This is a genomic window from Streptomyces poonensis (assembly GCF_014650915.1).
In the GTDB taxonomy this organism is placed as follows: Bacteria; Actinomycetota; Actinomycetes; order Streptomycetales; family Streptomycetaceae; genus Streptomyces; species Streptomyces poonensis.
Window position 1 is genome coordinate 744365 of the sequence record NZ_BMVW01000001.1, and the last position, 115343, is coordinate 859707.

At 71.9% G+C, this 115343-nt stretch carries 98 protein-coding genes and 1 pseudogene (1 of these 99 cut by a window edge); 43 read left to right on the forward strand and 56 right to left on the reverse strand.

Annotated elements, in window-relative coordinates:
* Positions 1-428: 428 nt before the first annotated feature.
* The 3 genes from IE242_RS03290 to IE242_RS03300 all read left to right on the forward strand — a co-directional run bounded on the left by IE242_RS03290 (position 429) and on the right by IE242_RS03300 (position 2760).
* Positions 429-2132 (forward strand): chitinase, encoded by a 1704-nt coding sequence (locus IE242_RS03290; protein WP_189855058.1) that lies wholly within the window; start codon positions 429-431, stop codon positions 2130-2132.
* 104 nt (positions 2133-2236) lie between these two features.
* On the forward strand, positions 2237-2506 hold the full coding sequence (locus IE242_RS03295; protein WP_189855060.1) for a type II toxin-antitoxin system Phd/YefM family antitoxin: 270 nt from the start codon (positions 2237-2239) through the stop codon (positions 2504-2506).
* Complete coding sequence (locus IE242_RS03300) at positions 2503-2760, forward strand: Txe/YoeB family addiction module toxin (RefSeq protein WP_189855062.1); 258 nt, start codon at positions 2503-2505, stop codon at positions 2758-2760. The genes IE242_RS03295 and IE242_RS03300 overlap by 4 nt, the downstream gene beginning before the upstream one ends.
* Positions 2761-2793: 33 nt before the next feature.
* Here IE242_RS03300 and IE242_RS03305 read toward each other — a convergent pair whose 3' ends face one another.
* The 4 genes from IE242_RS03305 to IE242_RS03315 all read right to left on the reverse strand — a co-directional run bounded on the left by IE242_RS03305 (position 2794) and on the right by IE242_RS03315 (position 5476).
* Positions 2794-4278 (reverse strand): hypothetical protein, encoded by a 1485-nt coding sequence (locus tag IE242_RS03305; RefSeq protein ID WP_189855064.1) that lies wholly within the window; start codon positions 4276-4278, stop codon positions 2794-2796.
* Positions 4279-4491: 213 nt separating this feature from the next.
* A complete protein-coding gene (locus IE242_RS39040; RefSeq protein WP_373299442.1) occupies positions 4492-4584 on the reverse strand; it encodes a putative leader peptide in 93 nt (30 codons plus the stop codon).
* 79 nt (positions 4585-4663) lie between these two features.
* Complete coding sequence (locus IE242_RS03310; protein ID WP_189855067.1) at positions 4664-5026, reverse strand: DUF4180 domain-containing protein; 363 nt, start codon at positions 5024-5026, stop codon at positions 4664-4666.
* 39 nt (positions 5027-5065) lie between these two features.
* The gene (locus tag IE242_RS03315) at positions 5066-5476 is read right to left on the reverse strand and encodes an ATP-binding protein (protein ID WP_189855069.1); all 411 of its coding nucleotides are present in this window, start codon (positions 5474-5476) and stop codon (positions 5066-5068) included.
* Positions 5477-5716: 240 nt separating this feature from the next.
* Between IE242_RS03315 and IE242_RS03320 the strand changes: the two genes are divergently transcribed.
* Complete coding sequence (locus IE242_RS03320) at positions 5717-6568, forward strand: helix-turn-helix domain-containing protein (RefSeq protein ID WP_189855071.1); 852 nt, start codon at positions 5717-5719, stop codon at positions 6566-6568.
* Between the two features lie 10 nt (positions 6569-6578).
* Positions 6579-6770, forward strand: a complete 192-nt coding sequence (locus IE242_RS03325) for a hypothetical protein (protein WP_189855073.1) — start codon at positions 6579-6581, stop codon at positions 6768-6770.
* 5 nt (positions 6771-6775) lie between these two features.
* On the opposite strand, the gene IE242_RS03330 is transcribed toward IE242_RS03325, so the two are convergent.
* Positions 6776-8113: an aminotransferase-like domain-containing protein gene (locus IE242_RS03330; RefSeq protein WP_189855075.1), complete on the reverse strand. Its 1338-nt coding sequence runs from the start codon at positions 8111-8113 to the stop codon at positions 6776-6778.
* Positions 8114-8339: 226 nt separating this feature from the next.
* Between IE242_RS03330 and IE242_RS03335 the strand changes: the two genes are divergently transcribed.
* The gene (locus IE242_RS03335; protein WP_189855077.1) at positions 8340-8987 is read left to right on the forward strand and encodes a LysE family translocator; all 648 of its coding nucleotides are present in this window, start codon (positions 8340-8342) and stop codon (positions 8985-8987) included.
* An 18-nt stretch (positions 8988-9005) separates the two neighbouring features.
* Here IE242_RS03335 and IE242_RS03340 read toward each other — a convergent pair whose 3' ends face one another.
* Positions 9006-9404 carry a hypothetical protein gene (locus tag IE242_RS03340; protein WP_189855079.1) on the reverse strand — a complete coding sequence of 133 codons (399 nt, stop codon included), beginning with the start codon at positions 9402-9404 and terminating at the stop codon, positions 9006-9008.
* A 116-nt stretch (positions 9405-9520) separates the two neighbouring features.
* Between IE242_RS03340 and IE242_RS03345 the strand changes: the two genes are divergently transcribed.
* Positions 9521-10036: a SigE family RNA polymerase sigma factor gene (locus tag IE242_RS03345; protein WP_189855080.1), complete on the forward strand. Its 516-nt coding sequence runs from the start codon at positions 9521-9523 to the stop codon at positions 10034-10036.
* A 67-nt stretch (positions 10037-10103) separates the two neighbouring features.
* Entirely contained in the window at positions 10104-11384 is a 1281-nt protein-coding gene (locus tag IE242_RS03350; RefSeq protein WP_189855082.1) for a hypothetical protein, read from the forward strand.
* Positions 11385-11403: 19 nt separating this feature from the next.
* Here IE242_RS03350 and IE242_RS03355 read toward each other — a convergent pair whose 3' ends face one another.
* Positions 11404-12762, reverse strand: coding sequence for an Nramp family divalent metal transporter (locus IE242_RS03355; protein ID WP_189855084.1), 1359 nt, complete (start codon positions 12760-12762; stop codon positions 11404-11406).
* A 266-nt stretch (positions 12763-13028) separates the two neighbouring features.
* On the opposite strand from IE242_RS03355, the gene IE242_RS03360 reads away from it, so the two are divergent.
* Positions 13029-14411, forward strand: coding sequence for a M14 family metallopeptidase (locus IE242_RS03360; protein WP_189855086.1), 1383 nt, complete (start codon positions 13029-13031; stop codon positions 14409-14411).
* Here IE242_RS03360 and IE242_RS03365 read toward each other — a convergent pair.
* Together IE242_RS03365 and IE242_RS03370 are read right to left on the reverse strand one after the other, a co-directional pair.
* A complete protein-coding gene (locus tag IE242_RS03365; RefSeq protein ID WP_189855088.1) occupies positions 14408-15088 on the reverse strand; it encodes a hypothetical protein in 681 nt (226 codons plus the stop codon). The genes IE242_RS03360 and IE242_RS03365 overlap by 4 nt on opposite strands.
* Before the next feature lie 90 nt (positions 15089-15178).
* Positions 15179-16708: a serine/threonine-protein kinase gene (locus IE242_RS03370; protein WP_189855090.1), complete on the reverse strand. Its 1530-nt coding sequence runs from the start codon at positions 16706-16708 to the stop codon at positions 15179-15181.
* Between the two features lie 199 nt (positions 16709-16907).
* Between IE242_RS03370 and IE242_RS03375 the strand changes: the two genes are divergently transcribed.
* On the forward strand, positions 16908-18854 hold the full coding sequence (locus tag IE242_RS03375) for a serine/threonine protein kinase (protein ID WP_189855092.1): 1947 nt from the start codon (positions 16908-16910) through the stop codon (positions 18852-18854).
* Positions 18855-18885: 31 nt separating this feature from the next.
* Here the strand turns inward: IE242_RS03375 and IE242_RS03380 are convergent, their stop codons facing one another.
* The 5 genes from IE242_RS03380 to IE242_RS03400 form a co-directional block, all read right to left on the reverse strand.
* Complete coding sequence (locus IE242_RS03380) at positions 18886-20079, reverse strand: serine/threonine-protein kinase (RefSeq protein WP_189856359.1); 1194 nt, start codon at positions 20077-20079, stop codon at positions 18886-18888.
* 126 nt (positions 20080-20205) lie between these two features.
* The gene (locus IE242_RS03385; protein WP_189855094.1) at positions 20206-21693 is read right to left on the reverse strand and encodes a GntP family permease; all 1488 of its coding nucleotides are present in this window, start codon (positions 21691-21693) and stop codon (positions 20206-20208) included.
* A gap of 124 nt (positions 21694-21817) precedes the next feature.
* Positions 21818-22228: a RidA family protein gene (locus IE242_RS03390; protein WP_030571989.1), complete on the reverse strand. Its 411-nt coding sequence runs from the start codon at positions 22226-22228 to the stop codon at positions 21818-21820.
* Positions 22229-22274: 46 nt separating this feature from the next.
* Entirely contained in the window at positions 22275-23036 is a 762-nt protein-coding gene (locus IE242_RS03395; RefSeq protein WP_189855097.1) for an IclR family transcriptional regulator, read from the reverse strand.
* Positions 23033-24073 (reverse strand): sugar kinase, encoded by a 1041-nt coding sequence (locus tag IE242_RS03400; RefSeq protein ID WP_229858316.1) that lies wholly within the window; start codon positions 24071-24073, stop codon positions 23033-23035. Before IE242_RS03400 ends, IE242_RS03395 begins: the two co-directional genes overlap by 4 nt.
* A gap of 222 nt (positions 24074-24295) precedes the next feature.
* Here IE242_RS03400 and IE242_RS03405 point away from each other — a divergent pair, with 222 nt between their 5' ends.
* Together IE242_RS03405 and IE242_RS03410 are read left to right on the forward strand one after the other, a co-directional pair.
* Positions 24296-25573 (forward strand): amino acid deaminase, encoded by a 1278-nt coding sequence (locus tag IE242_RS03405; RefSeq protein WP_189855099.1) that lies wholly within the window; start codon positions 24296-24298, stop codon positions 25571-25573.
* Between the two features lie 11 nt (positions 25574-25584).
* Entirely contained in the window at positions 25585-27216 is a 1632-nt protein-coding gene (locus tag IE242_RS03410) for an N-acyl-D-amino-acid deacylase family protein (protein ID WP_189855101.1), read from the forward strand.
* A gap of 59 nt (positions 27217-27275) precedes the next feature.
* Here IE242_RS03410 and IE242_RS03415 read toward each other — a convergent pair whose 3' ends face one another.
* Complete coding sequence (locus tag IE242_RS03415) at positions 27276-29063, reverse strand: P-loop NTPase fold protein (protein ID WP_229858103.1); 1788 nt, start codon at positions 29061-29063, stop codon at positions 27276-27278.
* 275 nt (positions 29064-29338) lie between these two features.
* Here IE242_RS03415 and IE242_RS03420 point away from each other — a divergent pair, with 275 nt between their 5' ends.
* Together IE242_RS03420 and IE242_RS03425 are read left to right on the forward strand one after the other, a co-directional pair.
* Positions 29339-30550: a pyridoxal phosphate-dependent aminotransferase gene (locus IE242_RS03420; protein WP_189855104.1), complete on the forward strand. Its 1212-nt coding sequence runs from the start codon at positions 29339-29341 to the stop codon at positions 30548-30550.
* A gap of 187 nt (positions 30551-30737) precedes the next feature.
* On the forward strand, positions 30738-31166 hold the full coding sequence (locus IE242_RS03425) for an SCO4983 family protein (protein WP_189855106.1): 429 nt from the start codon (positions 30738-30740) through the stop codon (positions 31164-31166).
* Positions 31167-31278: 112 nt separating this feature from the next.
* On the opposite strand, the gene IE242_RS03430 is transcribed toward IE242_RS03425, so the two are convergent.
* A complete protein-coding gene (locus tag IE242_RS03430; RefSeq protein WP_189855108.1) occupies positions 31279-33018 on the reverse strand; it encodes an Ig-like domain repeat protein in 1740 nt (579 codons plus the stop codon).
* 239 nt (positions 33019-33257) lie between these two features.
* Complete coding sequence (locus tag IE242_RS03435) at positions 33258-35081, reverse strand: phosphoenolpyruvate carboxykinase (GTP) (RefSeq protein WP_189855110.1); 1824 nt, start codon at positions 35079-35081, stop codon at positions 33258-33260.
* Between the two features lie 343 nt (positions 35082-35424).
* Here IE242_RS03435 and trhA point away from each other — a divergent pair, with 343 nt between their 5' ends.
* The 3 genes from trhA to IE242_RS03450 all read left to right on the forward strand — a co-directional run bounded on the left by trhA (position 35425) and on the right by IE242_RS03450 (position 37709).
* Positions 35425-36138, forward strand: a complete 714-nt coding sequence (gene trhA, locus IE242_RS03440) for a PAQR family membrane homeostasis protein TrhA (RefSeq protein ID WP_189855112.1) — start codon at positions 35425-35427, stop codon at positions 36136-36138.
* Positions 36139-36207: 69 nt separating this feature from the next.
* Positions 36208-36846 carry a TetR/AcrR family transcriptional regulator gene (locus tag IE242_RS03445; RefSeq protein ID WP_189855114.1) on the forward strand — a complete coding sequence of 213 codons (639 nt, stop codon included), beginning with the start codon at positions 36208-36210 and terminating at the stop codon, positions 36844-36846.
* A gap of 128 nt (positions 36847-36974) precedes the next feature.
* A complete protein-coding gene (locus IE242_RS03450; protein ID WP_189855116.1) occupies positions 36975-37709 on the forward strand; it encodes a Mut7-C RNAse domain-containing protein in 735 nt (244 codons plus the stop codon).
* A 72-nt stretch (positions 37710-37781) separates the two neighbouring features.
* Here IE242_RS03450 and IE242_RS03455 read toward each other — a convergent pair whose 3' ends face one another.
* The 5 genes from IE242_RS03455 to IE242_RS03475 form a co-directional block, all read right to left on the reverse strand.
* The gene (locus IE242_RS03455) at positions 37782-40220 is read right to left on the reverse strand and encodes a galactose oxidase family protein (RefSeq protein ID WP_229858318.1); all 2439 of its coding nucleotides are present in this window, start codon (positions 40218-40220) and stop codon (positions 37782-37784) included.
* 5 nt (positions 40221-40225) lie between these two features.
* The gene (locus tag IE242_RS03460) at positions 40226-41434 is read right to left on the reverse strand and encodes a glycosyltransferase (RefSeq protein ID WP_189855118.1); all 1209 of its coding nucleotides are present in this window, start codon (positions 41432-41434) and stop codon (positions 40226-40228) included.
* Positions 41431-43080: an ArnT family glycosyltransferase gene (locus IE242_RS03465; protein WP_189855120.1), complete on the reverse strand. Its 1650-nt coding sequence runs from the start codon at positions 43078-43080 to the stop codon at positions 41431-41433. Before IE242_RS03465 ends, IE242_RS03460 begins: the two co-directional genes overlap by 4 nt.
* Positions 43077-44339 (reverse strand): glycosyltransferase, encoded by a 1263-nt coding sequence (locus tag IE242_RS03470; RefSeq protein ID WP_189855122.1) that lies wholly within the window; start codon positions 44337-44339, stop codon positions 43077-43079. Before IE242_RS03470 ends, IE242_RS03465 begins: the two co-directional genes overlap by 4 nt.
* Positions 44340-44606: 267 nt before the next feature.
* A complete protein-coding gene (locus IE242_RS03475) occupies positions 44607-46637 on the reverse strand; it encodes a thioredoxin domain-containing protein (RefSeq protein ID WP_189855124.1) in 2031 nt (676 codons plus the stop codon).
* Between the two features lie 248 nt (positions 46638-46885).
* Here IE242_RS03475 and IE242_RS03480 point away from each other — a divergent pair, with 248 nt between their 5' ends.
* Positions 46886-50089, forward strand: a complete 3204-nt coding sequence (locus IE242_RS03480; protein ID WP_189855126.1) for a tetratricopeptide repeat protein — start codon at positions 46886-46888, stop codon at positions 50087-50089.
* A gap of 62 nt (positions 50090-50151) precedes the next feature.
* Here IE242_RS03480 and IE242_RS03485 read toward each other — a convergent pair whose 3' ends face one another.
* Both IE242_RS03485 and mca read right to left on the reverse strand, forming a co-directional pair.
* Complete coding sequence (locus IE242_RS03485) at positions 50152-50415, reverse strand: hypothetical protein (RefSeq protein ID WP_189855128.1); 264 nt, start codon at positions 50413-50415, stop codon at positions 50152-50154.
* Positions 50408-51268 carry a mycothiol conjugate amidase Mca gene (mca, locus tag IE242_RS03490; RefSeq protein ID WP_189856365.1) on the reverse strand — a complete coding sequence of 287 codons (861 nt, stop codon included), beginning with the start codon at positions 51266-51268 and terminating at the stop codon, positions 50408-50410. The genes IE242_RS03485 and mca overlap by 8 nt, the downstream gene beginning before the upstream one ends.
* Positions 51269-51460: 192 nt before the next feature.
* On the opposite strand from mca, the gene IE242_RS03495 reads away from it, so the two are divergent.
* Both IE242_RS03495 and greA read left to right on the forward strand, forming a co-directional pair.
* Positions 51461-51859 carry a DUF4307 domain-containing protein gene (locus IE242_RS03495; protein ID WP_189855131.1) on the forward strand — a complete coding sequence of 133 codons (399 nt, stop codon included), beginning with the start codon at positions 51461-51463 and terminating at the stop codon, positions 51857-51859.
* Positions 51860-52068: 209 nt separating this feature from the next.
* Entirely contained in the window at positions 52069-52566 is a 498-nt protein-coding gene (gene greA / locus IE242_RS03500) for a transcription elongation factor GreA (RefSeq protein WP_189855133.1), read from the forward strand.
* 134 nt (positions 52567-52700) lie between these two features.
* Here the strand turns inward: greA and ilvA are convergent, their stop codons facing one another.
* Positions 52701-53930: a threonine ammonia-lyase gene (ilvA, locus tag IE242_RS03505; RefSeq protein ID WP_189855135.1), complete on the reverse strand. Its 1230-nt coding sequence runs from the start codon at positions 53928-53930 to the stop codon at positions 52701-52703.
* Positions 53931-54092: 162 nt separating this feature from the next.
* On the opposite strand from ilvA, the gene IE242_RS03510 reads away from it, so the two are divergent.
* The 3 genes from IE242_RS03510 (at position 54093) to IE242_RS03520 (ending at position 55620) form a co-directional block, all read left to right on the forward strand.
* Positions 54093-54599, forward strand: a complete 507-nt coding sequence (locus IE242_RS03510; protein WP_189856368.1) for a MarR family winged helix-turn-helix transcriptional regulator — start codon at positions 54093-54095, stop codon at positions 54597-54599.
* A gap of 266 nt (positions 54600-54865) precedes the next feature.
* Positions 54866-55375 carry a sigma factor-like helix-turn-helix DNA-binding protein gene (locus IE242_RS03515; RefSeq protein WP_189855137.1) on the forward strand — a complete coding sequence of 170 codons (510 nt, stop codon included), beginning with the start codon at positions 54866-54868 and terminating at the stop codon, positions 55373-55375.
* Positions 55372-55620, forward strand: a complete 249-nt coding sequence (locus IE242_RS03520) for a hypothetical protein (protein WP_189855139.1) — start codon at positions 55372-55374, stop codon at positions 55618-55620. Before IE242_RS03515 ends, IE242_RS03520 begins: the two co-directional genes overlap by 4 nt.
* Positions 55621-55651: 31 nt before the next feature.
* Here the strand turns inward: IE242_RS03520 and IE242_RS03525 are convergent, their stop codons facing one another.
* Entirely contained in the window at positions 55652-56809 is a 1158-nt protein-coding gene (locus tag IE242_RS03525; RefSeq protein ID WP_189855141.1) for a cystathionine gamma-synthase, read from the reverse strand.
* Positions 56810-57047: 238 nt separating this feature from the next.
* Between IE242_RS03525 and IE242_RS03530 the strand changes: the two genes are divergently transcribed.
* From IE242_RS03530 to msrA (IE242_RS03540), 3 genes are all read left to right on the forward strand, one after another.
* Complete coding sequence (locus IE242_RS03530; protein ID WP_189855143.1) at positions 57048-58166, forward strand: hypothetical protein; 1119 nt, start codon at positions 57048-57050, stop codon at positions 58164-58166.
* A 241-nt stretch (positions 58167-58407) separates the two neighbouring features.
* Positions 58408-59085 carry a peptide-methionine (S)-S-oxide reductase MsrA gene (msrA, locus tag IE242_RS03535; protein ID WP_189855145.1) on the forward strand — a complete coding sequence of 226 codons (678 nt, stop codon included), beginning with the start codon at positions 58408-58410 and terminating at the stop codon, positions 59083-59085.
* 139 nt (positions 59086-59224) lie between these two features.
* Positions 59225-59869: a peptide-methionine (S)-S-oxide reductase MsrA gene (msrA, locus tag IE242_RS03540; RefSeq protein ID WP_189855147.1), complete on the forward strand. Its 645-nt coding sequence runs from the start codon at positions 59225-59227 to the stop codon at positions 59867-59869.
* A gap of 19 nt (positions 59870-59888) precedes the next feature.
* On the opposite strand, the gene IE242_RS03545 is transcribed toward msrA (IE242_RS03540), so the two are convergent.
* Positions 59889-60272: a VOC family protein gene (locus IE242_RS03545; protein WP_189855149.1), complete on the reverse strand. Its 384-nt coding sequence runs from the start codon at positions 60270-60272 to the stop codon at positions 59889-59891.
* 255 nt (positions 60273-60527) lie between these two features.
* Complete coding sequence (locus tag IE242_RS03550) at positions 60528-61571, reverse strand: NAD(P)-dependent alcohol dehydrogenase (protein ID WP_189855151.1); 1044 nt, start codon at positions 61569-61571, stop codon at positions 60528-60530.
* Positions 61572-61742: 171 nt separating this feature from the next.
* Between IE242_RS03550 and IE242_RS03555 the strand changes: the two genes are divergently transcribed.
* A complete protein-coding gene (locus IE242_RS03555; protein ID WP_189855153.1) occupies positions 61743-62684 on the forward strand; it encodes a helix-turn-helix domain-containing protein in 942 nt (313 codons plus the stop codon).
* 20 nt (positions 62685-62704) lie between these two features.
* Here IE242_RS03555 and IE242_RS03560 read toward each other — a convergent pair.
* The 6 genes and pseudogenes from IE242_RS03560 to IE242_RS03585 form a co-directional block, all read right to left on the reverse strand.
* A pseudogene (locus IE242_RS03560) lies at positions 62705-63019 on the reverse strand (putative quinol monooxygenase); the annotation flags it as partial.
* Positions 63020-63115: 96 nt separating this feature from the next.
* The gene (locus IE242_RS03565) at positions 63116-66445 is read right to left on the reverse strand and encodes a S8 family peptidase (RefSeq protein ID WP_229858106.1); all 3330 of its coding nucleotides are present in this window, start codon (positions 66443-66445) and stop codon (positions 63116-63118) included.
* A gap of 218 nt (positions 66446-66663) precedes the next feature.
* Positions 66664-67347 carry an ABC transporter ATP-binding protein gene (locus tag IE242_RS03570; RefSeq protein WP_189855157.1) on the reverse strand — a complete coding sequence of 228 codons (684 nt, stop codon included), beginning with the start codon at positions 67345-67347 and terminating at the stop codon, positions 66664-66666.
* Positions 67348-67434: 87 nt separating this feature from the next.
* The gene (locus IE242_RS03575; protein ID WP_189855159.1) at positions 67435-68949 is read right to left on the reverse strand and encodes an ABC transporter permease; all 1515 of its coding nucleotides are present in this window, start codon (positions 68947-68949) and stop codon (positions 67435-67437) included.
* Positions 68950-69131: 182 nt separating this feature from the next.
* Complete coding sequence (locus tag IE242_RS03580; protein ID WP_189855161.1) at positions 69132-70376, reverse strand: L,D-transpeptidase; 1245 nt, start codon at positions 70374-70376, stop codon at positions 69132-69134.
* A gap of 226 nt (positions 70377-70602) precedes the next feature.
* Positions 70603-70956, reverse strand: a complete 354-nt coding sequence (locus IE242_RS03585; RefSeq protein ID WP_189855163.1) for a hypothetical protein — start codon at positions 70954-70956, stop codon at positions 70603-70605.
* A 110-nt stretch (positions 70957-71066) separates the two neighbouring features.
* Here IE242_RS03585 and IE242_RS03590 point away from each other — a divergent pair, with 110 nt between their 5' ends.
* Positions 71067-71453, forward strand: a complete 387-nt coding sequence (locus IE242_RS03590; RefSeq protein WP_189855165.1) for a hypothetical protein — start codon at positions 71067-71069, stop codon at positions 71451-71453.
* Positions 71454-71504: 51 nt separating this feature from the next.
* Here IE242_RS03590 and hutH read toward each other — a convergent pair whose 3' ends face one another.
* The 3 genes from hutH to IE242_RS03605 all read right to left on the reverse strand — a co-directional run bounded on the left by hutH (position 71505) and on the right by IE242_RS03605 (position 75267).
* Positions 71505-73043 carry a histidine ammonia-lyase gene (gene hutH, locus IE242_RS03595; protein ID WP_189856370.1) on the reverse strand — a complete coding sequence of 513 codons (1539 nt, stop codon included), beginning with the start codon at positions 73041-73043 and terminating at the stop codon, positions 71505-71507.
* 130 nt (positions 73044-73173) lie between these two features.
* Complete coding sequence (locus IE242_RS03600) at positions 73174-74334, reverse strand: GGDEF domain-containing protein (RefSeq protein WP_189855167.1); 1161 nt, start codon at positions 74332-74334, stop codon at positions 73174-73176.
* Positions 74335-74460: 126 nt separating this feature from the next.
* The gene (locus tag IE242_RS03605; RefSeq protein WP_189855169.1) at positions 74461-75267 is read right to left on the reverse strand and encodes an enoyl-CoA hydratase/isomerase family protein; all 807 of its coding nucleotides are present in this window, start codon (positions 75265-75267) and stop codon (positions 74461-74463) included.
* A 249-nt stretch (positions 75268-75516) separates the two neighbouring features.
* Between IE242_RS03605 and IE242_RS03610 the strand changes: the two genes are divergently transcribed.
* On the forward strand, positions 75517-76188 hold the full coding sequence (locus tag IE242_RS03610) for a hypothetical protein (RefSeq protein ID WP_189855171.1): 672 nt from the start codon (positions 75517-75519) through the stop codon (positions 76186-76188).
* A gap of 3 nt (positions 76189-76191) precedes the next feature.
* Here IE242_RS03610 and IE242_RS03615 read toward each other — a convergent pair whose 3' ends face one another.
* Together IE242_RS03615 and IE242_RS03620 are read right to left on the reverse strand one after the other, a co-directional pair.
* Positions 76192-77415 carry an adenylate/guanylate cyclase domain-containing protein gene (locus tag IE242_RS03615; protein ID WP_189855173.1) on the reverse strand — a complete coding sequence of 408 codons (1224 nt, stop codon included), beginning with the start codon at positions 77413-77415 and terminating at the stop codon, positions 76192-76194.
* A 253-nt stretch (positions 77416-77668) separates the two neighbouring features.
* The gene (locus tag IE242_RS03620; protein ID WP_189855175.1) at positions 77669-78541 is read right to left on the reverse strand and encodes a biotin--[acetyl-CoA-carboxylase] ligase; all 873 of its coding nucleotides are present in this window, start codon (positions 78539-78541) and stop codon (positions 77669-77671) included.
* Positions 78542-78754: 213 nt separating this feature from the next.
* Here IE242_RS03620 and IE242_RS03625 point away from each other — a divergent pair, with 213 nt between their 5' ends.
* The 4 genes from IE242_RS03625 (at position 78755) to IE242_RS03635 (ending at position 81603) form a co-directional block, all read left to right on the forward strand.
* On the forward strand, positions 78755-80380 hold the full coding sequence (locus tag IE242_RS03625; RefSeq protein WP_189855177.1) for an acyl-CoA carboxylase subunit beta: 1626 nt from the start codon (positions 78755-78757) through the stop codon (positions 80378-80380).
* Positions 80381-80436: 56 nt separating this feature from the next.
* A complete protein-coding gene (locus IE242_RS03630; protein ID WP_189855179.1) occupies positions 80437-80646 on the forward strand; it encodes an acyl-CoA carboxylase epsilon subunit in 210 nt (69 codons plus the stop codon).
* 144 nt (positions 80647-80790) lie between these two features.
* Positions 80791-80919, forward strand: coding sequence for a morphogenic membrane protein MmpB (gene mmpB / locus IE242_RS38515; RefSeq protein WP_268249421.1), 129 nt, complete (start codon positions 80791-80793; stop codon positions 80917-80919).
* 63 nt (positions 80920-80982) lie between these two features.
* A complete protein-coding gene (locus IE242_RS03635; protein WP_189855181.1) occupies positions 80983-81603 on the forward strand; it encodes a nucleoside triphosphate pyrophosphatase in 621 nt (206 codons plus the stop codon).
* Between the two features lie 22 nt (positions 81604-81625).
* On the opposite strand, the gene IE242_RS03640 is transcribed toward IE242_RS03635, so the two are convergent.
* Complete coding sequence (locus IE242_RS03640; RefSeq protein WP_189855183.1) at positions 81626-82078, reverse strand: hypothetical protein; 453 nt, start codon at positions 82076-82078, stop codon at positions 81626-81628.
* A gap of 383 nt (positions 82079-82461) precedes the next feature.
* Here IE242_RS03640 and IE242_RS03645 point away from each other — a divergent pair, with 383 nt between their 5' ends.
* On the forward strand, positions 82462-84237 hold the full coding sequence (locus tag IE242_RS03645; protein WP_189855185.1) for an acetyl/propionyl/methylcrotonyl-CoA carboxylase subunit alpha: 1776 nt from the start codon (positions 82462-82464) through the stop codon (positions 84235-84237).
* A gap of 166 nt (positions 84238-84403) precedes the next feature.
* Complete coding sequence (locus IE242_RS03650) at positions 84404-85084, forward strand: TetR/AcrR family transcriptional regulator (RefSeq protein ID WP_189855187.1); 681 nt, start codon at positions 84404-84406, stop codon at positions 85082-85084.
* A 97-nt stretch (positions 85085-85181) separates the two neighbouring features.
* Here IE242_RS03650 and IE242_RS03655 read toward each other — a convergent pair whose 3' ends face one another.
* A complete protein-coding gene (locus IE242_RS03655) occupies positions 85182-86144 on the reverse strand; it encodes a DeoR/GlpR family DNA-binding transcription regulator (RefSeq protein ID WP_189855189.1) in 963 nt (320 codons plus the stop codon).
* Positions 86145-86312: 168 nt separating this feature from the next.
* The gene (locus IE242_RS03660; protein ID WP_189855190.1) at positions 86313-87761 is read right to left on the reverse strand and encodes an NAD(P)H-quinone dehydrogenase; all 1449 of its coding nucleotides are present in this window, start codon (positions 87759-87761) and stop codon (positions 86313-86315) included.
* Between the two features lie 175 nt (positions 87762-87936).
* On the opposite strand from IE242_RS03660, the gene IE242_RS03665 reads away from it, so the two are divergent.
* Both IE242_RS03665 and IE242_RS03670 read left to right on the forward strand, forming a co-directional pair.
* Positions 87937-88761: a purine-nucleoside phosphorylase gene (locus IE242_RS03665; protein WP_189855191.1), complete on the forward strand. Its 825-nt coding sequence runs from the start codon at positions 87937-87939 to the stop codon at positions 88759-88761.
* A gap of 414 nt (positions 88762-89175) precedes the next feature.
* A complete protein-coding gene (locus IE242_RS03670; RefSeq protein ID WP_189855192.1) occupies positions 89176-90813 on the forward strand; it encodes a phospho-sugar mutase in 1638 nt (545 codons plus the stop codon).
* A 917-nt stretch (positions 90814-91730) separates the two neighbouring features.
* Here the strand turns inward: IE242_RS03670 and IE242_RS03675 are convergent.
* From IE242_RS03675 to IE242_RS03730, 12 genes are all read right to left on the reverse strand, one after another.
* A complete protein-coding gene (locus IE242_RS03675) occupies positions 91731-92531 on the reverse strand; it encodes a sortase family protein (RefSeq protein WP_189855193.1) in 801 nt (266 codons plus the stop codon).
* Positions 92528-93406, reverse strand: a complete 879-nt coding sequence (pstB, locus tag IE242_RS03680) for a phosphate ABC transporter ATP-binding protein PstB (RefSeq protein WP_189855194.1) — start codon at positions 93404-93406, stop codon at positions 92528-92530. Before pstB ends, IE242_RS03675 begins: the two co-directional genes overlap by 4 nt.
* Before the next feature lie 79 nt (positions 93407-93485).
* On the reverse strand, positions 93486-94436 hold the full coding sequence (locus tag IE242_RS03685) for a sortase (protein WP_189855195.1): 951 nt from the start codon (positions 94434-94436) through the stop codon (positions 93486-93488).
* Positions 94437-94573: 137 nt separating this feature from the next.
* Positions 94574-96247 carry an Ig-like domain repeat protein gene (locus tag IE242_RS03690; protein ID WP_189855196.1) on the reverse strand — a complete coding sequence of 558 codons (1674 nt, stop codon included), beginning with the start codon at positions 96245-96247 and terminating at the stop codon, positions 94574-94576.
* A gap of 108 nt (positions 96248-96355) precedes the next feature.
* Complete coding sequence (locus IE242_RS03695) at positions 96356-97342, reverse strand: substrate-binding domain-containing protein (RefSeq protein ID WP_189855197.1); 987 nt, start codon at positions 97340-97342, stop codon at positions 96356-96358.
* A gap of 246 nt (positions 97343-97588) precedes the next feature.
* Positions 97589-100117: a hypothetical protein gene (locus IE242_RS03700; protein ID WP_189855199.1), complete on the reverse strand. Its 2529-nt coding sequence runs from the start codon at positions 100115-100117 to the stop codon at positions 97589-97591.
* Positions 100117-101838, reverse strand: a complete 1722-nt coding sequence (gene pstS, locus IE242_RS03705; protein WP_229858112.1) for a phosphate ABC transporter substrate-binding protein PstS — start codon at positions 101836-101838, stop codon at positions 100117-100119. The genes IE242_RS03700 and pstS overlap by 1 nt, the downstream gene beginning before the upstream one ends.
* The gene (pstA, locus tag IE242_RS37345) at positions 101835-103682 is read right to left on the reverse strand and encodes a phosphate ABC transporter permease PstA (RefSeq protein WP_229858115.1); all 1848 of its coding nucleotides are present in this window, start codon (positions 103680-103682) and stop codon (positions 101835-101837) included. Before pstA ends, pstS begins: the two co-directional genes overlap by 4 nt.
* A 114-nt stretch (positions 103683-103796) precedes the next feature.
* A complete protein-coding gene (gene pstC, locus IE242_RS03715) occupies positions 103797-104831 on the reverse strand; it encodes a phosphate ABC transporter permease subunit PstC (RefSeq protein WP_229858118.1) in 1035 nt (344 codons plus the stop codon).
* A 173-nt stretch (positions 104832-105004) separates the two neighbouring features.
* Positions 105005-105397 (reverse strand): hypothetical protein, encoded by a 393-nt coding sequence (locus tag IE242_RS03720; protein ID WP_189855204.1) that lies wholly within the window; start codon positions 105395-105397, stop codon positions 105005-105007.
* 278 nt (positions 105398-105675) lie between these two features.
* Positions 105676-107418, reverse strand: coding sequence for a PH domain-containing protein (locus IE242_RS03725; protein WP_229858121.1), 1743 nt, complete (start codon positions 107416-107418; stop codon positions 105676-105678).
* A 166-nt stretch (positions 107419-107584) separates the two neighbouring features.
* Entirely contained in the window at positions 107585-108307 is a 723-nt protein-coding gene (locus tag IE242_RS03730) for a PH domain-containing protein (protein WP_189855206.1), read from the reverse strand.
* A gap of 174 nt (positions 108308-108481) precedes the next feature.
* On the opposite strand from IE242_RS03730, the gene deoC reads away from it, so the two are divergent.
* Genes deoC through IE242_RS03745 form a run of 3 tightly spaced genes read left to right on the forward strand, consistent with a single transcriptional unit; the run spans position 108482 to position 111830 of the window.
* Entirely contained in the window at positions 108482-109453 is a 972-nt protein-coding gene (gene deoC, locus IE242_RS03735; RefSeq protein ID WP_189855208.1) for a deoxyribose-phosphate aldolase, read from the forward strand.
* Positions 109454-109465: 12 nt separating this feature from the next.
* Positions 109466-110917 carry an aldehyde dehydrogenase family protein gene (locus tag IE242_RS03740; RefSeq protein WP_189855210.1) on the forward strand — a complete coding sequence of 484 codons (1452 nt, stop codon included), beginning with the start codon at positions 109466-109468 and terminating at the stop codon, positions 110915-110917.
* Between the two features lies 1 nt (position 110918).
* Positions 110919-111830: an aldehyde dehydrogenase family protein gene (locus IE242_RS03745; RefSeq protein WP_189856376.1), complete on the forward strand. Its 912-nt coding sequence runs from the start codon at positions 110919-110921 to the stop codon at positions 111828-111830.
* 88 nt (positions 111831-111918) lie between these two features.
* Here the strand turns inward: IE242_RS03745 and IE242_RS03750 are convergent, their stop codons facing one another.
* Entirely contained in the window at positions 111919-112359 is a 441-nt protein-coding gene (locus IE242_RS03750; RefSeq protein WP_189855212.1) for a hypothetical protein, read from the reverse strand.
* Positions 112360-112486: 127 nt separating this feature from the next.
* Here IE242_RS03750 and IE242_RS03755 point away from each other — a divergent pair, with 127 nt between their 5' ends.
* Entirely contained in the window at positions 112487-113122 is a 636-nt protein-coding gene (locus IE242_RS03755) for a uridine kinase (RefSeq protein ID WP_189855214.1), read from the forward strand.
* 302 nt (positions 113123-113424) lie between these two features.
* Here IE242_RS03755 and IE242_RS03760 read toward each other — a convergent pair whose 3' ends face one another.
* Entirely contained in the window at positions 113425-114222 is a 798-nt protein-coding gene (locus tag IE242_RS03760; protein ID WP_189855216.1) for a SigE family RNA polymerase sigma factor, read from the reverse strand.
* Between the two features lie 287 nt (positions 114223-114509).
* Here IE242_RS03760 and afsQ1 point away from each other — a divergent pair, with 287 nt between their 5' ends.
* Both afsQ1 and IE242_RS03770 read left to right on the forward strand, forming a co-directional pair.
* Entirely contained in the window at positions 114510-115187 is a 678-nt protein-coding gene (afsQ1, locus tag IE242_RS03765; protein ID WP_189214933.1) for a two-component system response regulator AfsQ1, read from the forward strand.
* Positions 115184-115343 carry the beginning of an ATP-binding protein gene (locus IE242_RS03770; RefSeq protein ID WP_189855218.1) on the forward strand. 1496 nt of this gene lie beyond the right edge of the window, so 160 of the gene's 1656 nt are visible here — the first part of the coding sequence; it begins with the start codon at positions 115184-115186; its stop codon lies off the right edge, out of view. The genes afsQ1 and IE242_RS03770 overlap by 4 nt, the downstream gene beginning before the upstream one ends.

Consider the following 115343-nt stretch of genomic DNA (forward strand, 5'->3'; position numbering starts at 1 on the left):
TGCACACCACCCCGTTCTGACTGCGGCGGGGTGGTCGACCACCGCCTCAGATCGCGCCTGTTGCCTACGTACTGCCTATATATCGATCGTCGACGCTCGGGTCCGTCACAGTTCCGTGCGTCTTCGTGCGCCTCTGTGACGAGCTCTCGCATCGTCCTGCACGAGCACCATATCCACGGCACGGCCCGCTCAACACCGATTCTTCCTGATCGACTCACAGAAGGTGCGGATGAGATCAACACGGAGTGAGTCGGGCGCACCCCAACTGCTGCGCTGATCATGGCACTTGCGATCCGGGTGGTCAGCCGGTCGCCGGAGACCTTGACAAGCGAATTGGTCTGGACCAACTTGGACGTCCAGCGGTGGCCACCGTAGCGGAACCCCCTTCCCCACTCCCCCCGGAGGCAGCAGTGCACCGCATACCAGGCATGTCCGGAACCAGACACAGACGATGGGCGGCAGGATCCCTCGCTGCCGTTCTCGCCGCGACCGGCCTCACCCTCGCCGGAGCCGGCCAGGCCGCCGCCGCGGACGTCAACAACGCCAAGAACGCCGGTTTCGAGTCCGGCCTCGGCAACTGGACCTGTTCGGCGGGCAGCGGCACGACGGTCTCCTCGCCCGTGCACGGCGGCTCGGCCGCCCTGAAGGCCACGCCGTCCGGCCAGGACAACGCCAGGTGCTCCCAGACGGTCGCCGTCAAGCCGAACTCGACGTACACGCTGAGCGCTTGGGTGCAGGGCGGGTACGCCTACCTGGGCGCGACGGGCACGGGGACGACGGACGTGTCGACGTGGACCCCGGACTCCACGGCCTGGAAGCAGCTGAGCACGACCTTCACCACGGGCTCGTCGACGACGTCCGTGACGGTCTACACGCACGGCTGGTACGGCCAGGCGGCGTACCACGTGGACGACGTGTCGGTGTTCGGCCCGGACGGGGGCGGGGGCGGCGGTGAACCGGGCCCGACGATCCCGGCGGCCCCGGCCGGCCTCTCGGCCCCGTCGACCACGTCCTCGTCCGTCTCCCTCGCCTGGAACACGGTCTCGGGGGCGACCGGCTACAACGTCTACCGCAACGGTACGAAGGTGACGGCGGTGACCGGCACCTCGGCCACCGTGACCGGACTGGCGGCCTCGACCTCGTACTCCTTCCAGGTCACGGCCACCAACGCGGCGGGCGAGTCGGCGAAGTCGGCGGCCGTGACGGCGACGACGGCGCCCTCCGGGAACGACGGGGGCGGCAGCACGCTGCCGAAGCACGCGGTGACGGGTTACTGGCAGAACTTCAACAACGGGGCCACGGTTCAGGAGATCTCCGACGTGCCGTCCCAGTACGACATCATCGCCGTCTCCTTCGCGGACGCGACGACCACGCCCGGCGCGGTGACCTTCAACCTGGACTCGGCGGGCCTGAACGGCTACACGGTCGACCAGTTCAAGGCCGACATCAAGGCCAAGCAGGCCGCCGGGAAGAAGGTGATCATCTCAGTCGGCGGCGAGAAGGGCACGGTGTCGGTGAACACCGCGGCGTCGGCGACGAACTTCGCGAACTCGGTGTACGCGCTGATGCAGGAGTACGGCTTCGACGGCGTCGACATCGACCTGGAGAACGGGCTGAACGCGACGTACATGACGCAGGCGCTGCGTGCGCTGTCCGCAAAGGCGGGTCCGTCGATGATCCTGACCATGGCGCCCCAGACGATCGACATGCAGTCGACGTCCGGCTCCTACTTCCAGACGGCCCTGAACGTGAAGGACATCCTCACGGTCGTCAACATGCAGTACTACAACAGCGGCTCCATGCTGGGCTGCGACGGCAAGGTGTACAGCCAGGGGTCCGTGGACTTCCTGACGGCTCTGGCGTGCATCCAGCTGGAGGGCGGCCTCGCCCCGTCCCAGGTGGGCCTGGGCGTCCCCGCCTCCACGCGCGGCGCGGGCAGCGGCTACGTGTCCCCGTCCGTGGTGAACGCCGCCCTGGACTGCCTGGCCAAGGGCACGAACTGCGGCTCGTTCAAGCCGTCGCGCACGTACCCGGACATCCGGGGCGCGATGACCTGGTCCACGAACTGGGACGCGCTGGCGGGCAACGCGTGGTCCAACGCGGTGGGGCCGCACGTGCACGGGTTGTCGTAGGGGGCGGTCGGATCCGTCGTGGGCGCGCTACTCGAAGGGGTAGCGCGCCTTCTCGAGGGCGAAGTGGTACCGTTTCTTGTACCACTCCGAGGAGGTGCTGTCCTGTGTCCATCACCGCCAGCGAGGCACGCCGTCGCCTGTTCCCGCTGATCGAAGAGGTCAACAGCGACCGCAGCGCCATAGAGATCGTATCGAAGAACGGCAGCGCCTACCTGGTGGCGGCCGAGGAGTACGAAGCGCTGCAGGAGACGGCTTACCTGCTGCGTTCTCCCGCCAATGCCCGCCGCCTGCTTCGTTCCTTTCAGAACGCTCTGGACGGTGACTACGAGAGCCGCGAGCTGATCAAGGACGAAGACGGCGGGGAACGTCTGTGAAGCTCGCTTTCACCCCGCAGGGGTGGGAGGACTACGTCCACTGGCAGACCGCGGACCGCAAGATCCTGAAGCGCATCAACCGTCTCATCGAGGACACGCTCCGCGACCCCTACGAAGGGATTGGCAAACCCGAACCCCTGAAGCACGCGCTCGCCGGAGCATGGTCGCGTCGCATCACCGACGAACACCGCCTGGTGTACGTGCCCAGGGACAACGAGGTGATCGTGTTGCAGGCGCGCTACCACTACGAGTAGCGCGCCTGCCTCGCTACGGACGCTGCCGCGGGGTCACCCGGCGGTGATGCGCAGCACCCCGGTCACGGTGCCCTGGAGGTAGGTGCCGTCCGGGGCGATGGTGCCCGCCATCTGGAGGGTGTCGAAGAGCGAACCGATGCCGACCTGCTTGGAACGCTTCACGGTGCCGGTCTCCGGGTCGATCTGGACGTACCGGTACGGGTCCAGCAGGCTGGTGCCCTTCGTGCCCGGGATCAGCGGATCCCGCACCACGGTGTGCAGGGTGCCGTCGGCGGTCGACAGCTTGGGCACGGCCGCCGAGCGCAGGGTGTTGTCCCACACCTCGGTGCAGCCGGTGCCGTCGGCGCGGACGTCGACACGGGTCAGCCCGCCGGCGAAGTCGGCGGAGGCCGGGACGCTGTCGCCCGCCCCGTCGGGGACCGCCGGGTAGGGGTAGCCGTACGTACCGGCGACGAAGACGCTGCTGCCGGCGCCGACGGGCGAGTTCTCGCTGCCGGGGCCGCCTGCGGCGCGCAGGACGGGCACGGAGCAGACCTCCGCGCCGGTGGAGGTCCGGTAGACCTTCAGACGGACGGTGGTGTCGGCGTTGTCGACGATGCCGACGTAGTCGGTTCCGGTCGTGGGACCGAAGAAGGTCGGGGTCGATCCGCTGCCCCAGCTCAGCAGGCCGGGCTTGCGGGCCTGACCTCGGTCGTAGGCCTGTCGCCAGGAGATCTTGGGGGTGCCGTCGGCGCCGGCGGTGAGCAGGTAGGTGGCGTGGGTGGTGGTGACGGCGGTGCCCTGGGGGGCGGTGGAGATGCTGTTGGCGACGCGTTCGCCGGCGGGCAGGGTGAGGGCACGGACTGTCCCCGTACGGTCGTCGGCGGTGCCGACCACGCCGTTGCCGGTGGCGAACCAGACCCGGCCCTGCCAGTCGGGCGACAGCCCGGTCACGGCGTCACCTTCGGGGATCACGGACGCGAGGGAGAGACTCTGGTCGATCGCCAGCTTCCAGTCGCCGTCGGCGTTCTTGCTGTGGGCGACGCGGAGCAGGTTGCGGCTGCCGTCCGCGACGACCAGGCGGTCCTTGTTGTCGAGGTAGGCGTAGACCCCGCCCAGCAGCGAGCCCTTGGTCAGTTTCAGGGTGGCCAGGGAGGAGCCGTCGTCGGGGTCGAGGAGGTGCACGGTCGGCACCTGGCCGAAGATCGGCGTGCACAGGATGACGGGGTAGCCGTCGGACCCCACCAGCACGGTCGGGCAGGCGGAGGCGAGGGCCAGGCGTTCCGACGACAGCGTGCCGGTGCCGGGTCCGGCCAGCAGGGTGGTATCCGAGGAGCCGGTGTCGCCGTGCATGGTGGCGGTGCCGTCGGGGCCGGCGTACGGGTTGTGCGGGGGTACGGGGGTGTAGGCGGTGGCTGCCGCGGCGACGGACTGGGCTTCTGCGGGTACGGCGGCGGTCGTGAGGGCGAGGGCCGAGAGCAGGGCGGCGGCGAGGGGTCTGCGCGGGACGCCACGGCGGCGGGCGGGCGAACGGGACATGGTTCGGGCAGGGTCCTTCCATGCGGGGGTGCCCGTACGGGAGTCCGTACGGGTGAGGTGCCGGGGGGTGGCTGCGCGGGAGGGAACGTGGAGCCGGGCTGCGGTACTCGGCGGCCGGGGTCCTGGGCAGGCTGCGGCCGGGAACCGTGAACAGGCTGCGCCTGGGCAGCCGGGGAGGGGACGGGTCGGCCGGAGAACGGCGGGCCGTCGGGGTCAGTGACCCTGGTGACAGAGGGCACCGGACGTCCGCGCGAGATCGACGTGACGTCGTCGCGTGAGGAAGGAACGTCCGGGCTTCATGTACATGATCGAACCAGCTCGGCTGCGGAATGGTCAAGGGCGCCCGACCCGCCCGTAAGGGTCAGGGGCCCCGACGCGGAGCGCCCTACTTCCCGAGCCGCTCCCGCAGCGCGTCGACATCCTCGAGGAACCACGTCTGCCGCCCGCGATTGCACTCCCGGACGAAGTCCCGCAGCGCCGAACTCTCCGCCGTGTACCGGGAGATGTCGCCGAGCACGACGAGGCCCAGCCGGTAGTTGACGAACTTCTGGATGATGTCTCCGGCCACCCGCGTACCGAGCCGGAAGAACGCCTCGTCGAACCGCTCGACCGGGACGACGACCCATTCGGCGCCCTGGTAGCCGGCGTTCCCGATGAGATCGAGCGCGTCCCGCTCACCCGCGATGGTGTCGCCTTCGGGGGCGCACATCAGGACGGGCACGTCGTGGATCTTCTCCAGGGTGGTCATGGGGGCCAAGGGTAACCGGCTGCGATGCTTGTCAACTGGTCAGAGGCGGCGCCCCAGTTCGAACCACACCACCTTCCAGCCCGGCATACGGAAGTGGCTGGTCACCGGGTAGCGGCCCCATGCATCGGCCAGGGTCTCCACCAGGTACAGGCCGCGACCGAAAGCCTCGTCGGTGGTGCAGGGGAGGGGGTCGGGGAGGTCGGGGTGGTTGTCCAGGACTCCGATGCGGATGCCCTCCGGGCGGGAGCGGAGTCGGACGGTGACCGGGCCGTCGGAGTGCTTGACGGCGTTGGAGACGAGCTCGGAGGTCAGCAGCTCGGCCGTGTCGGTGAGGTCTTGCGGGCTCGCGTGGCCGAGCAGTGCGGTGCGGATGGTGTGGCGGGCGATGTGGGGGGCTCGCAGGTCGTTGGTCAGCTGGAGGTTGCACTGCCAGGTCGGGGGCTCGGACATGGCGTTCTCCGGTTCGTCGGATGCGGTGAGGGGGCTGAGCTGCGGTCGGTGGCCTGTCTCCCTGACGCGGCCTGCCCCTCCCAGGGAAGGAGCTTGCGGGCAAGCTCGCGCGATGCACTTCCAACTGCTGTGTGTAGCTTGTGCATTACCGACTGTAGGGCACTCGGTGGTTAGGTTGCCCCACTATCGGGAGAACCCAAGCACCCACTCAGGGTGTCGTCGGCTCATGGAAGGAACCGCATGGCCGCGAGAACATCTCCGACGGAGCGCCAGAGAAGGCTCGGCGCGGAGGTAAGGAGGATGCGCACCGCCGCCGGCATGACCGGTGAGTTCGCCGCGGGGCTGCTGGGTGTGGACCGGGGAAAAATCTCGAACATCGAGTCAGGCACACGTGCCATCAGCGCCGAGCGCCTGCGTACGTTGGCCTGCAACTGCGACTGTGATGACGAGGCGTACGTCAGTGCCCTGATCGGAATGGCGCAGCCCGGCGAGCGCGGATGGTGGGAGAGGTACCGGGGCAGTCTTCCTGCCGGGCTTCTGGACATCGCCGAGCTGGAACACCATGCCGTACGAATGCGCAGCGTGCACCTAATCCACATGCCCGGCCTACTACAGTCCAGCGACCACGCCCAGGCCGTCTTCAAAGCCGCGTTGCCGCCGTTGCCCGAGCACGAGATCGCCCTTCGGCTCGCGCTTCGGCTGGAGCGTCAGCGTGTCTTGTGTGGGGAGAACCCCCCCGAGTACGTCGGGATACTCCACGAGGCGGCACTTCGTATGCAGTTCGGTGGACCCAAGGTGGCCCGCACTCAGCTCGAACACCTGCTGGCCATGTCGGAACAGGCCAATGTGACGCTGCGGGTCATTCCGTTCGATGCGGGCTCGTTCCCTGGGGCAGGTCAGACCGTGATCTACATGGAGGGCCCCGTGCCGAAGCTGGACACCGTGCAGATCGACAGTGCCCACGGTCCTGACTTCCTGCACCAGGAAGCCCAACTGGCCAAATACCGAGCGCATCTGGATTGGATGGAGCAGCGTTCCTTGTCTCCCGAGACGTCGCGCGCCTTCATCCAGGACATCGCCAACCAACTCTGAGGAGACATCCATGACCGACATCACGTGGGAAGAACCGTTCTGCGCCGAGGGGTCGGCCTGCTTCCGTCTCGGCACCGACTCCCAGGGCAACGCCTACATCGCCATAGCCGGAGCCGAACACACCTACCTCACCGACACCCGCGAAGCCCTCCGCACCCTCATCCTCGACATCAAGGCGGGCAAGGCCGACCATTTGCTCTGAGCCGCTCAGTCGTCGGCGAGCTCGTCCGGAGTCGACCGGGCCAGGCCGGCGAGGGTCGCCAGGGCCCGGGAGAGCGTGTCGGTGCTCGGTGAGGCGAGGCCGAGACGGATCGCGTGCGGGACACGGTGGCGGCCGACGGAGAACGCCGCGGCCGGGGTCACCGCGATGCCGTGCCGGGCTGCGGCGGCGACGAAGGTGTCGGCGCGCCACGGGTCGGGCAGCTCCCACCAGCGGAAGTACGAGCAGGGCTCGCTGCGGGTCGTGAAGTCGCCGAGGTGCAGCTGGGCGATCTCCTGGCGCGCCACCGCCTCCCGCTGCTTGGCCCGTACCAGTGTCCGGACCGTGCCGTCCGCCTGCCACCGGGCCATCGCTTCCAGCGGGAACCGCATGGGCATCCAGCTCCCCGACCGCAGCGACGCGGCGACCGCGCCCTCGAGGGCGGCGGGGACCACCGCGAAACCGAGGGACAGTCCCGGGGCCGCTCGCTTGGACAGGCTGTCGACGAGGACCGTGAGTTCGGCCGCGCGCGAGGCGAGGGGCGGTCTGTCGTCCCGGAGGAAGGCCCAGACGGCGTCCTCGATCGCGTGGATGCCCCACTTCAGCAGGACGTCGGCCAGACGGTCCAGCCGGCTGTCGGGCATGGTGAGCGACAGCGGGTTGTGCAGGGTCGGCTGGACGTACACGGCGTGCAGCGGGCCCGAGCGGTGCGCCTCCTCCACGGCCTCGGGGATCACCCCGGCCTCGTCCATGGCCAGCGGCACCAGCGTGACGCCGAGCCGGGCGGCGATCGCCTTGAGCACCGGGTAGGTCAGCTCCTCGACACCGAGCCGCGCGCCCGGCCGGGTCAGCGCGGCGACGACGGCCGAGATGGCCTGCCGGCCGCTCCCGGCGAACAGGACGCGAGCCGGGTCGGGGCGCCAGCCGCCCCGTGCGAGCAGCTCGGCTGCGGCGGCGCGGGTCGCGGCGGTGCCGTCCGGGCCGACCGGCCGCAGGGCCGACTCCAGGCTGCCGGGGTGCACCAGCGGATCGAGCCCGGCGGCGAGCAGCCCGCCCTGCTCCGGCACCACCGGGTAGTTGAGCGTCAGATCGACCCGGCTGTCCACGGGTTCGGACAGCGCGGGGGCGGCCGCGGCCGTGGTGGCGGCCCGCACGAACGTGCCACGGCCCACGTGGCCGGTGGTGAGGCCCCGGCGGGCGAGTTCCCGGTAAGCGCGGGTGGCCGTGGAGTTGGCGATGCCGTACTGCCGGGCGAACTCCCGCTGAGGAGGAAGCCGGTCGCCCGCCCTGAGGCGGCCGGCCTCGATGTCCTTCGCCACCGCGTCGGCGACGCCCCGATAGTCCACGGACCTCTCCTCCCGTACGCCGTACGCCCGCGGGCCTGAGCTCGTGGGCCCGTAGATCCGTAAGCCCGCGGGCCCGTGCCTCCGGGCATCGAAGCACAGAATTGCACCGAGTGCAATGCGTACTATTGCACCGAGAAAAGTCCCCTCCCTACACTCACATTGCTTCGCGACCAGCCGGTCCGAGGTCGGTGCGGTGCAACCGGTTGACGGGGAACGGCGGGAAGTCATGGTCGAGTTGAGCGGAGTGCTCGGAGTCGCGGCGGTGGCCCTGGGGATGGTGCTCACCCCCGGCCCGAACATGATCTATCTCGTCTCCCGGAGCATCACCCAGGGGCGGCGTGCCGGAGTCGTGTCCCTCGGCGGTGTCGCCGTGGGGTTCCTGGTGTATCTGCTGGCCACGAACCTCGGGCTCACGGCGCTCTTCATCGCGGTTCCCGGGCTGTACGTCGCCGTGAAGCTGGCCGGGGCGGCCTACCTCGCGTATCTGGCCTGGAACGCCCTGAAGCCCGGGGGTGTCTCCGTCTTCGCCCCCAAGGACATCCCGCACGACCCCCCGCGCAGACTGTTCACGATGGGGCTGATGACGAATCTCCTCAACCCGAAGATCGCCATCATGTATCTCTCCCTCATACCGCAGTTCATCGACCTGGACGCGGGGCACGTACTGGTGCAGGGCCTGCTGCTCGGCTCCGTTCAGATCGTGGTGGCCCTCACCGTGAACCTGGCCATCGTGCTGGCGGCCGGCACCATCGCCCTCTTCCTCGCCCGCCGCCCCTCCTGGCTCCGGGTCCAGCGCTACCTGATGGGGACGGCCCTCGGCCTCCTGGCCCTGTCCGTGGCCGTGGACACCTCGGCCCCGACCGCCACCGGCTGACCTGCTCCGAGTCGGGCGTCAGCCCATCGGGCGGTAGTACTGCAGGACCGGGAGCAGCTGGGCGATCCACTCGTTCGTGCGGTCCCGGCCCTTGGCGTCGACCACGCACTCGTAGAAGCGGCCGTCGACGTGGACGACGCCCATGACGAGCCCCTTGCCGTCGTGGTGCGGCCGGTAGTGGACGCTGCGCACCTGGGGCCACGGGAACTCGATGCCCCGGCCGTGGTCCTCGAAGGCGACACCGGCCGCGTCGACCACGATGGAGTTGTGGCGGTCCACGGCCAGGAACTCCGGGCCCACGGCGGGTACGGGCGTGGGCGGGGCGTGCATCGGCGGTGGGGGGCCGAACCCGGGCGGGGCCGGTGGGAGCGGGGGCTCAGGCGGCGAGGGCTGTTCGCCGTGTTCGGGCTGTTGCATCACGACGCACCGTATCTCTTCTCCCCGATGAAACATTCCGGAGGGCCCACCGCATCAATGAAGTGAAGTCACGTGGAGCCGGCACCACGACGACGTACGAAGATCAGGGGGTACGAATGAGATACGTCCGCGCGGACGGCTACCAGGAGTTCGCGGCGGCGCGCGCGGGGCACCTCTACCGGTCCGCCTGCCTGCTGACCTGCGGGGACACCCATCTCGCCGAGGACCTCGTGCAGGAGACGCTCGGGCGGGTGTACGTGAAGTGGGGGCGCGTGTCGCGGGTCGGGAACCCCGCCGCGTACGCGCAGACCATCCTCACGCGGACCTTCCTCGCGCACCAGCGGCGCCGCAGCAGCTCCGAGCGGGCCACCGACACCTTCCCCGACCTCCCCGACCAGCGCAGCGCCGACGCCGACGCGTCCCTGCGGCTGACGCTCGTCGAGGCGCTGGGCAGGCTGTCCGCCAAGGACCGGGCGGTGGTCGTCCTGCGCTACTGGGAGGACCGGAGCATCGAGGAGACCGCCGACACGATGAACGTCAGCTCGGCCGCCGTACGGACCCGCTGCGTCCGTGCCCTCTCCCGGCTCCGGGAGCTCCTCGGTGAGGACCTGGGCGAGTACGCGACCCGCTGAGTCCCGCCCCGAACGGCTCACTGATCCACCACTTACTGTTCCACTCACCCAGAAACGGTGGTTTGCCATGCCCGTCGAACACCACGAAGACCCCTTCGAGAGCCGGCTGGGCGACGCCCTGCGCCAGGCCGGCGGCACCTTCGAGACCGACCGGACCACCCTGGCCTCCGGTGGCGCGGTACGGGGACGCCGGTTCCTGTTCCGCCGCCGGGCCGCCGTCGCGGGCGGCGTCGCCGGGGTCGCGCTCGCCGGAGTGGGGGGGGCCCTGCTCGTGCCCTGGGGGGACGGAGGTACCGGCGTGAGTGGCCGGGACACCATCGCCGTCGGGTCGTCGGCCGCCTCGTCGCCCACTCCCACCGCGACCGCGACCGGTCCCGTGTCCGGCGACGAGCTCCTCCGTACGCTCAAGAGGCTGTTGCCCGAGGGGGAGGTCAGCGGCGAGGAGGCGCGCGGCACCGGTTCCGAGCTCAATCCGTACGCGCACGTCGTGTTCGACGACGGCGAGGGCGGCGGCGCGGTCTCCGTCGGGCTCGGCCGGGTGGAACCGGGCAGCGCCACGGCCCGTGACATGACGTCCTGCCCGGACAAGAGGCTCGTCCCGCACGACAGCTGCACCACCACCCGCTTGTCCGACGGTTCGGTGCTCATGCTGCTCCAGGGCTACGAGTATCCGGACCGGCGTGCGGACACCAAGCAGTGGACCGCCACTCTCGTCACCACCGAGGGCCATCACGTCCTGGTGAGCGAGTGGAACGCCGAGGCCGAGAAGGACGCCCCGATCACGCGGCCCGAGCCTCCGCTCTCCCCGGACGAGCTGAAGCGGATCGCCACCGACGCGGCCTGGCGTACGGCCGTCGACGCCATCCCCGACCCCAAGAACACCGGCTCCGACGCGCCTCCGGCCGCCGACGGCACCGGCGTCCGCAAGACGCTCGCCGGTCTGCTGCCCCGGGACATGAAGGTGGTGACGGACGGGGGCCAGGAGACCGAGTACGCCTACGTCGTGGTCGACGACGGCAAGGGCGAGAGCCTCGTGCAGGTCAATGTGCAGCCCGACATCAGGTCCTCGGACCCGAAGCTGGACATCAGCGAGGAGCTCTTCGGGTCCGGCGCCGAGGTACTGCCCGACGGCACGAAGATGACCACGAAGCAGGGGCCCGGCGACGACAAGGCCCCGGGACTGGTCATGTGGACCGTCGACACCATGCGTACGGACGGTATGCGGGTCGTGGTCAGCGCCTTCAACTCCGGTTCCCAGACCACCGCCCCGAACCGCGACACCCCCGCCCTCACCATGGCGCAGCTCAAGGAGATCGCCACGAGTGAGGAGTGGGAGAAGCTCCTCTAGGGACGGCCGCTGACAGTCGCTAGAAGAACTCCGCCCACGGCTGGTCCCAGATCTGCTTCACGCACAGGACCAGGAACAGCAGGCCCGCGATCCCCAGCATCGCGTTGCTGAGCGGTCCGTTGCGCCATTCGCGCGGTGTGCGTGAGGAGTTCAGGAGCCAGACCAGGGTGAGGGCGAGGAAGGGCATGAAGGCCGCGCCCAGGACGCCGTAGATGATGACCAGCCGGAAGGGCTGGTCCTGGAAGAGCAGGACCATGGGCGGGAAGGTCAGCCACAGGAGGTACGCGCGGAACGGCCACGACCGTTCCCGCTCCCCCGAGGCGACCTCCTCGCCCGTGGTGCGTGCGCGGCTGCGGTAGCGGGCCACGAAGTCCGCCCACATCAGGCTCACGCCGTGCCAGACGCCGATGAGGGAGGTGAAGGAGGTGGCGAAGAAACCGATCAGGAAGAACTTCGCCGTCGCCGTGCCGTACTCGTCCTCCAGGATGCCGCCGAGCTGGACGAGGCCCTTGTCGCCGCTCGCGATGGCGACGTTCGCTGAGTGCAGGAGCTCCGCCCCCACGAACAGCATCGCGATCACGAAGATGCCGGTGGTGATGTAGGCGACGCGGTTGTCGAGCCGCATCACCTTCATCCAGCCCGTGTTCGTCCAGCCCTTGGCGTTGACCCAGTAGCCGTACGCGGCGAGCGTGATGGTGCCGCCGACGCCGCCGATCAGGCCGAGGGTGTTGAGGATCGAGTCCTTCTCGTCGGGGAGGACGGGGAGCAGGCCCGCGAAGGCGTCGGCGAGGTTCGGGGTGACGCGGATCGCCAGGTAGACGGTGACGACGAACATGACGCCCACCAGGACCGTCATGACCTTCTCGAAGACCGCGTACTTGTTGAACCAGACGAAGACCAGGCCCACCAGGCCGCAGGCGATGCCCCACCATTCCAGGTCCATGACGTCCGGGAAGAGGGCTTGCAGCGGCAGTGCGCTGGAGGACATCGCCGCCGCGCCGTACACGAAGCCCCAGATCACGGCGTAGACCACGAAGAAGTACATCGTCCAGCGGCCCAGGCTCGCCCAGCCGTCGAACAGGGTGCGGCCGGTGGACAGATGCCAGCGGCCGGCCGCCTCGGCGAGGGAGATCTTGACGAGGCAGCCGATGATCGCGGCCCACAGGAGCGTGTAGCCGAAGTTGCTGCCCGCGATGAGGGTCGCGACGAGGTCACCGGCGCCGACGCCGGTGGCGGCCACGACGATGCCGGGTCCGATGTACTTCCAACTGGACTTGCGGGGCCGCGAGTCCGCGCCACTCGTGCTGTTCGCGCTGTCCCCGGTGGCCGCTCTCGTGCCGCCCGTGTTGCCTGGTTGCTCTCCGGTCGTCTCCGCCATGCCGATCAAGAAAGCGCAAAGCGAGCGGGGGCACAAGGGGGCGTGCGTCGATCGGTGTGTGATGCAGACCGGACACGATGGCCGACTCACTCCCTTGACCTGTACATGGCGTACCAGCACGATGAGCGCCACCCGCAAGGGAGTCATCGCCGGTCACCCCCACGGCCGGCGGCGGCTCCGCGCACGTCGCAAGGAACCACCCCCCGTTCCTCCCGCTCCACTCCCCTTCCGGAGATCCCGGAACCCTGGAGAACCTAGGAGACTTCATGCGACTCCGCATTCGCGGCAGAACCCCTGGCGGCAGGGCCTTTGGCGGCAGGACCCGCACCACCGTGCTCGCCGGCCTGCTGACGCTCGCCCTCGCGGGCCCGCTGGCCGCCACCACGGCCGGCGACGCCACCGCCACCGGCGCGCAGCGGCCGACGGCCTCGGCGGACGACGTCCGCCAGTACGAGATCCATGCGCGCACGAGCCCCGCCTCCCGCACGGCGATCCAGCAGGCCGGGGTCACCGTCGACGAGGCCGACGAGGAGACCGTCGTCGTCTCCGGGCGCGCCGACCAGATCGAGCGGCTGCGGCGGCTCGGGTACGAGGTGAGCCCCGTGGGCGCGGCGCCCGACCGGTCCGCGGGCGAGAACGGCGCGGACGACGTACGGCCCTTCGACTTCCCCTCCGCCGACTCCCGCTACCACAACCACGCCGAGATGACGGCGGAGATCGACCAGCGCATCGCCACGTACCCGAACATCATGAGCAAGCGCGTGATCGGCAAGTCGTACCAGGGCCGGGACATCGTCGCGATCAAGATCAGCGACAACGTGGGGACCGACGAGTCCGAGCCCGAGGTCATGTTCACCCACCACCAGCACGCCCGCGAGCACCTCACCGTGGAGATGGCGCTGTACCTGATCCGCGAGCTGGGGGCGGGCTACGGGTCCGACTCCCGTGTCACCGGCATGGTGAACAACCGGGAGATATGGATCATCCCCGACCTCAACCCGGACGGCGGCGAGTACGACATCGCGAGCGGCTCCTACCGCTCGTGGCGCAAGAACCGCCAGCCCAACAGCGGTTCGTCGTACGTCGGCACCGACCTCAACCGTAACTGGGGCTACCGGTGGGGCTGCTGCGGCGGGTCCTCCGGGTCGCCGTCCTCGGACACGTACCGCGGTACGGCGGCCGAGTCCGCGCCCGAGACCAAGGTCGTCGCGAACTTCGTGCGCAGCCGGGTCGTCGGCGGCAAGCAGCAGATCAGGGCGAGCATCGACTTCCACACCTACAGCGAGCTGGTGCTCTGGCCCTTCGGCCACACCTACTCCGACACCACCACCGGCATGACGGCCGACGACCGCAACACCTTCGCCGCGGTGGGCCAGAAGATGGCCGCCAGCAACGGCTACACACCCCAGCAGTCCAGCGACCTCTACATCACGGACGGCACGATCGACGACTGGCTGTGGGGCAACCAGAAGATCTTCGCCTACACCTTCGAGATGTACCCGTCGTCGAGCTCCGGCGGAGGTTTCTACCCGCCCGACGAGGTCATCGAGCGGGAGACCTCACGGAACCGGGACGCCGTGCTGCAGCTGCTGGAGAACGCGGACTGCATGTACCGGTCGATCGGCAAGGAGGCGCAGTACTGCGGCTAGCGCTCCGCTGAGCCCCGGTCGTCCTGGCCGGCCTCGTCGGCGTCGGTGCCCTCGTCGGCACCGCCGGCCTGGCCGGCTTCGTCAGGGGCGTCGCCGTCTTCGCCGTCGTCGAAGTACGCGTCCAGGACCTCGTCCAGCTCCGCTTCCCACTCCTTGAAGCGGTTCCGGGACGTCGCCTCGATCTCGATCGGGTACCAGCGGCGGTCGGTCGTGTGCACCGTCACGGTGAACCGCTTCCCGAAGCGCCCGGTCTCCGTCTCGAGCGCGCCGATCTCGTCCCAGCGGAACTCGCACTCCTGGTCGTCCAGGCGGAGCCGGACGCCGCGGTGGTCGGCCACGATCCGGGCCCGGCGGTCGGCGGCCTCGAAGACGGGGCCGCCGGTGGCGTCCTCCTGCTCCTCGTCCGGCTCCTCGTCCGGAATCTCGTCCGGATTCTCGCCCGGCTCCTCCCGAGAGCCCTCGGCTGCCTTGGTGTCCTCCTTCGAGTCCTCGTCCTCTCTGGAGGCCTCCGCCGTCTCGCTCCCGGGCTCGGCGGCGTCCTCCGGGTCCGTGCCCTTCTCCGGCCCGGTGTCCTTCTTGGGCTCGGCGGACACGGGCGACGTGAGCCCGGGAATGTACGCCGGGTTGACCGCGGCGACGTCCAGGGGCTGGCTGCTAGAACCTATGCGCTGCTCCACAGCGGGCAGTATGGTCGACGATCCTGTGCCGGGAACAGCCGGGACCCGAACCGGTCGGCGGGAATCCCGGGCACGGCCCGCCGCCGGCGCTCAGCCGCGCAGCTCAGCCAGCAGGGTCGGATCCGGCTGGTAGACACCGACTCCGTAGGTGAGCAACGCCTCGTGCAGGCGGCGGAGTTCGCCGCGGGCGGTCTCGGTGTCGGGGAAGTAGAGGAACAGCGATGCGGTCACGGTCTCCCCGGTTCCGCTCGTCGCCCTGACCGTTCTCCCGTCGGCGGTCAGGTTGATCCTGAACTGGCCCGGCACCTTCCATTCGTAGCCCGGTGGTGGCGTCGCCAGAACGCGGTACATGTGCGGCCGCACGCCCCGCCCTCGGACGGGCTTCACGGAGACGGTACCCAGGACCGCCCACTCACCGTGCCAGGCGCCCGCTTTCCCCATGAAACGTGACTGCAGCGTCAGACCGTCCGGCCCGGCCTCGACCGCGCTCTCCTCCGGTCTCCGCAGCATGGAGATCGCCGACGGCACGAAAACCAGACCGAGGATCACAAAGGGGAGCATCGTCAGGATGGCGAGGCTCCCGGTCAGCGCCAGCAGCCCGCCGCCGCCGACGAGCACCGCCACCCCGGCCAGACAGCCGATGCCCCGCCCCCGAGCCCACCGGGTGTACGCCACCCGTACGGGCCGGCCGTCGCCCGGGGACCCGGAGGGCGCCCGCTCCGGCGCCGTTCGCGTCGCCGTGTCCGCGAGGGACCGCGTCTTCCCCGCCGGCGTCGCGCGTACCGTCGGCGTGGGTGTCCGCGGCCGTGGCGGCTCTGCTCCGCTCAGCCACTGCAGCAGTTCCCCCGCCGTCGGCCGGTCCTCCGGCCGTTTGGCCATGCACCGGGTCACCACGTCCCGGAGCAGCCCCGGGGGCAGCCCGTCCAGCCGGGGGACGTCGTGCACGACGCGGTACAGGATCGCCGGGACCGAACCCTCCCCGAAGGGGCCCTCGCCGGTCGCCGCGTGGGCGAGTACGGAGCCGAGGGAGAAGATGTCGCTCGGCTCCCCGACCCGGCCGCCGCTCGCCTGCTCGGGCGACATGAACCCGGGCGTGCCGATGACGAGCCCCGTGGACGTCAGGGTCGACCCGCTCTCCATGGCCTTGGCGATGCCGAAGTCGATGACGCGGGGGCCGTCCTCGGTGACGAGGACGTTGGAGGGCTTCAGGTCACGGTGGACGAGCCCCGCGCGGTGGACCGACTGGAGGGCTTCGGCGAGTCCGGCGGCGAGCCGCAGCACGTCCGGTTCCGCCAGCGCGCCGTCCCGCTCGATCAGCCGGGCCAGGTCGGGGGCGTCGATGTAGTCGCTGGCGACCCAGGGCACGGCCGCGTCCGGGTCCGCGTCCACCACCGAGGCCGTCCAGAAGCCGCCGACCCGTCGCGCGGCCTCCACCTCCCGCCGGAAGCGCTCCCGGAACCCCGGCTCGGCCGCGATGTCGGCCCGTACGGCCTTGACGGCGACGCGCCGGCCGCCGGGCGACAGGCCGAGGAAGACCTGTCCCATCCCGCCCTCGCCGAGTTTCGCGGTCAGCCGGAAAGGGCCCAGTGTCCGCGGGTCGCCGGCCGTCAGCTCCTGCACTTCTCCCCCTGTTGTCCAGTTGTCGCGCAACGGCGGAATCAATGTAATGGGAACTGGCGTGTGTGCAGAGGGGGTTGGGGCTCCGCGTGACCGAAGGACCGGAACCGTGCGGGCGTTCGGGTGCGTCACGGAGGACACGGTGAGGCCGCGGGTGCGGACGTGGCGGTCCGGCCGACCGGTGGGACGAGGGGGACAGGACATGAGCGGGGGCGGAGGCACGGGCCACGGGAGAGCCGCGGATCCGGGCGGACGGGTGCGGCCGCGCGGGGCGGACGACCCCGAGTTCATCGGCCCGTACCGCGTCCTCGGACGGATCGGCTCCGGCGGCATGGGCCGGATCCATGTCGCGCGCTCGCCCGGCGGGCGGCTCGTCGCGGTCAAGACGCTGCTCGCCGAAGGAGCGGTGAGTGACGCGGACCGCAGACGCTTCGCGCGGGAGGTGAGCCTCGCGCGGCGGGTCGGCGGCATCTGCACGGCGAACGTCGTCGACGCCGACCCGGACGCGGAACGGCCCTGGCTGGCCACCGAGTTCATTCCGGCGCCCTCGCTCGACGACCTGGTGCGCGGCTGCGGCCCGCTGCCGCCCGACGCGGTGCCCTGGGTGGCCGCCGGGGCGGCGGAGGCGCTGCTCACCCTGCACGAGGCGGGCGTGGTCCACCGGGACGTCAAGCCGGGCAACATCCTGCTGCCCCCGGACGGCCCCCGCGTGATCGACTTCGGTATCTCGCACGCCGTCGACATCACCCGCACCACGCTCACCCTGGGCACGATCGCCTACACCTCGCCCGAGCAGGCCCGGGGCGAGGCGTCGACGGCCGCGTCCGACGTCTACTCCCTCGGCGCGACCCTCTTCCACCTCGCCACCGGACGGCCCCCGTACCGGGACACCGGCGACACCCTGCGCCTGCTCGCCCAGGTCTCGCGCGGGGAGCTCGACCTCGACGGGCTGCCGGCCGCGCTGTCGCCGCTGGTCACGGAGTGCCTGCGCGACGACCCGGCACGGCGGCCCGGCCCCGGCGAACTCCTCGACGAGCTGGCCCCGGCGGTCTCCGCCCGGCAGGGCACGTCCGGCGGCGCGGGCTGGCTGCCACCGGAGTGGCTGCGGCTCATCGAGGGGTACGAGGCGGAGGGGCGCGGCCTGCGGGAAGGGCACCCGCGGCCCCGGCCGCAGCAGGCGCGGCGGCCGGGGCCCGAGGCGAGTCCTCCGGACCCCCGCGCCGCTCTCGCCCAGGACAGCGGCGCAAGCCCGAACAGCACGCCGACGCAGGATCTGCGGACGCGTCCCGTTCCCGAGCCGGGCGTGACCCGCCCCTACACCCGGGCGCGTCCTGCGGCGTCGTCCTCCAGCGCGGCCACCGGCACCGGTGCCGACGCCGGTGCCCGGGAACGTTCCGGGCCTCGCGCCACGGCAGGGGAGACGGGCAGCCGGCCCCGGGCCCAGTCACGCCCTCCCCGGGCCGGCGTCCGCGCCCACTCCGCCACGCTCCGGCCCGCCCCGGCCCCCGTCCCGCCACCGGAGAAGAAGAAGTCCTCCAGCGGCTGGCTGGTGGTGCCGCTGATCTTCCTGGTCGTCATGTGGTACCTCAACACGCAGTCCCGAGACTCCAGCGGCCCGTCCACGGTGACGTCCGTGCCCACCAGGGCGTACGTCCCCGCTCCGGTGTCCTCGCCCACACCCGACGTGACCGCCCGGGCGTTCGCCGCCGTAGGCGCGGGGGACTGCCTCAACGCCTACGGAACCGGTTACGTGGGCCAGTGGAGCACCGAACTGCCGGAGCGGGTCGACTGTTCCGCGGCGGAGGCCTTCGTCCGCGTGACGTCCGTCGAGACATATGGTTCCGACTGTCCCAGCTCGGACGGCCGCGGCTACTGGGCCGCCTCCGGTCACGGCACCGTGCTGTGCCTGGAACGCCAGTTCCGCGTCGGCCAGTGCTTCCCCGCCGAGGGCGCGGCGAACAACGGCGTCCGGGCCAGCCTGCTGCGGGTGTGGAACTGCGGGGCGGACACGGTGCCGGCCGGGCACAAGTACGTCATGCAGATCACCGCCATCCACAAGGGCCCGGACGGCCGGTGCGCGGTGAACGCCCGCTACTACACGTGGTCCGTGTACGGCGGGGAGGCGTACTTGTGCGTGGTCATCGTGTGAGCCGGGCCCGCCGCCCGGAGCCCGCGCACGGCTATGCGTCGAGGTAGCGGTCGAGGACGCGGTCCAGCTGGGCGAGCCACTCGTCGCGGGTGCGCCGGCCGGGGGCGCGGAGGCTTACGGAGTACTCCTCCTCCCCGTACAGCCGCACGGTCACGTGGAGGCTCCGGCCGAGCCCCGGCACGGACGACTTCACCAGGGCGATCTCCGCCCAGGAGAAGTGGGCCTCCACCTCGCCCGTCCGGAGTGTGACGCCGTTCGCGTCCACCACGACGACGTTGCGCGCGTCGCCCAGGGTGACGGTGCCCGAGGTGTCGGCGTGGGCGCGGAGCCGCGCCCGGGCTTCCGCACTGTCGCGGAGCCGCGACAGTGCGGAGGCCCGGGCCGCCGACGCGGAGGCCGGTTCCTGCGGCACCCGCAGCGTCGGCGAGTACCCGACCGGCCCGGCCGGTGGCGCGGACCCCGTCAGCAGGTCGAGGAGCTTTCCCGGCGTCGGCCGGTCCGCCGGGGCCTTGGCGAGGCAGGCCGCCACCGCGTCCCGCAGCCCGGCGGGCAGAGCCGTGACGTCCGCCTCCTCGTGCACCGACCGGTACATCAGCGCCATGGGGGTGCCGTCCCCGAACGGGCGCCCGCCCGCCGCCGCGACGAGCACCGCGCCGAGCGCGAAGACGTCGGCGGCGCCGGTGACGTCCTCGCCGACCGCCTGTTCGGGGGCGAGGAATCCCGGCGTGCCGAAGGCGTGTCCGGTGGCCGTCAGCCGGGTGTTCTCCACGGCTCTCGCGATGCCGAAGTCGAGGACGCGGGGGCCGTCCGCGGCCATGATGACGTTGCCCGGCTTCAGATCGCGGTGGACCAGCCCGCAGGCGTGGATGGCCTCCAGGGCCTCGGCGAGCGCCGCTCCGAGCTGCCGCAGCCCCGTCTCCCCCATCGGCCCGTCCGCGTCCAGCCGGGCGGCGAGGGTGGGACCGGGGACGTACGCGGTGGCCAGCCAGGGCGGCGTGCCGTCGGGGTCGGCGTCGACGACCGGCGCCGTGTGGAAGCCGCCGACCCTGCGCGCCGCCTCGATCTCCGCGCGGAAGCGGGCACGGAAGGCGGGATCGGCCGCGAGTTCGGGCCGGGCCACTTTCACGGCGACCGGTCGGCCGGCCCGCGACCGGGCCAGGTAGACGGTGCCCATGCCACCCGATCCGAGCTCGCGCTCGACGGCGTACGGACCGATCCGCGGCATGACGGTCACGACGTCCTCCCCCGTGCCTCCCGAGTCTCCTCGCCGGGAGGCGCCCACAGTATGGCCGAGTCACGCACGATCGGGCCATGACAAAGGGCCACCACCACGGGGGCCGGCACCGGCCTCCTAGACGAACAGGCTCAGCACCGCCGCCACCACGAACCCCGCCACCGACAGCACCGACTCCAGCACCGTCCAGGACTTCAGGGTGTCGCGCTCGCTGATGCCGAAGTACTTGGCCACCATCCAGAAGCCGCCGTCGTTGACGTGCGAGGCGAAGATGGAGCCCGCCGAGATGGCCATGATGACCAGGGCGATGAAGGCCTGGGAGTGGTCGCCCTCGGACAGCAGCGGGGCCACGATGCCGGCCGTCGTGACGATGGCGACCGTCGCCGAGCCCTGGGCGACCCGGAGGACCAGCGAGATCAGGTACGCCAGGACGATCACCGGCAGGCCGACGTCGTTGAAGGTGTCCGAGAGGGCCTGGGCGATGCCGCTGCCCTTGAGGACCGCGCCGAAGACGCCGCCCGCGCCGACGACGAGCAGGATGTTGCCGACCGGCTTGAGGGACGAGGTGGACACGGTCTCCAGGGACTTGCGGGACCAGCCGCGGCGGATACCGAGCAGGTAGTATGCGAGGAACAGCGCCAGGGTCAGCGCCACGAAGGGGTTGCCGAAGAACTCGATGACCGAGCGGCCCGTGGACGGGTCCAGCGCGATGGAGGAGAACGTCGCGGCGAGGATCAGGACCAGCGGCGTACCGATGATGGCGAGGACCGTGCCGAGCGGCACCGGCTTCTCCTGCGGCTCGACCCCGGACGCCCGCTGCTCGTCCACGACCGCCTGCTTGGCCTCGGCGGCCGCCTCCACCATGTCCTGCGGTACGGCGACGAAGATCCGCTTGCCGATCCAGGCCGAGTAGGCCCAGGCCGCCAGGACCGCGGGGACACCGCAGACGACGCCCATGAGGATGACCCAGCCGAGGTCCACGTGCAGCAGGCCGGCCGCGGCGACCGGGCCGGGGTGCGGGGGCAGGAAGGCGTGGGTGACGGACAGGCCCGCGAGCAGCGGCATGCAGTACAGCAGGATCGACTTGCCGGAGCGCTTGGCGGCGGCGTACACGATGGGCGCCAGGACGAAGATGCCGACGTCGAAGAAGACCGGGATGCCGAAGATCAGGCCGGTCAGGCCCATGGCCAGGGGCGCCCGCTTCTCGCCGAACAGGCCGAGCAGCCGGGAGGCCAGTACCTGGGCTCCGCCGCTGACCTCGAGGATCGCACCGAGCATCGTACCCAGGCCGATGATGATGGCGACGTGGCCGAGGATGCCGCCCATGCCCGACTCGATGGTGGAGACGGCGTCGGAGCGCTGGACGGTGCCGAAGAGTTCGGTGACGGACAGGCCGGCCGCGAGGCCCACGGCTATGGAGACCGCGAGGAGGGCCACGAAGGGCTGGAGTCTGACCTTGATGATCAGGACGAGGAGAAGGACGATGCCGAGCGCCGCGACGGTGAGCAGGCCCGCGGTGCCGTCGATGAGGGCGAGCAGGCCGCCGGTGTGGGGTGGGGCCTCGGCGGGTGCGGAAGCGGCGAGCGGGTAGGACAGATGGGACATACGGGGGTCCTCTGCGTGGATACATACAGCTTTCGGGCAGGGAGGAGCGCGGCACGGCGCCCCGTGGGGTGCGCGGGGTGCCGTGCCGTGTACTGCGTGCGGGTGTGGGGGGACCGTCAGCGCGTCAGCCGAGTACGGCCAGCGCGTCGATCTCGATGAGGAGGCCCGCGGGCAGGCCCACGTAGACGGTGGTGCGGGCGGCGGGCGGAGCCGTGAGGTGCTGCTCCTCGAAGTACTGGTTGTAGATCGAGTTCATCTCGGCGAAGTGGTCGACGTCCGTGAGGTAGACGCGGATCATCATCACGTCGTCCCAGGTCGCGCCGCCCTCTTCGAGGATCGCCTTGACGTTGGCGAGGGTCTGGAGGGTCTGCTCGCGCAGGGTCGGGCCGACGGGCGTCGGGGGCTTGCCCTCCTCGGCCGGTGCGAAGCCGACCTGCCCGGCGACCTGGAGGATGTTGCCCTTCTTCACGCCGTGCGAGAACTTCGCGGGCGGGGTGGTGTGCGTCTTCGGGGTGAGGGCGGTCTTGTCGGTCATGCGCTGTCCTTCATACGGTCTTTCACGCGGTCTTTCACGAGGTCTTTCACACGGTGTCCGGTGCCGGTGTCCTGCCTGAGTACTCCCGGCTGACGGCGTCGGCGGTGCGGCGCACCGACGGGAGGAGGGTGAGGAGTTCGTCGGCGGTGACGACGACGTTCGGCGCGGAGACCGACATCGCGGCGACCACCCGGCCGTCGGTGCCGCGGATGGGGGCGGCGACACAGTTGATGGACTCCTCGTGGCCGCCGAGATCGGTGGCCCAGCCCTGTTCGCGCACCTTCGCCAGCTCCTTGAGGAAGGCGGGGGCGTTGGGCGTCGAACGGGACGTGTACGTGGGGTAGTCGAGCTTCTCCGCGACGGCGCGGCGCTCGGCCTCGGGCAGATCGGCGAGCAGCAGCTTGGCCACGGCGGCGACCGTGATGGCGACGGGCTTGCCGATCCGCGAGTACATGCGGACCGGGTAGCGGCTCTCCACCTTGTCGATGTAGAGCACCTCGTTCTCCTCGTACACGGCGAGGTGGACGGTGTGCCCGCACTCCTCGTTGAGGCGTACCAGGTGGGGGTGGGCGATCTCGCGGACGTCCAGGTTCTCCACGGCCTCCTGGGCGAGGGCGAAGAGCCGGGCGCCGAGACGGTAGCGCTGGTCGGACTGGCGGTAGACGAAGCCGTGCTCGTGCAGGGTGCGCAGCAGCCGCAGGGCCGTGGACTTGTGGACGCCGAGCCGGTCGGCGACCTGGCCGAGGTCGGCGGGCCCTTCGGCGAGCAGCGGCAGGATGCTCAGCGCGCGGTCGACGGTCTGGCTCATGGGATGCGTACCTCCTCCTCGGCCCGTACGACGGCTTCGTCGACGGCTTGCGTCCAGCCGGGGCCGAGTCGCAGTCTCCCCCACGCCGCGTCGTCCAGGGCGGCCAGGCGGTCGGCGTGGTCGCGGGTGGGAGGGGTGCCGAGGTCGCCGGGGACGGTCAGGGCGGAGGCGGCCATGAGGTGGCCGTGCCGGAGCCGGTCCCGGACGGGCAGCCCGCGCAGGGTGGCGGAGAGGAACCCGGCGGCGAAGGCGTCACCGGCCCCCACGGCGGCGACGACGTCGACGTTCAGGGCGGGGACGGCGGTGGCGGTGCCCATGGCGTCCTCGCACAGGCCTCCGGTTCCCTCGGTGTTCTTGTCGAACACCGTCGCCCCGCCCCGGCCCTGCTTGATGACGAGGACGTCCGGCTCGGGGAGGGCGTTCCCGATCGCCCGCGCGCCGTGCAGTCCCCAGGCCTGCCGCGCCTCGTCGTCCCCGACGAACACGAGGTCGGCGCGGCGCGCCAGCTCCAGCAGCACCCGCGGCCCGTCCGGGTGACCGTGGTCGCGCCACAGCCCCGGGCGGTAGTTGACGTCGAAGGAGACGAGCGGGCGTCCGGGGCCGGGCTCCGTCAGCTTCCACAGCAGGTCCAGGCACTCCGCGGACAGCGCGGCGGTGATCCCGGTGAGGTGCAGTACGCGCCCCGCGCGGGCCGCCTCCAGGTCCACGCTGCCGACGGACATCGCCGACGCGGCCGACCCGGCCCGGTAGTACGCCACCTCGTGCGCGTCGGTCGCCCGGTCCCCGGCCGTGCGGAAGTAGACCCCCGTCGGCCGCTCCGGGTCCCGCCGCACCGCGCTCACGTCGACGCCGTACGACCCGATCCGCTCGACCAGATGGTCCCCGAAGCCGTCCGTGCCGACCCGGCTCACCCACTTCACGCGGTGTCCGAGTCCGGCCAGTCCGCACGCCACGTTGGACTCCGCTCCCCCGATGCCGCGCTCGAAGGACGGGACGTCGGCGAGACGGCCCGGGCGGGTGGGCAGGAAGGTGACCATGGACTCGCCGAGCGTGACGACGTCCACCGCGTCGTCCACCACGTCGGGAGCGGCGCTGGGGGATCCGTCGGCGTCGGCGGTCACGATGGTCGTAGCTCCTCTGCGTCGCGCACGGTCCTCGGCGGCTCCGTTGACCGGCGTTGGCCGAGATGTTAGACAGCAGTGAGCGACATACGCAATGAGTGTTGCAGGGAGTGCAACACGCCTGATCAGGGAGGCTCCATGGCCGTTGAAGCGATCGCAGGGCTGGCCGAGGAACGCGTCGACCACCGCTTCAAGGGCCTCCCGCCGGACGCCGACGGACTGACCGTCGGCGAGCTGGCCGCCCAGCGCCGCAACCTGTTCACCGACGGCTTCACCACCCCCGTCCTGGCCCTCTCCGCCGAGCGCCTGGAGCACAACCTGAAGCTGATGGAGACCTACGCGGCCCGGCACGGCCTCGCCTTCGCCCCGCACGGCAAGACCTCCATGGCCCCGCAGCTGTTCCACCGTCAGATCCAGCACGGCGCCTGGGGCATCACGCTGGCGGTGCCGCACCAGGTGCGGGTGGCGCGGGCGTTCGGCGTCCGGCGGGTCTTCCTCGCCAACGAACTCGTCGACGCGGCCGCCCTGCGCTGGCTCTCCGCCGAGCTCGACGCCGACCCGACCTTCCGCTTCGTCTGCTACGTCGACTCCGTGCGCGGGGTGGAGCTGATGGACGCGGCACTGACCGGTGCCGGCGCCTCCCGCCCCGTCGACGTCGTCGTCGAACTCGCCGCCGGGGAGGGCGCCCGGACCGGGGTGCGCACAGAGACCGAGTGCGCGGCCGTCGCCGACGCGGTGGCCGGGGCCCGGACCCTGCGGCTCGCCGGCGTCGCGGGCTACGAGGGCGAGGTCCCGGCCGCCGATCCGGAGCGCGTACGCGCCTACCTGCGCCGGCTCGTCACGCTGGCCGCCGGCTTCGACAAGGAGGGACGCTTCGCGGGAGCGGGGCTGGACGAGATCGTCGTCAGCGCGGGCGGCAGCGCCTGGTTCGACGCGGTGGCCGACGTCTTCGCCGACATCCCCGAACTGTCCGCCCCCGTACTGAAGCTGCTGCGCTCGGGCGCCTACGTCTCGCACGACGACGGCCACTACCGCGAGCTGACCCCGTTCAACCGCGTCCCCGAGGAGGGCGCCCTGGAGCCGGCGTTCCGGCTGTGGACGCAGGTCGTCTCCCGGCCCTCCGCCGAGCAGGCCTTCGTCAACGCGGGCAAGCGCGACGCGGCCTACGACCTGCACCTCCCCTTCGCCCAGGTGGTCCGCCGCGACGGCGCCGAGCGCCCGGCCACCGGCATCGAGGTGACCGCCCTGTCCGACCAGCACGCCTGGCTGCGCACCGGAGCGGACACGGACCTGGAGGTGGGCGACTGGGTGGGCCTCGGGCTGTCCCACCCGTGCACGTCCTTCGACAAGTGGCCGCTGATCCCCCTCGTCCAGGCGGACGGCACGGTCGTCGACTACATCCGCACGTACTTCTGAGGAGGCTGTTCGTGGAAGACCTGGTCATCCGGGACGCGGAGGTCGTGGACGGCTCCGGCGCCGACTCGTACAGAGCCGACGTGGTGGTCGACGACGGCCGGATCGTCTCGATCGTCAAGGAGGCCGCCGCCGCGGGCTGCCAGCGCCCGGACGCGATGCGGGAGCTGGACGCCGAGGGGCTCGTCCTCTCCCCCGGCTTCATCGACATGCACGCCCACAGCGACCTCGCCCTCCTCCGCGACCCGGACCACAGCGCGAAGGCCGCCCAGGGGGTCACCCTGGAGGTCATCGGCCAGGACGGGCTGTCGTACGCGCCCGTCGACGACCGCACCCTCGCCGAGGTCCGCAGGGCGATCACCGGCTGGAACGGGTACGGGGACGACATCGACTTCACCTGGCGCACGGTCGGCGAGTACCTGGACCGGCTCGACCACGGCTTCGGCGGCGAGGGCATCGCGGTCAACGCCGCCTATCTGATCCCGCAGGGCACCGTCCGCATGCTCGCGATGGGCTGGGAGGACCGCGAGCCGACGCCCGCCGAGCTGGACCGCATGCGGCAGCTGGTCGCCGAGGGGATGGAGCAGGGCGCCGTCGGCATGTCGTCCGGGCTCACCTACACGCCCGGCATGTACGCCAAGGACGCGGAGCTCACCGAGCTGTGCCGGGTGGTCGGCGAGCGCGGCGGCTACTACTGCCCGCACCACCGCTCGTACGGCGCGGGCGCCCTGGAGGCGTACGAGGAGATGGTCGCCCTGACCCGGGAGGCCGGCTGCCCCCTCCACCTCGCCCACGCCACCATGAACTTCGGCCCGAACAAGGGCCGCGCGCCCGAGCTGCTGGCCCTGCTGGACGACGCGCTGGCCACCGGCGCCGACATCACCCTCGACACCTACCCGTACACCCCCGGCTGCACGACCCTCGTGGCGCTGCTGCCGAGCTGGGCGAGCGAGGGCGGCCCCGAGGAGACCCTGCGGCGGCTGGCCGACGAGGAGACCGCCGAGCGGATCCGCCACCACCTGGAGGCCCTCGGCTCGGACGGCTGCCACGGCGTCCCCGTGGAGTGGGAGACCATCGAGATCTCCGGCGTGACCGACCCGTCCCTGGCCGGGTACGTGGGCCGTACGGTCCGGGAGTCGGCGGACCTGCGCGGCGAGACCCCCTGGACCGTGGCCCGCCGCCTCCTCCGCACCGACCGGCTCGGCCCGACGATCCTCCAGCACGTGGGCCACGAGGAGAACGTACGGGCGATCATGCGGCACCGCGTCCACACGGGCGGCTCCGACGGCATCCTCCAGGGCGGAAAGCCGCACCCGCGCGCGTACGGCACGTTCCCGCGCTATCTCGGGACGTACGTACGGGAGCTGGGCGTGCTGTCGCTGGAGGAGTGCGTCGCCCATCTCACCGGGCGCCCGGCGGCCCGGCTGCGGCTGCCCGACCGGGGTCTGGTGCGGGAGGGGTACCGGGCCGACCTCGTCCTGTTCGACCCGGCGGCGGTCGCGGCGGGCTCCACCTTCGCCGAGCCTCGGACGCTGCCCGTGGGCATCCCGCACGTTCTCGTCGACGGCCGGTTCGTGATGGAGGACGGGCGCCGGACGGACGTCCTGGCGGGGCGGGCGGTGCGGCGGGCTCCCCGGCCCCGATGACCGGCCCGGCCCGTCCTGCCCGGGCCGCGGCTCCGGCAGAACGCGGCCGCAGGGCCGTTTCAGGGCCGGCTCCGGCGGATCTCCTCCCACGCCTCGTCGATGTACTGGAGGAGTTCCCCGCCACTGGCCGTGATCCGGGCGCCCACCTCCCGGCTCTGCCGTTCCCGGGCGGGGGTGACCCGTCCGGCGAAGAAGACCGCCGGCCCGACGAAACGTTCCTGCTCGCGCCAGCGCGCGAGATCGGTGAGCCCGGCGTCCCGGTCCGCTCCGCGCGCGATGTCGGACAGCAGCAGGTCGACGGGACGGCTGCGCAGGACGCGCTCGGCGGACCACCCGTCCTCGGCCAGCAGGACCTCTGCCCCCCTGCCCTCCAGATACGAGACGAGACTCCGGTTGCCCTCCGGCCTGTCGTCGACCCACAGGACCTGGAGGCCGGCGTACGTCTCCCGCTGCCGTGCGGGCACGCCGCCGCTCCCACGCGGCGTCCCCTCGTCCGTCCGCAGCTCCACGACCGGAGTCACTCCGCCCTCCCTCAGCCGCTGCACCAGCTCGTCCGCCTGCGGCAGCCGCAGCCACTCCTCGACGAGGTGGACGAAGTTCTGGTCGCGGGCGAGCGCCGGATAGGCGGTGGGCAGCTCCTCCTCCAGCCGGGCGAGGACGGCCGTCCAGCTCTCCAGGTCCGGCGCCGGCGCCGGCTCGGCCAGGCCGTGCCCGGTGACACAGGCCACCGTGGTCTGCCAGTCCTCGGACCGCGGTCGCACCCCCTGTCCCAGCACCCGCCGGGCCGTGCGGTACTCGAGGAACTCCCGGGCCGCGTTCGGGTGGATACCGTCGCCGGTGACGAGGATGCGGTAGAAGTCGCCGTACAGATACTGGAGCAGCAGCGTTCTGATCACCGCCTCCGGCTCGAATCGCGCCCATACCGGGTTGAGCGAGCACTCCAGCCCGAAGCCGTTGATCAGCCGTTTGATCCGGCGCGGGTTGCGGGCCGAGCGGTCGGCTATCAGCTTCACCAGGTCGTCGTCGAGCAGTTCCCGCAGGCCGGAGCGTTCCGCGCAGTGCCTGACGTACGCCTGCACCTCGTCCCCGCCCGGCGCCGGCAGCCGGTAGCTGGTCTGGAAGATCTTCTCCATGAAGGCCGAGCCGGTCGGTCCGAGGTCCCGCAGGAGCCCGGACGGGCCGAGTGCCGAGCGGTCGCAGCCGATGACGAAGGCGAGGCCGGGGATGTCCAGGTAGACCTTCACCGCCTCGCAGACCGCGAGGACCGTCTCCTCCGAGCAGCGGTCGAGGTCGTCGATGAACACGACGAGCAGCCGGCGGGGCTCGTACGGCGCCGACTCGGCCCACTCGGTCGCGAGGTCGCGCAGCGCGTCCCGCATGTCGTTCCGGGACCTAGCGTCGACGGACAGGGCCTGCCAGAAGCGGTCGACCAGCCCGGCCACGCCGAACGGCGCCAGCACCACGCCCAGGGTCGCGCCGATCGCGGTGAGCAGGGTCCGCCGCTCGGACAGCCGGTGCAGGGCGCGGCGCAGGGCCCGCCGGTCGAAGCTCATCAGCACGGACTTGATGAGCCCCTCCAGGGCGTCGCCGCCGGTGGAGGTCCAGGCGTTGTACCAGACCACCTCGACGTCCCGCTGCTGCGCCACCTCCGCCTCGACCAGCCGCATGAGACTGCTCTTGCCCATCCCCCAGCCGGCGTCGACGGCGAGCGTGAACGGTGTGGCCGTGCGGGAGTCGTGCAGCAGCTTGGCGATCTCCCGGGCGGCCCGTCCGCTGCCGAGCACATCGCCCTCGGACGCCGCCACCGGTTCGTCGTTGAGCAGCGAGAAGTCCATGCGGTCCCCCATCCTCTCCGTCGGCCGGGACAACTTACCCGCACTGGCGGCGAGTTGCGGCGCCGGACGCCGCGCCGGACGGGCCCCGGGCCCGGCGCCGGAGCCGCCCGGTGCCGCGCTCATGGCGGCCGGACCGGTCGTGGCCCCGTCGGCCCACCGCCGCCCGCCGCGAGCGCCGGGCGCGAGGCCGAGGGGGCGTGCGTCAGCGCATGACCGGCCGAACCGTCGCGTCCCACGTGGCGGAAAACACGGAGCCGGATCCGATACCGGGTCGTAAGCTCGCGGACATGCAGGTCATCCAGTCGACGAAGCTCGCCAACGTCTGTTACGAGATCCGGGGTCCTGTGCTCGAGGAGGCGATGCGGCTGGAAGCGGCCGGGCACCGCATCCTCAAGCTGAACACCGGCAACCCGGCCGCGTTCGGCTTCGAGTGCCCGCCCGAGATCCTGGAGGACATCCTCCGGAACGTGTCGACGGCCCACGGGTACGGCGACGCCAAGGGCCTGCTCGCCGCGCGCCGGGCCGTCGTCATGCACAACCAGACCCTCGGCATCGAGACGGACGTCGAGCACGTCTACATCGGCAACGGCGTCTCCGAGCTGATCGTCATGGCGATGCAGGCCCTGCTGGACGACGGCGACGAGGTCCTCGTCCCGACGCCGGACTACCCGCTGTGGACCGCCGCCGTCTCCCTCTCCGGCGGTACGGCCGTCCACTACACCTGCGACGAGCAGTCCGACTGGATGCCGGACCTCGCGGACGTCGAGCGGAAGGTCACCGACCGCACCAAGGCGATCGTCATCATCAATCCGAACAACCCCACGGGCGCGGTGTACGACGAGACGCTGCTCAAGGGGCTGACGGACATCGCCCGCCGCCACAACCTGCTCGTCTGCTCGGACGAGATCTACGACAAGATCCTCTACGACGGCGCCACGCACACCCCGACCGCGAAGGTCGCGCCCGACCTACTGACCCTCACCTTCAACGGCATGTCGAAGGCGTACCGGGTGGCCGGCTACCGGGTGGGCTGGATGTCGATCTCCGGCCCGCGGGCCCACGCCGACTCCTACATCGAGGGCCTGACGATCCTGGCGAACATGCGGCTGTGCGCCAACATGCCGGGGCAGCACGGCGTGGTCGCCGCGCTGAGCGGCCGCCAGACGATCAACGACCTGGTGCTGCCGGGCGGGCGGCTGAAGGAGCAGCGGGACGTCGCGTACGAGCTGCTGACGCAGATCCCGGGCGTGACGTGCGTCAAGCCGAGGGGCGCTCTGTACCTCTTCCCGCGTCTCGACCCCAAGGTGTTCAAGATCAAGGACGACCGGCAGATGGTCCTCGACCTGCTGCGGCGCGAGAAGATCATGGTCGTGCAGGGCACGGGCTTCAACTGGACCGAGCCCGACCACTTCCGGGTGGTGACACTGCCGACGGTGGGTGACCTGACCTCGGCGATCACCCGGATCGGGAACTTCCTGGACGGCTACAGCCAGCCGTGACCCGCGGGTGAGCAGAGGAGTGGGTACGTGGGGCCGGGCCGCCGACGAGGGCGGTCCGGCCCCACGCCGTTGCCTCCAGGACGTGACGAACCCGCCTTCAAGCCTCGCATCACACCTTTAGGACTTGGCTCAACTTTAGACCGGATCCAATGTAGGATGGATGCAACAGAGGCTTGGAGGCCATCCCATGTACGAACCGATCCGCACCAAGTCGGTCCACACGATGGCCGGCACCACGACCCCCGACTTCCCCCACCGCTCACGCGAGGAGGAGCTGGACATCCAGCTCGCGGGCCACCTCGCGGCGCTGCTCGCCGTGACGGACGAGCTCCGCGCGCTGGCTCCCTCCGCCGACCTGGACGACGCCGCGTCCCGGCTCGCCGAGCAGGTGGCCCGACTGCGGGGAGGACGGCCGCCCGCGCGGTCGTCGGTGGCCGCCGCCATCCACGAGCCGCACCTCGTGGCGCTGCACCAGCGGGCGCACGCCCTCGCCGGACGCGCCCTGGTGGTCGCCGCGTCCCGCGCCGACACGGCGGTCGCGATCCTCGCCGCCGAGCGCATGGACGCCCATGCGGCGGCCCAGGCCGGGCAGCGCGAGCTGAGCACCACCGGCTGACCGCCACCGGCGCCGGGTCCCGCCCGGACCGCCCCGTCCGGGGCTCCACGATCGGCCCCGGTCCGCGTGCACCGACAGCGTCGCGCGGACCGGGTGCCACCAACGTCTCCGGTCAGCGCCTGACGTACACCGTCGCCGCGGCCGTCGACGCCTCGTGCAGGTCGTCGCCCGGCCAGCTCACCGTGTAGGTCGTGTTCCACCGGGTGCGCGGCACATCGTTGATCGTGAACGTGCCGTCGGCGCCGACCGTCACCGACGACAGCACACCGCTGCCGAGCCAGTCCTTCCGCTCGACCTTGAGCACGGCCCGCTCCGGCAGCGCCTTGCCCTGCGCGGTGAACGTGCCGGTGATCTCGACACCACCGGCGGAGATGCTGGCCTCCTCCGGAGCGGTGAGCGCGATCGACGTGGGCGCCTTGCCGACGGACACGGTGTGGGTGACGTCCGTCGCGGGACGGTGGGTCAGGTCGCCGAGGAAGGACACCGTGTACGTGGCGTCGCCGACCAGGCCGGGCTCGTCGAGAACGGTGAAGGTGCCGTCGCTCCTGACGGTCACGGTGCCGAGCTCGTGGGTGCCCTCCGCGTCCGTACGGGTCGCCGCGACCTTCAGCGGCTCCGCGGGAGCGGGACCGTCGTACTCCAGCTTGCCGCGCACCGAGACAGGCTCGCCCGCGACGGCCTGGCCGGGGCTGTGGGTCAGACCGCCGGTGAAGCGGGTGTCGTACTGGACGGCCGGGGGCTGGATGATGTGCAGCCAGTACTGGTTGCCGGCCGTGTTGGTGGTGACGGCGAACAGCCGGGAGCCGTCGGCGGACCACTCCAGGCCGCGCGGGGCGACCCAGTCCCCGTCGAGGCTGCCCTCGAAGGCGAACTCCAGCGGCGCGGTGGCGTCGTCCGGGTCGGCGGGCTGGAGCAGCAGGTCGGGGGTGGCCCCGGTGGCCGACGCGCCGCGCGCCACGTACTTCCCGTCACCGCTGAAGGCGACCGCCGAGGCGGACGCACCGGACGGGAGGGGCTGGTAGCCGGTCGCCGCGTCCGACAGGTCGTCGGAGTTCAGCAGCCGGGTGCCCGCGGAGGCATCGGCGACGGCGACCTTCTTGCCGTCCGGGGAGACCGCCATGTCCCTGAGGCTGAGGGCGCCCTTGCCGTCGGCGTCGGCGAAGCGCCGCCCGGCCGTGCGCACGAGGGTGTCGCCGCTCGCGTCGAACACCGCGAGGAAGGGGTTCGCGGCCTGGGCGTTGGCCGGCTGCCCCATCACGAGCCGGTCGCCCGCCCCGGCCTCCAGCTGCAGCTTGCCGTAGTCGTTCCAGCCGGTGCGGCTCAGGACGTTGGCGGCGTCGACGGAGTCCAGATTCGTCTGGGCCTCGGCGCAGCTCGCGCTGGAGTTCGAGTTCGCGTACGGCGTCGTGTGGTAGAGCGCTCCACCGGCGAAGGCGAGGCTGCGGCCGCAGGTGTCGAGATAGGCGACGGTGCTGCCGACGAGCTGGTACGTGGTGGTGTCGTACCGCCTGATGTACTGCCGCTCGCCCGTGTACAGCGTGCCGCCGTCGGCGCTGAGCGCGATACCGGAGACGTGCTCCGTGGTGATGATCGTGGTGAGCCGCACGCCCCGGAAGTCGTAGACGGCGACCTGTCCCTTGTTGGTGTAGTAGCTGAGGTTGCTGTCCGCGACGTACACGCGCTCGTTCACCGAGTCGACCGCCATCGCCGAGTACGACGAGATCGGCAGCTTGGCCACGGCCTCCGTCGCCGCGTGCGCCGCGGGTGCTGCGGCGACGGTCAGTCCGGTTCCCGCGAGGACCGCGGTGAGCAGCGTGGCGGCGAGACGTCTGGAACGGTGTGCAGTATTCAACTGTGCCCCCCACAGGCTGAGTTGAGTGCCTCACTGGGACCAGTGAGACACGTGCAAGGAGCATGAAACAGCCGTGAAGATCCTGTGGGCAAGGCGGCGCGACGGGGTCCCGCACATCTTTGTGCGGGACCTCGTCGTCTCACGGTGGTGCTCGCACCGCGGCCGGCCGTGACGAAATTGCTGGTCAGGGCACTGTCGGTAGACCGGCCGCGGAGTCTTCAACTGTTCTCGGGCCGGTGTCAGCCCAGGCGCCGCACCAGGGCGCGGTACTCCTCCCACAGCTCCTCGGGCGTGTGGTCGCCGAAGGTGTCGAGGTGCTCGGGGACGAGGGCCGCCTCCTCGCGCCACACGTCCTTGTCGACGGTGAGGAGGAAGTCGAGGTCGGCGTCCGACAGGTCCAGGCCGTTCGTGTCCAGGGCCCCCTTGGCCGGCAGCACGCCGATCGGGGTCTCCACGCCCTCCGCCTTGCCGTCCAGACGCTCCACGATCCACTTCAGGACGCGGCTGTTCTCGCCGAAGCCCGGCCAGACGAACCGGCCCGCGTCGTCCTTGCGGAACCAGTTGACGTAGTAGATCTTCGGCAGCTTCGACTGGTCCTTGTCCTTGGCCACGTCGATCCAGTGGGCCATGTAGTCGCCCATGTTGTAGCCGCAGAACGGCAGCATCGCGAACGGGTCGCGGCGCAGCTCGCCCACCTTGCCCTCGGCGGCGGCGGTCTTCTCGGAGGCCACGTTCGCGCCGAGGAAGACGCCGTGGTTCCAGTCGAAGGACTCCGTCACCAGGGGTACGGCGCTGGCACGGCGGCCGCCGAACAGGATCGCCGAGATCGGCACGCCCCTGGGGTCCTCCCACTCCGGCGCGATGATCGGACACTGGGCGGCGGGGACCGTGAAGCGGGCGTTGGGGTGAGCGGCCGTGACACCGGACTCAGGGGTCCAGTCGTTGCCCTTCCAGTCGGTGAGGTGGGCCGGGGTCTCCTCCGTCATGCCCTCCCACCAGATGTCGTTGTCGTCGGTGAGGGCGACGTTGGTGAAGACCGAGTTGCCCCACAGGGTCTTCATGGCGTTGGCGTTGGTGTGCTCGCCGGTACCGGGCGCCACACCGAAGAAGCCCGCCTCGGGGTTGATCGCGTACAGCCGGCCGTCCTCGCCGAACCGCATCCAGGCGATGTCGTCGCCGATCGTCTCCACGGTCCAGCCGGAGATCGTGGGCTCCAGCATGGCGAGGTTGGTCTTGCCGCAGGCGGACGGGAAGGCGGCGGCGACGTACTTCGACTCACCGGTCGGCGGGGTGAGCTTCAGGATCAGCATGTGCTCGGCCAGCCAGCCCTCGTCGCGCGCCATCACGGACGCGATGCGCAGGGCGTAGCACTTCTTGCCGAGCAGCGCGTTGCCGCCGTACCCGGAGCCGTACGACCAGATCTCGCGGGACTCGGGGAAGTGCGAGATGTACTTGGTGGTGTTGCAGGGCCAGGGGACGTCCCGCTCGCCCGGCTCCAGCGGGGCACCGAGGGTGTGCACGGCCTTCACGAAGAAGCCCTCGGAGCCCAGCTCGTCGAGGACCGGCTGACCCATGCGGGTCATCGTGCGCATGGACACGGCGACGTACGCCGAGTCGGTGATCTCGACGCCGATCGCGGACAGCGGCGAGCCGAGCGGTCCCATGCAGAAGGGGACGACGTACATGGTCCGGCCGCGCATGGAGCCGCGGAACAGGCCCTGCTCCCCCTGGAAGATCTCCCGCATCTCGGCGGGGGCCTTCCAGTGGTTGGTCGGACCGGCGTCCTCCTCCTTCTCGGAGCAGATGAAGGTGCGGTCCTCGACCCGGGCGACATCGGTCGGGTCGGAGGCCGCGTAGTAGGAGTTGGGGCGCTTGATCGGGTCGAGCTTGCGGAAGGTGCCCTTCTCGACCAGTTCCTCACAGAGCCGCTCGTACTCGGCCTCGGATCCGTCACACCAGACCACGTTGTCCGGCTGCGTCAGTTCGGCGATCTCGTTGACCCACGAGACCAGTTCCTGATGGTGGGTGGGGACGGTGGGGGGAGCCGCGATGTCGCGCGCCACGATTGCTCCTAAATGAGGGATTTTTTTGTTGGAGGCCCCGTGGGGGCTGCGACCCGGATGCCGGACCGTGGGGATCACCTGGCGCTCATCCGGTGTCGACCGCACTCATTTGATCATCCGACGTGTCTGCGCATATGTCCAGAGGGCTTCACACTTGAGCGGCGTGAGCCATGCCACTCGGTTTCGATCCGTGCGTTTCACCCGAAGGGTGCCCCTATGTCACTCCTCGTTGACGCGAGACGCTCGACAGAGCCCCCGCGGCCCGTGAGACCATGACCACTCCTGTGCGCACAAGGCCGGAGACTGATACGTAACTTACGGTTCCGTAGGTACGATGCCGGGCATGACTGCGTCCGTCCCCGACGCGCCCACGGACACGCCGGCCGCCGGCCGTGGCCCTGTGGCGCTCTCCCTGCCGCATCCGGTCAAGCCCAAGCTCCGCGGCTGGCTGCATGCCGGGATGTTCCCGGCCGTCGTCGTCGCGGGCCTGGTGCTCACCGCCCTCGCCAACTCCACCCGGGGGCGCATAGCCTGCGGAATCTATGTCCTGACGGCCTGCCTGCTGTTCGGCATCAGCGCGCTCTACCACCGGGGCAACTGGGGCCCGCGCGCGGACGCCGTGCTGCGCCGCCTCGATCACGCCAACATCTTCCTGATCATCGCGGGCACCTACACCCCGCTGACGCTCCTGCTGCTGCCGGACTCGAAGGGCCAGTGGCTGCTGTGGGGCATCTGGGGCGCCGCCGCGGCGGGCATCGTCTTCCGCGTGTTCTGGATCGGCGCCCCGCGCTGGCTCTACACCCCCTGCTACATCGCGATGGGCTGGGCCGCCGTCTTCTTCCTGCCGGACTTCCTGCGCGCGGGCGGCATCGCCGTGCTCGTCCTGGTGATCGTCGGCGGAGTGCTCTACAGCGCGGGCGGCGTGATCTACGGCATCAAGCGCCCCAACCCGTCACCGCGCTGGTTCGGCTTCCACGAGGTCTTCCACTCCCTCACCCTCGCCGCGTTCGTCGCGCACTACGTCGGCATCTCCCTGGTGGCCTACCAGCACGCCTGACCCCGGCGGCGCCGGGGTGGCCCGTATGGCACATGGCCCGCCCAGCGCCCCCTTGGGACAATGACGCGCATGAAAACGGCACGTACCCCTGCTCCCCAGGCCGCGGCCCGTCAGCTGAGCCTGCGGGAGCGGAAAAAACTCAAGACCCGCATCGCGATCAGGAACGCCACCTGCGAACTGATCGAGGAGCAGGGGTACGGCGCGACGACCGTCGAGCAGATCGCGGACCGCGCGGAGGTCTCACCGAGCACCGTCTTCCGGTACTTCCCGACCAAGGAGGACATCGTCCTCGCCGTCGAGTACGACCCGTCGGCCGCCGGCGAACTGGTGCGCGAACGCCCCGCGGACGAGCCCGCGCTGGAGACGCTCCGGTGGTCGGTCCGCAGGGTCGCGGCCCTGGCGATCGCCGGCGACCCGGACTTCGCCGGGCACTCGGCGCGGCAGCGGGTGCAGCTGATGGCCGAGGTCCCCGCGCTGCGCCACCGGGTCATGGAGAGCATGTCCGGCGCGGGCCGTGTGCTGAGCCGGGCACTGGCGGAGCGCACCGGACGCGACGAGGACGACTTCGAGACGCGGGTGTACGCGACGGGACTCGTGGGGGCGATCCTGGAGGCGATGAGCTACTGGGCGGAGCACGGCTTCCGGGACGATCTGCCGCAGCTCGTCGACCGCGCCCTCGACACCTTTCAGGACCTGCGCCGACAGTGATCCGGGGGCTGGCCCGAGGGCGGGCCCAGGGGCTGGCTCAAAGGCGGGCTCAAGGGCTGACCCAAGGGCTGATTCACGGGCGGGAAAAGCACCGGCCGTGCCCTGGCGCACCGTGACATCCTGACCCGGTGAACGGACCGGAGATCCACGTTGCATTCGCTCCCGAGCTGGACCTGTTCGTCCCACAGGGACGGCGCGGACGCACCACCGAGGTGGGGACCGACGGCGTCTCCACGCTCGGCCATGTCGTCGAGTCGCTGGGCGTCCCGCTGACGGAGGTCGGCGCGCTGCTGGTGGACGGCCGCCGGGTGCCGGTGTCCCACGTCCCCGCGGCCGGCGAGAGCGTCGCGGTACGGCCGGTGGCCCGCCCCCAGCAGGTCCCCGGCGCCCCGCTCCGCTTCCTCCTCGACGTCCATCTCGGCACCCTGGCCCGCCGGCTGCGCCTGCTCGGCGTCGACACCGCCTACGAGTCCACCGACATCGGGGACCCGGCCCTGGCCGCCCGCTCGGCGGCCGAGCGACGGGTGATGCTCAGCCGCGACCGGGGCCTGCTGCGCCGCCGCGAACTGTGGGCGGGCGCCTTCGTCTACAGCACGAAGCCCGAGGAGCAGCTCCGCGACGTCCTCGACCGGTTCGCGCCCCGCCTGCTTCCGTGGACCCGCTGCACCGCCTGCAACGGCCTGCTCCGGGAGGCCGCCAAGGAGGAGGTCGCCGACCAGCTCGAAGGCGGCACGCAGCGGACGTACGACGTGTTCGCGCAGTGCCGCGACTGTGGCCGCGCGTACTGGCGGGGAGCTCACCACGAACAGCTGGACGCGATCGTCCAGGAGGCGCTGAGCCTGCGCGGCGGCCAGGCGGGGTGAGGCCGTACGGGGCGGCGGAGTCGGTCACCGCCGCCCCGTACGGTCATCGTCAGCGCTTCCGCACGGCCGTCGTCAGCGCTTCAACACGTCCGCCTTCCCGCAGGCCAGACCGTCCTTGTTGCGGTCCAGGCCCAGGGGGTCGTCCTTGCCGTTGACCTCCAGGCGTCCGTAGTCGTGGTCCTTCAGCCAGGTGCAGCGGGCCGCCGCCGTCTTCTTCACCTCGGCCGGGAAGGCGGTCGGCACACAGACGTTGGCGGAGCCGTAGTGCCGGTCGCAGCCGGAGACCGTCGGGCTCACCGGCTGCGAGGTCTTCTTCTTCCCCGCCTTGGTGACCTTGCCCTCCAGGGAGTCGGCGAAGGAGTGCACGTGCGCCGAGGCACCGTTCTCGGCGGCCGCCGCCAGCGCGGACGGGCCCTGGAGGTGCACCCACTCGGCCACCGACGGAACGCCGTTGGCGTCGACCGCGAAGAGCATGTACCAGCCGGGCGGGGCCAGGTTCGGGTTGCTCGTCACGTTCAGGTCGACGTTGTTGCCGTCCACGCTCAACGGCAGGTCGACGAAGCGCTGGTTCGGGTCGGAGGAGTGCGTCACCGCGGCCGGGCGGATCAGCTCCGCCTTGGCGATGGGCCGGTCGACGGTGATCCGCTGCGTGTCGCCGTACGTCCACTCGGTGTCGATGACGGACGTGATCGTGGGCCGCTCGCCCTTGAGGAGGTACGGGGGCGTGTAGATGGACACGTTGTGGTTCCAGCTGCCGTTGCCCGGGTTGTCACCGGTGGTCATCACGCGGCCGTCGGGGAGCAGGAAGGCGGAGGAGTGGTAGCCCCGGGCCTCCGGGTCGGCGGCCACGGGATCGAAGGTGTTCGTCTCCGGGTCGTAGATCGACGACTCGAAGACCGGGTTGGCCCGGTTGTGCAGGGCGCCGCCCGTCTCCAGCACCTTGCCGTCGGGCAGCAGCACCGCGGAGACGTACATCTTGCCCTGGCCGCCCGTCTGCGGCACCGGCCCGGCACCGAGGTCGACGGTGCCCTGCGGGAGCGGCGGTCCGGCGACATACGAGGGGTTGGCGTCCTTCAGGTCGATGACGTCGACGAGGCGGTTGGCGTCGGGGTTGGAGTCGATGTTGCCGCCGCCGACGGTGAGGACCCTCTGGTCCTGGGCCGGGGGCAGCAGCACGCTCGCGGACTGGTCGCGCTCGTCCTTGTTCTGCAGGCCCGGCACCTGGGTGATCGTGTTGGCCTCGTAGTCATAGATCGCGGAGCCGGTGCCGGGGATGTTGTTGCCGAAGACGTGGCTGCCCGAGTAGAAGAGCCGCCCGTCCTGCATCAGGATCATCGACGGGTACAGGCCCCAGTACGACCAGGTCTGGTTGACCTTCCACGTCGGCAGCCACTGCTGCTCGGCGTCCGACCACAGCTCGGCGGTCACCGAGCCGGTCGAGTCCTCGCGCAGGCCGCCGAAGGAGATGACGTCGCCGTTGCCGAGGATGGTCGCCGACGGGTACCAGTGGCCGTCGTTCATGTCGTTGGTCTTCGTGTAGGTCTCGGTCTCCGGGTCGAAGATGTACGAGTCCTTGTAGCCCTGGTAGCCGATCGTGCCGTCCGCGGACGGGTAGCCCTTGTTGCCGCTCATCACGAGCACGCGCCCGTCGTCGAGCTGGACGTGCCCGGCGCAGAACATGTCGTCGGGCGTGGGGATCTGCTTGTACGTACCCTTCACCGGGTCGTACACGGCGCTGGTGAACGTGCCCGCCTCGAACATCTCCGGGTCGTTGCCGGAGCCCGCGATCAGCAGCACCTTGCCGTTGTGGAGGACGACGGAGTGCATGGAGCGGACGGGGTTCTCCGTGGGCAGCACGTCCCAGCGGCCGTTCGCACACTCCTCCGCCGTGCCCGTGCAGTCCGGCTCGGGGACCGGGTCGGCGACCTGCTCCATCGTGTAGTCGTCGGTGGTCACCGAGCCGGTGCCGTACACGGAGACGCCCCAGCTGATGCGGTCGGTGCCGGCCGGGACCTCGGGGGTGCGGACCGTCGCCCCGGTCCAGCCGGCCGCCATCTGCAGGGTCTTGAGGTCGGTCCAGTACTGCCAGCCGGCCGTGGTGTCGTGCCGGAAGAGGGTGACCGAGGCGTCGGGCGTCGTCGACTTGTACCAGAGCGACAGGTCGTACTGCTTGCCCGCCGAGACGGGCGGGGCGCACTCCGCCGACTCGGTGATCAGCGCCTTGCGGTCGCCCTCGGTGCGCCGGGTCAGCTCCACCTTCATGGCCTTGGAGCCGGAGTGGGCGTCGGCGACCGTCTTGAAGGTGAAGTCGTTGTCGCCCCAGCCGGACTTCTCCCAGCAGTACGGCATGTCACCGGTGCCGGCGGTCTCGAAGCCGGGGTTCTTGATCAGGTTGGCGGCGGACGCGGGCTGCGGCACGGCGAGCAGCAGCCCGGCCGCCAGCCCGCCCACGGCCAGCAGGGATGTCCTCCGTCTGGGGCGGATGCGGACGCGTGACTTCATGGCTCTCATGGCTCTCATGCGGTACTCCCCCTCGCTGTGCGGCTCGTGCGCCGGGCCCCGCCGGCCCCGCGCGGCAGATAGACGAGCGCCTCGGTGGCGGCGAAGCGCAGGACGAACGTCGTCACCAGCGCGAGCGCGGTGGCGGACAGGGCGCCCATGCCGAACCGGCCGACCAGCAGCGCGATCAGCGGGATGCGCAGCACCAGATCGGCGTTGGCGAGCAGTGCGAACCGGCCGACGCGGTCCCAGTGGTGCCGGTGCCTGCGCCGCTCGCGGAAGAGCAGGTGCTCGATGAGCAGGAAGTTCCAGGCCACCCCGAGCTGGTTGGCGAGGATCTCGGCCGGCAGGTAGTGCAGGCCGAGCGAGGTGAGGGCGTGCAGGCCGAGCAGGTTCGGCAGGAAGCCGGTGACGCCGATCAGGCCGAAGGCCAGCAGGCGGGCGAGTGGCGAGGCGGTGCGCAGCCCGGCCAGATGGCGCAGGAACCTCCAGCCCTCCTTGGCGGTCGACTTGGACTCGCCGGCGAACCGGTCCTGGAAGACGAACGGCACCTCCGTGACCGCGCGCGGGCGGCAGCGCACCGCCAGTTCGAGCAGGATCTTGTAGCCGAGCGGCTGGAGGACCTCCGCGGTGACCATGCTGCGGCGGATGGCGAAGAAGCCGCTCATGGGGTCGCTGATGCCGTGCAGGCGGCGCGGGAAGAGGGCCTTGGTCAGCCAGGTCGCCGCGCGCGAGACGGCGATCCGGTAGCCGCCGGCGAGCCCGGCGCGGCTGCCGCCCTCGATGTAGCGGCTGGCGACGACCAGTCCGGCCGCCGTGCGCTCGCCGGCGGCCACCAGGTCGGGCACCAGCGCGGGCGGGTGCTGGAGGTCGCCGTCCATGACGACGATCCAGTCGGACGTGGCCGCCTTCATGCCCTCGACGACCGCTCCGCCCAGCCCGCCGGCGGGTTCGTCGCGGTGCAGCACGGTCACCGGGAACGGGCAGTCCCGCGCGGCCGCGCGGATCACGTCCGGGGTGTCGTCCGTGGAGTCGTCCACGAACACCACCTCGCAGGGCAGCCGTGCGGGCACCGCCTCGGTGATCCGGCGCAGCAGCTCGCGCACGTTGCCGGACTCGTTGAAGGTGGGGACGACGACGGTGACGGCGCCGGGCTCGGGTATCCCGGTGTCCCGCAGGTCCGGTTCCCCGAGCTCCTCCGGGACGGTGGACTCGTAGCCGCTCATCGGGCGCCTCCCGCGCTCTGGACCCTGCGGATCTCGACCCGGTCCTCGCCGGTGCCGAAGACGGCGACCGGAGTCGAGTGCTCCATGGCGGCCTTCACATTGGGCAGGTCGACCGCGTCGCGCCGTACCGTCGGGGAGGCGACCACGTAGTCGAGGTCGCGCCAGCCGCGCGGCATCGTCTTCGTCACCGCGGGGTCGAGGTCGGCCTTGTAGAACCAGATGACGCCGGTCCCGGGCTCATAGCCGTGGTGCACCAGGTCCAGCCAGAGCGCGTCGTCGACGAGGACGCGGGTGTCCGCCGGGTCCTCGACCTGCGTGCCCATCCAGCGCGCGGCGGCTTGGTAGGGGGCGTTGGCGTCGGCGGTCATGGCGGTGCGGTCGCCGTCGTACCAGCGGGGGACGACGTACGCGGCCGAGGCGGCCGCGAGGGCGGTGGCGACGGCGTACCGAGCCCAGGTGGCGTACCGCTTCTCCTCCCCCGAGTGCCGCCCCCGGCGCAGCACGGCGTGCGCGACGCTCGCGGTGCCGCCCGCGAGGACCAGCGCGAGGAACGGCAGCGCCTGGAGGACGTACATCGCGGGCAGGTAGCCGCTCGGCCGCAGCGCGACCAGGGCGAGGACCGCCACGGCGAGCGCGGGTCCGGCGAGCGCCCGCGCGGTCACCGACCAGCGCCAGGTGAGCAGGAGCAGCAGCGCGCCCGCGAGCCCGCCGAGCGGCAGCACCCGGTCGTAGTACAGCCAGGACTGGAGCACCCCGTACGAGCCGGAGTCCGGATCGAGGATGAAGCCGGAGCCGGGGCGGGTCATCTGGTAGGCGATGCCGTCCCACAGCGAGACATGGCCGTCGCCGGGGAACAGCTCGCCCTTCAGCAGGGCGAGGAGGGGGTACGAGATCCCGATGAGCGCGCAGGCGGTGACGGCGCCGGTCAGGGCGAACTTCCGGGTGTCCCGGTGGCTGTGCCGCCACATGGTGAGCATCACGGCGGGCAGGACGATCAGCATCGTCTCCTTGGTGAGCACGGCCATGGCGCCCGCGATGCCGGCGCCGAAGTGGTGCCAGAGGTGGCGGCTCGGGGAGGCGGCCAGGCAGAACGCGAGCAGCGTCCACATCACCGCGAGGTTGTCGAGGAAGATCTCCCGCTGGAGGACCACCGACAGCGGGGAGAGCCCGAAGAGGACCATGCCGAGCCCGGCGGCCCAGCGCGGCAGCGACAGCCGGCGCCCGAGGACGTAGACGAGGACGGCGCTGACCGCGCTGACCAGCAGCATCACGGCCCGCATCGAGCCGACGGTCATCGACTCGGGGGCGAAGTGGGCGGGAATCCAGGTGAGGACGGCGATCTGGATCCAGCCGAGGGGCGGGTGGTCGTACCAGTACGTGTAGTGGGCGAGGCCCCGGCCCTCCTGGACGGCCCAGGCCTGGGCGAGGTAGGTGCCCTCGTCGTCGCTGAGGGTCGGGTAGTCGGCGATGTTCCAGCCCTGTACGACGAGGATCGCCGCGAGGAGGACACCGCAGAGGATCAGGTCGGGGCGCGAGGAGCGCAGACGTGCGGGCGGTCTCGTTCGGCCGGTCGAACCGGTTCTGGGCACGGCTGTCCGCTGCGCGGGGACCGTGACTCCGGTCGCCGCGGGAAGTGTGGAGGTCACGCAGGAACGTCCTCTCGGGTCGTGTGCGCGAGGTGGGCGCCGACGTGGCTGGTCAGTTCCCAGTCGGTACGGCCGCGCTGTTCGCGCCAGACGGCGCGGACCGCGGCCCCGGCGAGCAGGAGCTGGTAGAAGGGGCCGCCGACGATCAGCTTGAGGTAGTGCGCGAACCGCACCCGCAGGCCGTACTGCTTGCCGAAGTCGTGCAGTCCGACGACCTCGAAGACGAAGGTCACCAGGGCGGTGACGGCCGGCAGGAAGGTGAGGAAGGCGATACCGACGGGCACGTCGAGGAAGAGCGCGATGGCCACGTTGAGCGGGATGACGACGCCCGAGACCGCCTGGAGGTACGGCGTCATGAGCGTGTAGCGGGCGAGCATCCGCTGCCCGAAGCCGGGCAGCTGCTTCCAGTCGCGCTTGCGGTAGACCTGGAGGAAGCCCTGGTTCCAGCGGGTGCGCTGCTTCAACAGCGACATCAGGCTGCCGGGGGTCTCCTCGCGGGTGACCATGTCGGAGTCGTACGCGACGACGACCTTCTTGCCGACGCTGGAGAGCCGTACGCCCAGGTCGCAGTCCTCGGCGAGGCAGTCGGGGTCCCAGCCGCCGGCCTCCCGCAGCACCGGCGTGCGGACGAAGACGGTGTTGCCGCCGAGCGGGATGAACCCTTTCTGCGCGTGCAGATGGAGCCGGGAGCGGAACCAGAAGAAGTACTCCAGGCAGTTGCGCAGGCTGTACCAGCTGGAGTGGAAGTTGATGAGCTGCACCCCGCCCTGGACGACGTCCGCGCCGGTGGAGCGGAACGCGTGGTCGACATGGGCGAGGAGCTCCGGATGGACCTGGTCCTCGGCGTCGAAGACCCCGACGACGTCGCCGCGGCAGTGCGGCAGCGCCGTGTTCATGGCCTTCGGCTTGTTCTTCTTCCCGTGGGTGTCGACGACGACGCGGACGCGCGGGTCGCGGCCGGCCGCCCTGCGGGCCACCTCGGTGGTCTCCGGGTCGTCGTGGCCGACGATGACGATGATCTCGAAGGCGGTGTGCGTGGACTCCAGCAGCCGCTGGATGGTGTGGTCGAGCACGGCCTGTTCGTGCCGTGCGGGCAGCAGCAGCGAGAAGGACACGTGCCCGTCGCCGTCCGGTCTGCTGAATCGGGTGGAGGCCAGCACCTCGGGCGTACGCCACGCGTGCATCTGCCACCACAGGGTGAAGGCCGCCATCCAGAACAGGACGAGCGAGACGACAGCGATGAAGACAGACGTCAGCAAAGAAGATCCCCCCGAATCTCAATCCCCCCTGTCGCGACGGGACGCACGTGGCCAATGGCACGTCCGCGCGTCCTTACCGTCGCGTCACCAAGGAGAGACTAGGGAAGAACTGTGAAGACCGGGAGCGGTTCCGTTAAATACCGTGTTTCCGTTCGGGCGCACGCGTAGTCGGACGTATCCCTACACACGCCTGGTTACACCTCTTTGAGCGACCGATTCAGGCACTTCCGCCACTTCCGGCTCTTCCAGCCACTTCCGGACCGCGCGCTATCCGTTCAATGCCGCACGAAGGCGTGCGGCATCCGTCGTAGGCGCGTCACAGGTGAAATTACGGCAGACGTACGCGGCCGGTTCACCGCCGACGAGCGGACGGTCGGCCAGCAGCGGCAGTTCGTCGCTGTCCGGGGCGCCCACGGCCACCACGGCGCCGGGGGCGGTGCCCAGGAGTGCCGTACGGTGCAGGGTCCGCGTGCCCGGATGGCCGTCCGGGCCCACGACCGCGACCTCGCGCGGCCCGTCCAGCAGCGCCTCCGCGGTGGCGAGCCCCCAGCCGACGAAGCGCGGCGCGCGCGGCCCCAGCGCCTTGACGACGCTCAGGGCCCGTTCGGCGGCGGTGCGGTGACGCTCGGAGCCGGTGTGCGCGGCGTAGCCGAGGAGGGCACCCGCGGCCGCGGTCCACCCGGAGGGGGCCGCGTTGTCGGTCGGGTCCTGGGGCCGCCGGATGAGCTGTTCGGCGTCGGCGGCCGTGTCGTACAGGGACCCGGACTCCGGGTCGGTGAACCGGTCGAGCACCTGGTCGAGCAGCAGCCCGGCGAACTCGAGCCACACGCCCTCCCCGGTGACGGAGGCGAGCGCGAGGAAGCCCTCGGCGACGTCGGCGTAGTCCTCCAGGACGCCCGCGTTGGCGCCGGCGCGACCGTCCTTGCTGGTGCGGGCGAGCCGTCCGTGGTCGTCCAGGTGCAGCCGGACCAGGAGGTCGGCGGCGGCGAGCGCGGCGTCGACGAGGTCGGGCCGCTCGAAGTAGGCGCCGGTCTCGGCGAGGGCGGCGACGGCGAGCCCGTTCCAGGCGGCGACCACCTTGTCATCGCGGCCGGGCGCGGGGCGCCGGGAGCGCGCGTCCAGCAGCCGGCGCCGGACCGACTCGACCCGCCGGGCGTCGAACACGCCCTCCTGCTGCGGCAGCTGGAGCACCGACTGCCCGTGCTCGAAGGTACCCTCCTCGGTCACCCCGAAGTACTGGGCGGCGAGCCGGGCGTCGTCCTCCCCGAGCACCTCGGCGAGCTGCGCGGGCGTCCACACGTAATAGGCGCCCTCGACGTGCTTCCCCGTCCCGTCGTCGCTGTCGGCGTCGAGCGCGGAGGCGAACCCGCCCTCGGCGGTCCGCAGCTCGCGCACCATGAAGTCGGCGGTCTCCAGGGCGACCCGGCGGGCCAGCTCGGAACCGGTGGAGCGCCACAGGTGGGCGTACACGCGGCAGAGCAGCGCGTTGTCGTACAGCATCTTCTCGAAGTGCGGCACCACCCACTCCCGGTCCACGGAGTACCGCGCGAACCCTCCCCCGAGCTGGTCGTAGATGCCGCCGCGGGCCATGCGCTCACAGGTGTCCCGGGCCATCTGCAGGGCCCCCTCGGCGCCGGTCCGCGCATGGTGGCGCAGCAGGAACTCGACGACCATGGACGGCGGGAACTTGGGCGCCCCGCCGAACCCGCCGTGCGCGGCGTCGTACTCCCGGGTGAGCCCGAGCAGGGCCTGCGCGAGCTCCGGTTCGCCGGGGGCGTCCACGGCACCGTGCTTCAGCTCGCGTCCGGCCAGGTCCCGGACGATCTTCCCGGCGACCTCGGCGACCTCCTCCCGGCGGTCGGTCCACGCGGCCCGTACGCCCTCCAGGACCTGCCGGAAGGACGGCATGCCGTGCCGGGGCTCGGGCGGGAAGTAGGTGCCGAAGTAGAAGGGCTCGGCGTCCGCGGTGAGGAACACGGTCATGGGCCAGCCGCCGTGCCCGGTGGCCGCCTGCACGGCCTCCATGTACACGGCGTCGACATCGGGCCGCTCCTCCCGGTCGACCTTCACGCTGACGAAGTGGGCGTTCATGTAGGCGGCGGTCTCCGGGTCCTCGAAGGACTCGCTAGCTAGAACATGACACCAATGGCAACTGCTGTACCCGACGCTGAGCAGCACGGGCACGTCCCTCCGGCGCGCCTCCTCGAAGGCCTCCGGCGACCAGGGCCACCAGTCCACGGGGTTCTCGGCGTGCTGGAGGAGGTAGGGCGAGGTCTCTTGGGCCAGTCGGTTCGGCATGGTGTCCATCCTGCCGCAGTACCCGGATCCGGCCATGCAGCACGGGGTGGTGCGCCCGGGGCGAGCCGATCACGGGGGCACCGGCGCGTCGTCGCCCCGCGCCCGCCGCCCGGACCGTTCCTTCACGCCGCCCACGCGAAGTCGGCACGCCCGTACGACACTTGGGGGCGCACACCTCTCTCGCGTTCGCGCCCCGTCCGCAGCACACTTGTCCCGGGCAGACCGTTGTCGTCGGAGGGGGACATGACATGCGGGGAAGCCATCGGGCGGAGGCCGAGCGGCTGTTGGCCAGAGCCGTGGAGGAGGAGGTCCGCCGCTCGGGCGGGCACACGGACGGCGCCGTGCTGCTGGCGCGCGCCCGTACAGCCCTGGACACCATGGCCCGGTCGGCCGGCGAGGAGTACGAGGCGTACACGCGTGCGCTGGACGAGTCCGAGGAGGGCCGGCTCACCTTCGCGCAGCGCTACGCCAAGGAGGGGGCGGGCACTCCCCTGCTGGTGGCGGCCGTCGCCGCCGTCGCCGCGGCCGTGGCCGACCTGGCCCTCGGCACCGGCACGGGCACGGCCCTGACCGCCGGGGCCACCGTGGGCGTCGTCGCCGCCGCGGCCACCGTCGTGAAGGTGACCGCCGCGCATCTCCCGGCCGCCCACCACCGCGCGGGCGCGCTCGGCCAGCCGGGCGGCCCCGAGCAGCTGCGGCTGCAGTGGCTGACCGCGCTGGAGGTGCGCGGCATCCGCCCGTTCCTGGACCAGCAGCGCGTGCTCAGCGCCAGCACCGGGGCGAAGAAGAAGACGGCGCCCCAGCTGCGCGGTACGGACAAGAGCGCGGCGGCCCGCCGGCGCAGCGTGCTGGAGCAGTCCTTCCAGCAGCTCCCGGAGGCGGACGGACCGTTCGCCGGGCGGCGGGCGGAGCTGGCCCGGATCCGGCAGTGGGTGCAGGCCGCCCGTGCCAGCACCGAGACCCGCCCGGCCGTCGTCGTGCTGCACGGCGCGTCCGGCTCCGGCCGTACGACGCTCGCGGTGCGCGCGGCCCACGATCTGCGGGACCAGTTCCGTGGCGCGTGCGTCGTGGACCTGCGCGGCGACAGCCCGGAGGAGCCGCCGCTGTCCACCCGGGACGCCCTGCTGCATCTGCTGAACCGGCTCGGCGCGCCCCGCGAACAGCTGCTGTTCCGTGAGCGCTCCTCCCCCGACCAGCAGGTCAGACGGCTCGCCGAGCTGTACCACCGGCATCTGACCGGCCTGCCGGTGACGATCGTGCTGGACGACGCCTCGGACCCCGAACAGGTCCGCACCCTCGTCCCCGAACGCTCCGACAGCCTCGTCCTCGTCACCACCCGCTCCCCGCTCGCCCTGCCCGCCGACCTCCCCGCCTGGGTGCACCAGCTCCCCGTCGAGGCCCTGGACGAGGCGGGCACGGAGGAGCTCCTCGCCGCGGCCGCCCAGGAGCGGCCGGACCCGTACGACGCCCAGGCGGCCGAGCGCATCCGCGAGCTGTGCGGCGGACTGCCCCTCGCGCTGCGCGTCGCCGGCTCCGCCCTCGGCCCGCGCACACCCCGGCAACTGGCCGCGGATCTCGGCGCGTACGGCCCGGTCGAGCCCGTCGAACGCACCCTGTGGCTGCGCTACACCGATCAGTCCGGCACCGCGCGGCGGCTGCTGCGGCGCCTGGCGCTGGCGGGCCGCGCCTCCCTGGGCGCCGCCGCCGCGGCCTCCCTGCTCGCCACCGACGAGCCGGAGGCGAGCCGCCACCTCACCGCGCTCGCCCGCGCCGGACTGATCGACCACGTCCGCGGCGACCGCTACCGCCTGCACGACCTCGTCCGTGTCTTCGCGCAGGCCCGGCTGCTGGACGAGGAGGAGCCGGCCGAGCGCACGGCGGCCCAGGAGCGTCTGATCGTCAACTACGCGGAGCTCGCCGACTCGGTGCTGCGCCTGGTCGACGGCAAGATGTCCACGCGCTCGGACCGGTTCGGCCCGCACGGCTTCACCTCGCTCGACGAGGCGCTGCGCTGGCTGGACGACGAGTCCAGCTTCATCACGTCCACGCTGCGGCACACCGAGGGCGTGAACCAGGCGGCCGTGCTCAATCTGCTGGGCGCCCTGTGCGACTACTGCCTGCTGCGCGGCGACCTCTACCGTCTGGGCGAGATCAGCGAGCTGGCCCGGGCGGTCGACCAGGGCCTGCTGATCCGCTCGGTCCAGTGGCGCACCGGCATCGCGGCCCGCCAGCTCGGCGAGCTCGACAAGGCACGCACGACGCTGACCTCCGTCGTCGACCTCTACATGGAGGCCCACCACGACGCGGGCGCCGCCCGTGCCCTCACCTCGCTCGGCATCACGCTGCACCACCAGGGCAACCTGACCGAGGCGGCGGCTCGCCTGCGGGAGGCCCTGGACCTCCAGCAGGCGCCCGAGCTGTCCGTGGACCGCGCCTGGACGATGCACGCGCTGGCGGCGGTGGAGCGCGACCGGGCCCGCCTGAAGGAGGCGCACGACCTGCTCACCCGGTCCCTGGCGCTGCACCGCGAGGGCGAGTCGGTGCACGGCGAGGCCTGGGCCCACTACCAGCTCGGCCAGCTCTGCCTGCGCATGGGCGACGTACCGCGGGCGGAGAGGGAGCTGCGCAGCGCCCTGGAGCTGTACGGCCGGACCCGGGACGGCCGCGGCGAGGCCTGGGCCATGACGCAGCTGGGCCGGGCCCGGCTGGTCGCCGGGGACGCGTCCGCCGCGGTGGACGCCCTGCGCCGGGCGGCCTCCCGCCACCAGGAGAACGAGGACGTGCGCGGGGTGGCCTGGACGGTGTACTACCTGGGCCAGGCCCTGGAGGAGACGGGCAACCTGGACCAGGCGGTGCGCGAGCTGGAACGCTCCCGCACGATGTTCTCCCGGATGCGGGACATGTACGGGCTGGCCGGCGCCCGGCACCACTCGGGCCGGATGTCCCGCGACCAGCGCGCGGTCCAGACGGGCTCCCTGCGCAACTCCGGTTTCGCCCGCCAGCTGCTCGCCGACGCCCGCGCGGACTTCCAGCGCGTCGGCGTCGCCCACGGCGAGGCCTGGTCCTGCCTGGAGCTGGCGGTGGTGGACGCGGGCAACGCCCGCACCGCGCAGGCCCTCGCCCTGTGCGACGAGGCGGTGACCCTCTTCATGTCCTACGGCGACCGCCGCGGCGAGGACTGGGCCCGCTTCCTGCGCTGCACCCTGCTGCCGTACGCGGCCCCCGGCGGCGTCGAGATCGGCACCGCGGTCGCCCAGGAGGAGCTGGCCCAGCTGGCCCGCGCCGCCCATCCGCTGCGCGACACGAAGCTGGACGAGTACGTGGAGGCGTACCAGCTGCTGCTGGAACGGGGCGTCGACCTGGAGGCCGGCTGGCGCGCCTGGTCCCTGGGCATGGTCCCGGACCGCCACGCGCGGGAGGTGATGGGGGTACCGGTGACGGGAGCCCCGTGAAGGACGAACGCGGCATGGTCCCGCGGCGCCCGGAGGCGCCGCGGGACCATGCCGTCAGCCCGTCAGCCCTTGGCGGGGGTGGCCTTCCCACCGGTCTCGGACGCCGAGGACGCCGAGGAAGCGGCCGACCCGTCGTCCGCCTCCTTGAAGTCCACCCTGCCCATGTGCTTGTTCAGGGACTTCATCAGCCCCCACACCGCCAGGGCCATCACCGCGAACACGATGAAGCCGAGGACGCCGGGGGTCACCTTGTCCTCGTCGACCTCGGCCGCGAGGGGGACCAGGTGCGTCATTGCCAGGCTTGCGCTTGCGCTCATATCAGACATTGTCGCGGATGCCCGCGAACAGGTCGTCCTCGGGGAGGGAGGTGTCCACGAGGGACTTCGCGAGCTCGTACTCCTCCGTAGGCCAGACCTCCTTCTGGAGCTCCAGCGGAACCCGGAACCAGCCGCCGTCGGGGTCGATCTGCGTGGCGTGCGCGATCAGCGCCTTGTCCCGGATCTCGTAGAAGTCCGCGCAGGGCACGTGCGTGGTCAGGGTGCGGTCCTTGTGGCCCGACTCGTCCCAGCGCTTGAGCCACTCCCCGTACGGCGACTCGAGGCCGCGGTCCACCATCGCCTGGTGCAGCGCCTCGGTGCGCTGACGGTTGAAGCCCTGGTTGTAGTAGAGCTTCTGCGGCTGGTACGCGGGGCCGTACTCCGCCTCGGGGTACTTCGCGGTGTCCGCCGCGCCCTCGAACGCCACCATCGTGATCTTGTGGGTCATGATGTGGTCGGGGTGCGGGTAGCCGCCGTTCTCGTCGTAGGTGGTGATCACCTGCGGGCGGAACGAGCGGATCTGCTTCACCAGCTCCCCCGCCGCCTTGTCGACGTCCTCCAGGGCGAAGCAGCCCTCGGGGAGCGGCGGCAGCGGGTCGCCCTCGGGCAGCCCGGAGTCGACGAACCCGAGCCACTCCTGCTTGATCCCGAGGATCTCGCGTGCCTCGTCCATCTCCTTCTTGCGTACTTCGTGGATGTGCTCCTCGATGTACTTGTCGCCCTGCAGCTTGGGATTGAGGATGGAACCGCGTTCCCCGCCCGTGCAGGTCACGACCAGCACGTCCACCCCCTCGGACACATACTTCGCCATGGTGGCCGCGCCCTTGCTCGACTCGTCGTCGGGGTGAGCGTGCACGGCCATCAGTCGCAGCTGGTCAGTCAAGACTCCATCCTCGGTCGATCGGCGCCCGGCCGGATCTCGGTGACTCGGCCCGGTGTGAACCGGGGTGTCGGGCGGCTTCTATAGTGACCGAATCGGCGGGTGAAAAATTTCCGGGCCGGACCCTCCGGGGCCTTTTCGGTGGTTTCATCCGAGCTTTCCGGGAGGACGATCATGAGTACGGCGAGCACGCAGCTGCCCGAGGGCCGGTACGGCCGCTCCGCCGACGCGCGGGCGGACCGCACTCTCAAGATCGCCGGTGCCGTGCTGGGCGCGGCCCTGGTCGTCCTCGTCGCCTGGTTCGGCTATCACTACGTCGCCGGCAGCAGGATCAGCGCCGAAGTGATCAAGTTCGAGCTCTCGGACCGCTCGGTCGAGGCGCACCTCGAGGTCCGCAAGGACGCGGACGTGGACGGTTACTGCACGCTCCGCTCGCAGGACGAGACGGGCAAGGAGGTCGGCCGCGCCGACTTCCGCTTCGACGGGGACGCCACCCGCATCGACGAGGTCGTCACGCTCCGCACGACGGCCCCCGGCACCACGGCCGAACTGATGGGCTGCCACGCCGGCTGAACCGGCGCCCCGCGGCCGCCGCGAGCGGCCGGGTCATCCCCGCGACCTGGCGTGTCTTCCGGGCTGACCAGCGTTGACGTGATTTCCGTCGCTTATGTCCTCCCCCTACGGCCACTGAATTGTTAGGCTCGTGGTTTCGCCCACTCGTGAAGGACCATTCTTCTGGGTAGGGCGATGATTTGTATGCCAAGTACCTACGAGGAGCACCTGTGACCCAGACCAGCGAGAACGTCACCTGGCTGACCCAGGAGGCGTACAACAAGCTCAAGGACGAGCTTGAGTACCTTACTGGTCCCGCACGCACGGAGATCTCCGCGAAGATCGCCGCGGCGCGCGAGGAGGGCGACCTGCGCGAGAACGGCGGGTACCACGCGGCCAAGGAGGAGCAGGGCAAGCAGGAGCTCCGCGTGCGCCAGCTCACCCAGCTCCTGGAGACCGCGAAGGTCGGCGAGGCCCCCGCCGCCGACGGTGCCGTGGCGCCCGGCATGGTCGTGACCATCGCCTTCGACGGTGACGAGGACGACACCCTCACCTTCCTGCTCGCCTCCCGCGAGTACGCGAGCTCCGACGTCGAGACCTACTCGCCGCAGTCCCCGCTCGGCAAGGGCGTGATCGGTAAGAAGGTCGGCGAGGACGCCCGCTACGAGCTCCCGAACGGCAGGACGGCCTCGGTGAAGGTCCTCAAGGCCGAGCCCTACCAGGGCTGAGCCGCCGCTCGCCCCGTGCGGACCGGTCGGCGCCGCACCGGCTCCCGGCCCGCGAACCGACCTCGACGACGCCCCCTGACGCCCTCCCGGCGCCCGGGGGCGTCGTCATGTCCGCCCGCGTCCACGGCCGGCGGTCAGTCCATGACCGTGTACCCCGCCTCGCGCAGGGCGCGGCCGACCTCGGCGCAGTGTTCCGGGCCCTTCGTCTCCAGGTGCAGCTCGACCTCGGCCTCCGTGAGCCCGAGCCGGGGGTCGGTCCGTACGTGGCTCACGTCGAGGACGTTGGCGTCGACCGCCGACAGCACCCCCAGCAGCGTGGCGAGGGCGCCCGGCCGGTCGGTCAGGCGCAGCCGGACGGCCAGGTAGCGGCCCTGCGCCGCCATGCCGTGCCGCAGGACGCGCTCCATCAGCACCGGGTCGACGTTGCCGCCGGACAGCACCGCGACCACCGGTCCCGTGAAGCTGTCCGGCGCGCTCAGCAGGGCGGCGACCGGGCTCGCCCCGGCCGGCTCGACCACCAGTTTGGCCCGCTCCAGGCAGAGCAGCAGGGCGGCGGACAGCGCGTCCTCCGAGACCGTGCGGACCTCGTCGACCAGCTCGCCGATGATCCCGAACGGCACGTCGCCCGGCCGCCCGACCTTGATGCCGTCCGCCATCGTCGCCGGACCCTCGACGGACACCGGGCGCCCGGCCGCCAGCGACGGCGGGTACGCCGCCGCGCCCTCCGCCTGCACCCCGATGATCCGGACGTCCGGGCGCAGTGTCTTCACGGCGACCGCGATGCCCGCGGCCAGCCCGCCGCCGCCGATCCCCACGACGATCGTGCGCACCTCGGGGCACTGCTCCAGGATCTCCAGGCCGAGCGTGCCCTGGCCCGTGATGACGTCCGGGTGGTCGAAGGGGTGGATGAACACCGCGCCCGTCGCGGCCGCGTACTCCTGAGCGGCGGCCAGCGTCTCGTCGACGACCACGCCGTGCAGGCGCACCTCGGCGCCGTAGTCGCGGGTGGCGCTGATCTTGGGCAGCGGGGCGCCCTTCGGCATGAAGACGGTGGCGTGCACGCCGAGCAGCGCGGAGGCGAGGGCGACGCCCTGCGCGTGGTTGCCCGCGCTCGCGGCGACGACCCCGGCGGCACGCTCCTCGGGCAGCAGGCCCGCGATGCGCACATAGGCGCCGCGGAGCTTGAACGAACCGGTCCGCTGGAGGTTCTCGCACTTGAGGTGCACCGGAGCGCCGATCAGCTGCGACAGATGCCTGCTGCTCTCCATGGCGGTGACCCGCGCGATGCCCGAGAGCATCTTCTGGGCACCGCGGACGTCGTCGAGCGTCACGCGCGGCAAGGAGTCAGCTGTGCTGTAGCTCATGACCACCAGTCTCGCAGTTCACACTGTGCCGCCGCGGCGGGAGCACGGGTCGCGACCGGTTTGCGCAGCGTCGGTACGACCCGGCTGTCCGCCGCGTACTCTGTCCCCCAACCCAGCACCCACGCATGAAGTGAGCCCCCGGCCATGCCCACACCACCTGACATGTCGATGGACATGACGACCGTCGGTGACACCGGTCTTCTCGACACGCTGCAGCACGAGGTCGCGGTGTTCGCACGCCGTGCCGAACAGACCCGGCTCGGCGGTGTCGGGCAGGTGCGCAACTCCATGGACCGCGCCGCGTACCTGCTGCTCAACCGCCTCGACAAAGAAGGCCCGATGGGCGTCAAGGCACTCGCCGCCAGCATGGGCATCGACTCCTCCACGGTGACCCGGCAGGTGGCCCCGCTCGTCGACACCGGCCTGGTCAAGCGCACCTCCCACCCGGAGGACGGGCGCGCGGTGGTGCTCCAGCTGTCCCCGCGCGGGGTGTCCCGCCTGGACGAAGTACGGGACTCGCGGCGCCAGTTGATGGCGGAGCTGACGCGGGACTGGGCGCCGGGGGAGCGCGAGATGTTCTGTGCGCTCCTGACCCGCTTCAACGGCGCGCTCTCCGCCCGCATGGCCGTCCCGGGGGTCCCGGTGGCCGAGTCGGAGACGGCTTCCTGAGGGAACGGTTCCGGCCGCGTCACGGCCGCGGACGGCCGCGCCGTCCACGCGCCGTCCATGGACGGGGCCGCCGCGCCTGTCGCTCGCTCGTGTGGTGCGGGATCACGGCGCGCACACCTGTCGCGAGCGGTGAGTGACCACGCGCGCGGGGCGAACGGCCGCCCTTCGCACGCGTGTGCTGCGCGGCTCTTGACCGTGCGGCCGCTCCTGGCCTCATATGAGATCGGGGCCCGTCGCCGTCGGGGTGCCCCCGGACGGGAGGCGCGGTGCGAGGACGGCAGACGTCGCAGGGTGTTCGCCGGGCCCGGGAGTTCGAGGCGTTCGTCGCGGGCGCGGCCGGGCGGCTGCTCCATGCCGCCACCCTGCTCACCGCGGAACCGCCGGACGACAACCCGCGCGCGCGGCGCCTGCTGACGCTGGCCCTCGCCCATACGTACGCCTCCTGGGACCGGCTGCGCGGCGAGGACCCGTACGACCGGACGCGCCGGGAGCTGGCCCTGCGCTTCGCGCGCGGGACGTGGCCCGGGCGCGGCCGGTCCCGGGCCTCCTCCGGGAGCGTGCTGGCGGCGCTCACCCCGCAGGAGCGGCTGGTGCTGGTCCTGAGGCTGTTCGAGGGCGTGGCCGAGGAGCAGACGGCGGCCCTGCTCGGGCTGTCCGCCGAACGCGTCCGGGCGATCTGCGCGCGTGCCATGACCAACCTGCTGCGTCCGGCACGCGGACGGGCGCCCGCGGCCCTGGGGACGGAGGCCGTGGAGACGGAGGTGACGCGGTCATGAGCCTGCGCGGGCGGGAGGCCGCCGTCCGGCACCTCCTGGAGGGGGCGCCGCCGCGGGTGCCGCCCGGGCTGTACGGGGACGTGGTGCGGCGCGGCGGGCGCATCCTGCGCCGCAGGACCGCGGCCCGCCGCCTGCTGTGGCTGGTGCTGCTGACGGCGGCGGTCGCGTTCGTCGTGTGGGCGTCGATGGCGCGCCCGTGGGTGCAGCCCCCGTCGGACACGACGCCGCCGCTGACCGGCTGGTGATCACCTGCCGCGCCGTGCCCGGGTGAGCGGGTTACCGGCCGAGGGCCTGCTGGAGGTCCTCGAGGAGATCGTCGACGTTCTCGATGCCCACCGAGAGACGGACGAGGTCGGCCGGCACCTCGAGCGCCGAACCGGCCGCGGACGCGTGCGTCATCCGGCCGGGGTGCTCGATCAGGGACTCCACACCGCCGAGGGACTCACCGAGCGTGAAGACCTTGGCGCGGTTGCAGACCTCGACGGCCGCCTCCTCGCCGCCCTCGACCCGGAAGGAGACCATGCCGCCGAACGCCCTCATCTGCTTGGCCGCGACCTCGTGTCCCGGGTGGTCGGGGAGGCCCGGGTAGAGGACGCTCGTCACGCGCGCGTGCCGGGTGAGCATGTCGGCGACCTTCGTGGCGTTCTCGCTGTGCCGGTCCATACGGACGGCGAGGGTCTTGGTGCCGCGCAGCACCAGCCAGGAGTCGAAGGGCCCGGCGACCGCGCCCATCGCGTTCTGGTGGTACGCGAGCTCCTCGCCCAGCTTCTGGTCGCTCACGACGAGCGCGCCGCCGACGACGTCCGAGTGGCCGCCCATGTACTTGGTCAGCGAGTGCACGACGACATCGGCGCCGAGGGCGAGGGGCTGCTGGAGGTAGGGCGTGGCGAAGGTGTTGTCGACGACCAGCTTCGCGCCGGCCTCACGGGCGACCTGGGCGACGGCGGCGATGTCGGTGATGCCGAGGAGCGGGTTGGACGGGGTCTCCACCCAGATGACCTTGGTCTTCGGGGTGAGGGCGGCTCGTACGGCCGCGGGATCGCTCGAGTCGGCGACCGACCACTCCACGCCCCACCGCGAGACGACCTTCGCGAAGAGCCGGAACGTGCCGCCGTACGCGTCGTTGGGGATGACCACGTGGTCACCGGGGCGGAGCAGCGTACGCAACAGGCAGTCCTCGGCGGCCAGTCCGGACGCGAACGCGAGGCCGCGGCAGCCGCCCTCGAGGGCCGCGAGGTTCTCCTCCAGGGCGGTCCTGGTCGGGTTCGCGCTGCGGCTGTACTCGTAGCCGCCGCGCAGGCCGCCGACGCCGTCCTGCTTGTAGGTCGAGACCTGGTAGATCGGCGGGACGACCGCGCCGGTGAGGGGATCCGCGGTGTTGCCCGCGTGGATCGCGAGGGTCTCGAAATGCTGACTGATGTGCCTGTCGCTCATGGGCACCGAGCGTAGTGCGCCGGACGGGCCGCCGGGGGAAGGGAAGGGCCGGCCGCGGCCGGTCGGCCGGAACACGCCGCTCCCGGTGACCGGCCGGCACGGGAACGTGTCCCTCCCGTGGTCAGAAGCGGGAGGGGTGGTCACCGTGACGGGTATTCGCCGCCGGGTCCGGGCCGGCTACCGAGCCGTGACCCGGCCGGGTTGGCCAATTGTCGGACCCTTCTGGTTCGCTTGAGGCATGGAGATTCTCTGGGTCCTGATCGCCGCACTGATGATCGGCTACGCGGTCAACCTGATCGTGTCGCGCAGGCGTGCCGGAATCCAGCAGGTGACGCCGGGGCATCCGGACGCCGCGGACCCGGCGGACTACGGCTTCGTGCGGCAGGAGCAGCTGGACATCCGTATGCCCGGCCCCGACCAGGACCTCCTCGACGTCCTGGACCTGGTGCAGCGCACCCAGGACTACCGCGCCGCCGCGCAGCTGCTCCAGGGCACCGAGGCGGAGGGCGAGCGCCGCTGGCAGCGGGTGCAGGCCTTCGCCGGCGCCGCGTCGCTGGAGCTCCAGCAGCGCCCCGGCGGGGTGAGCGACACCCCCGGCGGGCAGTGGCTGCGGGTGTGGCGGGCCGAGGCGCCCAAGGACGCGGGCGGTGCGGCGGTGCACGCGGAGTTCCTGGTGCAGCAGGCGTGGCGGACGGCGACGCCGGGCACGGACGAGTTCCGGATCATCATGGAGGAGGCCAGGGCGGCCTGCGGCGACGCCGCGCTGCTGGCGCCGGGCGACCCGGTCCCGTACATCGTCGAGCTGTCGGTGGCGCGCGGACTCGGCTACTCCCAGCAGGAGTTCGATCAGCTCTGGCTGAAGATCCTGGACCGTGCGCCGGCCCACATGGGCGCGCATCTGGCCGCGCTGCACTACTGGTGCGAGAAGTGGCACGGTTCGCGGCAGACGGCGTACGCGTTCGCGGAGGCGGCCGCGGCCCGCGCGCCCAAGGGCTCCCTCCTCGCGGCCATGCCCCTCTTCGCGGTGTTCGAGCACCTGCCCGAGGTCAATCTGGTCCGGGGTTTCTACCAGAGCGAGGTCGTCACGAAGGCGGTCCACGGCGCCCTCTTCGCGGTCCACGCGGCCCGTCCCGACGACCCGATGCTGGCCCATGTCCGCCATCTCCTGGTGTTCTTCCTGGTCCGGGGCGAGCGCTGGGCCGAGGCGATGACCCAGCTGGTCCACGTCGACGGCCATGTGGGCGCCCTGCCGTGGATCCTCGATCCCGACCCGGCCGCGGACTACGCGATATACCGGGCGCTCGCGGTGGCGGGGTACGAGGCGAACGGCGGCAGCCCGGCGACGCTGCTGCGCTGAGCGCGGGCCGGTCGCGCCTTGCGGCCCCACCCACGGGTGGGCGACACTCCGCGCCCGAGCATGTACCGATGCCACGTCCCTGTGGCGGAGTTCTGCCGGATGCGCGACGCGAGCCCGGCGAACGTGACGGCGGCCCGGACGTAGCACCGGGCCGGAATGCCGTGCGTCCCCGGCGCGTTCTCCGGTTGCCGTCCCCGCGACCCCACGGGGTCGGCGAGGAGACGACGAAGGAGCCCGCGACATGCTGTTCGGCCGTACGCCCGTCCTGCCCAGCCCCGAGCAGGCGCTGAAGGGCCGCCCGGAGCCGGCCTACACGGTCCCCGAGCACCACACGGTCCTCGGCACCCCGCTGCTCGGCCCCTACCCCGAGGGCCTGGAGACCGCCGACTTCGGCCTGGGCTGTTTCTGGGGTGCCGAGCGCAAGTTCTGGCAGCTGCCGGCCGGTGTGCACACGACCCTGGTCGGCTACCAGGGCGGCTACACCGAGAACCCCGCGTACGAGGAGGTCTGCTCGGGCCTGACGGGCCACACCGAGGCGGTGCGGGTGGTGTACGACCCCGAGGTGATCCCGTACGAGGAACTGCTGCGAGTCTTCTGGGAGTCCCACGACCCCACGCAGGGCTTCCGCCAGGGCAACGACGTCGGCACGCAGTACCGCTCCGCGATCTACACCCACTCCGCTGCCCAGGCCACCGCGGCCCGGGCCTCCCGCGAGGCCTACCAGAAGGTCCTGACGCGCTCCGGCCACGGCACGATCACCACGGAGATCCTCCCGGCGGAGGGCCGCACGTTCTACCCGGCGGAGGAGTACCACCAGCAGTACCTCTCCGACGCCAAGAACCCCGACGGGTACTGCGGCCTGGGCGGCACCGGTGTGTCCTGCCCGATCGGCGTGGCGCCGGTCCGCGGCGACGGCTGAAGCGCTGGACGGCCGGTCCGCGCACGTCGCGTACGGACCTCCCCCGACGCCGACGCCCCGTGGCGCACGGGGCGTCGGTGATGGCATGGTCGGAAGAGACCGTGCGGAACCGCGGCGGCCGTGGGAGCGAGGGGGCCTGATGGTGTTCGGGTGGGGCGGGGAACTGCGGATGCCGACGGCCGACGAGGCACCGAAGGGGCGGGACGCGCTCGCGTACGAGGTGCCCGAGCGGCATGCCGCGCTCGGGAATCCGCTGCTGGGCCCCTATCCGGAGACGTACGAGGTCGCGGAGTTCGCGCTCGGGTGTTTCTGGGGGGCCGAGCGGAGGTTCTGGCAGACCGTCGGGGTGTGGACGACCGTGACCGGGTTCCAGGGCGGCTTCACCCCGTACCCCGTCGACGACGAGGTACGGACCGGGCTGACGGGACACGCCGAGACCGTGCGGGTCGTCTTCGATCCGGCGGTCGTGCCGTACGAGCGGCTGCTCCGGGTCTTCTGGGAGGGGCACGACCCGACGCAGGGCTTCCGGCAGGGCAACGACGTCGGCACCCATGTCCGGTCGCTCCTCTTCACCCGCTCCCCCGCCCAGCGGGACGCCGCCGAGCGGACGCGGGAGCGGTACCAGGAGGCCCTGTCCGACGCCGGGTACGGGAAGATCACGACCGAGGTCCTCGACGCCGGACGGCACCCCTTCTATCCGGCGCGGGACCGTCATCAGCAGTACCTGCACCGGTACCCCGCCGGGTACTGCGGACTCGGCGGCACGGGAGTGACCCTGCCTTAGTGCCCCGGGGGTACGGCTGTCAGGAACCGCTGCCGTACGGACGGGTCAGGATCTCCAGGTTGTGGCCGTTCGGGTCCTCGAAGTAGGCGCCCCGGCCGCCGTCGTTCCGGTTGATCTCCATCTCCTTGCGGTGGCCGGGGTCGGCCCAGTACGTCAGGCCCGCCTCCTCGATCCGGCCGAAGATCTCGTCGAACTCCTCCTCCGAGACCAGGAAGGCGTAGTGCTGGGCGGTGATGGGGTCGGACGTCTCCGCGTAGTCGAGCGTCACCCCGTTGGGGATCTGCACCGGGACGAACGGGCCGTACTGCGGGCTGACCTCCAGCCCCAGGATGTCGGCGAGGAACCGGGCGGACGCCTTCTTGTCACGGGCGGCGACGATCGTGTGGTTCAGCTCGATGGTCATGTCGAGTCCTCTCTTCACGCGACGAGGCCGACTCATCGGTCCGTGATCCTTGATCCTTGATCCTTGACCGCTGTCCGGCGCCAATCCCCGCAAGGCGTTGGGGACATGACCCACGCTATGCAGCCGTTCCCCGGCGCGCCATCGGCCCTTCGGCCGCCTCTTCCCCGGGCCTGCGACCTACGACCGGGGACCGGCGGCCGGGGGCCTGAGCCGTCGCGGCCCCGGTCCCCGGTCACCGGTCCCGGCCGGATCGGCTCAGATGGTCGCCGTGTCGATCACGAAGCGGTACCGCACGTCGCTCTTCAGCACCCGCTCGTACGCCTCGTTGATCTCGGAGGCGGCGATCAGCTCGATCTCGGCACCGAGGCCGTGCTCCGCGCAGAAGTCCAGCATCTCCTGGGTCTCCGCGATGCCGCCGATCATGGATCCGGCGAGGGTCTTGCGGCCGCCGATCACCGAGAAGAGGTTGAGCGAGATGGGCTCCTCGGGGGCGCCCACGTTCACCAGCGCGCCGTCCGTCTTCAGCAGGGCCAGGTACGCCCCGAAGTCCAGCGGAGCCGACACCGTCGACAGGATGATGTCGAAGGAGCCGCGCAGCTTCTCGAAGGTCTCCGGGTCGCTGGTGGCGTAGTAGTGGTCGGCGCCCAGCTTCAGGCCGTCGTCCTTCTTGCGCAGCGACTGCGACAGCACCGTCACCTCGGCGCCGAGCGCGTGCGCGATCTTGACGCCCATGTGGCCGAGTCCGCCCATGCCGAGGACGGCGACCTTCTTGCCGGGACCGGCGTTCCAGTGCTTCAGCGGCGAGTACGTGGTGATGCCGGCGCACAGCAGCGGCGCGGCGACATCGAGGGACAGCCCGTCCGGGATACGGAGGGCGAAGTTCTCGTCGACGACGATGTGCGTGGAGTAGCCGCCGTAGGTCACCTCGCCGTCCTTGCCGACGGCGCCGTACGTCTGCACGTTGCCCTGGGCGCAGTACTGCTCCAGTCCGGCCTTGCAGTTGTCGCACTCGCGGCAGGAGTCGACCATGCAGCCGACGCCCGCGTGGTCGCCGACCTGGAACTTGGTGACACCGGAGCCGACCTCGGTGACGACACCGGCGATCTCGTGTCCCGGGACCATCGGGAAGATCGCCTCGCCCCAGCCCGCGGTGGCCATGTGGATGTCCGAGTGGCAGATGCCGGCGAACTTGATCTCGATCAGGACGTCGTGCTCCCCGACCGCGCGGCGCTCGATGGTGGTGCGCTCGAGGGGGGCCTTCGCGGAGGGGGCCGCGTAGGCGGCGACAGTGGTGCTCATTCCTGGGGTTCTCCTGGAGTCGTCCTGAGCCCGGCCTGCCTTCCGGCCGGGCACGCTCTCCATGCTGCCTCGCCGCATCACATACGCCCAGGTCACGGCTTTGCGTACGTCTGCTGGTCCTACTACTGGCGGGGTCAGGCTCCGGTGCGTACGACCAGGGATACTGGACACATGGACAGACAGCCCGAATCCGTACAAGGCGCCGAGGTGGCCGGGGAAACCGCGGGTGCCGCCGGAGGGGCCCTGGACCGCCGGGCCGAGCTCAGCGAGTTCCTGCGCACCCGGCGGGCCCGGCTGAAGCCGGAGGACGTCGGGCTGCCGGACTACGGGCGGCACCGCCGGGTGCCCGGTCTGCGCCGCGAGGAGCTGGCACAGCTCGCGGGCGTCTCGGTGGCGTACTACACGCGGCTGGAGCAGGGCAACGGGCGCAATGTGTCCGCGGAGGTGCTCGGCTCCATCGCGCGCGCCCTGCGGCTGACCGACGCGGAGCACGCCCACCTCGTCCACCTGGCGAAGCCCAAGGCGCACAAGAAGAAGATGTCCGCCCGCACACAGCAGGTGCGCGGCGCGCTGCGGCAGCTCCTGGACGGCATGGAGGGGATTCCCGCGTACGTCGTTGGGCGGCGCTCGGACGTCCTCGCGTGGAACCGGATGGCGGCGGCCCTCTTCGGCGACTGGGCGGAGCTGCCGCCGCAGGAGCGGAACTGGGCCCGGATGGTGTTCCTCCTGCCCGAGTACCGCGAGCTGTTCGTGACGTGGGACTCCAAGGCCGCCGACGTGGTGGCCCACCTGCGCATGGACGCGGGCTGCCACCCCGACGACCCGCGGCTGTCCGCGCTGGTCGGCGAGCTGTCGGTGAAGAGCGCGGAGTTCCGCCGGCTGTGGGCCACCCATGACGTCAAGGAGAAGAGCCACGGGGTGAAGCGCCTGCACCATCCGCTGGTCGGCGAGCTGACGCTCTCCTTCGAGACGTTCCGGCTGCCGGACGACACCGAGCAGTCGCTGGTCACGTACCACGCGGAGCCGGGTTCCCCGTCGGCGGAGGCGCTGCGCCTGCTGGCCAGCTGGGGCACGGACGCGCACCGCCTCCGGCAGGAGCCCAAGGAGGTGTGAGCCCGCCCTCACAGACCGCCGGCGCCCGTGCCCCGCACCACGGTCGGCTTGTAGTGCCGCATCTCCTGGATGTTCCCCGCGTACGGCCGCACCGCGGCCAGGAAGTCCTCGGACAGCTCCGACCCCCGGAACCCTTCCAGATGGTCCTCGGTCGACGTCCAGGTGACGCGCAGGACGAAGTGCTCGAAGTCCTCCTCGCAGCGGGCCAGTTCGTAGTCGACGCACTGCGGCGCCGCCGCCAGGTGGGTCGCGGCCCTGGCGTAGGCGGCCAGGAACTCCGCCGACTGCTCCTCGGGGATCCGGTAGCGGATGTACTCCACGGTTCGCACGGTCATATGCCCATACCAACATGGACGGCCCGCCGGAGAAAGAATCTCCGGCGGGCCGTCCCGCGCGTCAGTGCTCAGTGAGCCGGCTCGGCGAGCCGGGGCTCACTTCCCGTAGTACGCGTTGTAGATCGAGACCACCGACTCGTTGCCCTTCTTGTCGGTGATCTTGGCGCGGTACGAGATCGCCTTGCCCTTGGCCGGGTTCGTGTAGGTGACCTTGCCGCTCTTGACGGTGAGCTTGGTCCACTTCTTGCCGCCGTCGTACGACACGTACACCGACAGCGACTTCAGGTTCTTGCCCGCGGCCGTGCCCTGGACGGTGACCGGGACGGTGACCTTCTTCTTGGCCGTCGCGCGGTTGGTGTTGTCGAGCGACGGGCTGAAGCGGGCCACGGAGGCCGGCAGCTGCACGAAGTCGGCGCTGGACTTCTTGGAGCGGAACGTCCAGCTCGCGTCGACGCGGGTGGAGGCCGCGGCGATCTTGGAACTGCGCTTGACCGACGTGGTCAGCTTGTATGCGGCGTCCCCGGACGGAACCGTGAACTCCGCGCCGAACAGCGGGTCCTTGTTGGTGCCGATCTTCTTGCCGTTGCGGTAGAGGGACGTGCTGACCGACGTGAAGTCGGACGAGCCCCAGTTCCTGCTGCTGTCGGCGAACAGCGGCAGCGAGCCGTAGAGGGAGTCGCCCTCACGGAAGATACCGTCGTCCGCGCTCAGCGCCGGGCCGAAGACCGCCTTGTTGAAGGTCTTCGTGTACTTCTTGCCCGCCTTGAAGGTCTGCGGGTCACCGAGCGAGTAGTAGGCCTCGGGGATCGGGAAGCCCTGGTCGTCCTTCTTGCCCGAGTACTGCGTGAAGTCGAACGTCCACTGGATCTTGTCGGACGTCGAGAGGTACAGCGTGCGCGAGCTCCGCAGCTTCTGCTCCACGGCGGAGCCGAAGACGGCGTTCTCGGGAAGGACGCCGACGACGCTGAGGCCGCCGGTCTTGCCCGCCACCCCGGACGCGAGGTCGTTGCGCACCGTGGCGAGCTCGCTCGCCTTGAAGTGGCGGACCTTGTTCGGCACGATCTTCTTGACCTTGGCGGTGGTGGCCACGTCGTACTCGGCGGAGCCGCCCTTCGTCCACTGGCCGCTCCACGTCTGCTGGAGGCCGCTCGCCTCCGGGCCGAGGTGGGCCATGCGCACGTTGGCCCAGGTGTCGAGGCCGACGGTAATGCCGACGCTCGCGGCGTCGTAGAGGTAGTCGATGGTCGCGGAGACCTGCTTGGCCTTCTTGTCCGGCACCGTGATGTCGGCCGCCTTGGTCTTGCGGGCGTCCAGCGTCACCGTGGTGTTCTTCGTGACGGCCAGCTTCGGCTGGACCAGCCAGTCGATGCCGCCCTTGAAGGTCTCGATGTCCTTGAGGATCCAGGAGTCCAGCAGGTACGTGCCCTTGGGCAGCCGCAGGGTCGCCGTACCGGAGGCGTTGACCGGGACGCTGTAGTAGCGGTCCTTGCCGAGGTTCGTGTAGCCGTTCAGCGTGGTCTCGTGGAGAGCCGCCGGCTTGCCGTCCCTGCCGATGGTCTTGAAGGTGACGTCGTACGACTCCACCTCGCGCTGCACGGCGGCCGCGGTGCGCACGGTCTGGCCGCCGCCGGTGGCGGTCACGTACGCGGAGTACGCGCCGTCCAGGGTGCCGCCCAGCTTGGTGTTCACGGTCAGGTCGACGGAGGCGGTACCGCCCGCCGGGACCGTCACCGTGTCGGCGCCGAGCGTGAAGAACCCGGCGGGAGCCGCCTCGCCCTTGGGACCCGTGCCCGCGGCCGACAGCGTGAGGGTGACGTCCTCCTTGCCGAGGTTGCGGTACGTCACCGCCTTGGTGACCGGGGTGTCGTCGGTGTGCGGCCACTGCTGGGTGCCGAAGCTCACCGACACCGGGTCGGCGATCACCGTCTGCTCGAGCGCCTTGTCCACCTGGACGCGTCCGGTGCCCTGCTGGAACGGGGTGTACGCGCCGCCCTTGGTGGACGCCGTGAGGGCGCCCTTGAGCTCGGCGTACGTCCAGTCCGGGTGCTGCTGCTTGAGGATCGCCGCCGCGCCCGCCACATGCGGGGTCGCCATCGACGTGCCGTCGATCGTCACATAGCCGGCCGGGTTCTCGCCGACCTCCTGCGCGATGACGCTGCCCTTGGCGGAGGCCGCGGTGATGGCCACACCCGGCGCCGTCACGTCGGGCTTGATCTGGCCGTCCGCGCCGGGACCGCGGCTGGAGAAGTCCGCGAGCTTGTCGTTGTCGTCGACGGCGCCGACCGTGAGCGCCGCGGCCGCGCTGCCCGGGGAGCCGACGGTCTGCTCACCGAACTCGCCCTCGTTGCCGGCGGCGACCGCGAAGAGGATGCCCTTCTCGGCGGAGAGCTTGTTGATCTGCGCCTCGAGCGGGTCGATCTCCGGTGTGTCGAGGCCGCCCAGGCTGAGGTTCACCACGTCGGCGCCCTGCGCGGCGGCCCACTCCATGCCCGCGAGGATGCCGGAGTCCTCACCGTAGCCGGAGTCGTCGAGGACCTTGCCGTTGAGGATCTGCGCGCCCGGGGCGACGCCCTTGTACTTGCCGCCCGACTTGGCGCCCGTGCCCGCCGCGATGGAGGCGACGTGCGTGCCGTGGCCGAAGGCGTCGTTCGTGCCCTTGGCAGCGGAGAAGTTCTTCTCCGCGACGACCTGGTCCTTGAGGTCGGCGTGGGTCGCGTCGACACCGGTGTCCAGGACGGCGATCTTGACGCCCTTGCCGTCGTAGCCGGCCGCCCACGCCGTGGGCGCGCCGATCTGCGGCACGGACTTGTCGAGGCTCACCTTGCGGACGCCGTCGAGCCAGATGCCCGCGATGCCGGAGGCGGTGGTGCCGTCGGTGTCGGTCACCGCGTTCCACAGCTCGTGCGCGTCGGCCTTCGGGGTCTGGACCGCGTCCGCGTTCAGGTTCTTGAAGGTGCGGCGGACCTGGGTCTCACCGGCGTCACGGACGTCCTCGCGGGCCCCGGTGGCGGCTCCCTTGTAGCCGACGATCACCTTCAGGCCCTTCTTCTGGGCCTTGCGGGTCACGGACTTGTTCAGCACCGTGATGTCGAACAGCCGCTGGTCGAGCTTGCCGGTGGCGATCAGTCGGGCCGCGTCGGCGGGCACCACAAGGGTGTGGCCGTCGGCTTTGCGTATCTGGAAGGGTATGCCCTCCCGGCCCTTCGCCCGCTCCACACCGAGCGGGCGGCCCTTTCCGTCGACGACGACCCGGTCACCCGTGATCAGGGTGATGCGGTTCTTGGCGACGGACGACCCGGCCGCGCTGGAGCCGGTCGTGCCGGCCCCGCTCGCGAGCTGGGTTCCCGCCGACGCCGGGCTGGTCAGACCCGCCGTCAGCGCCACGGCGGCCGCGGTGGCTATCGAGGCCGCGCATGCTCTGTTCACTTGTCTGCGCAAGTTCTCCCCCTGGAGATGAAGTCCGGAGGAACGCGTTCGTTCCTCCGGCCGGGGGAATCCCCGCACGCGCGTGCGTACACCCCCCGGTACATGCAGTATGCCGGGGGGCTGTACGTGTGCTCAATAGTGGGACGTGTGTGAAGAGTTGACTGATTAGCTACGCAACCGTTCGGAATTGACCGAATCGCCGCCTGGCAGGGGCCAGCTCACGCGCCCGCGTTCTCCTTGACCGTGATCTTCCCCTTGCGGATGGTCACGAGGCGCGGCGCCTTTTTCGCCAGCGACGAGTCGTGGGTGACCATCACGAAAGTGAGCCCGTGCTCCTTCCACAGGCCCTCCAGCACATCCATGATCTCGTCGCGCGTGGACTCGTCGAGGTTGCCGGTGGGTTCGTCGGCGAGCAGCACCTTCGGCTGCTTCACCAGCGCGCGGGCGATCGCGACGCGCTGCTGCTGGCCGCCGGACATCTCCGACGGCAGATGCCCCAGCCGCTCGCCGAGGCCGACCGACCTCAGTGCCTCGGCGGCCCGTTCGCGCCGCTCGGCGGTCTTCACACCCAGCGGTACGAGGGCGGTCTCGACGTTCTCCTGGGCGGTGAGCGTCGGGATGAGGTTGAAGCTCTGGAAGACGAAGCCGATCTTCTCGCTGCGCACCTGGGTGAGCTTCGCCTCGGACAGCTTCGCGAGGTCCGTGCCGTCGAGTTCGACACTGCCCTGGGTGGGCTTGTCGAGGCCGCCGAGCATCTGCAGCAGGGTGGACTTGCCGCCGCCGGTCGGGCCCTGGATGACGACGCGGTCCCCGTGGGCGATGGTGAGGTCGACGCCGTCGAGCGCGTGGACGGTCTCCTTGCCCCGTGTGTAGCGCTTGGTGACGCCGCTGAGTACGTACATGGTGCAACTCCTGGGATGCGGTGAGGGGGTTGGCCGCTCGGGGCCGTACGAGGCCGAGCGCGTCGCACGGCCCCGTACGGGCGCCGGCTACTCGACGCGGCGCAGGGCGTCGGCGGGGCGCAGCCGGGTGGCGCGCCAGCCGCCGAAGGCGCCCGCGATGAGACCGCCGGCGACGGCGAGCCCGACCGCGACGGCGATGGTGGAGAGGCTGACCGGAGCGGTGAGCGCGACCTTGAGGGTCTCCGCGGCCGCCTGCTGCCGCATGCCGCCGCCCATGCCGCCGGGACCACCACCGCCCGGGCCGCCCTGACCGCCCGCACCGCCGCCGGAAACGCCCAGCTCCGCCTCCAGGGTGGGGCTGATCGCGGTGACGACGTACGCGCCCACGAGGCCGATCGCGATACCGAGGGCACCGCCGACCAGACCGTTGACGACGGCCTCGCCGACGACCTGCCGGGTCACCCGGCCGGACTTCCAGCCCAGCGCCTTGAGGGTGCCGAACTCCCGTACGCGGCGGGAGACGGCCGACGAGGTGAGCAGGCCCGCCACCAGGAAGGCGGCCACCAGCACGGCGATCGAGAGCCACTTGCCCACGTTGGAGGCGAGGCCGGAGGCGGTGGACAGGGAGCCGGACACGGTGTCGGCGAGGTCGGCGGAGGTGGTGACCGTCGTGCCCGAGATGTTCTTCTGGATGGCCGACTTGACCGTGTCGATCTGCTGCGAGTCAGAGGCCTTGACGTAGATCGTCGTGACCTTGTTCTTGGAGTCGCTGAGGGTCTGCGCCTGCTTCAGCGGGATGTAGAGGTTGGCCGCCGCGTCCCCGCTGTCGGGCGTCGCGATGCCGATGACCTCGAACTTGGTGCCCTTGATGGTGACCTTGTCGCCGACGGAGAGCTCCTTCTCCTTGGCGTAGGACTTGTCGGCGACGACGACCTTGGCGTTCGTCTCGGAGGACTTGAAGGTACGGCCGCTGGTGATCTTCGAGGAGGTCAGCGGGCCGAGCTCGGGCTCGGTGACATCGGTGCCGTAGACCGAGTAGTTGTTCACCTCGAAGTCGGCGCCGCCGCCCTGGACCTGGCCCTCGGACTGACCGCCGCCGGACCCGGTGCCGCCGGGCATGCCCTGCCCGCCGCCGTTGCCGCCCTGCTGGTTCTGCTGGAACTGACCCGGCGTGAACTCGCCGCTCACCTTGATGACCTGGAGGCTGAGCCCGCCGACGGCGTTCGCGACGCCCTGCTGCTCGCCGACCTTGGTCACCGTGTCCGTGGACAGGGTCTGGAAGCCCTGCACCATCACACGGTCGCTGCTCTGCTCCTCGTCGGAGTCGCCCTCCTGGGCGTCGAACTGGAACCGGGGCCCCCGGCCGCCGTTCTCGCCGGAGCCGGAGCCGGACTCGGACGGGGCCTCGGCCGCCTTGGTGACGGTCATGTCGGTGCCGAGTCCGTACAACGATTCGAGGACCTTGCCCTGGGCCTTCTCCATGCCCGAGGACACGGAACTGACCACGATGACGAGGGCGATGCCCAGAGCGAGCCCGGAGGCGACGACGAGGGCCGCCTTCCTGCGGCGGCGCAGTTCGCGCCTCAGGTAGGTGAAGAACATGGCCGCAAGTTAGGGACGCACCGTGATGAAGGCATAAGCCCGGGATAAGAGGACCATGAGAAGCCTGTGACGCGGCTCGGCGGCGGACAGCGGCCCACCGCGGGCAAACGGCAGCGGCGCCGCCCATGGAGGGCGGCGCCGCTGTACGAGGAGGAGGTGGCGGGGCGGATCCGGTCGTCCGGTCAGACCGCGGAGCCCGCCTTCCAGTCGGCCCAGCTGAGGTTCCAGCCGTTGAGGCCGTTGTCGGGCTTGATGGTCTCGTCGCCGGTGTTCTTCACGACCACGACGTCACCGATCATCGAGTTGTTGTAGAACCAGGCGCCCGCGGTGTTCGGGTCGTTCGCGCCCTTCGTGTCCGACAGGCCGACGCAGCCGTGGCTCGTGTTCACACTGCCGAAGATCGACTTGGCGCCCCAGTAGTTGCCGTGGATGAAGGTGCCGGAGGTCGACAGGCGCATGGCGTGCGGCACGTCCTTGATGTCGTACTCGCCCTTGCCGTCGTCGTCGGTGAAGCCGACCGTCGCGCCGTTCATCCGGGTCTCCTTGAACTTCTCGGAGATCACCATCTGGCCTTCGTAGGTCTTGTTGTCCGGCGAGCCGGCCGAGATCGGGATGGTCTTGACCGTCTTCCCGTTCTGCGTGACCTTCATCTGCTTGGTCTGGGCGTCGACGACCGAGACCTGGTTGCGCCCGATCTTGAAGGTGACCGTCTTCTGCTGCACGCCGTAGACGCCCTCGGCGCCCTCGACGCCGTCCAGCGCCAGCTTCAGCGTGACGGTCGAGTTCTCCTTCCAGTAGTCCTCGGGCCGGAAGTCGAGCCGGTTGGCGTTGAACCAGTGGCCGACGACCTCCTGACCGGAGCTGGAGGAGACGGTGATGCCCTTCTGCACGTCGGCCTTGTTGGTGATGGCCTTGTCGAAGTTGATCGAGACGGGCATGCCCACGCCGACCGTGGAACCGTCCTCGGGCGTGAAGTTCCCGATGAAGCTGTTGTCCGGGGAGACCGTCGTGAAGGAGGCGTTCTCGTGGGCGGCACGGCCCTCGGAGTCCTCGGCGGTCGCGCTGACCTTGTAGGTGGTGGACCGCTCGAGCTGACCGGTGGGCGCCCAGCTCTTCTTGTCGGCGGATATCTCGCCCTCGACGGCGGTTCCGTCGGCGGTCGTCATGGCGACCTTCGTGAGCGTGCCCTTGCTCACGGCGACCTTGGCGGAGTTGTTGATGGAGGCGTTGTTCGAGCCGTCCTTGGGCGTGATCTCGATGTCGGCCACGGAAGCCTTCTGGGCCGCGGCCTCGTCGACCTTGGCCTGTGAGTCGCCGCTGTCGGCCGACGCGTTCTCGCCGCCCTCGCTGCACGCGGAGAGCACCAGCACTCCGCCGAGCAGAGCGGACGCGACCGCCAGGCCCCTGCGCCGCTTACCGTTCGTCATCACACGCTTCTCCATCGTTGCCAATTCCCCGAAATCCTGGGAATCCCCATACGAACCTCAACGCCACGACCGGTTCATCCCGTTCCACATCAGGCGGATATGTGGTCCACGCCACGCTCGGCGGACACAACCGCACCGCGGTCCCCAGGTGGTCAGTGCGCCTGATGAGACGACGGAACCCCGGGCATGGTTGCCGCCCGGGGCTGTGAATCTTTTCCGCCACGCCTCATTCGTAACCGCGTTCCCCGTCGTCCTCGTCGTCCTCGTCGTCATCATCCTCGTCGAGGTCCCAGTCGGGCGAATCGGGGTCGTACTCGATCCGCTCACTGCTCCAGGAGGCCTGGGCCAGCTCCGTCCCGGGCACCTCGCCGACCAGGCCGAACGGATCGACCAGATACGCGAGGGCCTCAGCCGTGTCCTCCGTCACCGCACCGTTGGCGTGTACCCGCTCGTCCGGCGACATATCGGGGTCGTCCTCGATCCGCCGCAGCGCGGCCCGGGTGACGGCGTCCGCGTCGTCGACCTCGACCACCAAGTCGACGCGAATCCGGACGAACCGTGGTGTCTCAGAAGTGCTCATACCCGGGAGCGTACGGCGGACCGGGCGCCCGACTTTCCCACGACCCGCGCCTTTCACTAGCATCGTTTCCCACGGCCAATTCGCCAGCGCCACAAGGGGATCGATATTTCGTGTCCGCCGCACGCCGACCGTCGTCCACCGCCCGCCGCGGACTGCTGACCGCCACCGCCGCCGGAACGCTCCTCGCGGCCCTGTGGTTCGTCCCGTCCGCGAACGCCACACAGGACGACCCGGTTCAGCAGTCAACGAGCGGTACGGTCACGTCCCAGGACGCGCAGCCCGCGGACCCCTCGGGATCCACGGGCTCCGCTGACTCCATGGGCTCCGCTGACTCCACAGGAGCGAACGCCACGGGAGTGGCCACCGCGCACACCCGGCTCGCCGACACCGGAAGCTTCGACTCCACCCCGTACATCGTCGGCGGCACCCTCTTCCTGAGCCTGGGCGCGGGCTTCGTGGCGTACTCGGTACGCCGGGAGCGCACGGCACTCTCCTGACCTCGACTGTCAGGCGTCAGGCGTCAGGCGTCAGGCGTCAGGCGTCAGGCGTCAGGCCAACGGTCCCGTCACCGTCTCCACCGCCGCCACCAGACGCCCCTGCCGGACGAAGGTGTCCGCCGCCGCCAGGTCGGGGGCGAGGAAGCGGTCCGGTCCCGGGCCGCCGACGCCGGCCTCGCGGAGGGCCTTGACGACCGCCCGGGTGGCCGGGGCCGGGGTCAGACCCTCGCGCAGTTCGATCGCGCGCGCGGCCGCGTAGAGCTCGACGGCGAGGACCCGGGCCAGGGCGTCGACCGCCGTCCGCAGCTTGCGCGCCGCGGACCAGCCCATCGACACGTGGTCCTCCTGCATGGCCGAGGAGGGGATGGAGTCGGCGGAGGCGGGCACCGCGAGCCGCTTCATCTCGCTCACCAGGGCCGCCTGCGTGTACTGGGCGATCATCAGCCCGGAGTCGACGCCCGGGTCGTCGGCGAGGAACGGCGGCAGCCCGTGGCTGCGGTTCTTGTCGAGGAGCCGGTCCGTACGGCGCTCCGCGATGGACGCGAGGTCGGCGGCCGCGACGGCGAGGAAGTCGAGGACGTACGCGACCGGGGCGCCGTGGAAGTTCCCGTTGGACTCGACGCGCCCGTCCGGCAGGACCACCGGGTTGTCCACCGCCGCCGCGAGCTCCCGCTCGGCCACCACGCGCGCGTGGGCGACCGTGTCCCGGCCGGCGCCCGCGACCTGCGGGGCACAGCGCACCGAGTACGCGTCCTGCACGCGGGGCGCGTCGTCCTGATGGTGACCGGTCAGGCCCGACCCCTTCAGCACCGCCAGCATGTTGGCGGCGGAGGCGGCCTGGCCGGGGTGCGGGCGGATCGCGTGCAGTTCGGGGGCGAGCACCCGGTCCGTGCCGAGCAGGGCCTCCAGGGTCAGGGCCGCCGTGACGTCCGCCGACTTGTACAGCAGGTCGAGGTCGGCGAGGGCCATGAGCAGCATGCCGAGCATGCCGTCGGTGCCGTTGAGGAGGGCGAGCCCCTCCTTCTCGCGGAGTTCGACGGGAGTGATGCCGTGGGCGGCCAGCAGCTCGCCCGCCGGGCGGACGACGCCGTCGGGGCCCTCCGCCTCGCCCTCGCCCATCAGGGTCAGCGCGCAGTGGGAGAGGGGCGCGAGGTCGCCGGAGCAGCCCAGCGAGCCGTACTCGTGGACGACCGGGGTGATGCCCGCGTTCAGTACGGCGGCCATGGTCCGGGCGACCTCCGGGCGCACCCCCGTGTGGCCCGAACAGACGGTCTTCAGGCGCAGGAACATCAGCGCGCGGACCACCTCGCGCTCGACGCGCGGGCCCATGCCGGCGGCGTGCGAGCGCACGATGTTGCGCTGGAGCTGTGTGCGCAGCTCATGGCCGATGTGCCGGGTGGCGAGGGCACCGAAGCCGGTCGAGACGCCGTAGACCGGATCCGGCTTGGCCGCCAGCGCCTCCACGATCTCGCGGGCGGCGGTCAGGGCCGCCACCGCCTCGTCGGCGAGTTCGACCCGGGCGCCGCCACGCGCCACGGCCACGACGTCGTCCGCGGTGATCCCGGACGTCCCGAGTACCACCGTGTCCACCGTGTCCCCAGTGTGCATATCCATATTCAGGATCGTAGGTACTGAATCGCCGAATGTCACGACCGATCATCGGGCGGGGTCCTTACCCTTCGCGTCGCCCTTCGCGTCGCCCCTCGCGTCACCTCCCGCCTCACGGTCTGCGTCCCCGGATGCGGCGCCGCTCCCCCGTGGGCGAGGGCCCGTCCGCGGGGCGGTCGGCGAGGCGCACCACCGGGTCGTCCGGGCCCTGCCGCCCCGCCACCACCGGCTTCGGCGAGCGTTCGGCCTTCGCGCGGTACTGCGCCGCGTCCGCGAGCCGGAACAGCCGGCGCGCCGACGGCACGGCGCCGATGGGGTCCTGGGTGGACGCCACCCCGCAGGCGACGCCCTCACCCAGCTCCAGGCCGGCCGCGCGGCGGCAGAGCTCGTCCGCCGCCTTCACCACGTCGTCCGCCGGCGGGCCCACCGCCAGCAGACAGAACTCGTCCCCGCCGAGCCGCGCCGCCAGCGTGCCCGGCAGCATCGCGCCGCACAGCGAGAGCACCGAGCCGAACCGTTCCAGCAGCCGGTCGCCCGCCGCGTGGCCGTGGGTGTCGTTGACCCACTTCAGCCCGTTCATGTCGCAGACCACCAGGCTCACCACCGTCCCGTCGACACGGTGCCGCTCGATCGCCTCGCCGAGCCGGACGTCGACCGCGCGGCGGTTGGCGAGCCCGGTCAGCGCGTCCGTGAACGCCAGCTGACGGGCCTCCTCCACCTGCTCGGTCTGCGCGATGCCGGCCGCGACGACGGCCGCCAGCACGGTCGCGAACTCGGCGTCCTCCGCCCGGAACGTCTCCGCCCCGGCCGGGCGCGCGACGTACAGCTCGCCCCACGCGCGCCCGTGCAGCACCACCGGCGCCACCACGCAGGACCCGCGGCCCCGGCGGCGCAGGGCCGCGACGCGCTGGTGGCAGTACCCGTCGTCCGCGCCGGAGGGCCCGCCCGGTCCCTCCGCGGTCTCGACCCAGGCGCTGGGCCCGATCCCGCCCGCCCAGCGGTCGTGCAGGAACTCGGTGATCTCCGGGAACTGGTGCACCGGATAGACCTCCCCGTCCGGGAACTCCTCCTCGTCCGGCGCCCTGTCCCCCACATTGACGAGGACCCGCAGCCGACCCCGCTCCCGCTCCCACACCGACAGCGCGGCAAAGCCCCCGTCCAGCGCGCGGCACGCCCCCACGGCCGCCGCCCGCCAGGACTCGCGGGGCGTGGTGGCGGCCGCCATGCCCTGCGCCAGCGCCACCACGGCCCGCAGCCGAACGTCCTCACCCATCAGTCCAGACTAGGTATGTTTATGGTGTTTTGTGCATCAGGATGATGCATCGGGACGATGCATCATCGACGGCCGGCCGGGCGGCCCTCCGGGGGCCGGAGGACGGACCCGGGACCGGACCCGAGATCACTCCCCGGGCCACTCCGGCGCACGCTTCTCGTTGAACGCCGCGACGCCCTCCGCGCGGTCCCCGGAGAAGGCGACGGACCGCCACGCCGCGTCCTCCACTTCCAGCCCGGCCCGCAGGTCGAGCCCGTGCCCGAGCCGCAGCGCACGCTTGGCGGCCCGCAGCCCCACGGGCGAGTTCCCCGCGATCCGGGCGGCCAGTGCCAGCGCCTCCGTACGGTCCTGCCCCGCGTCCACCAGCCGGTCGACGAGCCCCAGCTCCCCCGCCTCGGCGGCCTCCAGGCGCCGGGCGGTGAAGATCAGCTCGGCGGCACGCGCGGCCCCGACCCGGCGCGGCAGCAGCTGCGTACCGCCACCGCCCGGGATCACCCCCACGGACACCTCGGGCAGCCCGACCACCGCCGTACGGTCCGCCACGATCAGGTCGCACGACAGGGCCAGCTCGAACCCGCCGCCCAGCGCGAAGCCGTGCACGGCGGCGATCGTGGGCATCGGCAGCTCCAGCACGCCGGTGTACGCGGCGCGTGCCACGGGCCGCTGGCGCACGAGATCGGCGTCGCTGAAGGAGTTCCGTTCCTTCAGGTCGGCGCCCACGCAGAAGGCCCGCTCATGGGTGGAGGTCAGCACCACCACGCGGGCGTCCCGGTCGGCGGCCAGGGCCTCGCAGGCCGCGGCGATCGAGCGGGCCATCCCCGTCGAGACCGCGTTCATGGCCTTGGGGCGGTCGAGGACGAGCTCCGCGACGTACCCGTGCCGCCGTACGCCGACGAACTCCCCGAACCGCCGCTCGTCCGCGTGTTCCGCCATGACACCCTCCCGGTTAACGCGAGTTAACTACCAGCGCTCCCGATCATCGCAGCCGGGTCCGGCCGGGGGAAGCCCGGGCCGCGGTGGGGCGGGGCGGGCGGCACAGCCGCGCCCGCCCCCATGAGCCGTTCAGCCCTTCAGTCGTTCGTGTGACAGTCTTCCCGACTTCTCTCCCGTCCCCCTTGGGGCTCATAGCCTGCACCGCACAGCGCAGCGGGGGCGCGAGGCGCTCAGGGAGGGGAACGAGCCGTGACGTGGATGCCGACCGGAACGGGCACGGAGGCACCGGGCGCAGCGCGCACCGGTCCCGGCCGGCACCGCAAGCCCCGTCCCCGGCGGCTGCTGATCGCGCTGGGCGGGCTGGCGCTGACGGCGGGGGCGCTGGGGATCCTGCGGCTGCTGGCGCCCGTGACGCCCGGCGGGGACGCCGGGGAGGGCGCCGCAGGGCCGAAGGCCGTCGGTGGCGCCGGAAGCGCGGACGATGCGCCCCAGGTGGCGGCGAACACGGAGACCACGCCCCCGGCGGACTCCGCGGACCCCGGTCCCGGCCCCGGCTCGAGCACGCGCCGGGGCTCCCCCGCCGGCGGTCCCGCCCGTCGTACGGCCCCGACTCCGGCCCCGGCCGCGCCGGTCACGTCCTCCGGCACCGCGTCCCGGTCACTCGGCGCCGACGTCCCGGCCCCGTCCATCGACTCCGGCGGCGCCTCACCGGCACCGGGCGCCACGGCACCCACCGCGCCCGCGCGGCCACCGGCCGCCACCGAGCCCACCGCACCGCGGCCCGCCCCGGGCGGGACCGCCCCCGCCCCGGCCCCGGCTCCCGACCGGCCGGACCTGTGTCTGCCGGTCGTCGGAGTGTGCGTCGAGCTGGGCCCGGCGGCCCACCGAACGATCCCCGGGGACACCCCGCCGCGGTCCTGAGTACTACCCCTCGGGCCGCCGCGTGAGCAGCCACGGCTCCACGACGCCCAGACCGCGCACCGGGCGCTGCCACATCGGCTGGAGCGCGAAACGGTACGAGGGCGGCTCCTCGCCCTCCTTCTCCGCGGTGGCCGCGGCCTCGGCGGCCTCCGCCTCGGAGACGGGGGCCTCGCCGGTCCGGATGATCTCCTCCGCGAACGCCGTGTCCACCAGCACGGCGTCCCGCGGGGCTATGGAGGTGAGCCGCGAGGCCAGGTTCACCGTCGTACCGAAGACGTCGCCCATCCGCGTGGTCACCGTGCCGAACGCCATGCCGACGCGCAGCTCCGGCATCGTCTCGTCGTTGGCCATGGTCTCTATCAGGCGGAGCGCGATCTCGGCGGCCACGCCCGCGTCGTCCGCGGCGTACAGCACCTCGTCGCCGAGCGTCTTGATGAGCCGGCCGCCGTGCGCGGCCACCAGGTCGGCCGCCGTCGTCTCGAAGGCCTCGACCAGCTCGCCGAGCTCCTCCTCCTCCATCCGGCGCGTCAGCCGGGTGAAGCCGACCAGGTCGGCGAAGCCGACGGCGAGCCGGCGGTCGACCATCTCCTCGTCGTCGGCGGCCTGCACGACCCGGCCGGTCGCGGCGGCGAGCTGGCGCCGCCAGACATAGACGAGGAACTCCTCCAGCTCCGGCAGCAGCAGTTCGATCAGCGGATACGTGACCTCGGTCCGCGTCATCCCCGGCTCGGGCGGCTCGGTCAGGCCCTCCAGGAAGGAGTCGATCTGCCACTCGGCGAGCCGGGCCGTGGTCTGCCCGGTGGAACGGGCCACCTGCACCGCCATCGCCTCGCTGAGCAGCCCCGCCTCGACCAGACCGGCGAGGCGGCGCAGCGCGAGGACGTCCGCCTCGGTGAGCGCCTTGGCCTGCCCTATGTCGGCGAACCCCATGGCGCGCCAGAAACGGGACGCCAGCTCCATGGACACACCCGCGCTGCGCGCCGCCTGGAAGGGGGTGTAGCGGCGCTCGGCGCCGAGGATGAGCTGTTCGAGGCGGAGCGCCAGCGGGTCCTCGACGGGGTCGGCGCCCTGCGCGCCGGGCCGGCCCGGCGCGTTCCCGCGGGCCCGGTTCTCGGCGCGCTCGGCCCGTGCGCCCGACGCGTCACTGGCGGACCCGGCGGTACGGTCCGGGTCGCCGTCGGGGGCGGGGTGTGCGCCCGTGCCGGAACCCGTGTCGTCGACGGTCACGCCTGCTGCCCTTCCGATCTGCCACGGTCAGGTATCGACCGGCCTCAACTGTACGGCAGGTGTGCGCTGGCTCACTCCTCCGTCAGGGACCGCCGCCCGCACCGGCCGGAGCGGGCCGGAGCTGTCCGCTGCGGTCCGGTGCGGTCCGTGCGGTCCGATGCCGGCCCCGGGTCGTGCGGACTGATCGCTTCCGGTGTTCACCCGGCCCGGCCGAGTACCCCGGCCGCCCCCCGGGTCACACAGGCCGTACGGGTCACGCGGGCCGCAGATGCACGATGTCCCCGGCCCCGACCGGCTGCCGCACGCCTTCGTCCGTGGCCAGCACCAGGCGGCCGTCGCCGTCGACCGCGACCGCCTCGCCGACGAGCGAGCGGTCGCCGGGCAGTTCTGCGCGGACGGTGCGGCCGAGCGTCGCGCAGCCCGCCGCGTAGGTCTCCTGGAGCCCGCTCACGGCGGGGTCGCCCCCGGCCGCGCGCCAGGTGCCGTACCAGTGCTCCAGCGACCGCAGCACCGCCCGCAGCAGCGGATCGCGGTCGGTGTTCGCGGCGCCCGCGAGCGCGAGCGAGCCGGCCGTGGGCACGGGCAGTTCGTTCTCCCGGAGCGTGACGTTGAGGCCGATGCCGATGACGACGCCGTCGGTACCGGCGCGCTCGGCGAGGATGCCGCCGGCCTTGCGTTCCTCGCCGCCGACCCGTACGAGCAGGTCGTTGGGCCACTTCAGCGCCGTGTCCACGCCGGCCGCGCGGGACAGCCCGGTCGCCACCGCGACCCCGGTGAGCAGCGGCAGCCAGCCCCAGCGGTCGACGGGCACCTCCGTCGGCCTGAGCAGCACGGAGAAGAACAGACCGGAGCGGGCCGGCGCGGTCCAGACGCGGTCCAGCCGGCCGCGTGCGGAGCGCTGGGCCTCGGCGACGAGCACCGCGCCCTCGGGGAGGCCCGCGGCGCGGTCGACGAGGTCGGTGTTGGTGGAGCCGGTCTCGGGTACGACGTCCAGCGAGCTCCACAGCCCGCCCTCGCGCACCAGCGCCCGGCGCAGGCCCGTGGCGTTCAGGGGCGGCCGGTCCAGGTCGGACCAGCGGCTGCCGTTCGTCCGGTCGTTCGCGTCTGAGGCATCTCGGGGCGTCATGCAACCCACCCTAGGTGTGGTAAACGCCGCACTGCCGAACGGTAGCCCCACCACTACGCTACGGATGAGTAACCGTCCCCACTTCTGAGCAGGTACCGAGAGGTACCGACTCCGTACTCCCGCATCCCCCGATCACCTACCGATCACGTACCCGGCGGGTACCGAGCCCGTCACCCTCACGTCCCCCATGAGCAGGCAGGGAGCCGCATCCCGATGTCCGAGCCGAAAGAGCCCCAGGAGATCCAGGAGACCCTGGAAAGCCAGGAGATCGACATCCACACCACCGCGGGCAAGCTCGCGGATCTGCGGCGCCGCATCCACGAAGCGACGCACGCCGGCTCCGGGCGCGCGGTGGAGAAGCAGCACGCGAAGGGCAAGCTGACGGCCCGTGAGCGCATCGAACTGCTGCTGGACGAGGATTCGTTCGTCGAGTTCGACGAGTTCGCCCAGCACCGTTCCACGAACTTCGGCCTGGAGCAGAACCGCCCGTACGGCGACGGCGTCGTCACCGGCTACGGCACGGTGGACGGCCGCCCGGTGGCCGTCTTCTCGCAGGACTTCACGGTCTTCGGCGGCGCCCTCGGCGAGGTCTACGGGCAGAAGATCGTCAAGGTGATGGACTTCGCGCTGAAGACGGGCTGCCCGGTCATCGGCATCAACGACTCCGGCGGCGCCCGCATCCAGGAGGGCGTGGCCTCGCTCGGCGCGTACGGCGAGATCTTCCGCCGCAATGTGCACGCGTCCGGTGTCGTCCCGCAGATCAGCCTGGTCGTCGGCCCGTGCGCGGGCGGCGCGGTCTACTCCCCCGCCATCACCGACTTCACGGTGATGGTCGACCAGACCTCGCACATGTTCATCACAGGACCCGACGTCATCAAGACGGTGACCGGCGAGGACGTCGGCTTCGAGGAGCTGGGCGGCGCCCGCACCCACAACAGCACCTCGGGTGTGGCCCACCACATGGCGGGCGACGAGAAGGACGCCGTCGAGTACGTCAAGCAGCTGCTGTCGTACCTGCCGTCCAACAACCTCAGCGAGCCCCCGGCGTACCCGGAGGAGGCGGACCTCGCCCTCACCGACGAGGACCGCGAGCTGGACGTCCTGGTCCCGGACAGCGCGAACCAGCCGTACGACATGCGCACGGTGATCGAGCACGTGCTGGACGACGCCGAGTTCTTCGAGACGCAGCCGCTGTTCGCGCCGAACATCATCACGGGCTTCGGCCGGGTCGAGGGCGCCCCGGTGGGCGTCGTCGCCAACCAGCCGCTCCAGTTCGCGGGCTGCCTGGACATCGACGCCTCCGAGAAGGCCGCGCGCTTCGTCCGCACCTGCGACGCCTTCAACGTCCCGGTCCTCACCTTCGTGGACGTCCCCGGCTTCCTGCCGGGCGTCGGCCAGGAGCACGAGGGCATCATCCGCCGCGGCGCCAAGCTGATCTACGCGTACGCCGAGGCCACGGTGCCGCTGATCACGGTCATCACCCGCAAGGCGTTCGGCGGCGCGTACGACGTGATGGGCTCCAAGCACCTGGGCGCGGACCTCAACCTCGCCTGGCCGACCGCCCAGATCGCGGTCATGGGCGCCCAGGGCGCGGTCAACATCCTGCACCGGCGCACCATCGCGGCCGCCCCGGAGGAGGAGCGCGAGGAGGTGCGGGCCCGCCTGATCCAGGAGTACGAGGACGCGCTCCTCAACCCGTACACGGCGGCCGAGCGCGGCTACCTCGACGCGGTGATCATGCCGTCCGACACCCGGTCCCACATCGTGCGCGGCCTGCGTCAGCTGCGCACCAAGCGGGAGAACCTGCCGCCGAAGAAGCACGGCAACATCCCGCTCTAGTCCGCACCACCCGTCCACACCCCTCTCCCGCCTCTCTCCGACCCCTTGGAGCCGATGTGACGATCAAGGTCGTACGGGGCAATCCGACCCCCGAGGAGCTGGCCGCCGCACTAGCGGTGGTCAGGGCGCGCGCCGCGGCGGCGGCGGCCGAGCCGTCCGGCGCGCCCCGGCCGCGGGACTCCTGGGCCGATCCGGCCCGCGTCGCCGGCCGCCGGCTGCCCCAGCCGGGCGCGACGGCGTGGAGCCGCACCTTCTGGCCCGGCTAGGACCGGCCCACCGAACGGGACCCGCTGACGGACCCGGCCGCTCCGCTCCGGCGGAACCGCCGGGTCCGTCTACTCATGACGAGCCGCGCAAGTTGAGTACGCGTACTCAGGCGCCGGACCGGCGGCGGTCGCAGCATCGGTGACATGCTGTGGTCCGACCCCGAGAACGAGCCGCCCAAGGAGCTGCGCGACATGCAGGACATGTTGCGGCGGCTGGGCGTCCTGGTGGCGTTGGCCATGGTGCTCGTGATGCTGTGCATCGGAGTGCGGTGAGCCCCGTACCGCGGTCCCCGGCACCGCGGGGCGGGGCCCCGGACGCGCCGCTACCCTGACCGCATGACTGATCAGCCGCGCCGCCGACTCGTGCTCGCCTCCCAGTCCCCCGCCCGGCTCGGCCTGCTCCGCAACGCCGGGTTCGCCCCCGAGGTGATCGTCAGCGGGGTCGACGAGGACGCCGTGACCGCCCCCACCCCCGCCGAGCTGGCCTGTGCGCTGGCCGAGGCGAAGGCCTCCGTGGTGGCGGCGAGGCCGGAGGCCCGGGGCGCGCTGGTGATCGGCTGCGACTCGGTGCTCGACCTGGACGGCCAGGCGCTCGGCAAGCCCGCGGACGCCGAGGAGGCCACCGCGCGCTGGAAGTCGATGCGCGGCCGGGCGGGCACGCTCCAGACGGGGCACTGCGTGTGGGACACCGTGAGCGGCCGGTACGTGTCCGGCACGGCGTCCACCGTGGTCCGCTTCGGCGAGCCCACGGACGAGGAGATCGCCGCGTACGTCGCCTCGGGTGAGCCCCTCCACGTCGCCGGCGCGTTCACGCTCGACGGCCGCTCGGCTCCCTTCGTCGACGGCATCGACGGCGACCACGGCAACGTCATCGGGCTCAGCCTCCCGCTGCTCCGGCGCCTGCTGCACGAGCTGGGCGTGGGCATCACGGAGCTGTGGGCGCCCGCGCGGGACTGAGCGGGACCGAACCGGTCCGCGGTCAGGTGGTGCCGGGCGCGAGGGGCGCCCGGTCGCCCTGCGGGGCCGCGTCCGCCGGCCCGTCCGGGCGGTCGTACGTCATCAGCGTGAGCACGACCAGTCCGAACACCACCATCATGAAGGCGAACGCGCCCCAGCCCACGAGGCCCACCGCGAACGCGCCGAGCAGGGCGTGCACCACGGCCGCGCTGAGGAGCAGGATGCGCCCGAGGCCGTGCGCGGGCCGGTTCCGCAGGGCGACGGCCAGCGCGGCGACGCCGCACAGCAGGAAGTACAGGCCGAAGACCACGCCGCCCGCCTTCGAGGCCACGGACATGGCATGCGGGTCGAGCCCGCCGAGCGACATGGACTGGCGTTCGACGACGATGCCGAGGAACCAGTTGAAGCAGGCGATCGCCGCCGCTTCCACGAAGAGCACGAGCGCCGTGACCACTGCCACCGGTCTTCGGATCACCGGTCCCCACCCGCCTTCACTGCCGCCGCGCACGCCCGGTGGCGTCGGCTGTTACCCGTAGTACTCGCCGAGACATCGCGCAGGCTACTTACGGGTAAACCCGGGGACAAGGGTTCTGACGACAGCAAAGAATCGTTGGGCCATTAGTAGGGATTCCACAAAGAAACCCTGGTGCCCGCAGCACGGCCTCATAGAGACCTTGACCACACCGGAGAGCTAGGGTTTCCCCGAGGAGTCCTGTGCAGTCCACCGCGACAAGGGATTTCATCGGTCGAGCGAGCCTCGGGTCACGCTCCGTGTGGGCAAGCTCACCATTGAGGACGGGTCGAAACGCCGTGTCGGCAGTCCCTAAACTCGGCTTGTTTCAAGGAGAGGGAGCCATCGTGCGCAAGGTGTTGATCGCCAACCGTGGCGAAATCGCTGTCCGCGTCGCCCGGGCCTGCCGGGACGCCGGGATCGCGAGCGTGGCCGTGTACGCCGAGCCGGACCGGGACGCTCTGCACGTCCGCGCGGCGGACGAGGCGTTCGCCCTGGGCGGTGACACCCCGGCCACCAGTTACCTGGACATCGCCAAGGTGCTCCAGGCGGCCAAGGACTCGGGGGCGGACGCGATCCACCCCGGCTACGGGTTCCTCTCCGAGAACGCCGAGTTCGCGCAGGCCGTCCTGGACGCGGGCCTGATCTGGATCGGCCCGCCGCCGCAGGCCATCCGCGACCTGGGCGACAAGGTGGCGGCCCGGCACATCGCGCAGCGCGCGGGCGCCCCGCTGGTGGCCGGCACCCCCGACCCGGTGTCGGGCGCCGAGGAGGTCGTCGCGTTCGCCGAGGAGCACGGTCTGCCGATCGCCATCAAGGCGGCCTTCGGCGGCGGCGGCCGCGGCCTGAAGGTCGCCCGCACCCTGGACGAGGTGCCCGAGCTGTACGACTCGGCCGTCCGTGAGGCGGTCGCCGCGTTCGGCCGGGGTGAGTGCTTCGTCGAGCGCTACCTGGACAAGCCGCGCCACGTGGAGACCCAGTGCCTGGCCGACCAGCACGGCAACGTGGTCGTCGTCTCCACCCGTGACTGCTCCCTCCAGCGCCGCCACCAGAAGCTGGTCGAGGAGGCCCCCGCGCCGTTCCTGTCCGAGGAGCAGGTCGCCGAGCTGTACTCCGCCTCGAAGGCGATCCTGAAGGAGGCCGGCTACGTCGGCGCCGGCACCGTGGAGTTCCTGGTCGGCGTCGACGGCACGATCTCCTTCCTGGAGGTCAACACCCGCCTCCAGGTCGAGCACCCGGTCACCGAGGAGGTCGCCGGCATCGACCTGGTGCGCGAGATGTTCCGCATCGCCGACGGCGAGGAGCTCGGCTACGGCGACCCGGTGCTGCGCGGCCATTCCTTCGAGTTCCGGATCAACGGCGAGGACCCGGGCCGCAACTTCCTCCCGGCCCCCGGCACGGTGACGAGGTTCGACCCGCCCGCGGGCCCGGGTGTGCGCCTGGACGCGGGCGTGGAGTCCGGCAGCGTGATCGGCCCGGCCTGGGACTCCCTGCTGGCCAAGCTGATCGTCACCGGCCGCACCCGCAAGGAGGCGCTGGAGCGTGCCGCCCGCGCGCTGAACGAGTTCACCGTGGAGGGCATGGCCACCGCCATCCCGTTCCACCGCGCGGTGGTCACCGACCCGGCGTTCGCGCCCGAGCTGACCGGCTCCGAGGAGCCGTTCGCGGTGCACACCCGGTGGATCGAGACCGAGTTCGTCAACGAGATCAAGCCCTTCGCCGCCCCGGCCGACGGCGCCGAGGCCGAGGACGAGACGAACCGCGAGACCGTCGTCGTCGAGGTGGGCGGCAAGCGCCTGGAGGTCTCCCTCCCGGCCTCGCTGGGCATGTCCCTGGCCCGCACGGGCCTGGCCGCGGGCGCCAAGCCGAAGCGGCGCGCGGCGAAGAAGTCCGGCCCGGTGGCCTCCGGTGACACGCTCGCCTCGCCGATGCAGGGCACCATCGTCAAGGTCGCCGTCGAGGAGGGCCAGGAGGTCCAGGAGGGCGACCTGGTCGTCGTCCTGGAGGCGATGAAGATGGAGCAGCCGCTCAACGCGCACAAGGCCGGCACCATCAAGGGCCTGACCGCCGAGGTCGGCGCGTCCCTCACCTCCGGCGCCGCCATCTGTGAGATCAAGGACTGAGCCGTACGGCACACTGCGTACGACGACGAGTACGACCACGCCGGGGCGCCCGGCGGACCGCGGCAGCCGGTCCGCCGGGCGCCCTGGCGCGTTCCCCCGAGGGCCCTCGGGCGGCGCGGTGGCATGCTGGAGGCCGGCCGGTGCGGTGAGGGGAACGGTGGAGGCCATGACGAGCAGGGCCCCGGGCGGGGCCGCCCAGGCGGGCCCGCGGGCGGGCGGGCAGCCGCCGCGGCAGCAGCGGGCCGACGCCCGGCGCAACCGCGAGCGGCTTCTCGTGGCGGCGCGCGCGGCTTTCGCCGCCCATGGCACGGACGCGTCGCTGGAGGACGTGGCGAAGCGCGCCGGCGTGGGCATCGGCACCCTGTACCGGCACTTCCCCAACCGGCACGCGCTGCTGAGCGCGGTCTTCGCCGACGCGGCGGAGCAACTCCTCGCGCGTTCCCGCGAGTTGCTGGTCGATCCGGAGCCGTGCGCCGCGCTCGTGGCCTGGCTGCGCGAGATGATCAGTCATGCGGGCGAGTACCGGGGGCTGTCACGGGCGCTGATGGCGGTCTCGTCCTCCGCCTCGCCGGACCGCGGTTCGGAGCTGGCCCGGTGCGGCGGCCCGATCCGCGAGGCGGGTGGCGCCCTGCTCACCCGCGCGCAGGAGGCAGGGGCCGTACGCGCGGAGGTCCGGATCGGCGATCTCCTCCAGCTGACCCATGCGATCGCGCTCGCGGCCGAGGAGACGCCGGACGACCCCGGACTGGCCGACCGGCTTCTCACCCTGACCCTCAGCGGACTGCGCGCGTACCCCGCCTTGGACGGGCCGCGCCCGAGTCCCGCCGCTGACGGGCCGCGCCCGTGAAAAGGCGGGCTTTCGTCCTTGCGCGCCGGGGATCAGGGTGATCCACACCCGGCCGTCGGCACGGACAGTAACCGTCCGTGCTTCCGCCCGGGCACGGTCAGCGGCGGCGGAGGTCCGCCACTCGGGCCCGTTCCCGTTCGGCACCGGCGGCCTGGTCGCCCAGCACACCGGCCGTACGCAGGCCCGGGCTTCCGCCGCCCGGCACCTGGCCCCGGCGCGGGCCCGGAAGGGGCACGTCCCGGCGCCGTGAGGAGGAAGCCGGGACGGGATCACCTCCCGAGGCCCCGGCGACCGCGATCGACACGCCCTGGTCGGCGAGGGCCTGGAGCTCGGTGGCCGCGCGGTCGTCGTGCCCGGGCGGCTCGTCGGTCACCAGGCGGGTGATCACGTCGGTCGGCACGGTCTGGAACATGGTGTCCGTCCCGAGCTTGGTGTGGTCGGCGAGGACCACCACCTCCGCGGCCGCCTGGACCAGGGCCCGGTCGACGGAGGCCGAGAGCATGTTGGACGTGGACAGACCGCGCTCGGCGGTGAGTCCGCTCCCGGAGAGGAAGGCCCGCGAGACTCTCAGCCCCTGCAGGGACTGCTCCGCTCCGGAGCCGACCAGGGCGTAGTTGGAACCGCGGAGGGTGCCGCCGGTCATCACGACCTCCACCCGGTTGGCGTGGGCCAGAGCCTGCGCCACCAGCAGGGAGTTCGTGACGACGGTCAGGCCGGGCACCCGCGCGAGCCGGCGTGCCAGCTCCTGCGTGGTGGTGCCCGCTCCGACCACGATGGCCTCGCCCTCTTCGACGAAGCCCGCGGCGAGATCGGCGATGGCCGTCTTCTCGGCGGTCGCGAGATGGGACTTCTGCGGAAAGCCGGACTCCCGCGTGAACCCGCCCGGCAGTACCGCACCGCCGTGCCGGCGGTCGAGGAGTCCTTCTGCCTCCAGTGCGCGCACGTCCCGCCGTACGGTCACTTCGGAGGTCTGGACGACGCGGGCGAGCTCACGGAGCGACACGGCACCGTTCGCTCGCACCATTTCGAGGATCAATTGGCGACGTTCTGCAGCGAACACGAAACTGACAGTAACGCGGCCGACCGTCTACTTTCAGCAGTTTGCGCCGAATAACAGAAGTTGTTCGCACGGCAGACCATGAAGTGGTATAGGCGCTTCTTGCTCGGCTTCCCGTCGTGCGCACAGCCGACAACTCCCCGCCCCCGGCGGGGAGTCCGCGCCACCTGCTCAGCTCCCGGCGGCCGTCTTCCGGGTGTGCAGCTGCCGGGCCACCTCGGCGATCGAGCCCGAAAGGGACGGGTACACGGTGAACGCGTTCGCGATCTGTTCGACGGTCAGGTTGTTGTCGACCGCGATCGAGATCGGGTGGATCAGTTCCGAGGCGCGCGGCGCCACCACGACACCGCCGACGACGATCCCGGTGCCGGGCCGGCAGAAGATCTTCACGAAGCCGTCCCGGATGCCCTGCATCTTCGCGCGCGGGTTGCGCAGCAGCGGCAGCTTCACCACCTTGGCGTCGATCTTGCCCGCGTCGACGTCGGCCTGCGTGTAGCCGACGGTCGCGATCTCGGGGTCGGTGAAGACGTTGGACGAGACGGTCTTCAGGTTCAGCGGGGCCACCGCGTCGCCGAGGAAGTGGTACATGGCGATACGGCCCTGCATGGCGGCCACCGAGGCGAGGGCGAAGACACCGGTCACGTCACCGGCGGCGTACACGCCCGGGGCCGTCGTCCGGGACACCTTGTCGGTCCAGATGTGCCCGGACTCGCGGAGCTTGACCCCGGCCTCCTCCAGGCCCATGCCCGCGCTGTTCGGGATGGCGCCCACGGCCATCAGGCAGTGCGTGCCGCTGATGACCCGGCCGTCGGCGAGGGTGACCTCGACCCGGTCGCCGACGCGCTTGGCGGACTGGGCACGGGAGCGGGCCATCACGTTCATGCCCCGGCGCCGGAAGACGTCCTCCAGCACGGCGGCGGCGTCCGGGTCCTCGCCCGGCAGCACGCGGTCCCGGCTGGAGACGAGCGTCACGCGCGATCCGAGCGCCTGGTAGGCCCCGGCGAACTCGGCACCGGTGACACCGGATCCGACCACGATGAGCTCCTCGGGCAGCTCGTCGAGGTCGTACACCTGGGTCCAGTTGAGGATGCGCTCCCCGTCCGGCTTGGCGTCGGGCAGCTCCCGCGGGTGCCCGCCGGTGGCGATGAGCACGGCGTCCGCGGTGAGGGTCTCCTCGGTCCCGTCGGCGGCGCGTACGACGACCCTGCGCGACCCGTCGAGCGCCTGCTGCCCCTCCAGCCGGCCGCGTCCGCGCATCACCCGCGCGCCCGCGCGCGTGACGGAGGCCGTGATGTCGTGGGACTGGGCGAGCGCGAGCCGCTTCACACGCCGGTTGACCTTGCCGAGGTCGACACCCACCACGCGCGCGGGGCTGTCGATGTGAGGAGTGTCATCGGCAACGATGATGCCGAGCTCCTCATAAGAGGAATCAAACGTCGTCATCACCTCTGCGGTGGCGATGAGAGTCTTCGAGGGCACGCAGTCGGTGAGCACCGACGCCCCGCCCAGACCGTCGCAGTCGACGACGGTCACCTCCGCACCGAGCTGCGCGGCCACCAGGGCCGCTTCGTATCCGCCGGGTCCGCCACCGATGATCACGATCCGAGTCACGTACTCCATTGTCCCGCACGCGCAGCGCGGCACGGCCTCCGGGGGCGGCAGGAGCCTCCTGAGGCGTCCACCACCCCCTGAGACAACAGGAACACCCCACTCGTACAAAACAACAAGACAACGATCGCAACCCATCAGCATCGACATCTACGCGCGTAGGCCGGGACCGGCTACTCTCGTCCGCGTGAACGCATCTCTTCTTCCGGACGACATCCAGGGCGACCCGTACGCCGCCGCCGACGCCGCCGCGACGCGCCTGCGCGAGCTCACGGGCGCGGAGACCCACGACGTCGCCCTCGTGATGGGCTCCGGCTGGGCCCCGGCCGTGGACGCGCTCGGCGCCCCCGAGACCGAGATCCAGGTCACCGAACTGCCGGGCTTCCCGCCCCCCGCCGTGGAGGGCCACGGCGGCAAGATCCGCTCGTACCGGATCGGTGACAAGCGTGCGCTCGTCTTCCTGGGCCGCACCCACTACTACGAGGGCCACGGTGTCGCGGCCGTCGCCCACGGCGTCCGCACCGCCGTCGCGGCCGGCGCCAAGACGATCGTCCTGACCAACGGCTGCGGCGGCCTCCGCGCGGACATGCGCCCCGGCCAGCCGGTCCTGATCAGCGACCACATCAACCTCACCGCCACCTCCCCCATCGTCGGCGCCAACTTCGTCGACCTCACCGACCTCTACTCCCCGCGCCTGCGCGCCCTGTGCAAGGAGGTCGACCCCACCCTGGAGGAGGGCGTCTACGCCCAGTTCACGGGCCCGCACTACGAGACCCCGGCCGAGATCCGCATGGCCCGCACCATCGGCGCCGACCTGGTCGGCATGTCCACGGTGCTGGAGGCCATCGCGGCCCGCGAGGCGGGCGCCGAGGTCCTGGGCATCTCCCTGGTCACCAACCTCGCCGCCGGCATGACGGGCGAGCCCCTCAACCACGAGGAGGTCCTCCAGGCCGGCCGCGACTCGGCGACCCGGATGGGCTCCCTGCTGACCCAGGTGCTGAACAAGATCTGACCGCCGGGGGGCGTGACACCGGGCCCCACGGCCGGGCGGCCGCGTACGGCGGGAAGGGGGCGTGTCGGGGGTGTCCGCGGCAGCGGCCGGCGGTCCACCACCGGCCGCCCTCCCGAAGCGACACGGAACCCGCCGGACCGAGCACGGACACCCCCCGGCGTGTCCCCGACCCACTCCGAACCGCAGGCGCCCGAGCCACGACGGCGGAGAACACGAACACGCGCCCCCGCCCCCGACACTCCGGCGAACCGCCGGCGGCAACCGGCGGGAAACCACGCCCCCGCACCCCGCCCGTACCAAAGCCAGGTGCCCGAGCCCGCCCGACGGGAACTCATCAAGGGCGCACACCCCCAGCGAGCACTCCGGCAAGCCCAGCGGAGCGCCCCCGTACGACCAAGAGAGGCTGGACCCGACGTGCAGGACGAACTCATCGCGCGGGCCAAGGCGTGGCTGGCCGAGGACCCCGACCCGGACACCCGTGAGGAACTGGCCGGCCTCATCGACGCCGGCGACACGGCGGAGATCGCGGCGCGCTTCGCCGGCACCCTCCAGTTCGGCACCGCGGGCCTGCGCGGCGCCCTCGGCGCCGGCCCGATGCGCATGAACCGCGCGGTCGTCATCCGCGCCGCCGCGGGCCTCGCCGCGTACCTCAAGGACCAGGGCCACACGGACGGCCTCGTCGTCATCGGCTACGACGCCCGTCACAAGTCCGCCGACTTCGCCCGCGACACCGCCGCCGTGATGACCGGCGCGGGTCTGCGCGCCGCGGTCCTCCCGCGCCCCCTCCCCACCCCCGTCCTCGCCTTCGCGATCCGGCACCTCGGCGCGGTCGCCGGCGTCGAGGTCACCGCGAGCCACAACCCGCCCCGCGACAACGGCTACAAGGTCTACCTCGGCGACGGCTCCCAGATCGTCCCCCCGGCGGACGCCGAGATCGCCGCCCGCATCGACGCCGTGGGCGGCCTGGACGACGTACCGCGCCCGGACTCCGGCTGGGAGACCCTCGACGACGGTGTCCTCGACGCGTACCTGGCCCGTACGGACGCCGTCCTCGCCCCCGGCTCCCCGCGCACGGCCCGCACCGTCTACACGGCGATGCACGGCGTCGGCAAGGACGTGGTCCTCGCCGCCTTCGCCCGCGCGGGCTTTCCGGAGCCCGTCCTCGTCGCCGAGCAGGCCGAACCCGACCCGGACTTCCCGACCGTCGCCTTCCCCAACCCGGAGGAGCCGGGTGCGATGGACCTGGCCTTCGCCACCGCCCGTGCCACGGACCCGGCCCCCGACCTGGTCATCGCCAACGACCCGGACGCCGACCGCTGCGCCGTCGCCGTGCGTGACGGCGACGGCTGGCGCATGCTCCGCGGCGACGAGGTCGGCGCGCTCCTCGCGGCCCACCTGGTGCGCCGCGGAGCGCGCGGCACGTTCGCCGAGTCGATCGTCTCCTCCTCCCTCCTCGGCCGCATCGCAGAGAAGGCGGGCCTGCCGTACGAGGAGACCCTCACCGGCTTCAAGTGGATCGCCCGCGTCGAGGGCCTGCGGTACGGCTACGAGGAGGCCCTCGGCTACTGCGTCGACCCGGAGGGCGTGCGCGACAAGGACGGCGTCACCGCCGCGCTCCTGGTCACCGAGCTCGCCTCCGTGCTCAAGGAGGAGAAGCGCACGCTCCTCGACCTCCTGGACGACCTCGCGGTCGAGCACGGGCTGCACGCCACGGACCAGCTCTCGGTCCGCGTCCAGGACCTGTCGGTCATCGCGGACGCCATGCGCCGGCTGCGCGAGCACCCGCCGACCGAACTCGCGGGCCTGCCCGTCACCCGCGCCGAGGATCTGACCGAGGGCACGGACACGCTGCCGCCCACGGACGGCCTGCGCTACACGCTGGACGGCGCCCGGGTGATCGTCCGCCCGAGCGGCACGGAGCCGAAGCTGAAGTGCTACCTGGAGGTGGTCGTCCCGGTCACCGCGCACGACGCTCTCCCGGCGGCCCGCGAGAAGGCGGCGGACCTGCTCGCCGCGCTCAAGCGGGACCTGTCGGCGGCGGCGGGCATCTGAGCCGCCGCCACCACAGCCACGGAACCGGCGCACGCTGACGAGGGGGTGTCCCGCCGGGGCACCCCCTCGCCTCAGCCGGAGGCCGCGGTGGTGGGGTCGGACGGGGCGGCGCCGGGGGCGGCGCCGGTGGTGTCGGTGGGCGTGGAGGAAGCCGGGGCTTCGGTGGACGGACCGGGGTCCGGGGCGGTCTCCTCGGAGGTCTCCGTGGGTACGGGTTCGGCGGTGGGGCCGATGGGCGTTTCACGCGGGCCGTGCCGGGGTTCCCGCCCGGCTCTTGCGCGGCCGGCGGCGGTGCCACGGGGGCACCGAAGCCGTCGCCCACGTCCGCCTCGCCCGGCCGGCCGGCGTCCCCCTCGCCATCCGCGTCGGCCGAGCCGTCCGCATCGGCCGGGCCGTCCGCATCGGCCGGGCCGTCCGCATCGGCCGGGCCGTCCGTGCCGCGCAGGCCACGCCGGGTGCGCAGCCGTGTACCCACACGGCGCACGGGTCTGGTGAGCGAACGGGGCATGAAGGCACTCCTGGGAGCAGGAACACGAGGAACTGGGGAATCGGGAATTGGCAGGCCCGCACACGGAGATGTGGCGTTCCGGTTCGGCGTCCGACGCTAGGCAACGGGGGGGGCGGCCACGCCGGTGCCCCTGGCCGACTCCGAGGGGCTGAGGAGAGGTGAACAAGCAGTTCGCTTCGCGTGCGTGCGCCCCTGGTATCCCGAATGCCCCCTGATTCACACGGAGTTGGGCTGTCGCATGCTCCCCGGCCGCCCGCTCCGCCCTCTTCCGCCCCACCATGGGACGGCGGTCCGGAGCACGCCGCCCACCCCCCTGGCGCGGCGTCCGGACCAGGCGGCGGACCGCCCGCCCCCTCAACTCACGGGACGTACGCCGCCACAGGCCGGACGCGGGTGCCAGCCGCCCCTCTCAGATCCGCAGGAGATAGCTGAACCCCGTGTCCGGCCCCACGCACGACTGAAGGGTGAGGTCGCCCCAGTACAGCCCGGCCGCCGGTACACCGCGCCCGGGGGTGACGTAGTTCGCGTACACCTCGTAGGTCCGGCTGCCGCGCACGGTGGTCAGCGTGACGCGGGTGCCGACGGGCAGGTCGGCGAACCGGTCGAAGCCGTTGCAGTAGTCGTGGCCGACGATGACGAGGGTCTCCATCTCGTACCCGTCCTCCCGCCCGATCTCCGGGCCGGCCCACTGGACGGCGTCGCGGCAGGCGTCCACGTCGCTCTGGTCGCCGCGCGCGACGTACGACGACCAGCCGCCGATCCGGATGACGGCACGGCCGGGCGCCGGGTTGGGTCCGGTGCCGCCGGCAGCGCGCTCGCGGGCGGTCGGAGTGCTCGGCGGCGCGGTGCGGGAGAGGTCGGGGCCGCGGGTGCGGCGGGTGGCGGCCGGGGCGGAGGGTGCCCGCGTGGCGGGGGCGGACGCGGCCCGGGACGTACGGCCGGCGGCGGGGCTCGGCGGCGGGAAGGCGGGGGCGGAGGTGGCCGGTCCGTTCGTGGCGGCGGCCGGGCCGCTCGCGGAGGAGGACGGCCCGGCCGTCGCCGCCGCCGTCGGCCCGGAGGCGTCCTGCGCCCGCGCGAGGGGGGTCCGCCCCGTCCCTGTGGCGGCGTCGCCGCCGGGGGTGCCGCAGCCCGCGAGCAGGGCGGCCACGGTCGCGGTCGCCAGCACGGCCGCGGCCCCCGCCGCCCGGGGCCGTACGGGCCGCCGTGTCACCCGAAGCGCCCGTTCACGTAGTCGGACGTCCGCTCGTCCTGCGGCGAGTCGAACATCGCCTCGGTGTCGCCGTGTTCGACGATCACGCCCGGTGTGCCGTGGGAGGCCAGGAAGAAGGCGCAGGTGTCGGAGACGCGGGCGGCCTGCTGCATGTTGTGGGTGACGATGACGATGGTCACCTCGGACTTCAGCTCGGCGATGGTCTCCTCGATGCGCCGGGTGGAGGTCGGGTCGAGCGCCGAGCAGGGTTCGTCCATGAGCAGCACCCTGGGCCGCACGGCCAGGGAGCGGGCGATGCACAGACGCTGCTGCTGGCCGCCGGAGAGGGCGCCGCCGGGCTGGCGGAGCCGGTCCTTGACCTCCTTCCACAGCCCGCCCTTGGTCAGGCACTCCTCGACCAGGTCGTCCTTGCCCTCCTTGGACGCCTTGATGGCGTTGAGCCTCAGCCCGGCGAGGACGTTGTCGTAGATCGACATGGCGGGGAAGGGGTTCGGCTTCTGGAAGACCATGCCGATCTCGCGGCGGGCGTGGGTGATGCGCCGGCCGCGGTCGTAGATGTCCTGCTCGTCGAGGAGGACGCGGCCCGCGAGCGAGGCCGAGCCGATCAGCTCGTGCATCCGGTTGAGGATGCGCAGAAAGGTCGACTTGCCGCAGCCGGAGGGGCCGATGAGGGCGGTGACCTGGCGGGCGGGCATGGTGAGCGAGACCCGGTCGAGGACCTTGTGGTCGCCGAACCAGGCCGAGACCGCTTCGGCGCGCAGGGTCGCCGGGCCCCGGCCGGTGACGACCCGCGGTACGACGACGGTGTCCGCCAGGTCGGCGGTTGCGGTGGCGGTTGTGGTGGCGGTTGCGGTACCGGTGATGTCGGTGGACATGGGTGGTGTCAGCTCCCGGGAGGCTCTGGTCGGCTGATCGGCCGGTCGGTTGATCGGCCGGTCGTTCGGAGGGCGTCGGTCAGAGGAGGTTCGGCAGCAGCTCGGTGAGGGCGCCCGCGTCGGCGAGGCCCAGCGCGGCCAGCACGGGCACGGCGCAGATCCAGGTCTGCCAGTTGCCCCAGAAGCGGTGCGCGGCCACCGTCAGCAGCGAGGCGAGCAGCAGGCCCTGGGTCCACAGGAAGACCGCGAGCCAGGCGTCGCCGTGGGTGCCCAGCACCTGTTCGGAGTCGGCGATCCAGCCGGAGGCCAGGACGCGCGGCGGGCTGGGCTGCACGGGCGTGAGCAGCTTGGCGTCGACGCGCAGCACGCCGCTCGGGGTGTAGGGCCCGCCAGTGGCGGTGATGAGGGTGAGCCGTCCCTGTCCTTCGGCGATCGGGGCGGGCAGTTCGTCGCCGGCCCGGCGGACGCCGGTGACCTCGTAGACCGCCTTGCCCTGGCCGGTGGTCAGTTCGACGCGGCTGCCGGTGGGGAGCCGGCGGATGTCCTTGAAGGGGCTGCCGTAGGCCCACTGGCGGCCCATGACGACGGAGGTGCCGGCCTGGCCGGGCAGCGGGGTGTCCCGGCGGTGGCCGGGCCCCGACATCAGTACCTCGGACGTGGTCCCCTCGGCGACGACCTCTTCCAGATCGAGCGCGGGGATCCGCAGCAGCGCCACGGGGGCGCCCATCTCCAGCAGGTTGCCCTCGTAGTCGCGCTGTCCCACGGGGGCGATGCCGAGGGCGAGCTGGCGGCGCAGTTCGTCGTAGGCGATCTCCTGGGCGCGGGCGTGCTGGAGGTGACCGGCGATCGTGAGGTTCGCGGCGAACCCGAGCAGCACGGCGGCCAGGACGCACAGGGCCGCCCCGGCGAGTGCGAGCCCGGGGCGGGCGGGGGGCCGCGGCCCGTCCTTGCGGGGTGCGGCGGGCGCGGGCGACGGAGGTGGTGGTACGGCGGGCGGGGCGGCCGTGGGCGGCGGGGCGAGCGTGGTCACGGGGTGCGCTCCTGGGAGGCGGGCGGGTGGACGGAGCGGCGGGCGGGCCCGGGGGAACGTCGGTGTGCGTCCCCGGACCGCCCGGCCGGTCGGTGGTGCCGCGGTTCGGTGGTCCAGCGGTGCCGCGGTTCGGTGGTTCAGCGGTGCTGCGGGGTGTCTCCGCCGAAGGCCAGCAGGCCCTTGCGGCGCATGTGGATCACCAGGGCCGAACCGGCGCAGAGCAGCGCGAGCGCGGTCAGTCCGACGGCGCCGGCCTGGGCGCCGGTGGAGGCCATGGAGCCGCCGGTTCCGGTGCCGCCGGTCCCGCCGGTGCCGCCGCCGGTCGAGCCGCCCGTGCCGGTGCCGCCGCCGTCGGTGCCGCCGTTGTCCGTCCCGCCGGTGTCACCGGGTGTCGTCTCGGAACCGGAGGGCTCGGGGCTCTCGCCCGGCTCCTCACCGGTGGTGAACGCGAACGCGACGGAGTGCCCGTCGGCCTTGTCCTCGGCCAGCGTCAGCACGTGGTCACCGTCCTCGATCTTCTCCGGGACGGTGAACTCGTACTCCTCGACGGTGCCGTCGCCGTTCGCCTCGGCGTCCTCGAAGGTCTCCTCGCTGTCGGCGAGGGTGACCTCGACCGTGGCCTCGGCGGTGTAGCCGCGGGCGGTGATCCGCACGGTCTGGCCGGGCCGGAGGTTCGGGTTCGCGTCGAGGGCGGTGCCGTCCTCGTCGGTGACGTCCAGGTCGGCGGGCTCGGCCGGGTCGGGGGACTCCTCCACCTCGTCGGTGCTGACGAAGCTGAAGTTCGCGGAGTTGCCGCCGAGCGAGAAGCGCAGGTCGTGCTCGTCGTTGCTCAGGCCGTCGGGCACGGTGAACGCGTAGTCGGTGATGGTGCCGTCCGGGCCGGCGGTGACGTCCTCGAACGTCGCGTTGCTGTTGGTGACGTTCACGGCCGCCCTGGCTCCCGGCTCGAAGCCCTGCACCGTGACCTTCACGGTCTCGCCGATGTGGAGGGTCGGCTTGGCGCCGAGCGGGTCGCCGTCGGCGTCCTTGGCGCTGACGACGTACCCGGTCTGCGTGCCCACGTCGTCCTGTGCGCCGCTGTACGCGTCGGGGTCGGCGGGGGTGAACGTGGCGGTGTACGACGTGGCGCCGCCGACCGCGGGTGCCTTGACCGTCTTCTCGGCCGTGCCGCCGGTGACCTCGGCCGTGCCGAGAGCGGTCTCACCCCGCTTGAACTCCACCGTGCCCGCGGCGTCGGCGGGCCGCACGGTGGCCGTGAGCTTGACGTCCCCGTTGACGGGGACGTCGGTGGACGCGTTCAGTTCGAGGGTCGTGGCCTGCTGCTCCAGCAGGGTCCAGGTGTCTCCGGACACCCGGATCTTGGCGAGGAAGCGGTCGGCGCTCGGGCTCGTGCCGCACGTCAGTGCCAGCGTGTACGTGCCGTCGTAGGGGGCGGTGCCGAGCGCGGCCTGCAGGCTTCCGCTGCCCGCCGACTTGAGGTCCACCGTGAACGGGGCCGTTCCGGCCTCGACCTTCTCCGTCGACAGGGCGAGGGCGTAGCCCGCGGGAACGCCGCTGCCCTCCACGATCACCCGCAGCAGGACGTTGCCCGGGGCGGTCATGCCGGCGCAGCCGGTGCTCGACGTGGCGGACGTGGCCATGGGAGAGTCCGAGATCTTGCCCGAGGCGGGGTTGAGCGTGAACTTCCCCAGGTCCGTGTCCGCGTCCGCACGGCTGGACAGGGCCAGCACCCCGGCCAGGGCGGCGAACAGCAGGGCGCAGCAGGTCAACAGCGATATCGGTGATCTGAGGTGTGCGAGTCGGTGGTTCATCTCACGGTCCCCCCATTGGGATTCGGTCGGGATGGCGGTCGGGATGGGATACGCCGCTGGGCCGGGCACCCGATGGGTGCCCGGCCGGTGTGCGGTGCGGGGTGGTGATCAGCGCTCGGCCTGGAAGGCCTGGGCGCCGCAGTCGGCACCGAGGGTGCCGAAGCCGTAGTCGGTGATGGTGGCGGCCGCCGCGCAGACCTTCGAGCCGGAGCCCACGAAGGTCGACGCGATCTTCGCGTCGGTCAGCTTGCCGGTCGGGACGACGTTGTAGACGTCACGGGCGAGGGGGAAGGCGGTGTTCAGCTTGTTGCCGTCGGTGGCGACGCGCGGGGCGACCCCGTCGATGCCGCCCAGGGCGGCGTCGCCGAGACGGTTCTCGACCGTGAACTTCTCCTGGGCGATGTACTGGGCCACGGAGAAGGGGACGATGTCGCCCGCGCTGTCCAGCACGGTGCCGTCGTTCTCCTGGACGCCCTGCTGGACGCAGGTGCCGGGCGTCGTCACCTCGATGGACTGGAGGAAGAACTGCCGGGTGCCGGAGTTGGCCTGCGGCAGGACCGGGGTGAGCGTGACGCCGTTCAGCGACGTCAGGTTGCACTCGTAGATGTTCTTGAGCTGGGCCTTGGTCAGGTTGCTCGGCAGGGCGCTGCCGGAGGTCTTCGCCCAGGAGACCGCGTCCTTGGCGTACCTGAGCCAGGTCAGGTCCGTGGTGGAGGTGTCCACCGGGCCACGCGAGGAGCGGGCGAAGTCGAAACAGCCGGTGCCGTTGTCCACGGCGGCGCGCAGGGCGTCGATGCCGGCCGAGGAACCGTTCGGACGCGCGATGTCGGTGCAGGCGGCCGTCGACTTGGTCGTGATCCTGGAGCTGCCCGTGGCGTTCCAGGACGCGATGACCTTCGCGTTGGCGCTGTCCTTGACGACGTCGCCGAGGCCGTTCAGCACGTCCTGGGTGGTGTCGGAGCCGGAGCCCGCCAGCTGGCGCAGCTCGGTCACCGGGTTGGGGTCCGCGTAGGCGGCGGGAACGGCCAGGGCGCCCAGGCCGAGGGCTGCAGCACCGATACCGGCACCGATACGCATGCGGGACTTGACGTTCACTTCGGTTCTCCTCCGTGGAAACGGATCGAGGAATGGACGTGCAAGTGAATCCGGATTGTTTGACGACACCGACCCGTCGATCGGCCGGGTAGAACAATCCCGCGTACTCGCCCCGGCGACCACCAATTCCAGTCGCGCATCAGGTTACGAATCCCTTTCCTAGACGACTCATAGAGAATGCACGGAATGATGTGCGTGTGCCCCGGGGCCGTACGCGCCCCGGGGAACACGGGCACCTCGGGACGGTCAGCCGCCGCTCACCGCGCGGCGGGCCGAGAGGCGCAGCATGATCGGGCCGGCCAGTCCGGCGACTCCGCCGGCGATCAGCACACCGAGCAGCACCCAGCGGACCAGCCCGAGCACCTCGCCCGGGGTGAGGCCGCCGGACTGGGCCACGTTCTGCCTCGCCGGGTCCGTCCCGGACGGGTCGGACGGTGCGGAGCCGGCCGGGCCGGCCGCCGGGCCGGTGGCGTCACCGGCCGTCCCGGCCGTGCCGGTGCCGCCCGCGACACCGCCGCCGTCCGTACCGCCGGTGAGTCCGCCGGTCGTGCCCCCGCTCGTGCCGCTCAGGTCGTCGTTCTGCCCCGGCGCGTCCGGGCCCGGCGATCCGGAGGAGTCCGGCGCGCCCTTCTCCAGCCGGTCGGCGGCCTGCCGCGCCTGCTCGCGCAGGGGGTCGGGCAGGGGCGCGTAGCCGTAGGGCAGCTGGCCCTTGGCCGTGCCCTGCGTCTGTCCCTCGCCGGCCGCGTACCGGATCACCTTGGCGTAGTCCTGCCGCGCGTCCTCGGCCTGGCCGAGCGAGGCCGCCGCGTACACCACGGTGGCCAGCGGATAGGCGCCGCCCTTCATCCTGCCGGGGTCGGCCGCCTTGACGCCGGCCACGTCCGAGTCGTGCATCTGCGCGACCGCCTCGAGCAGGGACGCGTCGGTCGGCTCGACGTACTCCCCGTCGGCGTTGGGCAGGGCGGCGGTGCTCAGCTGGTACCGCGCGGCCGACACGTTGTCCACGATGCCGAACGCGCGCTGATCGGTCAGGACCGGACGGCCGAGAGGCGTCAGCTTCGTCGTCGCGCTCGGGTAGCTGACAGCGCACTCGTAAGCGGTGCCGATGTCACCGCGGCGGACCTTCACCGCGGCTTCGTGCATGTCGGCCACGTAGGGGACGACGTCCTGCCCGGTCCGCTCCATCGAGTACGTGGCGTCGTTGCACGTCACGGTCGTGGGCGTGAGGTCGGCCTTGGGGTAGTAGTCCAGCGACTCCGAGATCATCCCCGGCTCGTACTCGGGGTTGATCTTCATGCCCCAGGGGTCCTCTTTCCCCTCGATGAATTCCCGCGCGTCCCGGTCGGCCAGGATGTACCGCCAGATCAGCTGAGCGGAATCGGAATTGTCCAGGGCGACGGCCAGGCCCAGGGGGGACTGGTATTCGCTCTTCAGTGAATCCAGTGCCGGCAGTCCTGCGTTCAGTTTCTGGAATTCGGGGTCCTGGCCGATGGTCCGCGGATTGTCGCCCAGATATGCGGGCGTCCTGTCCGACGGTGAGACGAGGGAGAGCGCGTAGGACTGCGTGAGCACCTTGGCCAGGAGCCTCTGGTTGAGTTTCAGCTCCCCCATGGGCGCCATGTTCGCGGTCTCGCCGATCCCCGCCCGGTCGTACATCCAGACGAACCCGATCGTCAGGCCGTTGACCGCGACGGGGGCGTGCACCACCTCCGCCGACCCCTCGGCCGCCTCGACCGGGTTCACCGTGAGGCCGAGCCCGGTCGTGTCGCTCGGCGTCCTGGCGACCTCCCGGCCGTGCAGCTCACTGGACTGGGTGTACGTGAACCGGTGGGACCCGGTCCGGCACAGCGCGGCCTGCCACGACGTGACCGCGTCGGTCGCCAGCTCGGAGCCCTCGATGCCGCGCTCCGGCTTGTCCGTGTCGCAGTCGTCCGTGACCGGCTCGAAGCCCAGGCGGAAGACGATCCGCTGGTTCCAGTTGGACTGGCTCAGCGCCGAGCTGTTCAGTGCGCCGCTGTTGCCCGTGCCGCCGTCCGGTTCGTGCTCGCCCCTCGGGACGACGACCAGCCAGCACGGCCGGGCCTCGCCCACCGACGTGGTGCGCGCCCCGCAGCCCAGGTGCGGGGACTCCAGCGCCGACTTGGCCTCGAACACCACCTCGCCGCCGCCGTCGCCGTCATGGGGCAGCCACGGGAGGGCGTTGGTGTCCTCCGGGGAGAAGTAGGTGTAGTCACGGCTGGCGGTGGTCTCGGGCCCCTCGACCGGCCGGAACGGCGCGAAGGCGTAACCGGACGAGTCCGGCGCGTACTCCGTCTCCAGCGGGTCGCGCAGGCTCGGCGTGGCGATGTCGCGCAGGGAGCCCGGCTGCGCCTTGCTGTCCGCCCCCCACTCGCACTGCTCCCGGTCCGGGCCCGCCTGCGGGTCGTCCCCCCAGCACTGCATGATCTGCAGGAAGTTCTGGCCCTTCAGCCGTGCGGGCTCGCCACCGGTCCACGTCACCCGGACGCCCTGCCCCCGCAGCCCCTCCGTCTGGTGCACCGTGACCTTCAGGCCGGAGAAGTCGTCGTACGTCCCCTTCGCCCCGCTCTTGGTCACCGCGGACTCCGGCGCCGTGGCGGCCTGCGCCTCCTGCGTACCCTTCGGCAGCGGCAGCAGCGCGATCACCAGCGCGGAGAGCAGACAGCCCACGCTCGTGGCCACCCGGCGCCGCCCGGAACCGGAGGACGCCGCCCCCGCCCGGAGTCCGCGTACGGTACGAACCGTCGGCCGTCTCATCAGAAACCTCCTCTGCGGCGGGTGCGTGCCGCGAGGGCCCGCGCGGTGAGCGGCGGTCCCACGACCACCGCGACGAGCAGGACGGCCGACAGCCCCATCAGGGCGCCGCGCAGGCCGAAGGCGTCGGCGGAGGCGAGGCTGACGGGGTTGGCCGCGACGGAGGTGTCGCCGCCGCCGGTGCCGTCGCCGCTGATCAGCTCGCCGGTGTCGGGGTCGACCGCGCCGCCGGAGGCCCCGCCCGCGCCGGCGTTCTCCTGGGCGTCGGGCGTTCCGTCACCGTCGGTGTCGGCGCCCCCGCTCCCGCCTCCGGAGGCGGATCCGGAGCCGCCGGAGGAGCCCGAACCGCCGGTGCCGGTGCCGCTGCCGCCGGAGGACGAGCCCGTGCCGCCGGAACCGCCCTGCGCGCTCGGCTTCACCGGGGTGTCGGTGTCCGCGGCACCGGCGGTGCCGTCGGTGCACTGTGTGCGCCCCTTCTTGTCGCAGGCCTTGGGGTGGGGCGCGTTCTTGATGAGGGTGTTGACGCCGCCCGAGAAGGTGGGGTTGCGGCATTCGTTGATGTTGATGTTCGCCGTGGGCGCGCCCGGCACCTTGCGGAGCTGGTCGAAGCCCGCCTCGACGAGGTTCTTCGGCAGCGGCGAGTAGCCGAGCCGGTCGGCCTGCTGCTGGCCGTCGCAGAGGAAGTACCGGCCGAACGTGCCGAGGGAGTTGCCCTTGGGCTTGGTGAAGCCGGCCTCCTCCTTGGTGGGCAGGATCATGTAGCTGTAGCTGGACAGCGGGTAGGTGCGGTCGTCCCCGTTGTCGTAGACCCCGTCCAGGATCTGTGTCAGGTAGTTGGCGGACCGCTCGTTCTGGTTGATCTCGGCCTTGGTCAGGGCGACCGCGACGCTGGAGGCGGTGGGCTCGACGTAGTAGTCGCTCTTGTTGAGCACCTTGGCCACCGGGAAGCCGGTGTTCTTGGCGTAGGAGTACTCGACGTAGGTGATGGCGCCCTCGCCGGAGGCCTGGCGCACATGGCCGGACACGCCGAGGGAGCCGGACTTCGAGACCATCGCCGAGCCGCTGAGGAGCGGGTAGTTGGAGGTCATGCCGCAGTCACCGCCGCCGCGGCCGGTACGGGAGCAGTAGTCGCCCCAGACGGCCGGGTGCTCCTTGGACATCCAGGTGGTGAACTGGGCGCTGGTGCCGGAGCCGTCGGAGCGGACCACCGGCACGATCTGCCGGGCCGGCAGGGACAGGCCCGGGTTGTCGGCGGCGATCGCGGAGTCGTTCCAGCGCGTGATCCTCCCGGTGAAGATCTTCGCGATGACGTCGCCCGACAGCCGCAGGTTCGTGACCATCTTGCCGTTGATCCTGAGGTTGTACATGAACGCCGTGCCACCGGCCACGATCGGCATGTAGGCGTAACCGCGCTGCGGCGGCACGTCCGTGATCCCCTGGTCCTTCAGGCCGTAGGGGATCTCGGAGACGGCGAAGTCGACGGTGTTGTTCTTGAACTGCTCGCGGCCCTGCGACGAGCCGTTGGCCGTGAAGTTCACCGTCATGCCGTAGTTGGCCTTGACGTTGCGGATCCACTGCTGGACGGCGTTGGAGCTCCAGGTGGACCCGGAGCCCGTGATCTTGGCGTACGAGGCCGCGGCGGCGGGTGGTGTGTGGACGGCCGGCAACGCGCACAGCACTGACAGCACGGTCGCCGCCAGACGGAAACGAGTGGCGGGTTTCACGACGAACTCCCGGGTTGGGTGGGGGAAGTGGCTGACGAATCGAAAGGCTGCGGCTGTGACTGCGGCTGCGGCTGCGTGCCCGCACCGGACCCCGCACCGGACCCCGCACCACCCCCCGTACCGGTGGACGGGGGCGGTACGGCGGGAGCGTTTGTCTTGTCCGGGGCGGCTGTCGGTTCGGGGGCGGCCGACGGCTCGGAGGCGGCCGACGCATCCAGGTCGGCCGTTGACTCGAGGCCGACCGTCGCCCTGGGGGCGGCCGTTCCCTCAAGGTCGGCCGTCTTGCCCCGGTCCGCCGTCTTGCCCCGGTCCGCCGTCTTGCCCCGGTCCGCCGTCTCGTCCCGGTCCGCCGTCTCGTCCCGGTCCGCCGGAACTCCCATGGCCGGCGCTCCGGTGGCCGGAGCCGCGGTGGCCGGAGCCGCGGATGCCGCATCGGACGGATCCGTGGCCGGTGTCCCCCACGACACGGGGGGCAGCACCGTGGCCGGCACGGTGGGCGATACGACGGTGGGCGCGTCGGGCGCGCGCGTGCCCGTCGCGCCCGCGGTGGGCGGCGCCGCGGTCGATGCCCCGCTCGACGCCGTGACCGGCTCACCAGGCCGCCCCGAGCGTCCCGGCCGTCCCGGGCGCCCCGGATCCCCCGCCCGTTCGGCGAAGCGACGCGCGTCGCGCCGCGAGGCGACCACGCGCCGGTGCTCCTGGCGCCGGGTCAGCTGCCCCGGACCACGGCCGCCGACGATGCGCGCGGCCACGAACAGCAGCAGCACCAGCGCCATGAGCAGCGAGGCGGTACCGAAACCGCGGGAGACCATGGTGGGCTCGGGCGACTTCACGAACTCGAACGTCGCCAGCGGCAGGGAGACCATCGCGCCGTGCAGCGGATCGAGGTTCAGCTCGGTGGTGAAGCCCGCCGTCAGCAGCACCGGTGAGGTCTCGCCGATGCCGCGCGCGGTGCCCAGAATCACCGAGGTGGTCAGACCGGAGCGGCAGGTGGGCAGGACGACGTGCCAGACGGTGCGCCAGCGGCTCGTGCCCATCGCGTAGGCGGCCTCGCGCAGGGTGCCGGGCACCAGCCGGATGACGACGTCCGCCGCCCGGATGATGATCGGCAGCATCATCACCGACAGGGCGAGCGAGGCGGCGAGGCCGGACTGGTCCATGCCGAGCCCGAGGATCACGGTCGCGTAGACGAACAGTCCGGCGACGATCGACGGCAGCGCGGTCATCGCCTCGACGATGGTCCGCACGAACCGGGCGTACGGGCCGGGCACCTCGCTGAGGAACACCGCGCAGACCAGGCCGACCGGCACGGTGATCGCCAGCGCGATGACGATCATGATGAGCGTGCCGGCCGCCGCGTGCAGGGCGCCGCCGACGCTCAACGGCTCCAGCGGACCCGCCAGTTCCATGTCCTCGGTGAAGAAGTTCAGGTGGACGAGCGCCTTGCGGCCCTCCACGAGCGCGTACACCACGACGATCGTCAGGATCGCCACCAGCAGGACGCCCATCGACCGCACCACGGCCGCCGCGATCCGGTCCACCACCGCCGGTCCGTCCTCGTCGAAGGAGACGAGCAGCGCGTACACCAGCAGGAACAGGACGTACGCCAGGACGACGAAGCCCACGGCACCGTCGAACGGCAGCAGCCGGCCGAACAGCAGCCAGGTCAGCGAGAGCGCGGCGGCCGCGGCGCCGGTCACGGCGTACACATCGGTGCTGCGCAGCGAACCGAGACCCCGGCGGCGCTCGCCGCCGGGGTCGGCGGTGAGCGGTGGGCCGGGCAGCGTCGTACGCGGACGTCTCGGCGCCTGACGCGCGGCGGGCGCTTCAGGGGCAAGGGTCATGGTGGCTCTTTCCTCCGGGTGCGGGCGGCCGAGTGGGACAAGGAGAGTCGTCGGGCGTCGAGGTCCGGGCAGGGAGCCGTCGGGTGGCGAGGCTCGGGAAGGGGCGGGGGCGCGTCAGGCGTCGCTCGTCGCGCCCGAGCGCGACCGGGCCACGATGGACGAGGCGGCGAAGTTGACGATCAGCGTCATCACGAACAGCGCGAAACCGGCCGCCATCAGCGCGGACATGCCGAACTCGCTGGCCTCGCCGTAGCGCAGGGCGATCAGCGAGGAGACCGAGCTGGTGCCGGACTGGAGCACGTGCCACTGGATGTCGAAGGTCAGCGAGATGATCATGAAGACGGCGATCGTCTCGCCGAGCGCGCGGCCCAGGCCCAGCATGGTGCCGCCGATCATGCCGCCCTTGCCGAAGGGCAGGACGACGCTGCGGATCATGCCCCAGCGGGTCGCGCCGAGCGCGTAGGCGCCCTCCCGCTCACCGGCCGGAGCCTGCGAGAACACCTCGCGCATGATGGAGCAGACGATCGGCGCGATCATCATGCCGACGACCAGTCCGGCGATGAACGTGGAGGACGTGTAGAGGCTGGCGGGCGCCAGCGGGTCGTCCGGGTCGGCACCCTGGACGTCGAAGGGCGGGATCCAGCCGAGGTACGCGGAGATCCAGCGGGCGGTGGGCACCACCTTGTCCTGGAGGAAGAACACCCCCCACAGGCCGTAGACCACCGACGGCACCGCGGCCATCAGATCCACGACACTGATCAGCGTCTGGCGCAGCCGTACTGGGGCGTACTCGGAGATGTACAGGGCCGCCCCGGTCGCGAGCGGCACGGCCACACAGACCGCGACGGACGCGATCAGGACCGTACCGACCAGGACGGCCGCGATACCGAACCGTCCGGCGTCCGGCGCCCAGTCGGCGGTGGCCAGGAAGGACCAGCCGGCCCGGTCCAGCGCCAGCCACGCCCGGTACAGCAGGAAGCCGCCGACCAGCAGCATGACGGCGAGCACGAGCCCGCCGCCGGAACGCAGAACCGCCCGGAAGGCGCGGTCGGGCAGGCTGGGGTCGGCGTAGAGCCTGCGGGGCGCGTCGGCGCCGGACTGCGCGGCGGGAAGCCGCGCGGCGGCGAGCTGCGGCTGTCTCTTCTTCAACAACACACACCCGACGCTCCTGGGACGCGGTGGACTTGCCGACCCCGACGCGTGAACCAGAGGTGCCCTAGGGGCAACTTCCCTTCCGTCCGCGCACGCACGCCTCATCCACCAGCCCGATGCGCCAACACCAGCCTATGGAGGGCCAGTTGGCGCATCCACGGGTACGTCGGCTAGTCGTCCCACAACTCCAGGCTCACCGGCTCCAGCCCGGGCAGCAGCGCGCGGAAGCGCTCGTAGGAGGCACGGCAGGTCGCGTGCCGCTCGTACGTCCGCGCCGAACCGGCCAGGTGCCGGCCGGTGCGGTCCCACACGGTCCACACCCAGCCACCGCCCTCGGAACTGTGCTGCACCCCGCCCTCCATCTCGGCGTGCCGGGTGCACAACCGTACGAAGTCGGCGCGGCACCGGCCGTGCGTGTCGTGCACGCCGAGCGACACCGCCACCGGTCTGCCGTTGGGCGCCACCAGGCGCCAGCCGAATCGTCCCCGCCCGTCGATGTCGATCTGACATCTGACACCCGTCATCGCGGCGGCTGGTCTCGCCGTCGCGTCGGACCGCTCCATGTCCCCACCCCCGCCGCCCTCGGAAAGGTAAACCCGCAGGTACTGGGGTACGGGCGGCAGCAGCAATCTACTGAGACGGACGTGACTGCACCCGGACAAAGTGACTGCCCGGGCAGACGCTTCATGTCGAAGTATCCCCTTGGACACCCCTAGGAAAGCCTGGGGGAAAGCGCTCACCGCGAGGACTGGGGGAAACGCTCACCGCAAGGCCCGGGGGGGGGGAAACGCTCACCGCAAGGCCCGGGGGGGAAGCACTCACCGCAAGGCCCCGGGGAAGCTCACCGCGAGAGCCCGGCCGCCACCCACACCACCGCCGCCGTCCACACCAGCGCGAGGAGCACGCCCAGCGGCCACAACGGCCCGCCCCGCTCCCGCGCACCGCTCTCCCCGGTAGGCCGCAGCAGCACGTCGGCGTGCATCGCGCCGAGCTCGGCCACCAGGACGTCGTACGGATGGGACAGTCCCCACCGGCGCTGCAGCCGGCCCCAGTACGGCGCGGACACCGTCCAGCTGTCGCCGCGCCAGCGCAGCCGCAGCCGCGTGGACTCACGCCGGACGGACCGGACGTCGTCCCACGGAATGTGGCGCGGGCCGCGCAGCCCGCGCAGCCACAGCCCCGAACGGTCGGCCGTGAGCCGCCAGCCGGACTTCACGGCCAGCCAGAACGCACCGAGCACCCCGAGCACCTCGGTGAGCCCCGCCTGCCAGAACCCGTTCCCGGGATCGGCGAACCAGTCCCGGCACAGGAACAGCCCCCACAGCGCCATGACCACGCTCGCCAGCCGGTCCACCCCGCCCGCACGCCACTGCCGTACGTCCCCGGCCGTCATCGCTCCGACGACCGCGTCCCGCAACTCCTCCTGCCGCCGCTCGCGTGCCCGCACCCGCTCCCGGTCCGCGAACAGACGCCGTACGGCCCCCTCGGACAACGGCAGCACCGGCCCCGTCGACCGCTCCACCACCGGCGGCCCGTCCGGCTCCGTCGCGGCACTGACGAGCAGGATCTCGGCACCGTCGTAGGGGGCGCCGTGGAGGACTGCCTCTCGGAGCGGTCCGGGCTCGTCGGCGTCGAGGCGGTCCAGGAACGCGTCCAGCTCCTCGTCGCCGTCCTCGGCTCCGTCCTCGGCTCCGTCCTCGTCGTCCTCGCCCTTGCCGTCGCCCGCCTCGGCCTCCGCCATGGCGACGACGAACAACGGGCGCCGCGCCGCCACGTCGTCGGCGGCGAAGACCTCGGTGTCACCGTCCCCGTTCTCCCGCGCCAGCACCCGCAGCACGGGCACCGGCGCCGCGCGCAGCGCCGCCGCGCGCCACCGCCCCAGCGCACCCGAGCCCAGCACGGTCAGCCCCAGCCCGGCCACCAGCCACCCGACCGCCGTGGCGACGAGCCGGTCGTCGGCCGCGCCCCAGAGCTCACCGGCGGCGACGGTCACGGCCCCGCCCACGACCAGGACCAGCCCGACCCCGCCGAGGAACCTGCCCCGCCCGAGCGGCACTCCGCCGTCCGGCGAGGAAGCGACCACGCCCCCGGCCGCGGCGACGGCCACCTCGCGCTGCCGTCTCCGTGCGGCCGCCCGCAGCGACGCGGCGACCCATACGAGCACCAGCCCCGCCGCGACGGCCGCCCGCACCTCCCACCGGGTCCCAGGCACCACGACGATCAGCGCGAGGGCGACGGGAGCGCAGACCCGTACGAACTCGGGCCGCACCACCAGCCACACCGCCTGCAGGGCCACCAGCACCGCGGCCCACGCCCACAGCCCGGCCCCGAGCACCAGCCCACCGGCCATCAGAACGGCACCGGCCACCAGCCCGGTGACGTACGACACCCGCCGCCACCTCGGCACCCATCGCGGCGGCAGCGCCTCCGTCCATCGCCGCGCCTGCTCACCGCTCCAGGGGAGGCAGCCGTCGGGTATCGCGGAGGCGGGCAGGGACAGCGGCCGGCCGGAGGAAAGCTGCGTGTGGTGCGTGTGGTGCGTGTGGTGCGTGTGGTGCGTGTGGTGCGTGTGGTGCGTGTGCATGCGTACCCAGTCATCGAAGGCCGACGAGTGGCGGCCGCAGGAGGTGTGGTGGCCAGAGCATGCGGCACAACGCTGTGAACGCCACCGACGACCTGCACTGACAAGGCCCGTCACTCGGCTCGGCCCGCAGGTGGGCCACAGCCCGCGGGCGGGACGCAGCCGCCCGCTACCCCACCGCCAGCAGGATCGCCAGCAGCACCGCGCCCGCCACCGCGGGGCCCGCGATCTCGTACGCCCAGCGCACGGTCACCTCGCCCTGCGCCGTCCCGGCCTTCTCCCGGGCCTCGCGCAGCTCCCGCAGGTCGTCCATCACCCTGTCCGTCTCGGCGCGCACCGGCCCGCCCGCCGCGGAAGCCCCCCGCGACAGGCCGCCGCCCGTGCCGAAGCCGCCCGCCCGGCCGGCACCGGAACCCTGACCGCCCCGGCCGTTCTGGCCGCCCCGGCCCGGAAGCCCTTCCGCCGCCGCCCGCGCGTCGTTGCGCGCCGCCTTCTTGCGGGCGCGCAGCGAGACGGGGAGGGCCCACAGCTGGTACTTGGTGCCGGACGCGGCGACGACCTCGTTCGAGTACCCGGAGCGCAGCGCGGCGACCTGCCCCCAGGGCAGCACGATCACGCGGAAGGGGTTGCGGATCCGCAGCCGGTCCCCGTCGGCGAAGACGGCGGGCCTGAGGGTGAAGGCCACGATCAGCGGCACGAGGAGGAGCAGCGCGGCGAGCGCCAGCCACGGGGTGCGCCCCTCGCCGGTGATCACGGCGTCGATGCCGAGCCAGCCGACGAGGGCGAGCAGCAGCACGCCGCCGGCGATGCCCGCGGACGACCGGTGGACCCGGTCCTGGAACTCCGGTACCGGGGGCTGCGGCGCTGGCGACTGATGCTCCGGGGTGGTCATGCTGCCGATTGTGCCCGACGGGCCGGGCAGCCCTCGTACTCGGCCTCGCCGGACACTCCGTACGCGGCCTCGCCGGAGACCTCGCATGCGACCTCGTACGCGGTGCAGCCGAGGCAGAGAGGGCGCCCGGGGCTATACAGCCGCTACGCGCGTAGATATGCTCGGCTGGTGACCATGCCCACCACTGCACCCACATCCGGCGGCGCCGCACCCGGACTCACGGACGTCACCGCGTCCGACAGCGCGCTGCGCCGCTTCCTGCACGGGCTGCCCGGCGTCGACGCGGTCGGCCTGGAGGCGCGCGCCGCCTCGCTCGGCACCCGTTCCATCAAGACCACCGCGAAGGCGTACGCCATCGACCTCGCCATCTCGATGGTCGACCTGACGACGCTGGAAGGCGCGGACACCCCGGGCAAGGTCCGGGCGCTCGGCGCGAAGGCGGTCCACCCGGACCCGACCGACCGGGGCACCCCGGCCACGGCCGCGGTCTGTGTCTACCCCGACATGGTGGCCGTCGCCAAGGAGGCCGTCGCCGGCTCGGACGTGAAGGTCGCCTCGGTGGCCACCGCGTTCCCGGCGGGCCGCGCCCCGCTCTCCGTGAAGCTGGCGGACGTGCGCGAGGCCGTGGCGGCGGGCGCCGACGAGATCGACATGGTCATCGACCGGGGCGCGTTCCTCGCGGGCCGGTACCTCAAGGTGTACGACGAGATCGTCGCCGTGAAGGAGGCCTGCGGGACGGACGCCCGCCTGAAGGTCATCTTCGAGACGGGCGAGCTGTCGACGTACGACAACATCCGCCGCGCCTCCTGGCTCGGCATGCTGGCGGGCGCCGACTTCATCAAGACCTCCACCGGCAAGGTCGCCGTCAACGCCACCCCCGCCAACACCCTTCTGATGCTGGAGGCCGTCCGCGACTTCCGGGCGCAGACCGGTGTCCAGGTCGGCGTGAAGCCGGCCGGCGGCATCCGCACCAGCAAGGACGCGGTCAAGTTCCTGGTCCTGGTCAACGAGACCGCCGGCCCGGACTGGCTGGACAACCACTGGTTCCGCTTCGGCGCCTCCTCACTCCTGAACGACCTGCTGATGCAGCGCCAGAAGCTGGCCACCGGCCGCTACTCCGGCCCCGACTACGTGACGGTGGACTGAGCCCTCATGACCATGGAAAACGCACACGCGACGGCCGCGTTCGAGTACGCACCGGCGCCCGAGTCCCGCTCGGTCGTCGACATCGCCCCCAGCTACGGCCTGTTCATCGACGGCGAGTTCGCCGAGGCGGCCGACGGCAAGGTCTTCAAGACGGTCAGCCCGTCCACCGAGGAGGTCCTCTCCGAGGTCGCGCAGGCGGGCGAGGCGGACGTCGACCGTGCCGTACGGGCGGCCCGCAAGGCGTTCGGCAAGTGGTCGGCGCTGCCCGGCTCCGAGCGCGCCAAGTACCTGTTCCGCATCGCCCGCATCATCCAGGAGCGCAGCCGTGAGCTGGCGGTGCTGGAGACGCTGGACAACGGCAAGCCGATCAAGGAGACGAGGGACGCCGACCTGCCCCTGGTGGCGGCGCACTTCTTCTACTACGCGGGCTGGGCCGACAAGCTGGAGCACGCCGGCTTCGGCGCGGCGCCGCGGCCCCTGGGCGTCGCGGGCCAGGTCATCCCCTGGAACTTCCCCCTCCTCATGCTGGCGTGGAAGATCGCCCCGGCGCTCGCGACCGGCAACACGGTCGTCCTGAAGCCCGCCGAGACGACTCCCCTCTCCGCTCTCTTCTTCGCGGACATCTGCCGCCAGGCGGGCCTGCCCAAGGGCGTCGTCAACATCGTTCCCGGCTACGGCGACGCGGGCGCCGCGCTCGTCGCGCACCCGGACGTGAACAAGGTGGCGTTCACCGGCTCCACGGCCGTCGGCAAGGAGATCGCCCGTACGGTCGCGGGGACGCGGAAGAAGCTCACCCTGGAGCTGGGCGGCAAGGGCGCCAACATCGTCTTCGACGACGCCCCGATCGACCAGGCCGTCGAGGGCATCGTCACCGGCATCTTCTTCAACCAGGGCCAGGTCTGCTGCGCGGGCTCCCGCCTGCTGGTCCAGGAGTCGGTCCACGACGAGCTGCTGGACGCGCTCAAGCGCCGGCTCTCCACCCTCCGGCTGGGCGACCCGCTGGACAAGAACACGGACATCGGCGCGATCAACTCCGCCGAGCAGCTGGCCCGGATCACCGCACTCGCCGAGCAGGGCGAGGCGGAGGGTGCCGAGCGCTGGTCCCCGGCGTGCGAGCTGCCCGCCTCCGGCTACTGGTTCGCCCCGACGCTCTTCACGAACGTCACCCAGGCGCACACCATCGCCCGCGACGAGATCTTCGGCCCGGTGCTGTCGGTCCTCACCTTCCGCACCCCGGACGAGGCCGTCGCCAAGGCCAACAACACCCCGTACGGCCTCTCCGCGGGCATCTGGACGGAGAAGGGCTCGCGCATCCTGGCGGTCGCGAACAAGCTGCGCGCGGGCGTGATCTGGTCCAACACGTTCAACAAGTTCGACCCGACCTCGCCGTTCGGCGGTTACAAGGAGTCGGGCTTCGGCCGCGAGGGCGGCCGCCACGGCCTGGAGGCGTACCTCGATGTCTGAGATGTCCGACAAGCCCGAGAAGACCGGGCGACTCTCCGTCTTCAAGACCTACAAGCTGTACGTCGGCGGGAAGTTCCCGCGTTCCGAGAGCGGCCGGGTGTACGAGGTGACGGATCCGAAGGGCGACTGGCTGGCCAACGCCCCCCTGTCCTCCCGCAAGGACGCCCGTGACGCGGTGGTCGCCGCGCGGAAGGCGTTCGGGGCGTGGTCGGGTGCCACGGCGTACAACCGCGGCCAGATCCTCTACCGCGTCGCCGAGATGCTGGAAGGACGGCGCGAGCAGTTCGTCCGCGAGGTCGCCGAGGCCGAGGGCCTGTCGAAGTCGAAGGCGGCCGCCCAGGTCGACGCCGCGATCGACCGCTGGGTCTGGTACGCGGGCTGGACCGACAAGATCGCCCAGGTGGTCGGCGGCGGGAACCCGGTCGCGGGCCCGTTTTTCAACCTCTCCTCCCCGGAGCCGACGGGCGTCGTGGCCGTCCTCGCCCCGCAGGAGTCGTCCTTCCTGGGCCTGGTCTCGGTGATCGCCCCGGTGATCGCGACCGGCAACACCGCGGTCGTGATCGCGAGCGAGAAGTCCCCGCTCCCGGCCCTCTCCCTCGGCGAGGTCCTGGCCACCTCCGACCTCCCCGGCGGCGTGGTCAACGTCCTCTCCGGCCGTACGGCGGAGATCGCGGCCCCGCTGGCCGCGCACATGGACGTGAACGCGATCGACCTGGCCGGCGCGGACGAGACTCTGGCGAAGGAGCTGGAGATCGCGGCGGCGGACAACCTGAAGCGCGTCCTGCGTCCACAGCCTGTGGACGACGCGGACTGGTCCGCGGCTCCCGGCATCGACCGCATGACGGCGTTCCTGGAGACGAAGACCGTCTGGCACCCGACGGGCTCCCTGGGCGCCTCCGGCTCGTCGTACTAGGCCCGACGGCCGGACGGCCCCCTCGCGGACGGAGAGCCGCGCCTCCCGCCGTCCAGGGAGGCGCGGCGCTCCGCGTCGTCCGCCGGGCTCAGCCCAGCTGCACGCCCTGACCCGCGCCCTGCTCCATGCTCTGGTTCATCCCCGGCAGCTGACTGAGCAGCGGCATGCTGCCGATCGTGGGGGCCTCGGCCACCGGCCTCGTCAGGGCCTGCGTGTAGAGCGGCGGGAAGTCGGCGATCCGGGTGCCGACGCCGTTGTTGAACACGTCGACCGGCGTGTCGGCGATCGGGTTGGGCTTGACGCGGCCCAGCGCCCCCAAGACGTACCGGAGGCCCTCGCCGAGCCCCCGGAGCCCGGCCTGGGGGTCGATCCTGCCCATGTCGATGTTCCGCACCTGCACCGTCGGCAGGACGGGTTCGGAGGCCGCCGCGGCCATGCCCGCGCCGGCGCCGAGGGCGACGCCCGCGGTGGCGGCGACCAGCGCCGCGCGCCGGGCGGTGGGGTTCTGGGGAGCCGAGTGTCGTGCCATCGCTGCTGCCACCTTCTACTGCACAACGTGAGCGTACGGACACCAAGAGTAGTTGAAGTGTGATGTGTGCTCCAACGTCGACCCGCTGTCCCGTTCGCGGTGGCACCATGCCGCACACTGGACTCTCGTGAGTTCCCAATCCCCGACACCGACCCGGGTCGTTCTGCTGACCGGCCCTTCCGGGTCCGGCAAGTCCCTCCTCGCCGCCCTCTCCGGCCTGCCCGTGCTGCGCCTGGACGACTTCTACAAGGAGGGCGACGACCCGACGCTGCCGCTGGTGCCGGGCACGTCGGACATCGACTGGGACCACCCGCTGTCCTGGGACGCGGACACGGCGGTCGCGGCGATCGAGGAGCTGTGCCGCACGGGCCGTACGTCCGTCCCGGCGTACGACATCTCCCTGAGCGCCCGCACCGGCACGGAGGCGCTGGACATCGGGCGCGCCCCGGTGTTCATCGCCGAGGGCGTCTTCGCGGCCGAGATAGCCGCCCGCTGCGCGGCGGCCGGCGTCCTCGCCGACGCGCTCTGCCTGGCCCGCGGCCCGGTCACCACCTTCCGCCGCCGCTTCCTGCGCGATCTGCGGGAGGGCCGCAAGTCCGTGCCCTTCCTGCTGCGCCGCGGCTGGCGTCTGATGCGCCAGGAACGCTCGATCGTGGCCCGGCAGACGGAACTGGGCGCGTACGCCTGCGACAAGGACGAGGCGCTGGGCCGTCTGGCGGCGGCCGCCGCGGGCCGCACGGTGCCGACGAGGACCGCGGCGTAGGCAGGCGCCGGAGAGTGACCGGGAAAGCGGGAAGCGGGACTGGACGGACCCCCCGGCCCTCCAGCCCCGCTCTTTCGTACCCCCCGTGGTGGGCCCCCGTCGTGGCGGGCCCCGTTCCCCCCTCGAGGTCCCCCGTGATCCCCCCGGATCCCGTGTTCCCCTCGGGCCTTGCTTCCCCCGTGTCCCCCGTGTCCCCCTGTCCCCCTGTTGTTCCCCCGTCCCCCGCGGTCCCCGTGACCCCGTTGGTTCCCCCCGGGCGTCGCGATGGCGCTCCCCCGCACCACCGCGGTCCCCCTGTTCCCTCAGGCGACGAGCTCGCCGAAGGACTCCTCCTCGTCACGGCCGAAGCTGAGGACCTCGTCCTCGCGCAGCCGGCGGAGCGACCGCCAGATGCTGGACTTCACCGTGCCGACACTGATGTCGAGGATGTCCGCGATCTCCGGGTCGGTGCGGCCCTCGTAGTAGCGCAGGACCAGCATCGTCCGCTGGAGTTCGGGCAGCCGGGCGAGCGCCTGCCACAGGACGGCGCGCAGTTCGGTGCCGCGCATCGCGTCCGTGTCGCCGACGGTCTCCGGCAGCTCCTCGGTCGGGTACTCGTTCAGCTTGCGGCGGCGCCACGCGCTGATGTGCAGATTGGTCATGGTGCGGCGGAGGTAGCCTCCGACCGCGGCCTTGTCGCTGATCCGGTCCCACGCCCGGTACGTCGAGAAGAGGGCGCTCTGGAGCAGGTCCTCGGCCTCGAAGCGGTCGCCGGTCAGGTGGTAGGCGGTTGCGTACAGGGAGGCGCGGCGCTCCTGGACGTAGGCGGTGAACGCCGCTTCGGCGCTCGCCGTCTCCGCCGGGCGACGTTCCCCCGTGGCCTCCCCGTACGCGGTTCCCCCGTGCTGTCCCCCCTGCGAGCCCCCGTGCGTTCCCCCGCCGGTGCTCTCCCCCGTGCCCCCCGTGAACGCGTCAACCACCGTCATGAACACGGTGTGCTGACGCCCGGTGCCGCGAGCGCACCCCCGCCCGCTCACGGCACCGGACTTCTCCGTGCTCCGTGCGACGTCGTGGAGACGCGTGACCACTGCGCCAGTGCTGGTGCTGTGCAGCGTTTTCATCTCGCGCCCCCCGTCGTGGAGTTCCCGTTCCCGGTGCTTCGCGGCTCCGCCCGGTGGTCCGTGCGGGCGGTGCCTCCTTGCCTGTGCCGAAAAGCTTGCCGGGATCACTTCATGGCCATGTCCGCCGACTGTCACAGACCTGTCACAGGCCCCGTCCCGCCCACCGCCCGGCCCGCGATCACGGAGCAGAACCGTATGGCTACGCGGACGGCACGAGTCTGCGCGGGTCACGGGTGGGAGCGCTCCGCCAGTCGATGCGGAGCCTTGGCATGGGCCAGAATGAGCCCGTGCCTTCCCTGTTGCTGATCGAGGACGACGACGCCATCCGCACGGCCCTGGAGCTCTCCCTGACGCGCCAGGGGCACCGTGTCGCCACCGCCGCTTCCGGCGAGGACGGTCTCAAGCTGCTGCGCGAGCAGCGACCGGATCTGATCGTCCTGGATGTGATGCTGCCCGGTATCGACGGCTTCGAGGTGTGCCGTCGCATCCGGCGCACGGACCAGCTGCCGATCATCCTGCTGACCGCCCGCAGCGACGACATCGACGTGGTGGTGGGCCTGGAGTCCGGCGCCGACGACTATGTCGTCAAGCCCGTGCAGGGCCGGGTGCTGGACGCCCGGATCCGGGCCGTGCTGCGGCGCGGGGAGCGCGAGGCGAACGACTCGGCGACGTTCGGCAACGTGGTCATCGACCGCGCCGCGATGACGGTGACCAAGAACGGCGAGGACCTCCAGCTGACGCCCACCGAGCTGCGGCTGCTGCTGGAGCTGAGCCGCCGCCCCGGGCAGGCCCTGTCCCGCCAGCAGCTGCTGCGGCTGGTCTGGGAGCACGACTACCTCGGTGACTCGCGGCTCGTCGACGCCTGTGTGCAGCGCCTGCGCGCGAAGGTCGAGGACGTCCCGTCTTCGCCGACCCTGATCCGTACCGTCCGCGGCGTCGGCTACCGGCTGGACGCCCCTCAGTGACCGAAGCACACCAGGAGCACGAGGAACACGCGGAGCCCCAGGAGCCCCGGGAGCGCCGGGGCGGCCTCCGCGGCTGGTCGGCGGCGCGCAGGGCGGTCTCGTCGGGTCTGCGCTTCACCAGTCTGCGGCTGCGCCTGGTGGTCGTCTTCGGCCTCG

What these genes read in the sequence shown, in the direction of transcription:
- IE242_RS03290 (WP_189855058.1), top strand. Translation starts at nt 429, where the DNA reads ATGTCCGGAACCAGACACAGACGATGGGCGGCAGGATCCCTCGCTGCC.
- IE242_RS03305 (WP_189855064.1), bottom strand. Translation starts at nt 4,278, where the DNA reads ATGTCCCGTTCGCCCGCCCGCCGCCGTGGCGTCCCGCGCAGACCCCTC.
- IE242_RS39040 (WP_373299442.1), bottom strand. Translation starts at nt 4,584, where the DNA reads ATGTACATGAAGCCCGGACGTTCCTTCCTCACGCGACGACGTCACGTC.
- IE242_RS03310 (WP_189855067.1), bottom strand. Translation starts at nt 5,026, where the DNA reads ATGACCACCCTGGAGAAGATCCACGACGTGCCCGTCCTGATGTGCGCC.
- IE242_RS03315 (WP_189855069.1), bottom strand. Translation starts at nt 5,476, where the DNA reads ATGTCCGAGCCCCCGACCTGGCAGTGCAACCTCCAGCTGACCAACGAC.
- IE242_RS03320 (WP_189855071.1), top strand. Translation starts at nt 5,717, where the DNA reads ATGGCCGCGAGAACATCTCCGACGGAGCGCCAGAGAAGGCTCGGCGCG.
- IE242_RS03325 (WP_189855073.1), top strand. Translation starts at nt 6,579, where the DNA reads ATGACCGACATCACGTGGGAAGAACCGTTCTGCGCCGAGGGGTCGGCC.
- IE242_RS03335 (WP_189855077.1), top strand. Translation starts at nt 8,340, where the DNA reads ATGGTCGAGTTGAGCGGAGTGCTCGGAGTCGCGGCGGTGGCCCTGGGG.
- IE242_RS03340 (WP_189855079.1), bottom strand. Translation starts at nt 9,404, where the DNA reads ATGCAACAGCCCGAACACGGCGAACAGCCCTCGCCGCCTGAGCCCCCG.
- IE242_RS03345 (WP_189855080.1), top strand. Translation starts at nt 9,521, where the DNA reads ATGAGATACGTCCGCGCGGACGGCTACCAGGAGTTCGCGGCGGCGCGC.
- IE242_RS03350 (WP_189855082.1), top strand. Translation starts at nt 10,104, where the DNA reads ATGCCCGTCGAACACCACGAAGACCCCTTCGAGAGCCGGCTGGGCGAC.
- IE242_RS03355 (WP_189855084.1), bottom strand. Translation starts at nt 12,762, where the DNA reads ATGGCGGAGACGACCGGAGAGCAACCAGGCAACACGGGCGGCACGAGA.
- IE242_RS03360 (WP_189855086.1), top strand. Translation starts at nt 13,029, where the DNA reads ATGCGACTCCGCATTCGCGGCAGAACCCCTGGCGGCAGGGCCTTTGGC.
- IE242_RS03375 (WP_189855092.1), top strand. Translation starts at nt 16,908, where the DNA reads ATGAGCGGGGGCGGAGGCACGGGCCACGGGAGAGCCGCGGATCCGGGC.
- IE242_RS03380 (WP_189856359.1), bottom strand. Translation starts at nt 20,079, where the DNA reads ATGCCGCGGATCGGTCCGTACGCCGTCGAGCGCGAGCTCGGATCGGGT.
- IE242_RS03385 (WP_189855094.1), bottom strand. Translation starts at nt 21,693, where the DNA reads ATGTCCCATCTGTCCTACCCGCTCGCCGCTTCCGCACCCGCCGAGGCC.
- IE242_RS03390 (WP_030571989.1), bottom strand. Translation starts at nt 22,228, where the DNA reads ATGACCGACAAGACCGCCCTCACCCCGAAGACGCACACCACCCCGCCC.
- IE242_RS03395 (WP_189855097.1), bottom strand. Translation starts at nt 23,036, where the DNA reads ATGAGCCAGACCGTCGACCGCGCGCTGAGCATCCTGCCGCTGCTCGCC.
- IE242_RS03400 (WP_229858316.1), bottom strand. Translation starts at nt 24,073, where the DNA reads ATGGTCACCTTCCTGCCCACCCGCCCGGGCCGTCTCGCCGACGTCCCG.
- IE242_RS03405 (WP_189855099.1), top strand. Translation starts at nt 24,296, where the DNA reads ATGGCCGTTGAAGCGATCGCAGGGCTGGCCGAGGAACGCGTCGACCAC.
- IE242_RS03415 (WP_229858103.1), bottom strand. Translation starts at nt 29,063, where the DNA reads ATGGGGGACCGCATGGACTTCTCGCTGCTCAACGACGAACCGGTGGCG.
- IE242_RS03420 (WP_189855104.1), top strand. Translation starts at nt 29,339, where the DNA reads ATGCAGGTCATCCAGTCGACGAAGCTCGCCAACGTCTGTTACGAGATC.
- IE242_RS03425 (WP_189855106.1), top strand. Translation starts at nt 30,738, where the DNA reads ATGTACGAACCGATCCGCACCAAGTCGGTCCACACGATGGCCGGCACC.
- trhA (WP_189855112.1), top strand. Translation starts at nt 35,425, where the DNA reads ATGACTGCGTCCGTCCCCGACGCGCCCACGGACACGCCGGCCGCCGGC.
- IE242_RS03445 (WP_189855114.1), top strand. Translation starts at nt 36,208, where the DNA reads ATGAAAACGGCACGTACCCCTGCTCCCCAGGCCGCGGCCCGTCAGCTG.
- IE242_RS03455 (WP_229858318.1), bottom strand. Translation starts at nt 40,220, where the DNA reads ATGAGAGCCATGAAGTCACGCGTCCGCATCCGCCCCAGACGGAGGACA.
- IE242_RS03460 (WP_189855118.1), bottom strand. Translation starts at nt 41,434, where the DNA reads ATGAGCGGCTACGAGTCCACCGTCCCGGAGGAGCTCGGGGAACCGGAC.
- IE242_RS03475 (WP_189855124.1), bottom strand. Translation starts at nt 46,637, where the DNA reads ATGCCGAACCGACTGGCCCAAGAGACCTCGCCCTACCTCCTCCAGCAC.
- IE242_RS03480 (WP_189855126.1), top strand. Translation starts at nt 46,886, where the DNA reads ATGCGGGGAAGCCATCGGGCGGAGGCCGAGCGGCTGTTGGCCAGAGCC.
- IE242_RS03485 (WP_189855128.1), bottom strand. Translation starts at nt 50,415, where the DNA reads ATGTCTGATATGAGCGCAAGCGCAAGCCTGGCAATGACGCACCTGGTC.
- mca (WP_189856365.1), bottom strand. Translation starts at nt 51,268, where the DNA reads ATGGCCGTGCACGCTCACCCCGACGACGAGTCGAGCAAGGGCGCGGCC.
- IE242_RS03495 (WP_189855131.1), top strand. Translation starts at nt 51,461, where the DNA reads ATGAGTACGGCGAGCACGCAGCTGCCCGAGGGCCGGTACGGCCGCTCC.
- ilvA (WP_189855135.1), bottom strand. Translation starts at nt 53,930, where the DNA reads ATGAGCTACAGCACAGCTGACTCCTTGCCGCGCGTGACGCTCGACGAC.
- IE242_RS03510 (WP_189856368.1), top strand. Translation starts at nt 54,093, where the DNA reads ATGTCGATGGACATGACGACCGTCGGTGACACCGGTCTTCTCGACACG.
- IE242_RS03520 (WP_189855139.1), top strand. Translation starts at nt 55,372, where the DNA reads ATGAGCCTGCGCGGGCGGGAGGCCGCCGTCCGGCACCTCCTGGAGGGG.
- IE242_RS03525 (WP_189855141.1), bottom strand. Translation starts at nt 56,809, where the DNA reads ATGAGCGACAGGCACATCAGTCAGCATTTCGAGACCCTCGCGATCCAC.
- IE242_RS03530 (WP_189855143.1), top strand. Translation starts at nt 57,048, where the DNA reads ATGGAGATTCTCTGGGTCCTGATCGCCGCACTGATGATCGGCTACGCG.
- msrA (WP_189855145.1), top strand. Translation starts at nt 58,408, where the DNA reads ATGCTGTTCGGCCGTACGCCCGTCCTGCCCAGCCCCGAGCAGGCGCTG.
- msrA (WP_189855147.1), top strand. Translation starts at nt 59,225, where the DNA reads ATGGTGTTCGGGTGGGGCGGGGAACTGCGGATGCCGACGGCCGACGAG.
- IE242_RS03545 (WP_189855149.1), bottom strand. Translation starts at nt 60,272, where the DNA reads ATGACCATCGAGCTGAACCACACGATCGTCGCCGCCCGTGACAAGAAG.
- IE242_RS03550 (WP_189855151.1), bottom strand. Translation starts at nt 61,571, where the DNA reads ATGAGCACCACTGTCGCCGCCTACGCGGCCCCCTCCGCGAAGGCCCCC.
- IE242_RS03555 (WP_189855153.1), top strand. Translation starts at nt 61,743, where the DNA reads ATGGACAGACAGCCCGAATCCGTACAAGGCGCCGAGGTGGCCGGGGAA.
- IE242_RS03570 (WP_189855157.1), bottom strand. Translation starts at nt 67,347, where the DNA reads ATGTACGTACTCAGCGGCGTCACCAAGCGCTACACACGGGGCAAGGAG.
- IE242_RS03575 (WP_189855159.1), bottom strand. Translation starts at nt 68,949, where the DNA reads ATGTTCTTCACCTACCTGAGGCGCGAACTGCGCCGCCGCAGGAAGGCG.
- IE242_RS03580 (WP_189855161.1), bottom strand. Translation starts at nt 70,376, where the DNA reads ATGACGAACGGTAAGCGGCGCAGGGGCCTGGCGGTCGCGTCCGCTCTG.
- IE242_RS03585 (WP_189855163.1), bottom strand. Translation starts at nt 70,956, where the DNA reads ATGAGCACTTCTGAGACACCACGGTTCGTCCGGATTCGCGTCGACTTG.
- IE242_RS03600 (WP_189855167.1), bottom strand. Translation starts at nt 74,334, where the DNA reads ATGGGTGAGGACGTTCGGCTGCGGGCCGTGGTGGCGCTGGCGCAGGGC.
- IE242_RS03605 (WP_189855169.1), bottom strand. Translation starts at nt 75,267, where the DNA reads ATGGCGGAACACGCGGACGAGCGGCGGTTCGGGGAGTTCGTCGGCGTA.
- IE242_RS03620 (WP_189855175.1), bottom strand. Translation starts at nt 78,541, where the DNA reads ATGACGCCCCGAGATGCCTCAGACGCGAACGACCGGACGAACGGCAGC.
- IE242_RS03625 (WP_189855177.1), top strand. Translation starts at nt 78,755, where the DNA reads ATGTCCGAGCCGAAAGAGCCCCAGGAGATCCAGGAGACCCTGGAAAGC.
- mmpB (WP_268249421.1), top strand. Translation starts at nt 80,791, where the DNA reads ATGCTGTGGTCCGACCCCGAGAACGAGCCGCCCAAGGAGCTGCGCGAC.
- IE242_RS03635 (WP_189855181.1), top strand. Translation starts at nt 80,983, where the DNA reads ATGACTGATCAGCCGCGCCGCCGACTCGTGCTCGCCTCCCAGTCCCCC.
- IE242_RS03650 (WP_189855187.1), top strand. Translation starts at nt 84,404, where the DNA reads ATGACGAGCAGGGCCCCGGGCGGGGCCGCCCAGGCGGGCCCGCGGGCG.
- IE242_RS03660 (WP_189855190.1), bottom strand. Translation starts at nt 87,761, where the DNA reads ATGGAGTACGTGACTCGGATCGTGATCATCGGTGGCGGACCCGGCGGA.
- pstB (WP_189855194.1), bottom strand. Translation starts at nt 93,406, where the DNA reads ATGTCCACCGACATCACCGGTACCGCAACCGCCACCACAACCGCCACC.
- IE242_RS03690 (WP_189855196.1), bottom strand. Translation starts at nt 96,247, where the DNA reads ATGAACCACCGACTCGCACACCTCAGATCACCGATATCGCTGTTGACC.
- IE242_RS03700 (WP_189855199.1), bottom strand. Translation starts at nt 100,117, where the DNA reads ATGAGACGGCCGACGGTTCGTACCGTACGCGGACTCCGGGCGGGGGCG.
- pstA (WP_229858115.1), bottom strand. Translation starts at nt 103,682, where the DNA reads ATGACCCTTGCCCCTGAAGCGCCCGCCGCGCGTCAGGCGCCGAGACGT.
- IE242_RS03720 (WP_189855204.1), bottom strand. Translation starts at nt 105,397, where the DNA reads ATGGAGCGGTCCGACGCGACGGCGAGACCAGCCGCCGCGATGACGGGT.
- IE242_RS03725 (WP_229858121.1), bottom strand. Translation starts at nt 107,418, where the DNA reads ATGCACACGCACCACACGCACCACACGCACCACACGCACCACACGCAC.
- IE242_RS03730 (WP_189855206.1), bottom strand. Translation starts at nt 108,307, where the DNA reads ATGACCACCCCGGAGCATCAGTCGCCAGCGCCGCAGCCCCCGGTACCG.
- deoC (WP_189855208.1), top strand. Translation starts at nt 108,482, where the DNA reads ATGCCCACCACTGCACCCACATCCGGCGGCGCCGCACCCGGACTCACG.
- IE242_RS03740 (WP_189855210.1), top strand. Translation starts at nt 109,466, where the DNA reads ATGGAAAACGCACACGCGACGGCCGCGTTCGAGTACGCACCGGCGCCC.
- IE242_RS03745 (WP_189856376.1), top strand. Translation starts at nt 110,919, where the DNA reads ATGTCCGACAAGCCCGAGAAGACCGGGCGACTCTCCGTCTTCAAGACC.
- IE242_RS03750 (WP_189855212.1), bottom strand. Translation starts at nt 112,359, where the DNA reads ATGGCACGACACTCGGCTCCCCAGAACCCCACCGCCCGGCGCGCGGCG.
- IE242_RS03760 (WP_189855216.1), bottom strand. Translation starts at nt 114,222, where the DNA reads ATGAAAACGCTGCACAGCACCAGCACTGGCGCAGTGGTCACGCGTCTC.